At 72.1% G+C, this 113489-nt stretch carries 108 protein-coding genes and 1 pseudogene (2 of these 109 running past the window's edge); 56 read left to right on the forward strand and 53 right to left on the reverse strand.

The genetic code is table 11. From position 1 onward, the window contains the following. Positions 1–172 carry the 3' end of a DUF742 domain-containing protein gene (locus ACFYPR_RS06670; RefSeq protein WP_030329021.1) on the forward strand. Its footprint begins 206 nt before the window's first position, so the window shows 172 of its 378 coding nt (coding positions 207–378); its start codon lies off the left edge, out of view; it ends in the stop codon at positions 170–172. 1 nt (position 173) lies between these two features. Next, positions 174–767, forward strand: coding sequence for an ATP/GTP-binding protein (locus tag ACFYPR_RS06675; protein ID WP_007455465.1), 594 nt, complete (start codon positions 174–176; stop codon positions 765–767). Between the two features lie 268 nt (positions 768–1035). Here the strand turns inward: ACFYPR_RS06675 and ACFYPR_RS06680 are convergent, their stop codons facing one another. Further along, entirely contained in the window at positions 1036–3450 is a 2415-nt protein-coding gene (locus ACFYPR_RS06680; protein WP_354861593.1) for a transposase, read from the reverse strand. Between the two features lie 39 nt (positions 3451–3489). After that, entirely contained in the window at positions 3490–4461 is a 972-nt protein-coding gene (locus tag ACFYPR_RS06685; protein ID WP_354861590.1) for a DNA primase, read from the reverse strand. A gap of 160 nt (positions 4462–4621) precedes the next feature. On the opposite strand from ACFYPR_RS06685, the gene ACFYPR_RS06690 reads away from it, so the two are divergent. Continuing rightward, positions 4622–4963 (forward strand): helix-turn-helix transcriptional regulator, encoded by a 342-nt coding sequence (locus ACFYPR_RS06690; RefSeq protein ID WP_354861589.1) that lies wholly within the window; start codon positions 4622–4624, stop codon positions 4961–4963. A gap of 15 nt (positions 4964–4978) precedes the next feature. Here the strand turns inward: ACFYPR_RS06690 and ACFYPR_RS06695 are convergent, their stop codons facing one another. The 10 genes from ACFYPR_RS06695 to deoC all read right to left on the reverse strand — a co-directional run bounded on the left by ACFYPR_RS06695 (position 4979) and on the right by deoC (position 16936). Then, positions 4979–5656, reverse strand: a complete 678-nt coding sequence (locus tag ACFYPR_RS06695) for a permease prefix domain 1-containing protein (RefSeq protein ID WP_355069163.1) — start codon at positions 5654–5656, stop codon at positions 4979–4981. Positions 5657–5724: 68 nt separating this feature from the next. Next, positions 5725–7515, reverse strand: coding sequence for a thiol reductant ABC exporter subunit CydC (gene cydC, locus ACFYPR_RS06700; protein ID WP_387258887.1), 1791 nt, complete (start codon positions 7513–7515; stop codon positions 5725–5727). Continuing rightward, positions 7512–9188, reverse strand: coding sequence for a thiol reductant ABC exporter subunit CydD (gene cydD / locus ACFYPR_RS06705; protein ID WP_363938014.1), 1677 nt, complete (start codon positions 9186–9188; stop codon positions 7512–7514). The genes cydC and cydD overlap by 4 nt, the downstream gene beginning before the upstream one ends. Continuing rightward, positions 9185–10192: a cytochrome d ubiquinol oxidase subunit II gene (locus tag ACFYPR_RS06710; RefSeq protein ID WP_387258888.1), complete on the reverse strand. Its 1008-nt coding sequence runs from the start codon at positions 10190–10192 to the stop codon at positions 9185–9187. The genes cydD and ACFYPR_RS06710 overlap by 4 nt, the downstream gene beginning before the upstream one ends. A gap of 20 nt (positions 10193–10212) precedes the next feature. After that, positions 10213–11466 (reverse strand): cytochrome ubiquinol oxidase subunit I, encoded by a 1254-nt coding sequence (locus tag ACFYPR_RS06715; RefSeq protein WP_387258890.1) that lies wholly within the window; start codon positions 11464–11466, stop codon positions 10213–10215. A 324-nt stretch (positions 11467–11790) separates the two neighbouring features. Next, positions 11791–12696, reverse strand: coding sequence for a M56 family metallopeptidase (locus ACFYPR_RS06720; protein ID WP_354861579.1), 906 nt, complete (start codon positions 12694–12696; stop codon positions 11791–11793). A 10-nt stretch (positions 12697–12706) separates the two neighbouring features. Continuing rightward, entirely contained in the window at positions 12707–13180 is a 474-nt protein-coding gene (locus tag ACFYPR_RS06725; protein WP_363942552.1) for a BlaI/MecI/CopY family transcriptional regulator, read from the reverse strand. 548 nt (positions 13181–13728) lie between these two features. Then, positions 13729–14547 carry an aldehyde dehydrogenase family protein gene (locus ACFYPR_RS06730; RefSeq protein ID WP_354853953.1) on the reverse strand — a complete coding sequence of 273 codons (819 nt, stop codon included), beginning with the start codon at positions 14545–14547 and terminating at the stop codon, positions 13729–13731. Further along, a complete protein-coding gene (locus tag ACFYPR_RS06735; protein ID WP_387178393.1) occupies positions 14540–15970 on the reverse strand; it encodes an aldehyde dehydrogenase family protein in 1431 nt (476 codons plus the stop codon). The genes ACFYPR_RS06730 and ACFYPR_RS06735 overlap by 8 nt, the downstream gene beginning before the upstream one ends. 6 nt (positions 15971–15976) lie before the next feature. Continuing rightward, positions 15977–16936: a deoxyribose-phosphate aldolase gene (gene deoC, locus ACFYPR_RS06740; protein WP_387258892.1), complete on the reverse strand. Its 960-nt coding sequence runs from the start codon at positions 16934–16936 to the stop codon at positions 15977–15979. Positions 16937–17059: 123 nt separating this feature from the next. On the opposite strand from deoC, the gene upp reads away from it, so the two are divergent. Then, positions 17060–17692, forward strand: coding sequence for a uracil phosphoribosyltransferase (gene upp / locus ACFYPR_RS06745; RefSeq protein WP_354853962.1), 633 nt, complete (start codon positions 17060–17062; stop codon positions 17690–17692). 74 nt (positions 17693–17766) lie between these two features. Continuing rightward, complete coding sequence (locus tag ACFYPR_RS06750; protein ID WP_387258894.1) at positions 17767–18444, forward strand: GPP34 family phosphoprotein; 678 nt, start codon at positions 17767–17769, stop codon at positions 18442–18444. Between the two features lie 184 nt (positions 18445–18628). Here the strand turns inward: ACFYPR_RS06750 and ACFYPR_RS06755 are convergent, their stop codons facing one another. Both ACFYPR_RS06755 and ACFYPR_RS06760 read right to left on the reverse strand, forming a co-directional pair. Beyond that, positions 18629–20302 carry a phospho-sugar mutase gene (locus ACFYPR_RS06755; protein WP_387258895.1) on the reverse strand — a complete coding sequence of 558 codons (1674 nt, stop codon included), beginning with the start codon at positions 20300–20302 and terminating at the stop codon, positions 18629–18631. A gap of 47 nt (positions 20303–20349) precedes the next feature. Further along, positions 20350–22416 carry a serine/threonine-protein kinase gene (locus ACFYPR_RS06760; RefSeq protein WP_387258897.1) on the reverse strand — a complete coding sequence of 689 codons (2067 nt, stop codon included), beginning with the start codon at positions 22414–22416 and terminating at the stop codon, positions 20350–20352. Positions 22417–22622: 206 nt separating this feature from the next. Between ACFYPR_RS06760 and ACFYPR_RS06765 the strand changes: the two genes are divergently transcribed. Both ACFYPR_RS06765 and ACFYPR_RS06770 read left to right on the forward strand, forming a co-directional pair. Next, positions 22623–24206: a methylmalonyl-CoA mutase gene (locus ACFYPR_RS06765; RefSeq protein ID WP_387258898.1), complete on the forward strand. Its 1584-nt coding sequence runs from the start codon at positions 22623–22625 to the stop codon at positions 24204–24206. A 458-nt stretch (positions 24207–24664) separates the two neighbouring features. Next, entirely contained in the window at positions 24665–25924 is a 1260-nt protein-coding gene (locus ACFYPR_RS06770) for an amidohydrolase (RefSeq protein WP_354853975.1), read from the forward strand. Here ACFYPR_RS06770 and ACFYPR_RS06775 read toward each other — a convergent pair. Beyond that, on the reverse strand, positions 25881–26849 hold the full coding sequence (locus ACFYPR_RS06775; RefSeq protein WP_387259351.1) for a DUF4349 domain-containing protein: 969 nt from the start codon (positions 26847–26849) through the stop codon (positions 25881–25883). The two genes, ACFYPR_RS06770 and ACFYPR_RS06775, sit on opposite strands and share 44 nt — an antisense overlap. Positions 26850–26942: 93 nt before the next feature. On the opposite strand from ACFYPR_RS06775, the gene ACFYPR_RS06780 reads away from it, so the two are divergent. From ACFYPR_RS06780 to ACFYPR_RS06795, 4 genes are all read left to right on the forward strand, one after another. Next, positions 26943–27575 carry an MBL fold metallo-hydrolase gene (locus tag ACFYPR_RS06780; protein ID WP_354853978.1) on the forward strand — a complete coding sequence of 211 codons (633 nt, stop codon included), beginning with the start codon at positions 26943–26945 and terminating at the stop codon, positions 27573–27575. A gap of 3 nt (positions 27576–27578) precedes the next feature. Beyond that, the gene (locus ACFYPR_RS06785) at positions 27579–28556 is read left to right on the forward strand and encodes a hypothetical protein (protein WP_387258899.1); all 978 of its coding nucleotides are present in this window, start codon (positions 27579–27581) and stop codon (positions 28554–28556) included. A 98-nt stretch (positions 28557–28654) separates the two neighbouring features. Next, positions 28655–29392, forward strand: coding sequence for a hypothetical protein (locus ACFYPR_RS06790; protein ID WP_354853984.1), 738 nt, complete (start codon positions 28655–28657; stop codon positions 29390–29392). A 58-nt stretch (positions 29393–29450) separates the two neighbouring features. Further along, positions 29451–30413, forward strand: coding sequence for a GNAT family N-acetyltransferase (locus tag ACFYPR_RS06795; RefSeq protein WP_387258901.1), 963 nt, complete (start codon positions 29451–29453; stop codon positions 30411–30413). 68 nt (positions 30414–30481) lie between these two features. On the opposite strand, the gene ACFYPR_RS06800 is transcribed toward ACFYPR_RS06795, so the two are convergent. After that, positions 30482–30937, reverse strand: coding sequence for a gamma-glutamylcyclotransferase (locus tag ACFYPR_RS06800; protein WP_354853990.1), 456 nt, complete (start codon positions 30935–30937; stop codon positions 30482–30484). Positions 30938–31043: 106 nt separating this feature from the next. On the opposite strand from ACFYPR_RS06800, the gene ACFYPR_RS06805 reads away from it, so the two are divergent. After that, positions 31044–32447, forward strand: coding sequence for an NAD(P)H-quinone dehydrogenase (locus tag ACFYPR_RS06805; RefSeq protein WP_354853992.1), 1404 nt, complete (start codon positions 31044–31046; stop codon positions 32445–32447). Positions 32448–32577: 130 nt separating this feature from the next. On the opposite strand, the gene ACFYPR_RS06810 is transcribed toward ACFYPR_RS06805, so the two are convergent. The 4 genes from ACFYPR_RS06810 to ACFYPR_RS06825 all read right to left on the reverse strand — a co-directional run bounded on the left by ACFYPR_RS06810 (position 32578) and on the right by ACFYPR_RS06825 (position 34707). Beyond that, a complete protein-coding gene (locus ACFYPR_RS06810) occupies positions 32578–33195 on the reverse strand; it encodes a DUF998 domain-containing protein (RefSeq protein WP_387258903.1) in 618 nt (205 codons plus the stop codon). A gap of 154 nt (positions 33196–33349) precedes the next feature. Then, positions 33350–33682 (reverse strand): helix-turn-helix transcriptional regulator, encoded by a 333-nt coding sequence (locus tag ACFYPR_RS06815; RefSeq protein WP_354853998.1) that lies wholly within the window; start codon positions 33680–33682, stop codon positions 33350–33352. Then, complete coding sequence (locus ACFYPR_RS06820) at positions 33679–34047, reverse strand: type II toxin-antitoxin system RelE/ParE family toxin (RefSeq protein ID WP_387258904.1); 369 nt, start codon at positions 34045–34047, stop codon at positions 33679–33681. Before ACFYPR_RS06820 ends, ACFYPR_RS06815 begins: the two co-directional genes overlap by 4 nt. A gap of 45 nt (positions 34048–34092) precedes the next feature. After that, positions 34093–34707 (reverse strand): DedA family protein, encoded by a 615-nt coding sequence (locus ACFYPR_RS06825; protein ID WP_354854003.1) that lies wholly within the window; start codon positions 34705–34707, stop codon positions 34093–34095. 517 nt (positions 34708–35224) lie between these two features. Here ACFYPR_RS06825 and thrS point away from each other — a divergent pair. After that, positions 35225–36442, forward strand: a complete 1218-nt coding sequence (gene thrS / locus ACFYPR_RS06830) for a threonine--tRNA ligase (protein WP_387258906.1) — start codon at positions 35225–35227, stop codon at positions 36440–36442. Between the two features lie 57 nt (positions 36443–36499). Here thrS and ACFYPR_RS06835 read toward each other — a convergent pair whose 3' ends face one another. The 4 genes from ACFYPR_RS06835 to ACFYPR_RS06850 are packed head-to-tail and all read right to left on the reverse strand — an operon-like array spanning position 36500 to position 41246. Further along, the gene (locus tag ACFYPR_RS06835; protein WP_387258908.1) at positions 36500–38572 is read right to left on the reverse strand and encodes an ABC transporter ATP-binding protein; all 2073 of its coding nucleotides are present in this window, start codon (positions 38570–38572) and stop codon (positions 36500–36502) included. Beyond that, the gene (locus ACFYPR_RS06840) at positions 38569–40302 is read right to left on the reverse strand and encodes an ABC transporter ATP-binding protein (RefSeq protein ID WP_354854009.1); all 1734 of its coding nucleotides are present in this window, start codon (positions 40300–40302) and stop codon (positions 38569–38571) included. The genes ACFYPR_RS06835 and ACFYPR_RS06840 overlap by 4 nt, the downstream gene beginning before the upstream one ends. Continuing rightward, complete coding sequence (locus ACFYPR_RS06845; protein WP_355062903.1) at positions 40296–40775, reverse strand: MarR family transcriptional regulator; 480 nt, start codon at positions 40773–40775, stop codon at positions 40296–40298. Before ACFYPR_RS06845 ends, ACFYPR_RS06840 begins: the two co-directional genes overlap by 7 nt. Positions 40776–40799: 24 nt before the next feature. Further along, the gene (locus ACFYPR_RS06850) at positions 40800–41246 is read right to left on the reverse strand and encodes a DoxX family membrane protein (protein WP_355062905.1); all 447 of its coding nucleotides are present in this window, start codon (positions 41244–41246) and stop codon (positions 40800–40802) included. Between the two features lie 83 nt (positions 41247–41329). Here ACFYPR_RS06850 and ACFYPR_RS06855 point away from each other — a divergent pair, with 83 nt between their 5' ends. Then, positions 41330–41881, forward strand: coding sequence for a TetR/AcrR family transcriptional regulator (locus ACFYPR_RS06855; RefSeq protein ID WP_354854016.1), 552 nt, complete (start codon positions 41330–41332; stop codon positions 41879–41881). A 158-nt stretch (positions 41882–42039) separates the two neighbouring features. Here ACFYPR_RS06855 and ACFYPR_RS06860 read toward each other — a convergent pair whose 3' ends face one another. Both ACFYPR_RS06860 and ACFYPR_RS06865 read right to left on the reverse strand, forming a co-directional pair. Beyond that, positions 42040–43479, reverse strand: coding sequence for a GuaB1 family IMP dehydrogenase-related protein (locus tag ACFYPR_RS06860; RefSeq protein ID WP_354854018.1), 1440 nt, complete (start codon positions 43477–43479; stop codon positions 42040–42042). Between the two features lie 319 nt (positions 43480–43798). Then, positions 43799–44290 carry a helix-turn-helix domain-containing protein gene (locus ACFYPR_RS06865; RefSeq protein ID WP_354854020.1) on the reverse strand — a complete coding sequence of 164 codons (492 nt, stop codon included), beginning with the start codon at positions 44288–44290 and terminating at the stop codon, positions 43799–43801. A 92-nt stretch (positions 44291–44382) separates the two neighbouring features. Here ACFYPR_RS06865 and ACFYPR_RS06870 point away from each other — a divergent pair, with 92 nt between their 5' ends. Beyond that, complete coding sequence (locus ACFYPR_RS06870) at positions 44383–44988, forward strand: dihydrofolate reductase family protein (RefSeq protein WP_354854023.1); 606 nt, start codon at positions 44383–44385, stop codon at positions 44986–44988. 64 nt (positions 44989–45052) lie between these two features. Here the strand turns inward: ACFYPR_RS06870 and ACFYPR_RS06875 are convergent, their stop codons facing one another. Then, on the reverse strand, positions 45053–46804 hold the full coding sequence (locus tag ACFYPR_RS06875) for a biotin carboxylase N-terminal domain-containing protein (protein WP_355062907.1): 1752 nt from the start codon (positions 46802–46804) through the stop codon (positions 45053–45055). Between the two features lie 138 nt (positions 46805–46942). Here ACFYPR_RS06875 and ACFYPR_RS06880 point away from each other — a divergent pair, with 138 nt between their 5' ends. From ACFYPR_RS06880 to ACFYPR_RS06890, 3 genes are all read left to right on the forward strand, one after another. Continuing rightward, positions 46943–47557, forward strand: a complete 615-nt coding sequence (locus ACFYPR_RS06880; RefSeq protein ID WP_354854300.1) for a PadR family transcriptional regulator — start codon at positions 46943–46945, stop codon at positions 47555–47557. A 121-nt stretch (positions 47558–47678) separates the two neighbouring features. Then, positions 47679–48638: an ATP-binding cassette domain-containing protein gene (locus tag ACFYPR_RS06885; RefSeq protein ID WP_355062909.1), complete on the forward strand. Its 960-nt coding sequence runs from the start codon at positions 47679–47681 to the stop codon at positions 48636–48638. Positions 48639–48656: 18 nt separating this feature from the next. Further along, positions 48657–49412 carry an ABC transporter permease gene (locus ACFYPR_RS06890; protein WP_354854032.1) on the forward strand — a complete coding sequence of 252 codons (756 nt, stop codon included), beginning with the start codon at positions 48657–48659 and terminating at the stop codon, positions 49410–49412. A 205-nt stretch (positions 49413–49617) separates the two neighbouring features. Here ACFYPR_RS06890 and ACFYPR_RS06895 read toward each other — a convergent pair whose 3' ends face one another. The 5 genes from ACFYPR_RS06895 to ACFYPR_RS06915 all read right to left on the reverse strand — a co-directional run bounded on the left by ACFYPR_RS06895 (position 49618) and on the right by ACFYPR_RS06915 (position 54595). Next, positions 49618–50271 (reverse strand): O-methyltransferase, encoded by a 654-nt coding sequence (locus ACFYPR_RS06895; protein ID WP_355062911.1) that lies wholly within the window; start codon positions 50269–50271, stop codon positions 49618–49620. Beyond that, complete coding sequence (locus tag ACFYPR_RS06900) at positions 50268–51056, reverse strand: Maf family protein (RefSeq protein WP_363940578.1); 789 nt, start codon at positions 51054–51056, stop codon at positions 50268–50270. Before ACFYPR_RS06900 ends, ACFYPR_RS06895 begins: the two co-directional genes overlap by 4 nt. A 283-nt stretch (positions 51057–51339) precedes the next feature. Beyond that, positions 51340–52503, reverse strand: coding sequence for a S8 family serine peptidase (locus ACFYPR_RS06905; protein WP_387259354.1), 1164 nt, complete (start codon positions 52501–52503; stop codon positions 51340–51342). A 1350-nt stretch (positions 52504–53853) separates the two neighbouring features. Further along, entirely contained in the window at positions 53854–54312 is a 459-nt protein-coding gene (locus tag ACFYPR_RS06910; protein ID WP_354854047.1) for a hypothetical protein, read from the reverse strand. A gap of 88 nt (positions 54313–54400) precedes the next feature. Continuing rightward, positions 54401–54595, reverse strand: coding sequence for an acyl-CoA carboxylase subunit epsilon (locus ACFYPR_RS06915; protein ID WP_387258912.1), 195 nt, complete (start codon positions 54593–54595; stop codon positions 54401–54403). Positions 54596–54685: 90 nt separating this feature from the next. Between ACFYPR_RS06915 and ACFYPR_RS06920 the strand changes: the two genes are divergently transcribed. Both ACFYPR_RS06920 and ACFYPR_RS06925 read left to right on the forward strand, forming a co-directional pair. Next, positions 54686–56671: a protein kinase gene (locus ACFYPR_RS06920; protein ID WP_387258914.1), complete on the forward strand. Its 1986-nt coding sequence runs from the start codon at positions 54686–54688 to the stop codon at positions 56669–56671. 87 nt (positions 56672–56758) lie between these two features. Beyond that, positions 56759–56992: a hypothetical protein gene (locus tag ACFYPR_RS06925; protein ID WP_387178439.1), complete on the forward strand. Its 234-nt coding sequence runs from the start codon at positions 56759–56761 to the stop codon at positions 56990–56992. An 82-nt stretch (positions 56993–57074) separates the two neighbouring features. Here the strand turns inward: ACFYPR_RS06925 and ACFYPR_RS06930 are convergent, their stop codons facing one another. Together ACFYPR_RS06930 and ACFYPR_RS06935 are read right to left on the reverse strand one after the other, a co-directional pair. Next, the gene (locus ACFYPR_RS06930) at positions 57075–57827 is read right to left on the reverse strand and encodes a GH25 family lysozyme (protein ID WP_355063211.1); all 753 of its coding nucleotides are present in this window, start codon (positions 57825–57827) and stop codon (positions 57075–57077) included. Positions 57828–57956: 129 nt separating this feature from the next. Continuing rightward, complete coding sequence (locus ACFYPR_RS06935; protein WP_387258915.1) at positions 57957–58493, reverse strand: Uma2 family endonuclease; 537 nt, start codon at positions 58491–58493, stop codon at positions 57957–57959. 96 nt (positions 58494–58589) lie between these two features. Between ACFYPR_RS06935 and ACFYPR_RS06940 the strand changes: the two genes are divergently transcribed. The 4 genes from ACFYPR_RS06940 (at position 58590) to ACFYPR_RS06955 (ending at position 61747) form a co-directional block, all read left to right on the forward strand. Beyond that, positions 58590–59333 carry a M50 family metallopeptidase gene (locus ACFYPR_RS06940; RefSeq protein WP_387258916.1) on the forward strand — a complete coding sequence of 248 codons (744 nt, stop codon included), beginning with the start codon at positions 58590–58592 and terminating at the stop codon, positions 59331–59333. Between the two features lie 23 nt (positions 59334–59356). Further along, complete coding sequence (locus ACFYPR_RS06945; protein WP_387258918.1) at positions 59357–60340, forward strand: ketopantoate reductase family protein; 984 nt, start codon at positions 59357–59359, stop codon at positions 60338–60340. A 62-nt stretch (positions 60341–60402) separates the two neighbouring features. Further along, the gene (locus tag ACFYPR_RS06950; RefSeq protein WP_266248870.1) at positions 60403–60903 is read left to right on the forward strand and encodes a SigE family RNA polymerase sigma factor; all 501 of its coding nucleotides are present in this window, start codon (positions 60403–60405) and stop codon (positions 60901–60903) included. After that, positions 60896–61747, forward strand: coding sequence for a hypothetical protein (locus tag ACFYPR_RS06955; RefSeq protein WP_387178448.1), 852 nt, complete (start codon positions 60896–60898; stop codon positions 61745–61747). The genes ACFYPR_RS06950 and ACFYPR_RS06955 overlap by 8 nt, the downstream gene beginning before the upstream one ends. Before the next feature lie 102 nt (positions 61748–61849). On the opposite strand, the gene ACFYPR_RS06960 is transcribed toward ACFYPR_RS06955, so the two are convergent. After that, entirely contained in the window at positions 61850–63433 is a 1584-nt protein-coding gene (locus ACFYPR_RS06960; RefSeq protein WP_234589112.1) for an acyl-CoA carboxylase subunit beta, read from the reverse strand. An 85-nt stretch (positions 63434–63518) separates the two neighbouring features. Between ACFYPR_RS06960 and ACFYPR_RS06965 the strand changes: the two genes are divergently transcribed. Together ACFYPR_RS06965 and ACFYPR_RS06970 are read left to right on the forward strand one after the other, a co-directional pair. Continuing rightward, on the forward strand, positions 63519–64394 hold the full coding sequence (locus tag ACFYPR_RS06965; protein ID WP_387258920.1) for a biotin--[acetyl-CoA-carboxylase] ligase: 876 nt from the start codon (positions 63519–63521) through the stop codon (positions 64392–64394). Between the two features lie 185 nt (positions 64395–64579). Next, entirely contained in the window at positions 64580–65152 is a 573-nt protein-coding gene (locus ACFYPR_RS06970) for a PH domain-containing protein (protein WP_354854073.1), read from the forward strand. A 42-nt stretch (positions 65153–65194) separates the two neighbouring features. Here the strand turns inward: ACFYPR_RS06970 and ACFYPR_RS06975 are convergent, their stop codons facing one another. From ACFYPR_RS06975 to ACFYPR_RS06990, 4 genes and pseudogenes are all read right to left on the reverse strand, one after another. Beyond that, positions 65195–65878: a MaoC/PaaZ C-terminal domain-containing protein gene (locus ACFYPR_RS06975; RefSeq protein ID WP_354854076.1), complete on the reverse strand. Its 684-nt coding sequence runs from the start codon at positions 65876–65878 to the stop codon at positions 65195–65197. Beyond that, positions 65875–66591 carry a GtrA family protein gene (locus ACFYPR_RS06980; RefSeq protein ID WP_354854302.1) on the reverse strand — a complete coding sequence of 239 codons (717 nt, stop codon included), beginning with the start codon at positions 66589–66591 and terminating at the stop codon, positions 65875–65877. The genes ACFYPR_RS06975 and ACFYPR_RS06980 overlap by 4 nt, the downstream gene beginning before the upstream one ends. 63 nt (positions 66592–66654) lie before the next feature. After that, entirely contained in the window at positions 66655–67191 is a 537-nt protein-coding gene (locus ACFYPR_RS06985) for a GtrA family protein (RefSeq protein ID WP_387179338.1), read from the reverse strand. A 214-nt stretch (positions 67192–67405) separates the two neighbouring features. Continuing rightward, positions 67406–67495 (reverse strand): annotated as a pseudogene (locus ACFYPR_RS06990) (GtrA family protein); the annotation flags it as partial. Between the two features lie 136 nt (positions 67496–67631). On the opposite strand from ACFYPR_RS06990, the gene ACFYPR_RS06995 reads away from it, so the two are divergent. The 4 genes from ACFYPR_RS06995 (at position 67632) to ACFYPR_RS07010 (ending at position 72955) form a co-directional block, all read left to right on the forward strand. Continuing rightward, the gene (locus ACFYPR_RS06995; protein WP_355062925.1) at positions 67632–69476 is read left to right on the forward strand and encodes a phosphoenolpyruvate carboxykinase (GTP); all 1845 of its coding nucleotides are present in this window, start codon (positions 67632–67634) and stop codon (positions 69474–69476) included. 37 nt (positions 69477–69513) lie between these two features. Beyond that, the gene (locus tag ACFYPR_RS07000; protein ID WP_354854082.1) at positions 69514–70374 is read left to right on the forward strand and encodes a hypothetical protein; all 861 of its coding nucleotides are present in this window, start codon (positions 69514–69516) and stop codon (positions 70372–70374) included. 636 nt (positions 70375–71010) lie between these two features. Next, complete coding sequence (locus tag ACFYPR_RS07005) at positions 71011–72153, forward strand: geranylgeranyl reductase family protein (RefSeq protein WP_354854085.1); 1143 nt, start codon at positions 71011–71013, stop codon at positions 72151–72153. Between the two features lie 31 nt (positions 72154–72184). Further along, positions 72185–72955, forward strand: coding sequence for an isoprenyl transferase (locus ACFYPR_RS07010; protein WP_234589120.1), 771 nt, complete (start codon positions 72185–72187; stop codon positions 72953–72955). 27 nt (positions 72956–72982) lie between these two features. Here ACFYPR_RS07010 and otsB read toward each other — a convergent pair whose 3' ends face one another. From otsB to ACFYPR_RS07025, 3 genes are all read right to left on the reverse strand, one after another. Then, the gene (gene otsB / locus ACFYPR_RS07015; RefSeq protein ID WP_354854088.1) at positions 72983–73807 is read right to left on the reverse strand and encodes a trehalose-phosphatase; all 825 of its coding nucleotides are present in this window, start codon (positions 73805–73807) and stop codon (positions 72983–72985) included. A 67-nt stretch (positions 73808–73874) separates the two neighbouring features. Further along, on the reverse strand, positions 73875–74228 hold the full coding sequence (locus ACFYPR_RS07020; protein WP_354854091.1) for a hypothetical protein: 354 nt from the start codon (positions 74226–74228) through the stop codon (positions 73875–73877). A gap of 162 nt (positions 74229–74390) precedes the next feature. Then, complete coding sequence (locus ACFYPR_RS07025) at positions 74391–74834, reverse strand: XRE family transcriptional regulator (protein ID WP_204943358.1); 444 nt, start codon at positions 74832–74834, stop codon at positions 74391–74393. Between the two features lie 264 nt (positions 74835–75098). Between ACFYPR_RS07025 and ACFYPR_RS07030 the strand changes: the two genes are divergently transcribed. The 7 genes from ACFYPR_RS07030 (at position 75099) to ACFYPR_RS07060 (ending at position 82105) form a co-directional block, all read left to right on the forward strand. Beyond that, complete coding sequence (locus ACFYPR_RS07030; RefSeq protein WP_354854093.1) at positions 75099–75455, forward strand: hypothetical protein; 357 nt, start codon at positions 75099–75101, stop codon at positions 75453–75455. A gap of 31 nt (positions 75456–75486) precedes the next feature. Next, entirely contained in the window at positions 75487–75822 is a 336-nt protein-coding gene (locus ACFYPR_RS07035; RefSeq protein WP_007455629.1) for a hypothetical protein, read from the forward strand. Positions 75823–76212: 390 nt separating this feature from the next. Next, a complete protein-coding gene (locus ACFYPR_RS07040) occupies positions 76213–77628 on the forward strand; it encodes a PhoH family protein (protein WP_355062929.1) in 1416 nt (471 codons plus the stop codon). 277 nt (positions 77629–77905) lie between these two features. Next, positions 77906–78586: a lytic transglycosylase domain-containing protein gene (locus ACFYPR_RS07045; RefSeq protein ID WP_354854098.1), complete on the forward strand. Its 681-nt coding sequence runs from the start codon at positions 77906–77908 to the stop codon at positions 78584–78586. Positions 78587–78701: 115 nt separating this feature from the next. Continuing rightward, positions 78702–79355 carry a rhomboid family intramembrane serine protease gene (locus ACFYPR_RS07050; RefSeq protein ID WP_355132813.1) on the forward strand — a complete coding sequence of 218 codons (654 nt, stop codon included), beginning with the start codon at positions 78702–78704 and terminating at the stop codon, positions 79353–79355. A gap of 105 nt (positions 79356–79460) precedes the next feature. Beyond that, positions 79461–80429 carry an NAD(P)/FAD-dependent oxidoreductase gene (locus ACFYPR_RS07055; protein WP_387179341.1) on the forward strand — a complete coding sequence of 323 codons (969 nt, stop codon included), beginning with the start codon at positions 79461–79463 and terminating at the stop codon, positions 80427–80429. Positions 80430–80494: 65 nt separating this feature from the next. Beyond that, entirely contained in the window at positions 80495–82105 is a 1611-nt protein-coding gene (locus tag ACFYPR_RS07060) for a hypothetical protein (RefSeq protein ID WP_387258922.1), read from the forward strand. 253 nt (positions 82106–82358) lie between these two features. Here ACFYPR_RS07060 and ACFYPR_RS07065 read toward each other — a convergent pair whose 3' ends face one another. Next, on the reverse strand, positions 82359–82517 hold the full coding sequence (locus tag ACFYPR_RS07065) for a hypothetical protein (RefSeq protein ID WP_355062933.1): 159 nt from the start codon (positions 82515–82517) through the stop codon (positions 82359–82361). Positions 82518–82754: 237 nt separating this feature from the next. Here ACFYPR_RS07065 and ACFYPR_RS07070 point away from each other — a divergent pair, with 237 nt between their 5' ends. Continuing rightward, positions 82755–82940 carry a hypothetical protein gene (locus ACFYPR_RS07070; protein ID WP_355062935.1) on the forward strand — a complete coding sequence of 62 codons (186 nt, stop codon included), beginning with the start codon at positions 82755–82757 and terminating at the stop codon, positions 82938–82940. 7 nt (positions 82941–82947) lie between these two features. Here the strand turns inward: ACFYPR_RS07070 and ACFYPR_RS07075 are convergent, their stop codons facing one another. Further along, positions 82948–83919, reverse strand: a complete 972-nt coding sequence (locus ACFYPR_RS07075; protein WP_387258923.1) for a DMT family transporter — start codon at positions 83917–83919, stop codon at positions 82948–82950. Further along, on the reverse strand, positions 83916–84947 hold the full coding sequence (gene glpX / locus ACFYPR_RS07080) for a class II fructose-bisphosphatase (protein ID WP_354854110.1): 1032 nt from the start codon (positions 84945–84947) through the stop codon (positions 83916–83918). The genes ACFYPR_RS07075 and glpX overlap by 4 nt, the downstream gene beginning before the upstream one ends. A gap of 158 nt (positions 84948–85105) precedes the next feature. On the opposite strand from glpX, the gene ACFYPR_RS07085 reads away from it, so the two are divergent. From ACFYPR_RS07085 to ACFYPR_RS07095, 3 genes are all read left to right on the forward strand, one after another. After that, on the forward strand, positions 85106–85957 hold the full coding sequence (locus ACFYPR_RS07085; protein ID WP_363938963.1) for a DUF4245 family protein: 852 nt from the start codon (positions 85106–85108) through the stop codon (positions 85955–85957). Between the two features lie 119 nt (positions 85958–86076). Next, a complete protein-coding gene (locus ACFYPR_RS07090) occupies positions 86077–86889 on the forward strand; it encodes a hypothetical protein (protein ID WP_354854116.1) in 813 nt (270 codons plus the stop codon). A gap of 234 nt (positions 86890–87123) precedes the next feature. Further along, entirely contained in the window at positions 87124–87975 is an 852-nt protein-coding gene (locus tag ACFYPR_RS07095; protein ID WP_354854118.1) for a hypothetical protein, read from the forward strand. A gap of 64 nt (positions 87976–88039) precedes the next feature. Here the strand turns inward: ACFYPR_RS07095 and ACFYPR_RS07100 are convergent, their stop codons facing one another. Both ACFYPR_RS07100 and xseA read right to left on the reverse strand, forming a co-directional pair. Then, positions 88040–88261 (reverse strand): exodeoxyribonuclease VII small subunit, encoded by a 222-nt coding sequence (locus tag ACFYPR_RS07100; RefSeq protein WP_354854120.1) that lies wholly within the window; start codon positions 88259–88261, stop codon positions 88040–88042. Positions 88262–88291: 30 nt separating this feature from the next. Next, entirely contained in the window at positions 88292–89533 is a 1242-nt protein-coding gene (xseA, locus tag ACFYPR_RS07105) for an exodeoxyribonuclease VII large subunit (protein WP_354854122.1), read from the reverse strand. 97 nt (positions 89534–89630) lie between these two features. Here xseA and ACFYPR_RS07110 point away from each other — a divergent pair, with 97 nt between their 5' ends. Then, positions 89631–90662, forward strand: a complete 1032-nt coding sequence (locus ACFYPR_RS07110; RefSeq protein ID WP_387258924.1) for a 4-hydroxy-3-methylbut-2-enyl diphosphate reductase — start codon at positions 89631–89633, stop codon at positions 90660–90662. Positions 90663–90765: 103 nt separating this feature from the next. Beyond that, positions 90766–91176, forward strand: coding sequence for a hypothetical protein (locus tag ACFYPR_RS07115; RefSeq protein ID WP_354854125.1), 411 nt, complete (start codon positions 90766–90768; stop codon positions 91174–91176). 23 nt (positions 91177–91199) lie between these two features. On the opposite strand, the gene ACFYPR_RS07120 is transcribed toward ACFYPR_RS07115, so the two are convergent. Continuing rightward, positions 91200–92348, reverse strand: coding sequence for a DNA recombination protein RmuC (locus ACFYPR_RS07120; protein ID WP_355062944.1), 1149 nt, complete (start codon positions 92346–92348; stop codon positions 91200–91202). A 54-nt stretch (positions 92349–92402) separates the two neighbouring features. Here ACFYPR_RS07120 and ACFYPR_RS07125 point away from each other — a divergent pair, with 54 nt between their 5' ends. After that, positions 92403–93326 carry a hypothetical protein gene (locus ACFYPR_RS07125; RefSeq protein WP_387258926.1) on the forward strand — a complete coding sequence of 308 codons (924 nt, stop codon included), beginning with the start codon at positions 92403–92405 and terminating at the stop codon, positions 93324–93326. Between the two features lie 125 nt (positions 93327–93451). On the opposite strand, the gene ppc is transcribed toward ACFYPR_RS07125, so the two are convergent. The 3 genes from ppc to ACFYPR_RS07140 form a co-directional block, all read right to left on the reverse strand. Next, entirely contained in the window at positions 93452–96238 is a 2787-nt protein-coding gene (gene ppc / locus ACFYPR_RS07130; protein ID WP_354854130.1) for a phosphoenolpyruvate carboxylase, read from the reverse strand. 128 nt (positions 96239–96366) lie between these two features. Next, positions 96367–97380: a hypothetical protein gene (locus tag ACFYPR_RS07135; protein ID WP_355132827.1), complete on the reverse strand. Its 1014-nt coding sequence runs from the start codon at positions 97378–97380 to the stop codon at positions 96367–96369. Between the two features lie 590 nt (positions 97381–97970). Continuing rightward, positions 97971–98879, reverse strand: coding sequence for a cyclase family protein (locus tag ACFYPR_RS07140; protein WP_387258928.1), 909 nt, complete (start codon positions 98877–98879; stop codon positions 97971–97973). A gap of 371 nt (positions 98880–99250) precedes the next feature. On the opposite strand from ACFYPR_RS07140, the gene mfd reads away from it, so the two are divergent. The 4 genes from mfd (at position 99251) to ACFYPR_RS07160 (ending at position 106493) form a co-directional block, all read left to right on the forward strand. Then, complete coding sequence (gene mfd, locus ACFYPR_RS07145) at positions 99251–102892, forward strand: transcription-repair coupling factor (protein ID WP_387258930.1); 3642 nt, start codon at positions 99251–99253, stop codon at positions 102890–102892. 116 nt (positions 102893–103008) lie between these two features. Continuing rightward, the gene (locus ACFYPR_RS07150; RefSeq protein WP_355062953.1) at positions 103009–103776 is read left to right on the forward strand and encodes a hypothetical protein; all 768 of its coding nucleotides are present in this window, start codon (positions 103009–103011) and stop codon (positions 103774–103776) included. A 2-nt stretch (positions 103777–103778) separates the two neighbouring features. Continuing rightward, the gene (locus ACFYPR_RS07155) at positions 103779–104783 is read left to right on the forward strand and encodes a nucleoside triphosphate pyrophosphohydrolase (protein WP_355062955.1); all 1005 of its coding nucleotides are present in this window, start codon (positions 103779–103781) and stop codon (positions 104781–104783) included. Between the two features lie 90 nt (positions 104784–104873). Then, positions 104874–106493, forward strand: coding sequence for a DUF885 domain-containing protein (locus ACFYPR_RS07160; protein ID WP_355062957.1), 1620 nt, complete (start codon positions 104874–104876; stop codon positions 106491–106493). Positions 106494–106512: 19 nt separating this feature from the next. Here ACFYPR_RS07160 and ACFYPR_RS07165 read toward each other — a convergent pair whose 3' ends face one another. Beyond that, a complete protein-coding gene (locus ACFYPR_RS07165; RefSeq protein ID WP_387178487.1) occupies positions 106513–107205 on the reverse strand; it encodes a hypothetical protein in 693 nt (230 codons plus the stop codon). Between the two features lie 213 nt (positions 107206–107418). Between ACFYPR_RS07165 and eno the strand changes: the two genes are divergently transcribed. The 5 genes from eno (at position 107419) to ACFYPR_RS07190 (ending at position 111506) form a co-directional block, all read left to right on the forward strand. Next, positions 107419–108702 (forward strand): phosphopyruvate hydratase, encoded by a 1284-nt coding sequence (gene eno / locus ACFYPR_RS07170; RefSeq protein ID WP_355132839.1) that lies wholly within the window; start codon positions 107419–107421, stop codon positions 108700–108702. 78 nt (positions 108703–108780) lie between these two features. Then, positions 108781–109419 carry a septum formation initiator family protein gene (locus ACFYPR_RS07175; RefSeq protein WP_387258932.1) on the forward strand — a complete coding sequence of 213 codons (639 nt, stop codon included), beginning with the start codon at positions 108781–108783 and terminating at the stop codon, positions 109417–109419. 34 nt (positions 109420–109453) lie between these two features. Further along, entirely contained in the window at positions 109454–110011 is a 558-nt protein-coding gene (locus ACFYPR_RS07180; protein ID WP_354854148.1) for a DUF501 domain-containing protein, read from the forward strand. Further along, a complete protein-coding gene (locus tag ACFYPR_RS07185) occupies positions 110008–110529 on the forward strand; it encodes an amino-acid N-acetyltransferase (RefSeq protein ID WP_234584104.1) in 522 nt (173 codons plus the stop codon). Before ACFYPR_RS07180 ends, ACFYPR_RS07185 begins: the two co-directional genes overlap by 4 nt. Positions 110530–110564: 35 nt before the next feature. Further along, positions 110565–111506 carry a Ppx/GppA phosphatase family protein gene (locus ACFYPR_RS07190; RefSeq protein WP_355062961.1) on the forward strand — a complete coding sequence of 314 codons (942 nt, stop codon included), beginning with the start codon at positions 110565–110567 and terminating at the stop codon, positions 111504–111506. A gap of 142 nt (positions 111507–111648) precedes the next feature. Here the strand turns inward: ACFYPR_RS07190 and ACFYPR_RS07195 are convergent, their stop codons facing one another. Next, positions 111649–111843 carry a DNA-binding protein gene (locus ACFYPR_RS07195; protein ID WP_354854151.1) on the reverse strand — a complete coding sequence of 65 codons (195 nt, stop codon included), beginning with the start codon at positions 111841–111843 and terminating at the stop codon, positions 111649–111651. 99 nt (positions 111844–111942) lie between these two features. On the opposite strand from ACFYPR_RS07195, the gene ACFYPR_RS07200 reads away from it, so the two are divergent. From ACFYPR_RS07200 to ACFYPR_RS07210, 3 genes are all read left to right on the forward strand, one after another. After that, positions 111943–112308, forward strand: a complete 366-nt coding sequence (locus tag ACFYPR_RS07200) for a hypothetical protein (RefSeq protein WP_355062963.1) — start codon at positions 111943–111945, stop codon at positions 112306–112308. Positions 112309–112446: 138 nt separating this feature from the next. After that, positions 112447–112779 (forward strand): PadR family transcriptional regulator, encoded by a 333-nt coding sequence (locus tag ACFYPR_RS07205; protein WP_007455685.1) that lies wholly within the window; start codon positions 112447–112449, stop codon positions 112777–112779. After that, positions 112776–113489, forward strand: partial view of an HAAS signaling domain-containing protein gene (locus ACFYPR_RS07210; protein ID WP_355062965.1) — the 5' portion only. The gene runs 300 nt beyond the window's last position; only the first 714 of its 1014 coding nucleotides appear in the window; it begins with the start codon at positions 112776–112778; its stop codon lies off the right edge, out of view. The genes ACFYPR_RS07205 and ACFYPR_RS07210 overlap by 4 nt, the downstream gene beginning before the upstream one ends.

Genomic DNA, 113489 nt, shown 5'->3' on the forward strand with positions numbered 1-113489 from the left:
CGAGATCGCGGCGCGGATGCAGCTCCCGCTCGGTGTGGCCCGGGTGCTCATCGCCGACATGGCGACGGACGGCCTGGTCGCGGTCCACGAGCCGACCATCCTGGACGACTCCGACGACGCGGTGGGCACTGAACTGCTGGAGAGGGTGCTGAGTGGACTTCGCAGGCTCTGACATGTCGCACCGCCCACCGAACCCGAGTGGGCGCGTGACGTCGGCGAAGATCGTTATCGCCGGTGGATTCGGCGTCGGTAAGACGACGCTGGTCGGCTCGGTCTCGGAGATCACGCCGCTGACCACCGAGGCCATCATGACCTCCGCTGGCGTGGGCGTCGACGACACCCGGCAGGTGCCGGGCAAGACGACGACCACGGTGGCCATGGACTTCGGCCGGATCTCGATCGACCGTGACCTGATCCTGTACCTGTTCGGTACGCCGGGTCAGACCCGATTCTGGTTCATGTGGGACGAACTGGTGCGGGGCGCGATCGGCGCGGTCGTGCTGGTGGACACCCGCCGGCTGGCCGACTGCTTCGCGGCGATCGACTTCTTCGAGCACCGGCGGCTGCCGTACCTGGTGGCCATCAACTGCTTCGACGGGATGCAGTACCACGACCCGCAGGACGTCCGGGACGCCTTGGCGATCTCGAGCGACGTGCCGGTCGTGGCCTGCGACGCCCGTAACCGGGAGTCGACGAAGCACGTGCTGATCTCGCTGGTCGAGTACGTGCTCACCATGCGCCGTACGCGCGCCGTCGCCCCGGCCTGATCGGGACGCTCTCGCGCCCGGTGGTGGCCCTGGCCGCCACCGGGCGCTGAATGCTGCCCGGGGCGGGTACGGCTCCGCCCAAGAGATCTTGGAAGGTGTCCGGCCCTTCGGGGCGGGTTCCTTCCAGGATCTCTTGCGTTGGCGCGCGGTCGTTCGGGCCGCCCTACCCGCGTGTGCGCGGGCCGGTCTGGTTGGCCCCTGAACGCACTTCCGCCCCCAGCCGGTGTTACGGCTGAGGGCGGAAGGAACGCGTACGGGAGAGAGTCGCTCAGGACTGGTAGCCGGCGGAGCGGTACTCGTACTCCCGGTCGTCGTCGCGGTCCCCGTGGTCGCGGCTGAAGTCCCAGCCGCCGGCGGCCTCCCGGCCCGGTCGGCCGCCCACCGCGAACCCGCCGATCTCCTGCCCGCGACGCCAACCGCGGAAGTAGCCGGTGGTGTTCTCCGCGAGGCTCGCCGCATCGCGCACTATCCGCAGTGGGCGCTCCTCGCGCAGCGGGGAACCCGGGACCAGATTGGCCTGCGGGACGCGCTTCGGCAGCCCGGCGTTGGTCTCGGCGCCCACCGCGGGGCGGGCTGCCTGCTCGGCGGCCTGCCACCCGGTGTCGGCCGTGGTCGACCAGTCCAGGTCGGACTCCTCCTCGGTGTGCCCGACGAACCACGCCGACTTGGCCTGCGCGAAGATCAGCAGATCACCGTCGCCCTCGTCGGCCACCGGCGGCGGTCGGTGCTCGACCGGCGGGGGTCGGTGCTCGACCGGGGGAGGCGGCCGGTGCTCGGCGGCCCGCTCGACGCGGGGCGCCTGACGGTTGTTGCGGGCGGCCTGCTCCCGGTCGACCAGCCGCAGCGGCGGCGTCTCCAGGCGGGGATCACCGGGGGGAGGGTTGAGCCCTTCCCGCAGTGCCCGGTCCGCCAGCGGCGGCGGCTCGACCAGCCGCAGCATGGGTGGCTCCTGGGGCAGGTCGTCGGCCAGCCAGGGCGGCGTGACCCGACCGTCGGCCCGGCCCGGATCGGTCGGGGCGTCGACGCGGTTGCCGCCGTACGAGTAGGCGACGGGGTTGTTCGGCGAGCTGTCGGCCGGGTCCTCCGGGTTGTTGACCAGGGGCCAGTTCGCCCGGGAACCCGGGGGTGCCGACTCCTGACCCGGCCGGGGAGCGGGCACCGGGATGCTGAGGTCGGTGGCGCTGAACCCGCCGGTGGGCGGCTCCTCGACCGGCCGCTGCACGTGACTCTGCCGCTCGCCGTTGGTCTTCGGGCGGGGCGGAATGACCGTGCGCTGCCGCTCGGCCCGCGCGTGGTTGATCGCGGCGGTGGTGAGGGTCGGCCGGAACGGCTCGCCCGCCTCGGCCGGCGGCACGGTGCCCCGCTGAGCCGGCGCGATGGGAGTGATCCCCGGCGGCGGGGGCGGCGGCGACGAGACCGGCCGGTTGGTCGGGCCGTCGATTCGGCTCGGGATGGGCTCGGCACGCCCGGGAGGCGCGGACACCGGCGGGCCGGCGACCGCGGCCGGGGCGATCGGCGCGGGTGCGATCGGCGGAGGGGTGACCGGAGCGGGGGCGACCGGCGGCGGCCCGAGCGGGCGCGGCGACGCCAGCGGGGCGCTGCCCGGTGCCGGCTCGGGTCGGCTGCGTCGGCCGGTGACGGGTGTGGGCTCGGCGGCGATCGGGTTCGGTCGGACGGAGCGCAGGCCGGCGCCGGTGCCGGCGAGGCCGGTCAGCTCGCCGACCGACTCGCCACGACGGGCGGCGGCCCGTCGGCCGGGGGCCGGGGCGGGCGTGCTGACCCGGGCGCTGAGCGCGCTGACGAGGGCCTCGCAGCCGGCGTCGCAGGCCCGTACGGAGGCGACGGCCTGCCGGACGGTCTCGGCCACGGCAGAGGTGAGCGCCCGGTTGACGGCGGCGCGGCGCGGCGTCTCCGAGATGGCGACCCGCAGCGCGGTGACCGCCTCGTTGATCTCTTCGGCGTCGGCGACCCCGTCCGCCGCGAGATGCGCGGCGATGGCGTCCGCGGCGACGGACACCTCGCGGCCACGGGCGATGGTGCCGCCGAGCATGCCCGGCTCGGGGAGCGCGTCCAGCACGGCCAGCGACACCGGCTCGGCCGGGTCCGGATAGGCGCGCAGCGCCGCCGGGTAGAGCTCCCGCAGCACCTCGCGCAGCGCCACGGCGGCGGAGTGCCGGCCGCTGGCCAGGGCGGCGTGCGCGGCGAGCACCTGCTTGTAGCCGGCGAGGTCCCGGGGAGCCGGCAGTGTGACGGCGGAGAGCGCACCGGCCTGCAACGCGCGGGCCAGACCGACGGCCCGGCGCTCGGCCGGCGGCGACTGCATCTCCTCAAGCGAGTCGTCGTCGGCGAACCGCTCGGCGAAGTCGTCCACCGAGTCGTCGTCGGCGATCGCCAGGGGACGACCCGCCGCGCTCAACAGCGAGGTGACCGTGTGGTCGTCGCTGTCGGCTGCGATGGCCGCACCGCTCGGTCCGCCCGACCGCTCCACGAGCAGGGCGACGAGCTGGGCGTAGCCAGCCGCGTCGTCGCCGATCTCGCTGACATGCAGCAGACGGCCTGCGTCGTCGACCACAGCGGACGTCAGCGTCGAACCGGCCGAGGCCGGTCGGTCAGCCGGATCCGCCGAGGCCAGACCGCAGTACACGCGCACGAGCGCCACGGCGTCGTCCTCCTCCCGGGACAGGTCTTCCTACTGCCAGCAACTGATGCTCCCCGGTACGGGTCAGTCGCGCCAGTCCACCACCGCAGAGATCTTGCCGACAATGGTGCGCCAACCCAAACTCGCGGTCTGTGCCCCGATCTTCTTCAACCGTCGCCGGCCCATGAAGGCGCCGATCCCGCCGTTGGCCGTGGCCCGCAGCGCCTCGTCCAGGTCGTCGAGGCTGGAGCCGGCGGAGAGCATGTCCAGAACCGCAGGCAGGCGCAACGCGTACGACAGGTCGCGGGCGACCTCGCCGGCCTCGATCAGCAGGGTCGAATCCCAGCTGTCGTGACCGCCGCGCAGGTTCTCCACGACGAGGTCGAGTTCGTAGGTGTCCTCGTCGAGCGGCGCGATGTCGGCCGGCTCCACCCGTTCGGCCAATTCATTCCAGCTGTCCAGTTGGGACAGATCGTTGGGTGCGCCGGAGCGGATGAAACTGACAAGCGATTCGGGGGTCTTGAACAGCAGCAGCTTGCCCCGGTGGCTGAGGAAGACCGGCACCTCCTCGTCGTCCGCCTCGTCGGCGACGTCCTCGGCTTCGGCCTCGTCGTCGTCCGCGGTCGCGTCGGCGTCCGTGGCGCTGTCGCGGCGACGGCGGGACGGCTCGTCCTCGTCGCTGTCGGCGAACTCCTCGGCCAGCTCCTCGTCGAGGATGACGACGCTCTCGTCGTCCTCCTCCTCGATCACCTGCCGGCGGGCGAGGAACGGGTCGTCCTGGTCGCGCTCGGTCACGTCGGTCGGGGTCAGTGACCCGGCCGGCCGGTACGCCCGCAGCGTGAAGCCGGTGCCGGCGGGCAGGGCGATCTCCACCGGGTCGATCCGCAGCTCGTCCCAGAGCGACCGGTCGGCCGACGCGCGGGTGGTGTCGTCGGCCTCGTCGGCCTCGTCTGGCTCGGCCGGGCCGGTGGTGTCGTCGAGCTCGGGCTCGTCGGCGTCGGGCCGTTGGGGCGACTGGCGGGCCACGCTGACCTCCGTGTGCTTCGGGTTGCCCACCCGCCGGCGTCTCCGGCCGGCGAGTGACTCTGGGCACATACCCTAGTCGGCGGCTCGGGAAGCCCGGAGCCCGCACCCCGGTGGCCGGCCGAGAAACGTCTCGGGCCTGCGCGGGCGCGACGGTGGCGATCGGGGCGTTCGACAAGTAGCGTAACTACACATGAAGGCCCAGGCGCTGCACGGCCATCTCGACGCCCTTCTGCTCGCCGTTCTCGAACAGGGCGCGCTGCACGGGTACGCCATCATCGAGTCCCTGCGGGCGCGCAGTGACGGCAATCTCGACCTGCCCACCGGCACGATCTATCCGGCGCTGCGCCGGCTGGAGCGCGCCGGTCACGTGGCGAGCACCTGGAGCACGGTGAACGGTCGGGAGCGGCGGACCTACCAGCTCACCGACTCCGGCCGCCGCGCGTTGGCGGGCGAGCGCGCCGGCTGGCAGGAGTTCCGCGCGACGGTCGGCCGGTTCCTCGACCCCGGCAGCCCGCCCGGCACCCCCGCCTGAGCGCTGGACGCCCGCTCAGCGGGAAGCGGCGGCCCGCAGCCAGCCGCGCGCGGCCCGGGTCAGGGAGAAGTGCGCCGCACCCACCACCACCATGCCGACGATCATCGGCGGCCACGTCAGCGCCGCGTCCCACAGATCGATCGACCAGGCGAAGAGAGCCCCGCCGGCCACGATGCCGAGGACCAGCGTGCCGGTCAGGGCGGCGCCCACCGCGCGCTGCGCCGCCGCCAGGCCCGGTCGCGACGACCGGGCGCTCGCCCAGACCACCAGCAGGCCGGTCACGGCCAGCAGCAGCGCGCCGAGCCAGATCCAGTCGACCGAGGCGGACAGCAGCCGGTAGAGCGCCGGCGGCTGCGGACCCGCACTCCAGCTCGACCCGCGCCACGTCAGGTCGCCGGCGGCCACCAGAACCCCGGCCACGGCCAGCATCCGCAGGGACAGGCCGCGCAGGGCGGCCACCGCCAGCTCCGCCTGCCAGGAGGGCAGCAACTGCGCCGGTGAGCCGAACTCGGCCACCGCCCGCAGCTGCGCCTCCGTGGGCGGCACACCACTCTCGCGGTACGCGTCGACGGCGTCCAGCAGGTCGTGCCGCGCCTCGGTGAGCAGGTCGGACTTCAGCCGCGCCGGCCCCTGAAGCCGGGACTCCAGCGCCCGCAGGTGCTCCTCGACCAGGAAGTCCTCAGCATGCCGCATGGCACCACCCTGCCACGGACGCGAGCGCCCTCACGTCGGGGAGAACCCTGGTCCGTCCCCGAAGCGGGTCAGGGAGCCAGGGCCAGGTACCCGCGCTCGGCGGCTGCCTGGAGCAGCCACTGGTCCCGGTACCAGCCGGGGGTCGCGACCAACTCGGCGTGCCGGCCGCGCTGGATCACCCGGCCGCCGTCGAGGACGACGATCTCGTCGAGGTCGGCCAGCCCGCTGAGCCGGTGGCTGATCAGCAGGACCGAGTGCCCGGCGGGGGTTCCCGCGAGGGCGGAGGCGAGCACCGCGTCGGCGGCGGCCGGGTCCAGCCCCTCGGTGGGCTCGTCGAGCACCAGCACCGGTGGCGCGGCGAGCAGGGCCCGAGCGAGCGCGAGCCGTTGCCGCTGGCCGCCGGAGAGCTGGCCGCCCTCCTCGCCGACCAGGGTGTCCCAGCCGGCCGGCTGGGCGCGTACCCAGTCCAGCAGGCCGGCGGCCGCCATCGCGGCGGTCAACTCGTCCTCGTCGGCGCCGGCCCGCCCGAGCAGCAGGTTCTCCCGGACCGTGGCATGGAAGACGTACGCCTCGGCGAGCAGCCCGCCGACGCTGCGGGGCAGCTCCTCCTCGGCGTACGTCCCCAGGTCGCGGCCGGCCAGGGTGACCTGGCCGGAGGTGGGCCGGACCGCCCCGGTCAGCACGGCGGCCAGGGTGCTCTTGCCGGCGCCGCTCGGGCCGACGACGGCGATGCGCCGGCCGGCGGGCAGGTCCAGGCTCACCCGGTCCAACGCGGGTGCGGCACCGGTGCGGTACCGCACGCTCACCTCGTCGAAGCGCAGGTCGTGCGGCTCGGCCAGGTCGGTCACTCGGGGAGCGGGCGGGGCACTGGGCGTGTCGACGTCGAGGAGGGCGGCCACCCGGGCCAGGCCGGGCCGCAGCTGGGTCCACTGCCGGGCGGCCGAGACCAGGGCCAGCGCCACCTCCACGGCGGCCAGGGTGCCGACGGCCAGCACCCCGACCAGGACGCCCGGCACGTCGGAGGCCAGCGCGACCAGCACCACCGCGGCGGCGGTCAGTCCGGCGGTCAACACCCCTGCGGCGTCCACCGCGAAGCCGGTGGCGGCCAGCCGGCGTTCCAGGCGGGCGAGCCGGCCGGCCCGCTGCTCGGCGGCGCGCAGCGCGGCGTCGGTCGCCCCGAACGCGGCCAGGTCGGCGGCGCCGTGGGTGAGGTCGACGGCGTCGGTGGCCAGCGCGCCGCGCAGCGGTGCCACCTCGGCCGCGCTGCGCCGGGTGACCGCGGTGGCCAGCGCCGGTAGCGCCACACCGGCGACCACCAGCCCGAGCGCGAGCACACCGGCGGCCGGCGGCGAGATCAGCGCCGCCCCGGCCACCGCCAGCACCCCGACCAGGGCCGCCGCCGAGCCGGGCACCAGCACCCGCAGCAGCAGATCCTGGACCGCCTCGACGTCGGACACCAGCCGGCTCAGGACGTCCCCCGAGCGGTGTCGAGTGTCGCGGCGGGCCGTGAGGGTGGCGAAGACCCGGGCCCGTACGTCGGTGATCATGCGGAGGACCGCGTCGTGCCCGGCGAGCCGTTCGGTGTAGCGGAACACGCCCCGGCTGATCGCCAGCGCCCGGACCGCGACGATCGCCACGGTGAGCCGGTCCAGCGGAGGCCGCCCGGCGGCGCTCATCAGCAGCCACGTCGCGGTGGCCATCAGGGCGATCCCGGCGAACTCGGTGGCGGCGGCGAGCAGCCCGGCGCCGGCCAGTCGACCCAGGTACGGGCGGGCCAGCCGCAGCACCGCGCGCTCGGCGCCGGCCCGCCCGGCCGATGTCACCCCAGCCGCGACCTCCGGCCCGTGTTCCGTGCTCATCGGGCCGCCTTTCCGATCGGTTCGGGCGTCAGCTCGGTGACCCGGCCGTCCTCGATGCGCAGGACCCGGTCGGCGTCGGTCAGCAGCGCCGGCCGGTGCGCCACCAGCAGCGCCGTCCGTCCGGCGACCAGCCGGCGGGTGGCGTCCAGCACCACCGCCTCGGCGGCCGTGTCCAGCCGCGCCGTGGGCTCGTCGAGCAGCACCACCGGGGCGTCGCGCAGGAACGCCCGGGCCAGTGCGACCCGCTGCCGCTGGCCGCTGGACAGGCCGTGCCCGCGCTCGCCGAGCAGCGTGTCCAGCCCCTCGGGCAGGCCGGCCACCACGTCGTCGAGGGCCGCGGCGCGCACCGCGGCGGCGAGCGCCTCGGGCGGGGTGTCCGGTGCGCCGAGCCGGATGTTGTCGGCCAGCGAGGTGGCGAAGAGGTGGGCGCGCTGCGGCACCCAGGCGAGCTGCCGACGCCAGGCGTCCGGGTCGGCGGTGGCGAGGTCGACGCCGTCGACGGTGATCCGGCCGCTGGTCGGGGTCACGAAGCCGAGCAGCAGACCGAGCAGGGTGCTCTTGCCGGCGCCGCTGGGCCCGATGATGGCGATCCGTTCGCCGGGTCGGACGGTCAGGGTCACGTCGCGCAGCGCGGTGGTCCGCTCGTACGCCACGGTCACGGCCTCGAACCGGATCTCACCGCGACCGTCCGGGATGGTCGCGCCCTCGGCGGCGCGGGGGGTGGCGGGCGCGGCCGAGACGGTGAGCGCCTCGTCCAGCGCGGTGAGCCCCTCCATGCTGGCGTGGAAGCGGCTGCCGGCGGCCCGCAGCGGCAGGTACGCCTCGGGGGTGAGCAGCAGCACCAGCAGCGCGGTGTGCAGGGCCAGCCCGCCGCCGAGCAGCCGGATGCCGACCGGCACCGCGACCAGGGCCACCGAGAGAGTGGCGACCAGCTCCAGCGCCAGCGCCGAGAGGAACGCGATCCGCAGCGTCTTCATGGTGGCGACCCGGTGCCCGTCGGCCATCCGGCGGACCACCTCGGTCTGCGCCCGGGCCCGGCCGAACGCGCGCAGGGTGGGCAGCCCGGCCACCATGTCCAGGAAGTGTCCGCCCAGCAGGGCCAGCCGACGCCACTGCCGCTCGGTGGCGGCCTGCGCCTGCCAGCCGAGGAGCGCGCCGAAGACCGGGATCAGCGGCAGCGTCAACGCGATGATCAGCGCCGAGCTCCAGTCGGCGACGACGATCCGGGCCAGCACGGCCACGGGCACCGTCACGCTGAGCACCAACTGCGGCAGATACCCGGTGAAGTAGGCGTCCAGCGCGTCCAGCCCACGCCCGGCCAGGGTGGCCAGCTCGCCGGCCCGCTGCCCCGCCACCCAGCCCGGCCCGTGCCGCCCCACCGCGCCGAGCAGGTCGGCCCGCAGCGTGGCCTTGACCGTGGCGGCGACCCGCGCGGAGACCGTGCCCTGTGCCCAGACCAGCGCCGACCGGGCGGCGACCGCGACCACGAGACCCGCCAGCGCCGGCCGGTTGAGCCGCCCGTCAAAGGCGGTGGCCAGCACCGCCGCCAGCGCGGTGGCCTGCGCGACGATCAACGCGGCGGCGAGCACGCCGAGGAGCGCGAGCACGGCAAGATCGCGCCGGGCCGCGGGGACCCGACGCAGCAGACGCGGGTCGAAGGGACGGCGGTTCACCAGTACACCGGTGCCCTGCCGTCGGTCCGTCCCCGGAAAACCCACCAGCACATCGCCTGGAAGCCTAGTAGGGCCGGCAGCAGCGGCAGCGCCACCCAGCCAAGCAGCCGCAGCGTCGGCGCGCTGGCGGCCGCGTCGGCCACCGTCAGCGAGGCGCCCGGGTCGGTCGTGGACACCAGCACGTAGGGCCAGAGAGCCGCGCCGACCAGCGCCACCGGCAGCGCCATTGCCGCGCCGGTGGCGATCAGGGCCCACCCGGGCCGCCGCCGCGCCAGCGCCGCGCGGGCCGCCAGCAGCGCCGCCACCAGCAACACCGGCAGGAGTACGGCCACCGCCGGTCGCCCGACGGCGTCGCGTACCCGCCAGGAGAGCAGGCCCACGACGGTGGCCACGGCGACCGCGCAGAGCGCCACCGGCACCAGCCGGCGGGCCGTGCGGCCGGCCACGGCGGCGGCGTCGGCCGGCAGTCGCAGCGTGAGGAAGGTCGCACCGTGCACCGCGACCAGGGCGACCATGGTCAGCCCGGCGGTCGCCGCGAACGGGGTGGCCAGGTGCGACACCCCGGCGACGTGCCCGTCAGCCTGGCGGGGCACGCCCTGCAACAGCGCGGCCAGCACCACGCCCCAACCCAGCGCCGCCAGCGCGCTGCCGACCACGATGACCCGGTCCCAGCGGGCACGGACCCGCTCGTCGCTCGGCCGGCTGCGCAGTTGCACCCCGGCGGTGACCAGGACGACGCCGACCAGCGCGCCGGCGACCGCCGAGTAGCAGCCGGCGAGCAGTTCACCCTCCAGCACCGGGAAGGCGCCGAACAGGATGCCCACGGCGGCCACCAGCCAGACCTCGTTGCCGAGGAAGAACGGGCCGAGGGCGGTGAGCGCGGCCCGCCGCCCGGCCGGGGCGCCGCCCCGGGCGAGCAGCAACCCGACGCCGTAGTCGTAACCGGCGAGCACGAGGTAGCAGGCGAAGAAGAGGCCGAGAAGGACGTACCAGGCGAGATCCACGGGTGAGTCTCCTCAGTCGCTCAGGCGAGGGCGGGTTCGGGGTGGGCCGGCTCGCCGGGCACTGCCGGTGGGCGGCCGAGAGCCGGATCGGTCGCGCCGCGTCCCGCGTGCCGGGCGAGCAGCACCCAGTTGGTGACGGCGAGGGTGCCCAGCAGCAGGCTGAAGCCGATCAGCGAGGCGAGCATCACCGGCGTGCCGACGGGGGAGACCGCCTGCTCGGTGGGGAGCAGGCCGTACGCCACCCAGGGCTGGCGGCCGACCTCGCGGGCGATCCAGCCGAGGATCACCGCGACGAACGGCAACGGCACGGCGAGCAGGATGAGCCAGAGCGGGAAACGCAGCCGGACGATCCAGTCCCGGTAGAGCAGGGGCAGCAGGAACCACACGCAGCCGAGGGTGAAGCCGACCAGGATCATGAAGCCCAGCCCGACGCTGGCCAGGACCGGCGGGGTGTAGTCGCCGGGCCCGAACCGCGTGGTCCACTCGCCGATCAGGGCCTGCGCCTCGGGGCTGTCCGCGCCGAACTTGCTCGGCTGCACCGCGCCGACCGGGCCGAACTGGGCGAAGCCGAAGCCCTGCACCATCGTGATCGCCAGTGCCGCCGTGACCAGGCCGATCCGCAGCGAGGTGCGGAAGAGCGCGAAGTCGGGCGTACGCCGGATCAGGTGCCAGGCGCTGACGGCCGCCATCAGCATCCCGCCGACCAGGAGCGCCGCGGAGACCACGTGCCCGAACGCCATGCCGAGGGTGGGGCTGGTGAGCAGCGCGCCGAAGTCGGTGAGGTGGGCGATCCCGTCGCGGACCTCGTACCCGACCGGGTGTTGCAGCCAGGAGTTGGCCACCATGATCCAGAACGCCGAGGCGTACGCGGTGAGCGCCACGCCCCACAGCAGCGCGAGGTGGACGCCCTTGCCGAGCCGGTGCCAACCGAAGATCCACATCCCGAGGAACGTGGACTCCAGGAAGAACGCCACCAGCGTCTCGATCGCCAGCGGCGCGCCGAAGACGTTGCCGACGTAGCGCGACAGGCCGCTCCAGTTCAGCCCGAACTGGAACTCCATCACGATGCCCGTGGCGATGCCGAGCACGTAGTTGATCACGTAGAGCTGACCCCAGAACCGGGTCAGTCGCTCCCACTTCGGGTTGCCGGTGAGCACCCAGGCGGTCTGCATCCCGACCAGCAGCGTGACCAGCCCGAGCGTGACGACCACGAACAGGAAGTGGATCGACGTGGTGGTGGCGAACTGCAGGCGGGCGAGGAGCAGCGTGTCCATGGCCGGCTCTCCCTAGCTGTTGGCTCCCTTGTCGTAGCAACCCTACACGTAGCCTGGCTACATAAAACTACTACGCTTCGTCGTAGACAATGCTACGACGAGGCGTAGTAGGTGTGGTTGTCGGGAGGGGTGCGGCGACGCATCGCCAGACGGGGGCCACTCGCCCGCCCACCCTCGTTGCGGCGCCTTTGCTCTGCTTCAACCCACGCAACAGTTCTGCCGCAAAAGCGGTGCGTGGGTTGAAGCAGAGCAAAGGGAGACTCGACCAGCTGCCCACCCCGCCGGCGACACCACGCCGTCAGCCGAGTGGGGCGGGTTGGCGCGTCAGCTCAGGAAGAGCGTGATCGGGAGGGCGACCAGGGTGGTGGCCACCGCGAGGGCCGTGGCACCGAGGGCCAGAGGCGGCCGGTCGGCAACCAGTAGGCGCTGTACGCGTACGTCCAGGTCGCGGTCGCCCAGGCCCAGGGCGCCGGCCGGGGTGACCCGGTGCCCGGCGGCGGCGAAACGACGAAGCGCGCCCGCCAGCGGCGCCTCGGCGTGCAGTTCGCGTGCCTTGTCGTCGGCGCGCATCTCGACCAGCAGGGCGACCCGCTCGTGCGCGTCGCGGACCCAGCCGAACCACGGCAGCGCCCGGCAGAGCGCGGTGAATGGCAGCAGCACCAGATCGTGTCGCTCATGGGCGTGCGCGCGCTCGTGGGAGAGCACGGCGGCCAGCTCGGCGCGGTCCAGCAGGCTCAGCGTGCCCGCGCTGACCACCACCTGCGGCTTCACCCCGGGCAGGCAGTACGCGGCGGCGCTCGGATGGTCCAGGACGAGCGCCCCGGGCGCGGCCGGGTCGTCCCGGGCCACCAGGGTGAGCAGGTCCCGGTGTCGGCGCTGGGCGCGGATGGTCCCGTGGATGCTGCGGACGGTCGTGGTGACGAGCACCGCTCCGATGCCGAAGCCCACCCCGACGCCGGCGAGGTGGAACGCGGTCACGCCGATCGGCAGGCTGCCGTGGGCGAGGTCGGTGGTCAGGGCGAGCAGTGCGCTGCCGGTCGGCAGGTCGTATGCGGTCAGCCCGAGGGCCATCGGCAGGCCCATCGCGGAGAGGCCCAACGCCAGCCCGACGGCCTGCCAGCAGACGATCGCCACCCGCGGGCTGCGCCAGGTCCAGGTGGAGCGGGCCAGCACCTGCGCGGTCAGATAGCAGGCGAGCATGGTGGCGGCGAAGTGCACGGCGTAGGCCATGGCGCGCGCCCTACCGCTCCGCTGCCTCGCCGGCCGGCCGCCGGCCCGCCGGCGGATTAACCCGGTCGGTCAGGGCGTCGGCCCCGCCCGTGGCGCCGTCGGCGGAACTCGGCCCGGCCAGCCCGGCCTCGCTGCCCAGGGCGGCCCGCAGCACCTCGGCCTCGGTGCCGGTCACCGAGCGGGCGAAGCGCACCAGCGCGGCGTCGCGGCTGCCGCCCAGGTCGAGGGCGTCGAGCATGAGCTGGGCGATGTGCGCCTCACGACTGGCCGCCGGCCGGTACCGCCAGGCGCGGCCCTCCCGTTCCCGCTGCACCATGCCCTTGCCGGCGAGCCGGTCGAGAACGGTCATCACCGTCGTGTACGCCAGTTCGCGGCCGTCGAGCGCGTCGGCCACCTCGCGCACGGTCACACCGTCCGACGTGCCCGGGACCACGTCCCACAGCACGTCCATCACCGCACGCTCAAGATCGCCCAACCGAGTCACCCCCCAATCCTACCCCCGGTAGTAGACCCCCCACCCACCCGACCAGCCCGATCACGAGGTCACCCGGCCCGGAAGACCGATCCCTCGCGAACCCATGATCAAGACGGCCCCGGGACCGGGCAGGCTGGCGCAATATCCGCACAAGAACAGGGATGTTGCTGCCTCCATCGCCCCGGAGGCAGCAACATCCCGGAAGTTGCGCAGATCCCGGCCGCCCCGCCGGCCCCGCCCGATCGCGCCGACCGCCCCGCCGGCCGCGCCCGATCGGCGCCGCCGGCCGTGCCCGATCGCGCCGGTCGCGACGCCTGCCCCGCCGATCGCGCCGCCGGCCCCGCTGGCCGCGCCGATCGCCCCGCTGACCGGCGACTCAACGTCGGGCAGAACCCGCAAGCTGACCCACCCGACGAACCCGGCCCGAGTCAGGTTTTCCGGGGGAGCCCGCCCACGCAGGGATCAAGCCTGACCGCCCGGAGTGGGCGGGCTCCCCCGGAAAACCCACCCCGAGCGCGCGGGCTCTCCCGGAAAACCCAAAGGCCGAGGACAGACGATCACACCCCCTTGGGGTGCCACACCGTCTTGGTCTCCAGCAGCGCGGTCATCCGGGTCACGCCCGGATCGGCGGACCAGTCCGCCTCGGCCGGTCGGAGCACCCGCTTGAGGTTCTCCGCGGCCTTGACCTCCAGCTCGGTGGCGAGCGACGCGTCGGTCACCCCGGTCAGGTCGATCGCGTTGACGTCCATGTGCGCCGCCAGCGCCGGCGCGGTCTCGGTGATCGCGCCGGTGAGGATGTTGACCACCCCGCCGGGCAGGTCGGAGGTCGCCAGCACCTCGGCCAGCGTCACCGCCGCCAGCGGCTCCGACGGCGAGGCCGCCACCACCACGGTGTTGCCGGTGACGATCGCCGGGGCGATCACGCTGACCAGGCCGAGCAGCGCCGGGCGTTCCGGGGCGACCACGGCGACCACGCCGGTCGGCTCCGGCGCGGAGATGTTGAAGTACGGGCCGGCGACCGGGTTGGCGCCGCCGTACACCTGGGCGAGCTTGTCGGCCCAGCCGGCGTACCAGACCCAGCGGTCCACCGCGGCGTCCACCTCGTCGCCGGGGATGCCCAGGGCGACGAACTGCTCGCGGCGGCCCTCCAGCATCTCGGCGGCCCGGTAGAGGATCTGACCCCGGTTGTACGCGGTCGCGCCGGCCCAGCCCTTGACGGCGGCGCGGGCGGCGACCACCGCGTCCCGGGCGTCCTTGCGGGAGGCCAGTGACACATTCGAGGACTGCACGAGATACGACCGTCCCGACTCGCTGCGCGGGAACTTCCCGCCGATGAAGAGCTTGTACGTCTTGCGTACCGCGACCCGCTCAGACATTGAGGTACCCCTCCAGCCCGTGCCGGCCGCCCTCGCGACCGTAGCCCGACTCCTTGTAACCGCCGAACGGCGAGGTGGGGTCGAACTTGTTGAACGTGTTGGCCCAGACGACGCCGGCGCGCAGCCGGTCGGCCATCCACAGGATGCGCGAGCCCTTGTCGGTCCAGATGCCCGCCGACAGCCCGTACGGCGTGTTGTTGGCCTTCTCGACGGCCTCGGCCGGCGTGCGGAAGGTGAGCACCGACAGCACCGGGCCGAAGATCTCCTCGCGGGCGATGCGGTGCGCCTGGGTGACGCCGGTGAAGATGGTGGGCGCGAACCAGAAGCCCCGGTCGGGCAGCTCACACGGCGGTGACCAGCGCTCGGCGCCCTCGGCGGAGCCGGCGTCGGACAGCTCGCGGATCCGCTCCAACTGGGCGGCGGAGTTGATCGCGCCGACGTCGGTGTTCTTGTCCAGTGGGTCGCCGACCCGGAGTTGGGCCATCCGCCGTTTCAGCGACTCCAGGACCCGGTCGGCGACATTCTCCTGGACCAGCAGTCGGGAGCCGGCGCAGCAGACGTGCCCCTGGTTGAAGAAGATGCCGTTGACGATGCCCTCGACGGCCTGGTCGATGGGTGCGTCGTCGAAGACGATGTTGGCGGCCTTGCCGCCCAGCTCCAGGGTGAGCTTCTTGCGGGTGCCGGCGACGGATCGGGCGATGGCCCGGCCGACGTCGGTGGAGCCGGTGAAGGCGACCTTGTCCACGCCGGGGTGCTCGACCAGCGTCCGGCCGGTGTCGCCGGCGCCGGTGATGATGTTGACGACACCGGCCGGCAGGTCGGCCTGCTGGCAGATCTCGGCGAACAGCAGCGCGGTCAGCGGGGTGGTCTCGGCGGGCTTCAGCACCACCGTGTTGCCCGCGGCGAGCGCCGGGGCGATCTTCCACGCGAGCATGAGCAGCGGGAAGTTCCACGGGATGACCTGCGCGGCCACGCCGATCGGCTGCGGGTCGGGCCCGAAGCCGGCATGGCCCAGCTTGTCGGCCCAGCCGGCGTAGTAGAAGAAGTGCGCGGCGACCAGCGGCAGGTCGACATCGCGGGATTCGCGGATCGGCTTGCCGTTGTCCAGCGACTCCAGGACGGCCAGCTCGCGGGAGCGTTCCTGGATGAGCCGCGCGATCCGGTACAGGTACTTCGCCCGGTCGCGGCCCGGCATCGGACCCCAGACCTTGTCGTACGCCTGACGGGCGGCGCGGACCGCGCGCTCCACGTCCTGGGCGCCGGCCTCGGCGATCTCGGCCAGCACCTCCTCGGAGGCGGGGTTGATCGACTTGAAGCTGCCGCCGTCGGTCGGGTCGACGAACTTACCGTCGATGAACAGCCCGTACGAGGGCTTGAGGTCCACCACCGAGCGGGACTCGGGGGCGGGGGCGTATTCGAACATCGGCTATCAGTCCAGGGTGAAGTAGTCGGGACCGGAGTAGGTGCCGGTCGTCAGCTTGGTGCGCTGCATGAGCAGGTCGTTGAGCAGGCTGGACGCGCCGAAGCGGAACCAGTCCGGGTCGAGCCAGTCCGGGCCGACGGTCTCGTTGACCATCACCAGGTACTTGATGGCGTCCTTGGTGTTCTTGATGCCGCCGGCCGGCTTCACGCCGACCTGCCGCCCGGTGGCCTCGCGGAAGTCGCGGACCGCCTCCAGCATCACCAGGGTCACCGGCAGCGTCGCCGCGACCGGGACCTTGCCGGTGGAGGTCTTGATGAAGTCGCCGCCGGCCAGCATGGCCAGCCAGGAGGCCCGCCGCACGTTGTCGTAGGTGGCCAGCTCGCCGGTCTCCAGGATCACCTTGAGGTGGGCGTCCCCGGAAGCCTCCTTGGTGGCCACGATCTCGTCGTAGACCTCCTTGTAGCGCCCGGCCAGGAACGCGCCCCGGTTGATCACCATGTCGATCTCGTCGGCGCTGGCCGCGACGGCGGCCCGGGTGTCGGCCAGCTTGATCTCCAGCGGCGCCTGACCCGACGGGAACGCGGTCGCCACGCTGGCCAGGTGCACGTTCGACCCGCGCAGCACCTCGGCCACGTGGGGGACCATCGCCGGGTAGACGCAGACCGCGCCGACGTGCGGGCAGGACGGGTCGGCCGGGTCCGGGCGCAGCGCCTTCGCGGCCAGCGCGCGCACCTTGCCGGGGGTGTCCGCCCCCTCCAGGGTGGTCAGGTCGACCATCCGGATCGCCAGGTCGATCGCCTGGGCCTTGGCGGTGGTCTTGATGGATCGGGTGCCGAGCTGTGCCGCCCGCTGCTCCGCGCCGACCTGGTCCACGCCGGGCAGGCCGTGCAGGAAGGTCCGCAGAGCGGTCTCGGATCGTCCCAGCTCGGAGAGGTCCGACCGGGCCGACGTCGTTGTCGCCGTCATGCCGAGAAGTCTACGCACGGAACCGCTGAGTGATCTTGGTCACGGTGGGCCCGACGTGAGCGGCGTCGCCGGTACGACCGCACCCGCACCAGCACGCCGAACGGCCCGGTAGGTTGAGCGATCGTGGACGTACACGTCATTGACCACCCGCTGGCCCAGTCCAGGTTGACCGCCATGCGGGACGCGCGCACCGATTCCTCGACGTTCCGGGCGGCGCTGCACGAACTGACCACCATGCTGGTGTACGAGGCGGCGCGCACCTTCCCCGTCGAGCGGTACCCGGTGCAGACGCCGGTCACCGCCACCGAGGGCACCCGGCTGGCGAACCCGCCGCTGCTGGTGCCGGTGCTGCGGGCCGGCCTGGGCATGGCGGACGCCGCGCTCGGCCTGCTGCCCGAGTCCTCGATGGGCTTCGTCGGCCTGGCCCGCGACGAGGAGACCTACGAGCCGCGCGCCTACATGGAGTCGCTGCCGCGCGACCTGACCGGCCTGCCGGTGCTGGTGCTCGACCCGATGCTGGCCACCGGCGGCTCGCTGGAGCACTGCTGCCGGCTGCTGGCCGATCGGGGCTGCACCGACATCACCGTGCTCTGCGTGCTCGCCGCGCCGGTCGGCATCGAGCGGCTGGAGCGCTCCGGCCTGCCGTTGCGCCTGGTCACCGCCGCGATCGACGAGGGCCTCAACGACCGCATGTTCATCGTTCCCGGGCTCGGTGACGCCGGTGACCGCCAGTTCGGCGGCATGCCCCGGTTCTGATCTTCCACCCGGTCCGTGCCGGGTAACGGCGGGTCCGCGCGCGGTGGTGCGCGGACCCGCTACCGTCTCGGGCCATGACTGGTGTTGCGCTCGCCGAGGAGCTGCTGCTCCTCGCCTACGACGACTCGACCGGCAAGGCGACCATGCCGCGGATCAGCCTGGACCTGGGCATGGCGGCCGCGGTGCTGGTCGAGCTGGCACTGGCCGGCCGGATCGCGTACGCCGACGGGAACCTGACCGTCGTCGACCCGACGCCCACCGGCGAGCCGGTCACCGACGAGGTGCTCGGCCGGATCGCCGCCGACACCCCGCACACCCCGGCCTCGTGGGTGCAGCGCCTGCGGCACGGCCTGCGCGACCGCATCCTCGGTGACCTGTGCGCCCAGGGCGTCGTGCAGGACGTCGACGAGACCGAGTTGGGCTTCATCCACGTACACCGGTATCCGGTGGTGGACGCCTCCGTCGAGGCGGACACCCGCCAGCGGCTGACCGAGGCGCTGACCGGCGCGGCAGCCCCGGACGAGCGGACCGCCGCGTTGGCCACCCTGGTCGTGGTGCTGCGGATGGAGTCCGCGCTGGGCATGAGCGGCGAGGACGTCGCCGATGCCCGCCGCCGGCTTCAGGAGATCGCCACCGGCGCCGGCTTCTCCGGTGACGTCAGCATCGACGACTCGGTGGTCCGCCCGTCGGTGGGCCTGGTCGTCGCCGCGTTGGGCATCGCCGTCGACCAGGCCCTCGGCCCGCGCCGCTGACCCGCGAGCGGAGGTTCCCCGAGGTGCGACCGGGCGTCGGCCTGGCCCTCCTGCTGCGTGTCCTTTGCTCTGCTTCACCGGAGGCAACAGTCCGGGCCGGTTTTCGTAGCGTGGGTTGAAGCAGAGCAAAGGAAACAGGCAGGGGGCCGGCGGCCGGGTGGTCGGCCCCGGCGTGGCCCGTCGGTCAGAGCCCCAGAGCTGTGGCGATCTCGCCGCGCACGGCGGCCACCGCCTGCGCCGCCCGGCGGCGGGCGGTGGGGACGTCACCGTCCACGACCGGCTCCACCACCTCGAGGTACGCCTTGAGCTTCGGCTCGGTGCCGGAGGGCCGGATCACCACCCGGGCCCGTGCGGTGCGAAGGATCACCACGTCCGCCTCGGGCAGCAGGTCCCGGACGCTGTCGACCGGCTGTCCCAGCAGCGTGGTCGGGGTGGCCGCCCGGATCCGGGCCATCGCGTCGGCGATCTCCCGCAGGTCGTCCACCCGTGCGGAGAGCTGGTCGGTGTGGTGCACGCCGAACTCGGCGGCCAGCTCGTCCAGCCGGTCGGTCAGCGTACGACCCTGCGCCTTGAGGCCGGCGGCCAACTCGGCCACGGTCAGCGCGGCGGTGATGCCGTCCTTGTCCCGGACGTGCTCCGGGGCGACGCAGTAGCCGAGGGCCTCCTCGTAGCCGAAGACCAGCGGCGCGCTCCCGCCGCCGGCCCGGACGATCCACTTGAACCCGGTGAGCGTCTCGTCGTAGGGCAGGCCCCGGGCCGCGCACATTGCCCGCAGCAGGGACGACGAGACGATGGTGGTGGCGTAGAGCCCGGTCACTCCGCGTCGCATCAGGTGGTCGGCGAGCAGCACGCCCACCTCGTCGCCGCGCAGCATCCGCCAGCCCTGCCCGTCTTCGCCTTCCCGGACGACCACCGCGCAGCGGTCCGCGTCCGGGTCGTTGGCGATGGCGAGGTCCGCGCCGGTGGCGTCGGCCAGCGCGATCAGCCGGTCCACCGCCCCCGGCTCCTCCGGGTTGGGGAACGACACGGTGGGGAACTCCGGGTCCGGCTCGGCCTGGTCGGGCACCACGCCGGGGATCGGGAAACCGGCCCGGACGAACGCCGCCGTGAGCACCGCCGCACCCACCCCGTGCAGCGGGGTGTACGCCACCGACAGGTCCCGCGGCCCGTCCGGGTCGATCACGGCGGTGGCCCGCTCGACGTACGCGGCGACGAGGTCGTCCCCGAGCACCTCGCCGGGCCGGCCCAGCGGCACCTGGGTCAGCGGACCGACCGCCCGGATCGCGGCCTCGATGCCGGCGTCGGCCGGCGGCACGATCTGCGCCCCGGCACCCAGCTCACCGCCCAGCTCCGCACCGAGGTAGACCTTGTAGCCGTTGTCCTGTGGCGGGTTGTGGCTGGCCGTGACCATGACACCGGCGACCGCGCCGAGCTGGCGCACCGCGTACGCCAGCACCGGGGTGGGCAGCGGGCGGGGCAGCAGCAGCGCCGGTCGGCCGGCGCCGGTGGCCACCTGGGCGGTGCGCTCGGCGAACTGGCGGGAGCCGTGCCGGGCGTCGTACCCGATCACCAGGGGGCCGGTGCCGCCCTGGGCGGCGAGCCAGCCGACCAGCCCGGCGGCGGCCTGGGTGACCACGGCGAGGTTCATGCCGTTCGGGCCGGCGCGCAGCGGGCCGCGCAGGCCGGCGGTGCCGAAGGTCAGGGGACCGGCGAACCGGTCGGCCAGCTCCGGGGCGCTCGACGGCAGCCCGTCGAGCACCGCCGTCAGCTCGTCCCGGCTCGCCGGGTCGGGGTCATCGGCCAACCAGCGCCGTGCTTGCTCGCGAATGTCGTCGATGTCAGTGGTGTCCGCCGCCATGCCCCTTGATAGCACGGCGGCGGATCACCGCTGTCGGTTCCCTCGGCTCAGCCGTCGCCGGTGAGCTGGAACGTGCGCACCATCTCGTCGAAGATCGGCTTGCTCTCGGCGAACTTGGCGTCGTTCGCGGTGAGGTAGAACGAGTACGCCTTGCCGTCCTGCGCCACGCCGCGCCAGATGCCGTGCCGCATGGCGTCGCCCGTGCCGCAGGTGTACTCGAATTCGGCGGCCGGCTTGTCGGCCAGCTTGGTCTCCGTCGACGCGACCTGCGCGTACGGCTTCACGCAGGAGGTGCTCCGGGTCTTCAGGCCGTTCTCGGCCGTCTCGGCCCACCGGGTGGAGCTGCTGGACCACTTCTCGGTGATGATGCGCACCTTGCGGCCGCTGTCCTCCGGGTCGATGTAGTCGGTGTACGAGCCGCCGGTGGCCTTCTTCCAGCCCTTGGGCACCATGACCTGGATGCCGCGGGCCGTGTGCTCCTGCATCTCGACGCTCGAGGCTGCGGGCGCGGACGGGGTGGGCTGCGCCTGCGGGGCGCTCGGGGCGGGGTCGTCGCCGCTGGAGAGCGCCACGATGCTGATCAGCAGCACCACGGCCAGGCCGCCGGCCGCGGCGAGCTGCACCTTGCGCGGCCAGCCCTTCACTGTGGTGACGAGCTGGCCCCCGGTGGCGCGGACCTTGTCCAGGGCGCCGCCGCCGGAAGCGGTGGACGGCGTCGTCCAGGGCTGGCCGGTGCCCGGCACCGACCACTGGTTGCCGCCGCCGTAGGTGCTGCCGCCGATCCGCTGGGTGGCGTCGGGCGTGCCGTAGCCGACCGGCTGCGTGGCGTCGGGCCGGCTGCCGTAGGTGACCCGCTGGGTGGCGTCGGGGTGCGCGCCGGCGTCCACCCGCTGGGTGGCGTCCGCGCTGCCGCCGTAGGTGCGCCCGGCGGCGGGACGGCCCGGGGTGGGCATCGCACCGGTGGGCGTGTGCAGCGGACCGGCGAGCGCGTCGGCGCTGGTCTCGTCCAGCGCGGCGGCAGCGGTGGCGGCTGCGCTGGCCGGCTGCGGACGTTCGCCCCGGCGCAGCGCGGCCAGTCGGTTGGTCAGCGACTCGCCCGGGGCCAGCATGGCCCGGCCGCCGATCTGGTCCTCCGGCTTCGGCTCCGGCTGGGCCGGCTGGTGGACGGGGGCCGGGCGCTGCTGCACGGGCACCACGGCGTACGGGTCGGTGACCGAGTGCACGGCGGTGGCGGTGCTGCCCAGCGGGCCGGCGAGCAGCTCACGCAGCATGGCCCGGGAGGTGTGCACGTCCAGCCGGCGGGCCGGGTCCTTCTCCAGCAGACCCATCAGCACCCGGGTCAGGGCGCCGCTGCGCTGCGGCGGGGCCGGCGGGTCCTCGACGACGGCGTGCATGGTCTCGATCGGGTCGCCCTTGTCGAACGGCGGACGCCCCTCGACGGCCGTGTAGAGCGTCACACCCAGCGAGAAGAGGTCGCTCGGCGGGCCGAACTCCTGGCCCATGGCCCGCTCGGGCGAGATGAAGTGCGGTGAGCCGAGCACCATGCCGGGGGTGGTGAGCTGCACGTCGGTGGGCATCCGGGCGACACCGAAGTCGGTCAGCACGCAGCGCCCGTCGGAGCAGATCAGCACGTTGGCCGGCTTGACGTCGCGGTGCAGCACGCCGATGGCGTGCGCGACCTCCAGCGCGCCGAGCAGCGCGATGCCGATCTTGGCGACCGCGCGGGGCGCGACCGGACCGTCCTCGATGACCATGTCGGCGAGGCTGCGGGCGTCCAGCAGCTCCATGACGATCCACGGCCGACCGGCCTCGGTGACCACGTCGTACACCTGCACCACGGCGGGGTGCTGGATGGCGGCGGCGGCGCGGGCCTCGCGCAGCGTCCGCTCGTACATGGCGTCGCGGTCGCTGGGCGCCAGGCCCGGGGGAAGGACGACCTCCTTCACCGCCACGTCGCGGCGCAGCAGGGTGTCTGTGGCACGCCACACCGTGCCCATGCCGCCGTTGCCCACCGCGGACCGCAGCGAGTACCGGCCACCGATGGTGGTGCCGGGCGCTGCTCGTCCGCTGGCGGGACTTACCTGTCCGCCGCTCCACGTCGGGATCTGAGTCACAGAAAAGCCACCGGGGGAAATCGAGGGGGGCTGGGACACAACCCCCCTATCTTGCTGGTTCCGACGCCCGATGCGAAAGCCGACGCGGCGGACGTTTACCGAAGTCCACAGATCGTGCCCAACCGTTCACCTCCCGTCGAGGTGTCGGGACGCACTGTGCGGTATCCCTCACCCGACCATGAGCCGGCGCGTCCTACCATCCGGGGATGAGTGAACGGCGGTCAAGCGAGTCCGGTTTCCCGATCAAGGGCGTCTACACGGCGGCCGACCTTCCGGAGGACCTGGACTCCCGGCTGGGCGGCCCGGGCGAGTTCCCGTACACGCGAGGGGTCTACCCCACGATGTACACCTCCCGCCCGTGGACCATGCGCCAGTACGCCGGCTTCGGCACCGCCACCGAGTCCAACGCTCGTTACCACCAGTTGTTGCGGGCCGGCACCATGGGTCTCTCGGTCGCCTTCGACCTGCCGACCCAGATGGGGTACGACTCCGACGACCCGATCGCGCACGGCGAGGTCGGCAAGGTCGGGGTGGCCATCGACTCCATCGAGGACATGCGGCTGCTCTTCGCCGACATCCCACTGGACAAGGTGTCCACCTCGATGACGATCAACGCTCCCGGCTCGGTGCTGCTGCTGCTCTACCAAATCGTCGCCGAGGAGAACGGGGTGCCGGGCTCGGCGCTCAACGGCACCATCCAGAACGACATCCTCAAGGAGTACATCGCCCGCGGGACGTACATCTTCCCGCCGAAGCCGTCGCTGCGCCTGGTGGCCGACACCTTCGCGTACTGCCGCAAGGAGGTGCCGAAGTGGAACACGATCTCCATCTCCGGCTACCACATGGCCGAGGCCGGCGCGACGCCCGCGCAGGAGATCGCGTTCACGCTGGCCAACGGCATGGAGTACGTCCGGGCCGCGCTGGCCGCCGGGCTCGCGGTGGACGACTTCGCGCCCCGGCTGTCGTTCTTCTTCGTGGCCCGTACGACGCTGCTGGAGGAGGTGGCGAAGTTCCGCGCCGCCCGGCGGATCTGGGCCCGGCTGATGCGTGAGGACTTCGGCGCCAAGGATCCGAAGTCGATGATGCTGCGCTTCCACACCCAGACCGCCGGTGTGCAGCTCACCGCCCAGCAGCCGGAGGTGAACCTGGTCCGCGTCGCGGTGCAGGGCCTGGCCGCGGTGCTCGGCGGCACCCAGTCGCTGCACACCAACAGCTTCGACGAGGCGATCGCGCTGCCCACCGAGAAGGCCGCCCGGCTCGCGCTGCGCACCCAGCAGGTGCTGGCGTACGAGACGGACCTGACCGCCACCGTCGACCCGTTCGCCGGCTCGTACGTGGTGGAGGCGATGACCGCCGAGCTCGAGGCCGCCGCCGTGGAGCTGATGGAGCGGGTGGCCGACCACGGCTCGGCCGTCGACGCGATCGAGGCCGGGTTCCAGAAGCGGGAGATCGAGCAGTCCGCGTACCGGATCGCCCAGGAGATCGACTCCAGCGAGCGGGTGGTGGTGGGGCTCAACCGGTTCACGATCGACGAGGAGGAGCCGTACGAGCCGCTGCGGGTCGACCCGACGATCGAGGCCGCGCAGGCCGAGAAGTTGGCCCGGCTGCGCGCCGAGCGGGACGCCGACGCGGTGACGCGTGCCCTCGCCGAGCTGCGGGCCGCCGCCGAGGGCTCGGACAACGTGCTGTACCCGATGAAGGAGGCGCTGCGGGCCCGGGCCACGGTGGGCGAGGTCTGCGGGACGCTGCGCGAGGTGTGGGGGCTGTACCGGCCCACCGACCGGTTCTGACCGACCGGTTCTGACCGGAACGCCCCCGGGTGTGTCCGCCCGGCTTTGGGGGTACGCCGACGGCATGCGTGCCGCAACGCACACGGTGTGCGGTCGGGATGGGCGGACGTATGTGAGCGTCCTTGTCCGGCCCGTTGCGGAGCGTGGTCGTCTTATTGTCGGAGTGTCAGTTCATCACCCCGACTAATGCGACAATTCGCAGAGCGGGTCCAGGGGCCGTAGCGCGATTCGTGGCCGCCCGGTCTGGTTACGCGTTGTAGGAGGTGAGGGGGCAGATGACGGCGTTCGAACGCGATCTACCTGCGGTCCCGCACCTTGACGTGCGCCCTCAGCAGGGCATACGTGACGCTACGCGGTCCGATCATCACCGTAACGAGGTTGCGCAGCGTCACCGCCGGAGGTCTAGGCTGTCTGCTGTCCCCGATGATCCATCCATCTCTAGTGATCGAGAATTCGACGTGACGAGTGCGTTGACGCTGCCCACGGGCGGCCAGCTGGCGTCGTCCTGGCCGGAGACTCCGCCCGGGTCCCAGCCCCTGCCCCGCGACCTGGACCACCTCCTCGCCCTTCGGGTACCGGGGCTCATCGCCACGCGCCGTCACCTCCACTCGCACCCCGAGTTGTCCGGTACGGAATTCGAGACAGCGGCCCTCATCGCCCGGGAGCTCTCCCTGGCCGGCCTGCACCCTCGGCTGCTGCCCAAGGGCAACGGCGTGATCTGCGACGTCAACGGCCGTCCCGACGGCCCGATCATCGCGCTGCGCGCCGACATCGACGCCCTGCCGCTCGACGACCCCAAGGACGTGCCGTACCGCTCCACCGTCGAGGGCGTCTGCCACGCCTGCGGCCACGACGTGCACACCTCGATCCTGCTCGGCGTCGGCATGCTGCTGGCCCAGCTCGCCGACCTCGGCGAGCTGGACGGCCGGGTCCGGCTCATCTTCCAGCCGGCCGAGGAGATCCTGCCCTGCGGTTCGCTGGAGGTCATCGAGGCCGGCGGCCTGGACGACGTCGTGCAGATCTTCGCGCTGCACTGCGACCCGAACCTGCCGGTGGGCCAGGTCGGCCTGCGGGTCGGCCCGATCACGGCGGCCGCCGACAACGTCACCGTCCGACTCTCCGGGCCGGGTGGGCACACCGCGCGCCCGCACCTGACCGTCGACCTGGTCGACGCCCTCGGCCGGCTGATCACCGAGGTGCCGGCCCTGGTCAGCCGCCGGGTGCCGGCCAACAGCGGGCTGCTGCTGGTGTTCGGCCACGCCTCGGCCGGCACCCGTTACAACGTCATCCCCTCCGAGGCGTCCGCCTCGGGCACGCTGCGCGTCATGGACCGCGACACCTGGGAGCAGGCTCCCAAGATCGTGGCTCAGGTGGTGCGGGACGTGATCGCCCCGACCGGCGCCACCGTCGACCTGGAGTACCTGCGCGGCCGGCCGCCGGTGAGCAACGACTCCCGGGCGATCCAGGTGCTGACCGCCGCCACCGGCGCCGCGCTCGGGCCGGAGGGGATCGCCGAGACGCCCCAGAGCATGGGCGGCGAGGACTTCTCCTGGTATCTGGAGTACGTCCCCGGCGCTCTCGCCCGCCTCGGTGTGGGTCGTACCGGGCCCAACGTCGACCTGCACCGCGCGTCCTTCGACGTGGACGAGCGGGCCATCCCGGCCGGCGTACGCGTCATGGTGCAGACCGCGCTGCGGGCACTGGCGGCGGCGCGCTGACTCCAGCGACCAGAGCTGGCGTCTTCCGTCGCCGGCTCAGCACCAGCAGCAGGACCGCCAGCGGTACGCCGAACGCCACCAGCCACGGCAGCAGCGCGCCCAGGACGGTGAGCAGGATCGTCATCGAGGAGACGAACGCCTCCCAGCCCCCCTTGAGCCCGACCAGGAAGCCGGTCTCGGCCTTCTCCTCGCTGGTCTTCGCCGCCGGCCCGGCCAGTGACACCGTGATCGTGGACAACGCGGTCAGGTCGGCCAGCCGCCGCTTCTTGGCCTCCAGCGAGGCCAGGTCCGCCTCCCGGCGACCCAACTCGTTCTCCAACGACACCAGGTCGGTGATCGAGTTGGCGCGGGCGAGCAGCCGCCGTGCGCTGTCCACGCGCGCCCGCTGAGTGATGATCCGGGCCTCCAGGTCGACGGTCTCCTCGGTGACGTCCTGGGTGTTGATCTCCCGGTTCTGCTGCCGGCCGAGCTTCGCGACCTCCTCCACGACCCCGGCGAACTTCGCCGCCGGGACTCGCAGCTGCAACTCCGCCACGGCGTCGGCCTCGGCGCTGCGCCGCTGGTCGCCGCCGATGAAACCACCGGCCCGGGTGACCACGGCGCTGACCTCACGGGCGGCGTCGTCCACATTGGCGACCTGCACCCGCATCGATCCGGTGTAGATGATCGCCCGCTGGTCGACCCGCAGGTCCGGAGCACCGGCGCCGGCGCCGGCCGCCCCCGCCGCGTCCGCGCCGCTGTCCTTGTCGGCCGCCCCGCCCGCCGCGGCGGGCGCCTCGGCCGCCGAAGCCGCCGAGTCCGCCGAGCCGCTGTCGCCGGCACCGCATCCCGCCAGGGCCAGCGCCGCCGCAAGTGTGACCGCCGCCAGTAGTGCGCCGCGGCGTCGTCCTTCTCGTCGGTCCATCCCCGCTCCCATCGTCGTCAGCTTCAGTGGCGATAGCTCGGACGCGACGCGCCCGCCGGCTGGTTCCGGCAGACTGCGCTGAGGACATCACGATTCGACAGCCGAGGAGTCACGATGCGGCTCACCAAGTACGCCCACTCCTGCCTCCGGGTGGAACACGACGGGGGAGTGCTCGTCGTCGACCCCGGGGTGTTCAGCGACCCCGCGACGGCGTTGGACGGTGTGGACGCGGTGCTGATCACCCACCAACACCCCGACCACCTCGACCTCGCCGCGCTGCGCCTGCAACTGGACCGGCAGCCGTTCGCGATCCACGGCCCCGCCTCGCTCGCCGAGGCCCTGGGCGACGCGGCCGAGGCGTTGCGCCCGGTCAGCGCCGGTGAGTCGTTCACCGCCGCCGGGGTCGCCATCCGCGCGTACGGCGGGCGGCACGCCGTGATCCACCCCGACATCCCGGTGGTGGACAACCTCGGCTACCTGATCAATGACGTGGTCTACCACCCCGGAGATTCCCTGGTGGTGCCCGACGAGACGCCCGTCGACACGCTGTTCGCGCCGATCCACGCCCCCTGGTCGAAGTTCTCCGAGGTGGTCGACTTCATCCGCGCGGTCGCGCCGCGGCGCGCGTACGCGCTGCACGACGCGTTGCTCAACGACAACGGGCTGGCCGTGCTCGACCGGCAGTACGCCGCGCTGTCCGGCACCGACTACCAGCGCCTGGAGCCCGGTAGCCGGGTGGACGTCTGACCGATGCCGGGCCCCTCCGCGGAGCTGGTGCAGCAGCTCTACCGCACTCCACCGGACCGGTTCGTGGCCGCCCGGGACGCCGCGGTGGCCGAGGCTCGCCGGGCCGGCGACCCGACCACCGCCCGGGAGCTGGCCCGGCTGCGTCGCCCCACGGTCGCCGCCTGGCTGGTGAACCTGCTCGCCATCCGACGCCCCGAGCTGGTCGCCGACCTGGTCCACCTCGCCGACGCCCTGCGAGCCGCCCAGCGGGAGCTGCGCGGGCCCCGACTGCGGGAGCTGTCCGCCCAACGCCGGGCGGTGGTCGGGGCCCTGGTCGCCGAGGTCCGCAAGCTCGCCGCGGCGGAGCCGGAGGCGCCGCCCACCGGCCGACTGCCACTGGCCGAGGTGGAGGCGACCCTGAACGCGGCGCTCTCCGACGCCGAGGTCGCCGAGCAGGTCCGGACCGGGCGCCTGCTCCGCTCGGCCAGCTACGCCGGCTTCGGTGAGGTGCCCCGACCGCAGCTGCGGCTGGTCACCGGCGACGAGGAGGAGCCGGAGGCCCAGCGCCCTGCCCGCCGGCCGGGCGCCCAGCGCGAGGGTCGCGAGCCGGCCCCCGACCGGGCCGGGGAGCGGGCCGCGCAGGCCGAGCGTGCGGCGCAGCGGGCGGCTCGGGCCGAGCGAGCCCGACGCCGCCGGGCACTGGACCGCGAGTTGGACCGCGCTCGGGCCGACCAGCAGCGGGCCGATGACGAGTTGACCGAGGCGACCGGGCAGGAGCGCGACGGCGCCGCCGTACTCGACGGGATCGAGACCGAGCTGGCCGAGCTGGAGCGACGGCGGGCGGTCGCCGAGCAGGACCTCAGCCGGGCCAAGCTGGCCCGGCGGGCGGCCGAGCGGGCGGTGACGGTGGCCCGGCGGCGCTCGGGCGAGGTCGAGGCCGCCGTTGAGGCACTGGCGGCCGAAGAGGGGGATGCGGACGCGGGCGGTGGCGCGGCAGACTGACCATCGATGGACGACGACGAGCGGGCGGGCCGTCCGGGGCCGGCCGTCCCCGACCGAGGCGCCGCCGCCGTGCCGCGACCCCCGCAGGCGGCGCCTCGATGACGCCGGAGCAGATCGCCGCCGCCAGCAAACCCGTCATCCTCGATCTCGGCGACGGATTCAGCAGGTGCCCGAGCACGCTGCGCCGGGCCCGGCAGCTCGGCATCTCCGGCTGGGCCTTCTACATCACCGGTCGGGCCGGCGCACTCGGTGACGTACGGGCGGAGACGGCCGCCGCGGCCATCGGCTTCGTCGCACCGGACGCCGTCGCCGACGGCTGGGACGCCGCCGCGCGGGTCCTGAGGCCGGCCGAGGTGGCCGCCGCGAGTCTCGTCGAGTGCTGCCGGTGGGGGACGCAGCAGCTGGCGGTGCTGCCGGAGGCCGAGCGCCTGGCCGGCCTCGTCGAGCGGGCGGTGGCCGCCGCGGACGCCAGCGGCATGCCGCTCTTCGCCGCGTGGCGAGCCATGCCGCTGCCAGATCTCTCCCCGGGCGCCCGCAGCGCCGCCGGGCTGCGACTGCTGCGGGAACACTTCACCGGCGCCTACCTGCTGGCGGTGCGCGCCGCCGGCATGACCCCGCTGGAGGCGGTGCTGGCCGGGCCGGAGGGGGAGGCCGGCGCGGTGGCGTGCGGTTGGCCGCCGCCGTACCCGCCGGTCGGGCCGTTGGTGCGTCGGCGGCTCTGGGCGGAGGCGGTGACCAACCGGCTGGCCGCACCGGCGTTCGCGGCGCTCGGCCCCGCCGACGGCGCCGAGCTGGTGGAGCTGCTGCACCGCACCCGCGCCGGCCTCGCCGGCTGAGCATCCCGGAGCGAAAATGGGCGGCGTCGTCGGCCGGCAGCTGCCAGGATGTTCTGCCGTGACTCTTCCCGCTGGCTGGACCACACGCCGCCCCACCCTCGACGACGTGCCGGCGATCCTCGCGGTGGTGCACGCGGCCGACACCTTCGCCATCGGCCACCCCGACTTCGACGCCGAGGACGTCGAGCAGTCGCTGACGGCCCCCAGCTTCGACCCGACCCGGGACTCCTGGCTGGCGCTCGACCCGGACGGCACCGTGGTCGCCTGGGCGACGGTGGACAACCCGACCGGGGTCGGCCGGGAGTTCGTGGAGGTCTACGTCGACCCGGAGCGGGCCGCCACCCTCCGCGCGCCACTGCTGGCCCGTCAGCTCGACCGGGTCGCCGAGCGCGCCGCCGAGCGGCGACTGCCGGCGCTCACCGTCCGGTGCGCGGTGTTCGCCCCGGAACGCGACTGGGCCCGGGACCTGCGCGCCGCCGGGTTCACCGTGGCCAAGCGGTACGTCCGGATGCGCCGCCCGCTGGCCGACCTGCCGACCGAGCCGTCGCCGCCGCCCGGGGTCACGGTGCGGCCGGTCCGCCCGGACGACGAGGCCGAGCTGCGGGAGTTCCACCGGATCCACGACGTCGCGTTCGGCGACACCCCGGATCACGAGCCGCTGTCGTACGAGCGGTGGCGGGCCCGGATCGGTGACGTGACCGCCTGGGACGAGTGGTTCGTCGCCGAGGTCGACGGGGCGCTCGCCGGCGCGTTGCAGTCCTCCGACCAGGCGCTCGACCAGCAGCAGGGCTGGGTGAAGAGTTTGTCGGTGCTGCCCGCGTACCGTCGGCGGGGTGTGGGTGCGGCGCTGTTGCGCCGCGCGTTCGCCCGCTACGCCCAGAAGGGGCGGGAGTCGGCCGGTCTAGGGGTGGACCTCACCAACCCGACCACCCCGCTGTCGCTGTACGAGTCGGTGGGCCTGCGGGAAACCCTGTGGACCGACATGTACGAACGGGTCGTCCCGCCGCCGGTGTGTGATTGACGACGCCGGCCGGGCCCGACGGGCACTCGGGTCGGCGACGGTTGCAGACTGGGGGCGTGGGATACGCGCTACGGGGACGCGGTGGCGGTGGGACGGGACCGCAGCTCGGTGACGTAGTCGTCCGGCGCACCCGCCTTCTCGGCGGCGTTCGCGATCTCGGACAGGTACCAGGAGGTCGGCAATCCGCCCTCGTACCCGTCGAACACGTAGACCCACGCGGTCACGTCGCCGTCGAGGGTCGAGATCCGCACGTGCAGCTTGCGGTACGTGCCGGCGGTCACCCCCTCGATCTCGTCGAGCTGGGCGGCGTCGTACGGGTGGATGTCGTAGATCGCCACGAACACCCGGTCGCCGGGGGACTCGACGACCGTGCTCACCGCGCCCTCCCAGCCGATCACGTCCGCTCCGGCGAAGGTCAGCCGCCACCCCTCCAGCCAGCCGGTGCCCACCATGGGCGAGTGCGGGCAGTAGGCCCGCATCCGGGCCGGGTCGAGGTTTGAGCCGTAGGCGGCGTGATGACGCACGGCGATGACGATAGCCCGGCGGGCCGGTGGGGGAGAATACGACCGTGCGTGTCGGACGCGTTCGGGAAAAGAAAGTCACTGTGAGCATCAACGAAGGGCGAACGCTGTGAGCCGGATCGTGATCATCGGCGGTGGGCCGGCCGGGTACGAGGCGGCGTTGGTCGCCGCCCAACTGGACGCCGATGTCACCGTGGTCGAGGCCGACGGCGCGGGCGGGGCCTGCGTGCTCTCCGACTGCGTACCGTCGAAGACGTTCATCGCCAGCTCTCAGGTGGTCACCGGTTACCGGGACACCGAGGAGTTCGGGGTGCACTCGGACGGCCTGGAGGCGGTCACCGTCGACGCGCAGGCCGTGCACGACCGGGTCAAGCGTCTGGCGCTGGCGCAGTCCGCCGACATCCACGCCAAGCTGCTCAAGGCCGGGGTCACCTTCGTGGCCGGCACCGCCCGACTGGGCGAGGATGCCCTCGGGCACACCCACCGGGTCGTCGTCACCCCCGCCGACGGGGGCGAGGAGTACTCGATCGCCGCGTCCACCGTGCTGGTGGCCACCGGCTCGACACCCCGCCAGTTGCCCACCGCCGTGCCCGACGGCGAGCGCATCCTGACCTGGCGTCAGGTGTACGACCTGCCGGAGCTGCCCGAGCACCTGATCGTGGTCGGCTCCGGCGTGACCGGCGCCGAGTTCGCCAGCGCGTATTTGGCGATGGGGGTCGAGGTCACCCTGGTCTCCAGCCGGGACCGGGTGATGCCGCACGAGGACGCCGACGCGGCGTCGGCCATCGAGCGGGTGTTCCGCAACCGGGGCATGAACATCCTCAACAACTCCCGCGCCGACGCGGTCCGGCGTACCGCCGACGGGGTGGAGGTGGAGCTGTCCGACGGTCGCAAGGTCACCGGCTCGCACGCGCTGATCGCGGTCGGCTCGATCCCCAACACCGCGAACCTGGGCCTGGCCGAGTACGGCGTGGAGCTGGGCCGGGGCGGCTACGTCACGGTCGACCGGGTCTCCCGGACGAACGTGCCCGGCATCTACGCGGCGGGTGACTGCACCGGCGTGCTGCTGCTGGCGAGCGTGGCCGCCATGCAGGGCCGGATCGCGATGTGGCACGCCCTCGGCGAGGCCGTCCGTCCGCTGCGGTTGCGGACCGTCGCGGCGAACGTCTTCACCGACCCGGAGCTGGCCACCGTGGGCGTCTCGCAGGACGAGGTGGACGCGGGCAAGGTGCCGGCCCGGCAGGTGATGCTGCCGCTGTCCGGCAACGCGCGGGCCAAGATGGACGACCTCTCCGACGGCTTCGTGAAGCTGTTCTGCCGGCCGGCGAGCGGCCAGGTGGTGGGCGGCGTGGTGGTCGCCCCGAAGGCCAGCGAGCTGATCCTGCCGATCACCATGGCCGTGGAGAACAACCTGACGGTCAACGAGTTGGCGCAGACGATCACCATCTACCCGAGCCTGTCCGGCTCGATCACCGAGGCAGCCCGCCAGCTCATGCTCCACGAGCTGGAGTGACGGCGGCGGGCGCTCAGTCCCAGAAGCACTCCAGCTGCCCAACTAGCAGGAGTAGTAGACCGATCGCAAGGCCGATTGGCCGGTCCCTGACGCCCACCACGCCCACCCTTCGTCGTCTCGGCGTGGGAGCTTAGACGGCGACGACCCGGGTCGATGATCCGGAGCGCGCGAGGACGAGTGCCACTGCGGTGAGCACACCGACCTCGGTGAGAATGAGCAGCCGCTCGGCCAGTCCGATCAACACGCGCTCCCCGGGGTAGGCCGACCACATCATGGCTGCGGCCAGGACGAGACTGGCCACTGCCAACCCGCGCAGCCACCGGGCGGCCGGTGTCAGCTGGTCCCGGCGGGCCAGCAGCCAGCCGCCGGCCGGCAGCGCCAGGAAGGCGACCACCGACGCGTACCGGTGGAGGTAGGCGGCGGTGGTCATGGCGGTGCCCGGCTCGTTCGTCGGCACCACGGCGGCCAGCAGCAGCCCGGCCACCCATGCCCCGAGCAGCAGATCCACCGCCCGCCCGGGCGGCGGGCCGGTGCGGCGCAGCCCGTACATCACTGCCACGGTGGCGAGCGCCAGCACGACCATGGCGACGTCGATGACGCCGCCCCGGTCGGAGACCGCGAAGTCGCTGATGGTCAACGCCCACGGGTTGAGGTCGTCGTTGACTTCGAGGTGACCGATGACGGTGAGCAGCGCCGCCACGGCGATCCCGCTGAGGGCCACCACACCGGTGTTCCGGGTTCCAGGCATGCCTCAGCCTGTCGCCGCGAACACCCCAGCCAGATCCGGGACCGTCACTGACTTGGCCCCCAAACCCCACCCCTAGAGGCCCCCGCGGCCTGTCCAAGATCTACCCGCCGAGCGTCTCGCGCTACCACTGCGGGCCGGCCTCGGTGGATCGGACCTAGGCGACGTTCAGTTGGATATTCCCGATCCGGGCGACGACGTCGAGGTGGCCGCCCAGGCCAGTGACGTATGCACGAAGGGTGTCCAGGCTGGTGTGCTCGCCGTTCTCGATCTGGCTGATCCTGGCCTGGGTCAACCCTGCGGCCTCGGCCAGTTGAGCCTGGGTCATCCCCAGGTGCTTGCGGATCTCCGCCAGTTGCGCGCCGCTGACCAGTGCCAACATATGTTCACGGTGCTGAGCCCGGCGGGCGACCCGGTCCGGATGTTCCCAGGACGGATCAAGTTCTCGAGCCCTGGCCCGGACGTCCCGCCAGTCCACTCCGTCGGTCATCTCTGTGTGTCCTTCAGCCTCGAGAGGTGCTCCTGGAATCGGTCATCCGCCAACGGGACCGCCGCCTTGTACCAACTCTGCCACTGGCCTGACTTGTCGCCAGCGACCAGGAAGACTGCTTCCCGAATCGGATCAAAAGCGAAGATCATGCGGATCTCGGTGGAACCGGCCGAGCCTGGTCTCAACTCCTTCATGTGGTGGAAGATGCTGCCTTTGAGGCGGTCGACCAGGGGGCGTCCAAGAGCGGGGCCGTGTTCGTCGAGGAGGTCGATGGCCTCGCTGACGAGGTCGGCGCTGGCAGGTTCCGTCTCGCAGAGGTGGAGAAACCACTTCTCGACCTCGGGATGAAGTTTGACCTCCCACATGGCGTCAATATAAGTCCAGCTTATACTCGACCAGTCTCGCGACACTCAGTCGAGCGGGACTTCGGCGGCGGTGCGGGCGTGGCGGGCGCTGACCAGGGTCATCGCCCATCCGGCTGCGGCGAAGCCGGCCGCCGCGGCGGTGGCGATGATGGCCAGCCGCCAGGCCGACTCGGTCAGCGCGGTGCCGCCCAGGTGCCCGACCAGCGCCCCGTAGGTGGCCCAGCCCAGCGCTGCGATCGTCTCGTAGAGCGCGAACAGCCGGTACGGATACCGGCTGCGGCCGGCCGAGAAGCAGGCCGCCATGCGCCCGCCGGGCACGAACCGGCAGAGCAGAATGACCAGCGGGCCGGGTTGGCGTAATCCCTGCGTGACCCGGCTCGCCATCCGGCGGGCCCGGCTGGGTTCGGCGTGCCGGGGCGCCCGCCGGTCCGGTGCGCCACGCCCGAGCAGGTAGCAGGCGAGGTCTCCGGCGAACACGCCGAGCGCGCCGACGGCGATGGTGACCGGCAGGCTGAGGCCGCCATACACGGTCAGCGCGCCGCTGGTGATCATGACGATCTGGGTGGGGATCACCGGCACGAAGGCGTCCGCGATCAGCAGGCCGAGCAGCACCAGGTACGCCCACGTCGGCGACGCGACGTCAGTCAGTAGTTCGGGCACGCCTGCCACCTCGCCGGATGCGGCCGATTGGGTGTCTCGAGCCTGACGGCGTGTCCGGCGTCACCGTGGACAGCCCCGTCCCGTCGTGACCGTCGACACCACGGGGCCACCCCGTTCCAACGAGGCGAACCGCCCTCGGGTGACGGCTCGGCGGCTGTCCCACGGCGGCCCGAGGCGGTCGGCGGATCGGCGTCCCTCGGCGTACCGTGGGCGGCGCGGCCCAGCACGTCGGGTCCCCCGTTCCTGACGATTCGGGTCGCCCAGGGCCGCCGGCGGGTCCCGCGCCGGCGGCCCGTCCCCTCTCCCACCGCCGCAAATCCGGGTGCGTCCTCGACCGCCCGAGGAATAACGTCGCCGTATGCGCAGCGCGGTAGTGATGACGACGACGCCGGGTGTCCCCGGCGTGCCGCTCTGACGTAACCACCGTCGACCAGGCCCCGGGGCGATCCGCCCCGAGGGCCGCGCGGCGTTCGGTGTCCAGGTCGCCTCCGGGTCGTCCCCGATCCAGGAGCCCGACATGATCGACCACCGCAAGCTCGGCCGTGAGCTGGAGCTGTTCGTCTCCGATCCGCTGGCCGGCGCCGGCCTGCCCATCTGGCTGCCGGCCGGCGCCGCCGCCCGGCACGCCGTCGAGGAGTACGTCCGGGACCTGGAGCGTCGCTCCGGCCATCAGCACGTCTACTCGCCGCCGCTGGGCAAGCGCGAACTCTTCGAACTCTCCGGCCACCTGGGCTACTTCGCCGACGACATGTTCCCGCCGATGCGGCTCAGCGCCGACGACGAGTTCGTGCTCCGCCCGGCGCTCTGCCCGCACCACGCGCTGGTGTTCCGCGCCCGAGGCCGCTCCTACCGGGAGTTGCCGCTGCGGATCGCGGAGCTGGGCGGGATGTACCGCTCGGAGCGCTCCGGCGTGCTCGGCGGGCTGTCCCGGGTACGTGCCATCTCGCTCAACGACGCGCACACCTTCTGCGCCCCGGACCAGGTCGGCGCGGAGGTCGTCGAGATCCTCCGGCTGATGCGCGCGGCGCACGCCGCGCTCGGCGTCCGCCCGGCGGGGTTCCGGCTGTCGCTGCGCGGGCCGGGCGGGAAGTACGTCGGCGACGACGCCCAGTGGGCCCGCGCCCAGGACCTGCTCCGCGGCGCGCTGGCCGGGGTGGAGTACGTCGAGGCCCCCGGGGAGGCCGCCTTCTACGGCCCGAAGATCGACATTCAGATCGTCGACGCGGCCGGCCGCGAGTCGACCATCTCCACCATCCAGGTGGACTTCGACAAACCGGAGAAGTTCGACCTGTCGTACACCGATTCCGACGGCAGCAGGCGTCGGCCGGTCCTGCTGCACCGCAGCCTGGTCGGCAGCATGGAGCGGCTGTTCGCGTACCTCATCGAGGTGCACGAGGGCGCGTTCCCGGCCTGGTACGCGCCCGTCCAGTTGGTGTTGCTGCCGGTGGACGACGGGCAGGCCGACGCGGCGGCGGAACTGGCCCGGCGGGCCGTCGAGGCCGGCCTGCGGGTCGAGGTCGACACCGCCGGCTCGCTGGGCGCCCGGGTACGGGACGCGACCCGCCGCCGCGTCCCGTACCTCGGGGTGCTGGGTGCCCGGGAGGCGGCCGACGGCGCACTCGCGCTGCGCCTGCGCGACGGCCGCTCCCTGGCCCCGATGCCCGCCGCCGCCGTGCTCGCCCTGATCGGCCGGCAGGTCGCCGGCCGCGCCGCCGACCTGCTCCCGGCGGACTGATCCGCCCACCGGGCTGAGGTGGACCGTCGATCGTGTGGCGCGCACGGCGGTCCGCCCTCAGACCGACGCCGGCTGGGCCCCGGCGGGCGCGGCTGGTTCCTCGTCGACCGCGGCGCCGGTGAACTGCGAGCGGTAGAGCCGGTGGTACGCGCCGTGGGCGGCGAGCAACTGCTCGTGGGTGCCCTGCTCGACGATGCGGCCGTTCTCCATCATCAGGATCAGGTCGGCGTCGCGGATGGTGGAGAGCCGGTGCGCGATGACGAAGCTGGTCCGGTCCGAGCGCAGCGCCGCCATCGCCCGCTGGAGCAGCACCTCGGTGCGGGTGTCCACCGAGCTGGTCGCCTCGTCCAGGATCAGCAGGGACGGCTCGGCGAGGAACGCCCGGGCGATGGTGATGAGCTGCTTCTCGCCGGCGCTGACATTGCTGCCCTCCTCGTCGATGACCGTGTCGTAGCCGTCCGGAAGGCTGCGCACGAACCGGTCCACGAAGGTGGCCCGGGCCGCGGCGATGATCTCCTCCTCGGTCGCGTCCGGCCGGCCGTACGCGATGTTGTCGCGGATGGTGCCGCCGAAGAGCCAGGTGTCCTGCAGCACCATGCCGATCCGTCCGCGCAGGTCGTCGCGGCGCATCGTGGTGATGTCCACCCCGTCGAGGGTGATCCGGCCGGCGTCCAGCTCGTAGAACCGCATGATCAGGTTGACCAGGGTGGTCTTGCCGGCGCCGGTCGGGCCGACGATGGCCACCGTGTGCCCGGGCTCGGCGACCAGCGACAGGTCGTCGATCAGCGGCTTGTCCGGCGTGTACCGGAAGGAGACGTGCTCGAACTCGACCCGGCCGTGCGGGTCGACGACCCGGGTCGGCTGGGCCGGGTCGGGGCTCTGCTCGTCGGCGTCGAGCACCGCGAAGACCCGCTCGGCCGACGCCACCCCGGACTGGAGCAGGTTCGCCATCGAGGCGAGCTGGGTCAGCGGTTGGGTGAACTGGCGGGAGTACTGGATGAACGCCTGCACGTCGCCCAGGCTCATCGTCCCGGAGGCCACCCGCAGTCCGCCGACCACGGCGATGGCCACGTAGCTCAGGTTCCCGATGAACATCATCGACGGCATGATGATCCCGGAGATGAACTGGGCGCCGAAGCTGGCTCGGAACAGCTCCTCGTTCTTCGCGTGGAACGCGGCCTCCACCTCGCGCTGCCGGCCGAAGACCTTCACCAGCTCGTGACCGGTGTACGCCTCCTCGATCTGGCCGTTCAGCTCGCCGGTGTGCTTCCACTGTGCGATGAACTGCTTCTGCGAGCGCTTGGCGATGCGCTGGGTGACCAGCACCGACAGCGGGACGGCGACCAGAGCCACCAGGGCCAGCAGCGGGGAGATCCAGAACATCACGGCCAGCACGCCGATGACGGTCAGCAGCGAGGTGAGCAGCTGGCTCAAGGTCTGCTGGAGGCTCGTCGAGATGTTGTCGATGTCGTTGGTGACCCGGCTGAGCAGCTCACCGCGGGGCTGCCGGTCGAAGTAGGGCAGCGGCAGCCGGTTGAGCTTCTCCTCCACCTCGGCGCGCAGCCGCAGCACGGTGCGCTGCACCACCCCGTTGAGCAGCCAGCCCTGCCACCACGACAGCACGCTCGCCGCCAGGTAGAGCCCGAGCGCCAACAGCAGCACCCGGCCCAGGGCGCCGAAGTCGATGCCCACTCCGGGCACCACGTCCATCCGGGCCAGCATGTCGGCGAAGCTCTCGTTGCCGCTGGCCCGCGCCGCCGCGACGGCCTGTTCGGTGGTCGTGCCCGGGGCCAGTCGCCGACCGATCACCCCACTGAAGATCAGGTCGGTGGCGTGGCCGAGGATCTTCGGGCCGGCCACGCTGAACCCGACGCTCACCACGGCGAGGGTGATGATCGCGGTCAGGTGCAGCCGGTGCGGGCGCAGCCGGCCGAGCAGCCGTCGGGCCGACGGCCCGAAGTTCATCGACTTCTCGGCGGGCATCCCCGCGCTCATCCAGGGCGGGCCGCCAGCCGGCCGGCCGGCCGGCAGCCGCTTCGGCGTCGCCGCGCCGCCGCCGGGTTGCTGCGTGTCACCGCCCGGCTTCTGACTGGGTACGGTCGCGGTCCGCGACTCGTCGGGCTCGCTCATGCCGCCACCTCCGCCGTCTGCTGGGAAGCCACGATCTCGGCGTACGTCGGGCAGGTCTGCACCAACTCCGCATGTCGTCCCACTCCGACGACCCCTCCGTTCTCGAGCACGATGATCTGGTCGGCGTCGACGATCGTGGACACCCGCTGGGCCACGATCACCACTGCCGACTGCGCGGTGACCGGGCGCAGTGCCGCCCGCAGCCGCGCGTCGGTGCCGAGGTCGAGCGCCGAGAACGAGTCGTCGAAGAGGTAGATCTCCGGCTGCCGGACCAGGGCCCGGGCGATGGCCAGGCGTTGCCGCTGCCCACCGGAGACGGTGCTGCCGCCCTGGGCGATCGGCGCGTCCAGGCCGCCGGGCATCTGGGCCACGAAGTCGCGGGCCTGCGCGATCTCCAGCGCCGCCCACAGTTCCTCGTCGGTGGCGTCCGGGTTGCCGTAGCGCAGGTTGCTGGCGACCGTGCCGGTGAACAGGTACGGCCGCTGCGGCACCAGGCCGATGCGTCGCCACAGCTCGTCCGGTTCCAATTCGCGGACGTCCACCCCGTCGACCAGCACCGCGCCGCCGGTGACGTCGACCAGGCGGGGTACGAGCGACAGCAGTGTCGTCTTGCCCGCGCCGGTGCTGCCGATGATCGCGGTGGTGGTGCCCGCGGTGGCCGTGAAGGAGATGTCGCGCAGCACCGGCTCGACCGCGCCCGGGTACTGGAAGCGCACCCCGCGCAGCTCCAGCTCGGCCCGGGTGGGCAGTTCGGTGACCGGCGCGGCGGCGGGGACCACCGAGGAGTCGGTGTCCAGCACCTCCACGATCCGCTCGGCACAGACCGCGGCCCGGGGCACCATCATCAGCATGAACGTGGCCATCATCACGGCCATCAGGATCTGCATCAGGTACTGCAGGAACGCGGTGAGCGCGCCGATCTCGATCGCGCCCGAGTCGACCCGCTGCGCGCCGAACCAGAGCACCGCCACGCTGGACACGTTCAGCACCAGCATGACCACCGGGAAGATCAACGCCATCAGCCGTCCGGTACGCAGGGCGGTGGCGGTCAGGTCGGCATTGGCGACACCGAAGCGGTCCGTCTCGTACGGCTCGCGGACGAAGGCGCGGACCACTCGGATACCGGTGATCTGCTCACGTAGCACCCGGTTGACCGTGTCGATCCGGGTCTGCATCAGCCGGAAGCCCGGCACCATCCGCCGGATGATCGCGCTCAGCGCGACGGCCAGCACCGGCACGCTGACCAGCATCAGCCAGGAGAGCCCGATGTCCTCACGCAGCGCCATGAAGACGCCGCCGACGCTCATGATCGGCGCGGCGACCAGCATGGTGCAGCTCATCAGCACGAGCATCTGCACCTGTTGCACGTCGTTGGTGTTGCGGGTGATCAGCGACGGTGCGCCGAACCGGGCCACCTCACGGGCGGAGAAGAGGTTGACGTGCGCGAACAGCCGGGCGCGGACGTCCCGGCCGAAGCCCATCGCGGTCCGGGCGCCGAGGTAGACGGCGGCGATCGAGCAGACGATCTGGACCAGGCTGACCAGCAGCATCCAGCCGCCGGTGTGCACGATGTAGTCGGTGTCGCCCCGGGCCACGCCCTTGTCGATGATGTCGGCGTTGAGGCTGGGCAGGTAGAGCGAGGCCATGGTGCCCACGAACTGGAGCAGCACCACCGCCAGCAGCGGTCGCTGGTACGGGCGCAGTTGACCGCGCAGCAGTCGGATCAGCATGACGGTTCCTCCACGTCGGTGGGTCGTCCGGTCCGCGGGTCGTGGCCGCCGCCGATGACTTCGAGTAGGAACTCCCGGATCACCTGGGCCTTCGCCGGATCGGCGTCGACCGAGGTGAGCGGGCGTCCGGAGTGCATGAGAGCGCCGAGGGCCGCGACCCGCTCCCGGCCGGCGGGGGTGAGGGCGAGTCGGATGCTGCGCCGGTCGCTGTCGTCGCGCTGCCGCTCGACCAGGCCGTCGCGTTCGAGGGTGTCGACGATGCCGGTCAGGGTGGCCGGGCGGACGAATCCCTTCTCGGCCACCTGGCGGTGGGGCAGCTCGCCGTGGCGGGCGAGCGTCATCAGGGTGATCATGCCGGCCTGGGTGAGGCCGTGCTCCTCGGCGAGGTAGCGGTTCCACCGTTGCCCGACGAGGTGCCCGGCCACCACCAGCAGCCGACCGAGCGGCACATCTTGAAGGGTGACGAGTTCCACGGGAGTAGATTAGCCACCTGATAGTCAGGGGCCAAACGAAATAGCCGCAGCCGTGGCGACGAACACGAGTTGCAGGACGGTCCGCTGCCCGAGCGGGGTGACCGGGCGTCCGGCGAGGGTCAGCCTCCTGCGCGCGGCCGAGACGTTGGCCGGGAACATCGCGAGCATGAGCAGGCCGAGCCCGGCCGCGGCCAGCCGGGCGGTCGCCGGGATCAGCAGCCCGACGGCGCCGACCAGCTCCAGTGCGCCGGTGACGGTGACCAGCAGATCCGGCCGGGGAAGGCCGGGCGGGACCATCGCGATCAGGCCGGCCCGGCGCTGGCCGACGAAGTGCGCGAGGCCGGTCACCAGGAACAGCAGTGCCAGCCCGACCCGTAGCGCGGGATGCCAGCCGTCGAGTACGGCGACGCCGGCCAGGCCGGCCAGTCGGGCCAGGGCGGTGCCGACCACGAGCGCGATCAGGGGTGCCATCGAATCCTCCTCGGCGCAATCTTGTCGATGACAAGATTGCGCGACGGAGTGGCATCTTGTCAATGGCAAGATAGGATCCGGGCATGACCGAGACGCGCGGCTACCACCACGGCGACCTCCGTCGCACCCTGCTCGCGGCGGCGCTCGACGCGATCGAGGAGGTCGGGCCAGCCGCGTTGAGCCTGCGCGACCTCGCGCGTCGGGCCGGTGTCTCGCACGCCGCGCCCGCCCACCACTTCGGCGACAAGGCCGGCCTGCTCACCGCCCTCGCCGCTCAGGGCTTCGACCTGCTGGCCCAGACGTTGAGCGTGGCGGGAGACGACCTGTTGGCCGCCGGAGTCGCGTACGTCGACTTCGCCGTCGGGCACCGCGCGCACTTCGAGGTGATGTTCCGGCCCGAGCTGTACCGGGCCGACGACGCGGAGCTGATCGCCGCCCGGGAGCGCGCCGGCGCCGCCCTGCGTTCCGGAGTCGCCGCACTGCCAACCGGAGGCGACGCCGACCGGGACGCCCTCGCCGCCTGGTCGATCGCCCACGGCTTCGCAACCCTCTGGCTGGCCAACGCCCTCCCCGACCGGGTAGGCGACAACCCGAGCGAGGCGGCCCGCCAGGTCCTGAGCCGCCTAACCCCCTAACCCCAGCCCCCGCCGCCGCCCCCGCCGGCCTCTCCGCCCCCGCCCCCGCCCCCCTCGGTTGATCATGAAGTTATTGCCCCGACACGCCGATGCGGGAGGCAATAACTTCATGATCAACGGGGTGGGGCGTGGGTGGGGTGGGGGTGTGGGGTGTGGGGTTACCAGCTTGTGGGGAGGGGCATTCCTTCGGTGAAGCCGGCGGCGCTCTGCACGCCGACGATCGCTCGTTCGTGGAACTGCGTCAGGTCCCGCGCTCCGGCGTAGGTGAAGGCGCTGCGTACCCCGGCGATGATCTCGTCGATCAGATCCTCGACGCCGGGCCGGGTCGGGTCCAGATACATCCGCGCCGAGGAGATGCCCTCCTCGAACACCGCCTTGCGGGCCCGGTCGTACGGGCTGTCGTCGGCGGTACGGGCGCTTACCGCCCGCGCCGAGGCCATCCCGAAGCTCTCCTTGTACCGCCGACCGTCCGGTTCGGTGTAGAGGTCACCCGGGGACTCGTAGGTGCCGGCGAACCAGGAGCCGATCATCACGTTCGACGCGCCGGCGGCGAGCGCGAGCGCCACGTCGCGAGGGTGTCGCACCCCGCCGTCGGCCCAGACGTGCCGGCCCAGCTGACGGGCCGCCGTCGAGCAGTCCAGCACGGCGGAGAACTGCGGCCGGCCCACGCCGGTCATCATCCGGGTGGTGCACATCGCGCCCGGCCCGACACCCACCTTGATGATGTCCGCGCCGGCCTCGACCAGGTCGCGTACCCCCTCGGCGGTGACCACGTTGCCGGCCGCCACCGGAACGCCCGGGTCCAGCTTGCGCACCGCCCGCAACGCCGAGATCATCCGCTCCTGGTGGCCGTGCGCGGTGTCCACGACCAGTGTGTCCACACCTGCCTCCAGCAGCGCGGCGGCCTTGCCGGTCACGTCACCGTTGATCCCGACCGCCGCGGCGATACGCAGTCGCCCCCGGTCGTCCACCGCCGGTGTGTAGAGGGTGGCCCGCAGCGCGCCCTGCCGGGTCAGCACGCCGACCAGCCGACCGTCGGCGTCCACCACCGGGGCGAGCCGGCGCCGGCCGGCGGAGAGCAGATCGAAGCCGGTACGCGGGTCCGCGTCCGCCGGGACGGTGTGCAGCTCGGTGGACATCACGTGCCGCAGCTGGGCGAACCGGTCCACGCCCGTGGTGTCCGCCTCGGTGACCACGCCCATCGGCCGACCGGCCTCGTCGACCACGATCACCGCGCCGTGCGACCGCTTCGGCAGGAGGTGGATGGCGTCCCCGACGGTCTCGGTGGGGCCCAGGGTGATGGGTGTGTCGTAGACCAGGTGCCGCTGCTTGACCCAGGCGACGACGTTCGCGACGACCTCGATCGGGATGTCCTGCGGGATCACGGCGATCGCGCCCCGCCGGGCCACCGTCTCGGCCATCCGCCGCCCGGCGACCGCCGTCATGTTCGACACCACCAGCGGGATGGTGGTGCCGGTGCCGTCACCGGTGGACAGGTCGACGTCCAGCCGGGAGCCGAGGTCGGAGCGGGCCGGCGCCATGAAGACGTCGGTATAGGTCAGGTCGTGCGCGGGAACCGCGCCGTGAAGGAAGCGCACCCGAACATCATTCCTGCTCGCGCCCACTCCCGCCGCCGCTGGTGGCCCAAACCACCCCCACCGCCCGGTCCTGTGCGGCGGGTCACCAGCCGACGGTGTCGGCCGTCGCGCGCGCCGGCACCGCCGTGGGCTGCGGTCCGTCGCGCGCGCCCGCGCCGCCGTGGGCTGCGGTCCGTCGGGTACGCCGGCGCCGTCGTGGGCCCGGCCCGCCGCTTACGCCGGCACCGCCGTGGGCCCGGCACCGTCGTGGGCCGGTCCGTCGTGGGCCGGTCCGTCGTGGGCCGGTCCGTCGCGAAGCGGGCGGTCCCGGCGGATCGGGTCAGTCGCGGGTGGCTGCCTCGTAGGCCGAGCGAAGCTCGTCGACCGCTCGTCGGGCGTGCGGGTCGGGCCGGGGGACGCCGAGGTGCACCTCGCGTAGGTCGTCCATGAAGCGGGTGAGCAGTTCCGGGCCGCCGTCGCGGAGCAGTTCGGCGCGCACCCGCAGGCGACGGTCGCCACCGCGATGGGCCAGCCCCCACGAGCCGAGCGCTGCCATGATCGGCACTGTCTGAATGCCCGCCTCGGTGAGTGAGTAGGCGGCCCGCTGCCCCCGTCGGGCGTCCTCACGGGTGAGCAGGCCCGCGGCGGTGAGGCGCCGCAGGCGGCTGCTGAGAATGTTCGGCGCGATGCCCTCCTCACTGCCAGCGAGCAGCTCGCGGAAGTGCCGCCGATTGCCGAACATGATGTCCCGAAGAACGAGCATCACCCACGGATCGCCCAGGACCTCGACCGCCTGATTGATCGGGCAACCCGAGCGTGGCGCCGAATCCATCAAGCCCTCCTCGCAAGTGATTGCATCTTGCTATCACCTCATCCTAGGGTAGGTCGAAGCAGTTGCATATCGCTATCACTGAGGGAGGGTCCATGTCGGGGCGATTCGTGTACTGGATGAACGTGTCCGCCGATCTGTTGATCGAGCGTGCTCATGGCGAGCAGGGCGGCGGCACCTGGATGCGCATCGGGGAGTCACTGCACCACGAGTTCAACGCGCGGGCGCGGGCGCTGTCGCTCATGGTCCAGGGGCGCACGATCTACGAGACGATGGAGGGATTCTGGCCGGCAGCGCGCGACGACGACTCGTCGCCCGGCTACCTGCGCGAGTACGGCGAGATCTGGACCTCGAAGCCCAAGGTGCTGGTCTCCCGCACGCGTACCAGCGCCGAGCACAACACCGAGATCATCGGCGGCGACGATGCCGTCGGCGAGCTCGCGGAGCTACGGCGGCGCACCGACGGTGACATCGGCGTCGGTGGCGCCACACTGGCTACGGCGCTGCTCCGGGCAGGGCTGCTCGACGAGCTGCTGCTCTTCACGCACCCCGTCATCCTCGGTACCGGCCGCCCACTGTTCGACAGCCACGACGAGCCGCTGGAGCTGGACCTGCTGGAGCAGGCGCGCTTCGACGAGGGCGTCACTCTCCATCGATACGCCGTCCGGAACGTGCGCACGCCGCTGCCGCAGACCGCGTAACCGACTCCGCGCCGAGCCAGCCCCGCGGCTGCCTCGCCAGCAACAGGGGTCTCGCGCTCGCCCCTCAGGCGATGGTGCAGATGGCGGCGCCGGCGGTGATCACGGCACCGACCTCGGCGGTGAGCCCGCTGACCGTACCCGCCTTGTGGGCGTGCAACGGCTGCTCCATCTTCATCGCCTCGAGCACCACCACCAGGTCGCCTTCGGCCACCGTGTCGCCCTCGGCGACCGCGATCTTGACGATGGTGCCCTGCATGGGAGAGGTGAGCGCGTCGCCACCGACCGGGGCGCCCGCCTTGGCCCCGCCTCCGCGCCGGGTCGGCTTACGGGAGGCGGGTGCCGCGGTGGTCGTACTCCCGCCGAAGCCGGCGGGGAGGCTGACCTCGAGGCGCTTGCCGCCGACCTCGACCACGACGGTGTCGCGTTCGGCCGGCGCCTCGGCGGCGCTGGCGGCGGCGGCGAACGGCGGCACGGTGTTGTGGAACTCGGTCTCGATCCACCGGGTGTGCACGGTGAACGGTTCGGCGGTGAACGCCTCGTCCCGCACGACCAGGCGGTGGAACGGCAGCGCGGTGGCCATCCCGTCGAGGACCATCTCGTCCAGCGCGCGGCGGGCGCGTTCCAACGCTTCGGTCCGCGTCTCACCGACGATGATGACCTTGGCGAGCAGCGAGTCGAAGTTGCCGCCGATCACGTCGCCGGCTGAGATGCCGGCGTCCACCCGGACGCCCGGGCCGCTGGGCAGGCGCAGCGTGGTGACGGTGCCCGGCGCGGGCAGGAAGTTGCGGCCCGGGTCCTCGCCGTTGATCCGGAACTCGATGGCGTGCCCGCGCGGCGTCGGGTCCTCGGTGATCCGCAGCTTCTCGCCGTCGGCGATCCGGAACTGCTCCCGGACCAGGTCGATGCCGGCGGTCTCCTCGGTGACCGGGTGCTCGACCTGAAGTCGGGTGTTGACCTCCAGGAAGGAGATCGTGCCGTCCTTGCCGACCAGGTACTCCACAGTGCCGGCGCCGTGGTAGCCGGCCTCCCGGCAGATCGCCTTGGCGCTGTCGTGGATCTGGGCACGCTGGGCGTCGGTGAGGAACGGCGCGGGGGCCTCCTCCACGAGCTTCTGGTGCCGCCGCTGCAACGAGCAGTCCCGGGTGCCCACCACGATCACGTTGCCGTGCTGGTCGGCGAGGACCTGCGCCTCGACGTGCCGGGGCTGGTCCAGGTAGCGCTCGACGAAGCACTCGCCCCGGCCGAACGCCGCGACCGCCTCGCGGGTGGCCGACTCGAAGAGCTGGGGGATCTCCTCCATGGTCCGGGCGACCTTGAGGCCGCGTCCACCACCGCCGAACGCGGCCTTGATGGCGACCGGCAGCCCGTGGTCGACGGCGAACGCCATCACCTCGTCCGGGCTGCCCACCGGGTCCGGCGTGCCGGGGACCAGCGGAGCGCCGGCGCGCTGGGCGATGTGCCGGGCGGTCACCTTGTCGCCCAGGTCGCGAATCGCCTGCGGGGTGGGGCCGATCCAGGTCAACCCCGCGTCGATGACCGCCTGGGCGAAGTCGGCGTTCTCACTGAGGAAGCCGTAACCCGGGTGTACGGCGTCGGCGCCGGCCCGGGCGGCGACGTCGAGCAGCTTGTCGATGCGCAGGTACGTGTCGGTCGCGCTGTCCCCGCCGAGCGCGTACGCCTCGTCCGCGAGCGTGGCGTGCAGGGCGTCCCGGTCGGAGTCCGCGTACACGGCGACGCTGCCGAGGCCGGCGTCGCGGCAGGCGCGGATGACCCGGACGGCGATCTCGCCGCGGTTGGCGATGAGTACCTTGCGCACCTCGTGGCTCCTCCCGGGAAGTTACTGACCGGGAGTGTATCGGCCACCCGTGATGGCCCTAACGATCGCTCAGTGTGGGATGTGGCACTGACCTTAGTCAAACTTGGCTATTACGCTTGTGTGGTGTCTGCGACTCGGATGATGATTCTCGGCCTGGTGCGGTGGATGCAGCCCGTGCACGGCTACGACGTGCGCCGCGAGCTGCTGAGCTGGAGCGCCGACAAGTGGGCGAACGTGCAGCCCGGCTCGATCTACCACGCGCTGCGCAAGCTCACCGAGGAAGGGCTGCTCCGTGCCGTCGCCACCGAGCAGGTCGGCGCCCGTCCGGCCCGGACCACCTACGAGGTGACCCCCAAGGGCGAGGACGAGTTCGAGACGCTGCTGCGCAACTTCTGGTGGAACCTCAGCGAGCCGTCCGACCCCTTCGCGGTGGCCTTCTCCTTCCTGCCCGCCATGCCGCGCGCGGAGGCCGCCGCGGCCCTGCGCAACCGGGCCAATCTGCTGCGCGCCGGTGTCGAGTCGATGCGTGCCTCCCTGGAGTCGGACTGGGTGCGAAACCGCAAGCCGGTGCACGTGGGGTGGATGTTCGAGCTGTGGGCGGTGCGGGCGGAGGCGGAGATGGGGTGGTGCGACCGGATCGCGGAGCGGATCGACTCTGGAGTGTCGTACCTGCCTGCTGAGCTGGAGAACGTCGAGGGCTGGTCGGGGTGGAAAGAGCGCCAGGAGTCGAGGCCGCCGACCGAGGCGGAATAATCAACGTTGACTAAAAGAGTTATATCGCGTTAGCCTGCTGGCGGCACAGCGGGGGAGTGCGCCGTCCGGCGTCGTCCCACTCGACGGCCGGCACGGCCGGCCCGACCGACCAGGAGCAGAAATGATCGAGACCAGGGGGCTGCGGAAGTCGTTCCGCTCCCGCGCGGGTCGAGAGACGAAGACGGTGGACGCCGTGCGGGGCGTCAACCTCCAGGTCGCCGAGGGCGAGATCTTCGGCTTCCTCGGCCCCAACGGCGCCGGCAAGACCACCACGCTGCGGATGCTCGCCACGCTGATCGAGCCCGACGGCGGCGAGGCCACCATCGCCGGGGCCGACCTGCGCAAGGATCCGGCCGAGGTCCGCCGCCGGATCGGGTACGTCCCGCAGGGCGGCAGCACGTGGGACGAGTCCACCGCCCGTGAGGAACTGGTCCTGCACGCCCGGATGTACGGCATCGGCAAGGCCGACGCGCAGCAGCGCGCCGCCCGCGCGCTGGACGCCTTCCAGCTCACCGAGTACGCCGACCGCAAGTGCAAGACCTACTCCGGCGGCCAGCGCCGGCGGGTCGAGATCGCGCTCGGCATCATCCACGAGCCGAAGATCGTCTTCCTGGACGAGCCGACCACCGGCCTCGACCCGCAGAGCCGCGCCCACATGTGGGACGAGATCCGGCGACTGCGCAGCGACGGAATGACGGTCTTCATCACCACGCACTACCTGGACGAGGCCGACGCGCTCTGCGACCGCATCGCGATCATGGACAACGGCGAAGTCGTCGCCGAGGGCACCCCGGCCGAACTCAAGCGGGAGATCTCCGGCGACGTCGTGCTCGTCGGTCTCGACCTGGCCGCCACCCCGCAGGCCGCCCAGGCGCTCGACGGCGAGCCGTACGTCAACAAGCTGGAGACCGCCGACGAGGGCGGCCTGCGGCTCTACGTCGACGAGGGCGCCACCGCCATTCCCCAGGTGCTGCGCCGACTCGACCACGCCGGGCTGGAACTGCGCTCGATCGAGCTGCACCGGCCCAGCCTGGACGACGTCTTCCTGACCAAGACCGGCCGCTCGCTGCGCGAGTCCTGACCACCGGAGAGACGACCGATGAAATTCGCCCGCGACACGTGGCTGATCTTCCAACGGCAGATCCAGCTCCTGCTGCGCAACCCGGTCTGGGTCTTCGTCGGCGTGTTCCAGCCGGTGATGTACCTGCTGCTCTTCGCCCCGCTGCTCAAGCCGGCCCTGAACGCGCCCACCCAGGCCGCCGCCTACAAGATCTTCGTGCCGGGTCTGCTGGTGCTGCTGGCCATCTTCGGCGGCCTGTTCCAGGGCTTCGGCCTGATCGCCGAGCTGCGCGCCGGCGTCATCGAACGGTCCCGGGTCACCCCGATCAGCCGGCTCGCCCTGCTGCTCGGCCGCTCGCTGCGCGACGTGGTCTCGCTCATCGTGCAGGCGGTCATCATCACCCTGCTGGCGCTCCTGTTCGACCTGCGGGTGTTCATCGGTGACCTGCTGCTGGCGTACCTCATGCTCGCCCTCATCGCGCTCATGACCTCGGCCGTCTCGTACGGCGTCGCACTCAAGGTCAAGAGCGAGGACGCGCTGGCCCCACTGATGAACACCGTGGCGCAGCCGGTGCTGCTGCTCTCCGGCATCCTGCTGCCGCTGACCTTCGCACCGGGCTGGTTGCAGGGCATCGCCGACTGGAACCCGTTCTCCTGGGCGGTCGACGGCACGCGCGCGCTGTTCGCCGGCGACCTGGCCAGCGACAAGGTCTGGCAGGGCCTCACCATCACGGCGGTCCTCGCCGCGCTGGGGGTCTTCTGGGCCGCCCGCCAGTTCGCCCGCAGCGTCCGCTGACGCTGGCTTCGGGGTGCCCCCTCCTGAGGGGGCACCCCGAATTCGTGCTGTCGGCGCTGCGCGTTCGGTGGGCTGCCGGCGTTTCGTCGGCGTTCAGCAGTGGCGGCGTTCAGCGGTGGCGGCGTTCTGCGGTGGCGGCGCTGAGCGGTGGGGGCGTTCTGCGGTGGCGGCGCTGAGCGGTGGCGGCGGTCAGCGGTGGGGGCGGTCAGCGCACCCGGGCGAGGGTGAGGCCATCCGCGATCGGCAGCATCACCGGGTCGACCCGTACGTCGGCGAGCACCTCGTCGTTGAAGGCGGCGATCGCCCGGTCGTTGGCGTCCCGTGGGGCGATCACCCGCCCGCCGCGCAGCACGTTGTCGACGGCGATCACCCCGCCCGGCCGCATCCGGGGCACCAGCTCGGCCCAGTAGACCGGGTACCCGGTCTTGTCCGCGTCGATGAACGCGAAGTCCAGGTGACGCTCGTGCGGCAACTCCCGCAGCGTCTCGCCGGCCGGGCCGATCCGCAGGTCGATGCGGTCCTGCACGCCGGCGCGGGCCCAGTAACGCCGGGCGATGCCGGTGAACTCCTCGGAGATGTCGAAGCAGGTCAGCCTCCCGCCCTCGGGCAACCCCCGGGCGATGGCCAGCGCCGACAGGCCGGTGAACGTGCCAACCTCGACGGCCTGCCGTACGTCCAGCAGCCGGGTCAGGAACGTCAGGAACGCGGCCTGCTCCGGCGCCACCTGCATGGAGGCGTGCTCGGGCAGCACCGACCGGGTCTCCTCGGCCAGATCCTGGATGATCTCGTCCGGTGGGGCGCCGTGCGCGACCAGGTAGGCGTGCAACTCGTCGGTGAGCGGGATCGACTTCGTGGTCATGAGCGGACGTTACCCAGCGGCTCGACCGATTGGCCGCCCGGCGCGACCTTTGTCCACAGGTCCGTGATCTGCAGCCCCAGTTCGGCGAGGAGCCGACGCAGCAGCGGCATCGACAATCCGACCACGGTCCCCGGGTCGCCCTCGATCCGTTCCACGAATGGCCCGCCCAACCCGTCGATCGTGAACGCGCCGGCCACCGCCAGCGGCTCACCGGTGGCGACGTAGGCGGCGATCTCGTCGTCGCTGATGTCCGCAAAATGGACGGTCGTCGAGGCAACCGCCTCGGCGCGCCGCCCGCTGACACCGTCGATCAGACAGTGCCCGCTGTGCAGGACACCGCTGCGCCCCCGCATCCGCAGCCAACGCGCGGTGGCGTCCGCCGGATCCGCCGGCTTGCCGAGGATCTGCCCGTCGAACGCGAGCACCGAGTCACAGCCGATGATCAGGGTCCGCTGACTGGTGCCTGCTTCCGTGCTGGTGCCTTCGTCCGTGCCTGTGCCGGCGTTCGTGCCTGCGCTGGTGCCTGTGCCTGCGTCCGTGCCCGTGCCTGCGCTGGTGCCGACTGGCGCGGTTGCCGTGGCGGCCGGGCTCAGCCGGCTCAGCACTGCCTCTGCCTTGAGCCGAGCCAACTCCAGACACAGGTCCTCGGCCCGATCGGTCACCACCAGGGATTCGTCCACCCCGCTGACCAGCACGTCCGGCTCAATGCCGGCGGCCTGGAGAGACTTACGACGGGCAGGGCTGGCCGAGGCGAGCACGAGGCGGAGCGGCAGAGAATCAGACACCAGCCCGACGTTACCGGCTCACCACCCACCACACCGGTCCACCCGGCCGCGCCGCTCTCGACGCCGTGCCCGTCAGGCCCACCTGGCCCCGCGCCCTTGATCCACTCCACATCACCGACATCGGCCGATCAATCAGCCACAAAAGCCCCACATCGCCGATATGAAGTCGATCAGCCTGTCGGCACCACCGTGATCGACTCGACTTCATGGATATCGGGGTATCCCGCTCGCCCGGACACCCCGATATCAAGGATCCCGAGTCGATCAACGCGCCCCGGCTCGATCAGCGACTGATTCTGGGCGGCGGATCATCACCGCGCCGCCGACGCCGCGCCACCAGCGCCCATCCGACCCCGACGGCCACGATCACGGCGAGAGTGGCCAGGCCGCGAGCTGTCGCGCCATCACCGCCCTCACCAGGCCGATCGCCCGCCGCCGCGGTCGAGCCAGTCGCGGCCGGAGCGCTCACCGACTCAAACCCCAACGGGGGTACGTCTGCCGTCAGCGCTGCCACAAGATCGATCACGCCATACCCGTACTCGTCGTCCCGGCCTGGCGGACCCTTGTCGATGGCCGTGGCCGTAAGCCGATGGGCTACCTCCTGGGCCGGCAGGTAGGGATACTTCGACCTGATCAACGCCGCCGCCCCAGCGACAATCGCCGTCGCGTCGGAAGTGCCTGTGCCTTTGCGGTACTTGCCGTTAATGCTCGTGCTGTAAATGTCGACCGCAGGCGCAACCACATCGATCTCGGGCCCGGTTACGGAGATTTCGGCATGATTCCCGCCTCGATCAATGCCGCCAACGGCAATTACCCCTGGGTACGAGGCTGGGAAGCTGACATGGTGATCGCGTGGCCTATTGCCTGCCGCTGCAACAATTAGAATATCCGCTCTTGTTGCAGCCTCCACGGCTCGCTGCAAATTCGGACTTGGTCCAGAAACCGAAGCAACGCTAATTATATCTGCCCCTCTTGTAGAGGCATATTCTATAGCGGAGGCAAGATTGTCGCTGTCGCCTTGCTCGTCCAAGACTTGGATGCGGATAGGAAGGATGTGGGATGCTGGGGCAATCCCGAGTGCCCCCGAATCTCCGCCGCGCCCATGTGCCGCGATGAGGCCAGCCATGCCGGTGCCGTGGCTGCTCGTATCTACTCGTCCGTCGCCGGTGCCCCCCGAGGCGATGTCGCTTCCACTCAGCAAATTTCGTTGCAGATCCGGGTGTTTATCTACGCCCGTATCTGGCACGGCGACCGTAACTCCGCTTCCGCGGCTGATTTTCTGGGCATCCAGGGCACGGAGATAGGCCAGATGCCATTGATCATCGCGAATAAGATTAAGCCCGTCAGGTGTGGGCGCGGCCTGAGCAGGCGGCGAGGGCTGCAGCAGGCTGACCGTGATGCTTAAGCCAAATAAAATTCGGCAAGCAGCACGCGGCCTACCTGTCAAAGCCAATGGCCGGTCCGGGATCGATCGGGTTGTCCGTGTCGGGCGGCCGGACCACCGGGTCAACACCCTGGTCTGTCTCCCATGGATGATCGGGGTCCCAAGGGCGCGTTTCGCGGCGGTCTTCCCGAGGAAACTGACGAGGTGCGCCACCAGGTGCAGGATTGGAATTGGGTGCGCCGCCTAAGGGGGGAAATCCGTGTGGAAGGCCAAGAGTTCTTCCGGCACTTGGCCGAGAACCAGCTCCGCCTGTCGGCCCGGTGCCAGCGCCCCCGCCTCCTATCACCCCGCCGATCGGGTTAACGCGACGAGGTGAACTGCCGGCAGGTGGCTGTCCGATGCCGGCTGTGGGGCCTCCTCCGATCAAACCACCGGGTGGCATGGGACGTGGCTGCGCAGTCGAAGGCGTATGGGGCGGAGTGGCATTGCTTCCCGGGCGATTCAGCGGATAATTGCCGGAGTTAGGCACGGGCAAGCCGGGGATTGGCAGTGAGCCAGACCGTAGCGGTGGGATAGCAAGTCCAGGTGTCGGGCTTGGCTGCGTATGAGCCGTCGGTATCGGACCTGGACTAGTCATTCCCGGAAGGCTGGTTAGTGCAGTGCTCGCCGCCCCCAGCACTGGCCCAGCGACGGGAGTTGTTGATGTAACGACAGGATTTCGAGATGTGTGGGACACCGCCACAGAAGGCGCTGGCGCAGGCACTGCCACGATGGGGGGAATAACTGGGGCGGAAACTCCGCCGTACACATCTGAATTCGCCTGGTCGGCGACGGGCTTAGCTCTTGGCGGCGGCGGGGGTTTTTGGAGGGTGGCTTGGGCTTGTTGGAGTTCGCCGCTGAGGTTGAACATCATGGCCTGCGCCTGCACGTTCAGCCGTTCCAAGTCGCTGTCCGTCACCGGTGACTCGACAACCCGACTACCCATGATCGCTTTGGGGTCGGCGGCTGTGGCGTCGTACGCCTGCTTCTGCTGGAGCTTGGTCGCGTACTCCTCGTGGATTTTGCGAAGCTCGGCGCGGGTGGTGCCGATGGCCTGGGTGGCGGCGGACAGCGCGGTGTAGTTCGCGGCGGCCGCGTCGTGTGTGTGCCGCACCTTGGCGATCAGGTCGTCGAGTTGGGCGAGGTACGTGCCGGAGGCGGCGCTGGTTTCCGGGGGCCACGCTTCGGCGAGCCCGCGCCGGTACTCCTGGAGCCGGCCGAGGTGGATCTGGGCCAGGTCGCAGACCTTGCGCCACCCAGCGACCTGTTTCCAGTGGTTGGTGGTGTCGTGGTCCTGGAGGCACGCCCACATGTTGTTGACGTCCATCAGGTGCCAGTCGGTCTGGCCGGAGGTGCGGCCCCCACCTCGTTCGATCATGGCAGGACCACCGGCCTCTGGCTCTCGGGACCGGTGGGGTCGGTCAGCGTCGGCGTCCGGCCGCCGGGCAGAACGGTGCCGGGGTCGGCGAGGGCCCGCTGAACGTCCACGGCGCGGGCGGCGGAGAAGGCGTCGCTGTCGGCGTACTGGGTGGCGACCCGGTCGGCGACGGCGGCGAGGTGGCCGGTTGCGCCCCGGACGGCGTACACCATGTCGGCGGTGGCCTGCTGCGTCTCGTGGTGGGCGTGCAGGAAGGTGACCAGCTCGATGAACGCGTCGCAGGGGTTGGGCACCTTCGCGGACATGTCGTCGGCGATGTACGACAGGTGGGGCGCGTAGTTGCGTTCGACCTCGGCGGCGAGCCGGTCGGCGAACTCGCGGAGCTGGCGGATGTCGGCCTCGATGCCGCCGTAGCTGTGCAGCCAGGGCGCCGGCTGGTCCTCTTCGGGGATCATCGATCCTCCCTATCCGTCACGGCACCGTTTCCCTGAGTGAGGTTAACGGCTGGACGCCCACTCTGGCAGCCCCCGCGTGGCGGGTCGGTCAGCGGGGAAGGCCGGAGGCGCGCCAGGTGTCGGGGCGGGCCGGTCGGCCGCTGCGGGCCCACGCGGACGCGGTCAGTGGCGCGGGGGCGGCGGCCGGGCGGGACCGCACGATGACCGCACCAACCAGAGCGGCCAACTCCTCGGCGGTGGGCACGCCGCGAACGACCCGGAACAGCGGCTCTTCGGCAGACATGCCGCCAGGGTACGCGGCTCGAAGTCACGGGAAGCGAACAGTGGCGTGCCGGCGGTGTGAGCGTCGGCGGCTCCGGGTACCGTCTCAGCGATGTCGAACGCGCTCCCCCAACTCGTCGCTGACCGATACCGGCTTCTGTCGCCGCTCGGCCAGGGCGGCATGGGTCGGGTGTGGAAGGCGCGCGACGAGGTGTTGCACCGCGACGTCGCCATCAAGGAGTTGGTGCCGCCCCCCGGCCTCACCGACGAAGAACGCCGCGAGATGCGGGAGCGTTCGCTGCGCGAGGCGCGGGCCATCGCCCGGCTCAACAACGTCAACGTGGTACGCATCTTCGACGTTCTGCGCACCGATGGCGACCCGTGGATCGTCATGGAGTACGTGGCGTCGAGGTCTCTGCAGGACACCCTCGCCGAGGACGGGCCGGTGTCGGTGGCCCGGACCATCGAGATCGGTCTCGGCGTGCTGGGTGCCCTCAACGCGGCCCATAAGGCGGGCGTCATGCACCGCGACGTCAAGCCGGGCAACGTGCTGCTGGGCGACGACGGCCGGGTCGTGTTGACCGATTTCGGTCTCGCCACGATCCCCGGCGACCCGAACGTCACCCGCACCGGCATGGTGCTCGGTTCGCCCGCGTACATCTCGCCGGAGCGGGCCCGCGAGGGCACCGCCGGGCCGGAGGCCGACCTGTGGTCGCTGGGGGCGACGCTCTACGCGGCGGTCGAGGGCAAGTCGCCGTACGCGCGGCCGTCCGCGATCGCCACGCTGGCCGCGCTGGCCACCGAGCCGATGCCGCCGCCGAAGAACGCCGGCCCGCTCAAGCCGGTGCTCAACGGGCTGCTCCAGAAGGACCCGAACGAGCGGATCACCGCCGAGGTGGCCGAGCGGCTGCTGCGCCGCGCCGGAGGCAAGCGGGCGCGGGGGATCTCACTGCTCGATGGCGTACGCCGGCCGGGGCCGAACGGTCCACGCGAACCGCGCCCGCCGCTCGTGCCGGCGCCGCGCCCCGCCGAGGAGAGCGCCGCCCGCCCGGTGTCGCCGCCTGCGCCGCGTACCCCGCCGCCGGTCGCCGCGGCCGCGGCCGGGCCGGCAGCGGTCGACGCCTCGCCGACGGAGGTCGTGCCGGCCGACGCCGACCCGACGGCGGCGGTGCCCGCCGAGCCGACCAAGACGATCGACCGCCCGGCCACGCCGGACGCCGACCCGACCGCAACGGTGGCGGCCGCCGACGACAACCCCGACGACGGTACGACGGAGCCCGACGACGAGCCGACGGCCGTCGACGGTCCGCCGGTGGCGCCGGAGCAGCGCAAACCGTCGGCCCCGACGTCCGTCATGCCCCCGGTGAGTCCGGCCGGGCGCGCGGCGGTGCCGGTGTTCGACGGTACGAAGCCGAACAACACCCGTCGCAACGTGCTGATCGGGGCCCTGGTGGCCCTGCTGCTGATCGGCCTCGTGGTGATCGTGCCGATGCTGACCAAGGGCGACGACAACGAGAGCCCGCAGGCCAACGCGACGACCGGGGCGGCCGCGTCGTCGGCCCCGGCGCAGTCCTCCGCTCCGGCAGCGCCTCCACCCACCACGGGCGCACCGAGTGCGACGCCCTCGGCCACGCCGTCGGCCGACCCGAACGCGCTGCCGGCGGGCTGGAAGCTGTACGAGGGGCCGACCTTCTCCATCCCGCTCCCACCCGGCTGGAGCGGCCGTCATTCCGGCTCGGACACGGCCGTCTTCAACCAGTCCGGCGGGCCCGGCAAGATGCTGGTCCAGTGGACCCCCAGCCCGCTGAAGGACGCGGTCGCCGACTGGAAGGAAAAGGAACCGTACCGCCGGAATCTGGTCAGCAACTACCAGTTGGTGGGCAGCATCAAGGCCTGCGACTGGTATCGGACCTGCGCCGACTGGGAGTGGTTGGAGAGCCGGGACAACACCCGCATCCACGTGCGCAACCGGGGCTTCGTAACCGCCAGCAACCGGGGCTACGCCATCCGGTGGGAGATCGCGGAGAAGGACTGGCAGGCCAACCTCGCCAACTTCGACCAGATCGTCAAGGGCTTCAAGCCCGACCGGGTCAACTGACCCGCGTTCCGCACCTACGCGAACCTCTCTCGCATGTTCTTGCGTCGTTCGGGGTATCTGATCTCCAACGACGGAGGGAGGTGCGACATGGGTTACCGATACAGGAACGCCCGGCCCCGGCTGGCACTGTGGATGCTCGTCGCACTCGGCGATGTGGCACTGCTGCTGATCAGCGTTGGGCTTCCGGTACTCGTCGCGCTGTTGGGCGTCGTCGCCATCACCGTTGGCGCGGTGGGCGTCCGTCGGCTCAGCCGGCGGGACGCGGTCGTCCGCGAGGACGCTCCGGTGATGGTTCCGGCGATGAGCCGACGGCGGGCCTGACCCGTACGCGGTGGCGTGGCGGCAGCCGGACCGATTGTCGACCGTGAGGTGACCGTCGATCCCGCTGCCGCCAACCGCCCGATCAGGTGTTGTTGGCCAGCGCGATCAGTCGGCTCCGGTCACCGTTCCAGTAGTTGCGGTCCACGTTGCCGCTGATCCCGGAGACGGCGCCGCTGCTGGTGTACTGCCAGAAGCTCCACACCGGCGCGCCGGCCGGCAGGGCGCCCGGCGTGCTCGACCAGCGGGCCAGCCAGAGCGGGTGGTTGGCCCACGGGCCGGTCCAGCTGCCCGTGCACTGGTTCCACCAGCTGGTGGTGGTGTAGATGACCGCGTACCGGCCGGTGCGGGACCGGTAGGTGTTCAGGAAGTCCTGCACCCAGTTGCGCATCCCGGTGGTGCTCAACCCGTAGCAGTAGCCCCCGCTGTACGGGTTGGCCTCGATGTCGAGCGCGGCCGGGAGGGTGCGGCTGTCGGCCGACCAGGCGCCCCCGTTGGACGCCAGGTAGTTGGCCTGGGTCGAGCCGGCGGAGATGTTGGGCCGGGCGAAGTGGTACGCCCCGCGGATCACCCCGGCGTTGTACGCGTTGACGTAGTTCGCGTTGAAGCTCGGGTCCTTGTAGCTGGTGCCCTCGGTTGCCTTGATGAAGGCGAACTCGATGCCCGCGTTGCGGACGCTGGTCCAGTTGATGCTGCCCTGGTAGTTGGACACGTCGACGCCGGCGGTGGTGGCTGCCGCCGCCGGGCCGGAGGTCGCGACCAGGGTCGCCGCCGCGGCGGCGAGGACGGTGAGGCCGGCCGCGAGCGCGCGGCGCAGCGATGATCGGGTACGGGCCATGAGTGCCTCCAGGGACGCCGGTCTATTGACGCCCATCTTTGGAGGTAAGTGCCCTTGATCGCAAGAGCTGACGAGGAAACTTTCATCGACGACTGTCGGTGGCTCCCGAGGATTGCGGTGCGGAAACGATCAGCGCAGGGCGGCCGGGTCGAGCTGCCAACGGAACGGCTTAACGATGCTCAACGTTTCGCCGGCCTTGGCCACCTGCTCCTCGACGTAGTGCTCGCCGTCCAGCCGGTAGAGCCGCAGCGAGTGACCGTCGCCGTCCTGCTCGACCAGCAGGTACCAGGGGATTCCCGCGATGGCGTAGAGCTGCATCTTGAGCAGGCGATCGGCAGCCGCATTGCCGGGCGGCAGGACCTCGCCGACGAGGACCACCTCAACGGCCTCCACCGCGGTGCCCTCGTCGTCGGTGTCGGCGACGACCAGGTCCGGGATGGCGATCCGGTCCACCCCGAGCCTGACGTTGACCGCTCTGAAAACCGCGAGGCCAGCGGCAGCACGCTCGACGTGGTTCGCCAGTCGACGTGAGACCAACTGATGCCGCTTGCTCGGGACCGGGCTCACCAGCAGGCTCCCGTCGAGCAGTTCGATCCGGTCCGGGGTCTCACCGAGGGCAAAATAATCGTCCTCGGTCCAGGGGCCGAGGTGGTGCTCCAAGGACACCAATCCTCCGGCTTCGCTTGTCATCCGATCAGTTTCGAGCGTGACGGGCCGGTGCCTCGGGAACGACACGGAACGCCGCCGGTAGGCTCGCGCCCCATGATGTCGATCGACGGGCTGGGCGAGAAGTGGGACACGCTGTTCGGCGCGCAGCCGGACCCGCCCCCGCTGCTGGTGCTGATAACCGCCGCAGTCGCGCTGGTGGTGGTGTCCACCCGGCTGCCGTGGCGGATCGCCCGCAACGCCATCACCATCGCGCACGAGGGCGGGCACGCGCTGGTCGCCCTGCTCACCGGCCGCAAGCTGCGCGGCATCCGGCTGCACTCGGACACCTCCGGCCTGACGCTCTCCGCCGGTCGGCCCACCGGGCCGGGCATGATCCTCACGCTCCTCGCCGGCTATGTCGCCCCGCCGCTGGTCGGGTTGGCCGGCGCCTGGCTGCTCGGCGGCAACCGGATCACGCTGCTGCTCTGGGTGGCGGTGGCGCTGCTGCTCGCCATGCTCGTTCTGATCCGCAACGCCTTCGGCGTGGTGTCGCTGCTGGTTACCGGGGCTCTGGTGCTCGCCGTCTCGTGGTACGCCACGCCGCAGGTGCAGGCCGCGTTCGCGTACACCGGGGTGTGGTTCCTGCTGCTGGGCGGGGTGCGGCCGGTGGTGGAGCTGCAACGGCTGCGCTCCCGCGGCCGGATGCCCGCCTCCGACGCCGACCAGCTCGCCGGGCTGACCCCGTTCCCGGCGTTCTTCTGGGTGGTCCTCTTCGCCCTGGTCAACCTGGCCGCCCTGGTCGCCGGCGCGCTTCTGCTCACCGGCTCCATCCTCACCGACGCCGGCCTGACGCTCTGACCCTGCCGGGGCAGAATGAGGCCATGCGATACGTGATCATCGGGGCGGGCGCGGTCGGCGGGACCATCGGCGTACGGCTGGCACAGGCCGACCGGGACGTGACAGTGGTGGCGCGCGGCGCGCACCTGGACGCGATCCGGGAGCGCGGTCTGACGCTGCGGCAGCCCGACGGCGACGTGACCGCCCGGCTGGCTGCCGTCGACGGCCCGGGCGACCGACCGTTGCCGGCCGACACGGTGCTGGTGCTCACCGTCAAGTCGCAGGACACCGAGGCCGCGCTGGCGACGTGGGTGGACGCGCCGGTCGCCGGTGGCGGCACGGCCGGCGAGCGGCTGCCACTGGTCACCGCGCAGAACGGGGTGGCGAACGAGCGGGCCGCCCTGCGGCTCTTCGCCGACGTGCACCCGATCTGCGTCTGGCTGCCGGCCACCCACCTCGACCCGGGCGTGGTGGTGGCCAACGGGCACCCGCACCCCGGGATGCTCCACATCGGCCGGTACCCGGGCGGCGCCGACGACGCCGACCGGGCGATCGCCGCCGACCTGACCGCCGCCGGCTTCGTCGCGCCGGTGCGGGAGGACGTGCTGCGCTGGAAGTACGGCAAGCTGCTCAGCAACCTCGGCAACGGCCTCCAGGCGTTGCTCGGGCAGGACATCCCGGACGCGTTGGCCGAGCGGGTACGCGCCGAGGGCGTCGCCGCGCTCGCCGCCGCGCGCATCCCGCACACCTCCCCGGACGAGGAGAAGGCCGAACGCGGCGACCTGGTCCAGCAGCGCCCGGTCGACGGCGCGGCCCGCTCCGGTGGATCCACCTGGCAGAGCCTCGCCCGGGGCGCCGGCTCGACCGAGGTCGACCACCTCAACGGAGAGATCGCGCTGCTCGGCCGGCTGCACGGCGTACCGACGCCGGCCAACGTGGCCGTGCAGCGGGCGGTACGGCGGGCCACCCGGGAGCGGATCGCGGCCGGCGCGTTCCCGCTCGCCGAGCTGGAGAAGATGATCGCCTGACCGGGGCAACCGGCGGCCGTGCCCGGCGCGTGTTCCCTGCGACCGACACGGGGAGGTAGCGGGTGCCGGACGTCGACGGGTTCGACGAGTTCTACCGGGGGAGTCGACAACGGCTGCTCGGTTTCGTCTACGCCCTCACCGGCGACCGGGTCGAGGCCCAGGACGCGGTGCAGGAGGCGTACATCCGGGCGTGGCAGCGCTGGTCGACGATCAGCGGGTACGACGACCCGGAGGCGTGGGTGCGGGTGGTGGCCAGCCGTATCGCGGTCAGCCGCTGGCGCAGCCTGCGCAGTCGCGCCCGCGCGTACCTGCGCCACGGGGCGACCGAGACCGTGCCCGGGCCGGGCACCGACACGGTGGAGGTGGTCGCCGCGCTGCGTCGACTGCCTGAGGAGCAGCGCACCGCCATCGCCCTGTACTACCTGATGGGCATGCCGGTCGCCGAGGTGGCGCGGGAGACCGCCGCCCCGGTGGGCACGGTCAAAGCCCGACTCTCCCGGGGGCGTACCGCGCTCGCCGGTCTGCTCGCCGTCTCTGATCTGGAGGAGGCAACCGATGCGTGACGACGACCTGGCATTCGTCGAACAGATCCACCGGGAGTTGCAGGGCGTGCGCTGGGCATCCTCGGAGGAGATCCGCGCCCGGGCCCGTCGTCGCAGCCAACGCCGGATCGTGGTGGCCACCGTCGTGCTGGCTCTCACCGGTGCCTCCGCCGCGGCGGTCGCCGCCCCGGGAAAGTCCCCCGCACCGGGTCTACCGGCGGCCGCGCCGACCCGGCACGAGATTCCCCTCGACGCACTCCTGCAGCCGGCAGATCTCCGGCAGCAGGTCTATACGCAGCTCAGCCAGTCAGGGCTGGGTGAGCCGGTCCGGCTGGAGGAGACGCTCGGCGACTGCCGGACGAGCCAGGGACTGTCCGACGGATGGCAGACGTCGAACCTGTCCCGATCGCAGACCCTCATGCGTAAGCACTCCCCGGACAACCTGGTGGAGGGCGACGTCCTGCTCACGCAGGATCTCTTCCGGCTGGCACCCGAGACGGCCAGACAACTCGTCGCCGGCCTGGACGACGTGGTCGCCCCGTGCGCCCGGTGGCGGACCGTCGGGCAGGCGGAGGTGAACGGGACCACCCAAACGACAGAGGTGATCCACCGGTGGTCGGTGGCCCGGCGGGGTTTCGCCGGGGATGACGCCGCGATCCTGCGGGATTCGCTCACCGCCGCCCGGGACGTGCAGACCGGGCAAGCGCTGAGCGGCGAGCCGACGCCCCTCCTCCTGGCCGTCGTCCGGGTCGGCGACACCGTCTCGGTGCTTCGCCCCGGGTACGACGGCACCGAATCGGATCTCGTCCAGCTCGCGGAGGCGGCGGCGGCCCGAATGTGTGCCGCCGCGAACCCGGCCTGCTGACCCTTCTTGACCCGCACAACATCAGGGATGTCGCTGCCTCCCGGGGCCGGGAGGCACTTTCCCCGAAGTTGCGCGGATCAAGCCGAGCAGAGCAGAAGCGCCTCAGAGCGGGATGTTGCCGTGCTTCTTCGGCGGCAGGGTCTCGCGCTTCGTGCGCAGGACCCGTAGCGCCCGGACGATCTGGGTGCGCGTCTCGTGCGGCGGGATCACCGAGTCGACGTACCCGCGCTCGGCGGCCACGTACGGGTTGGCCAGGGTGTCCTCGTACTCGGCGATCTTCTCGGCCCGGACCGCCGCCGGGTCCTCGGCGCCGGCCAGCTCCGAGCGGTAGAGGATGTTGACCGCGCCCTGCGCGCCCATCACGGCGATCTGCGCGGTCGGCCAGGCGAAGTTCAGGTCCGCGCCGAGGTGCTTGGAACCCATTACGTCGTACGCCCCGCCGTACGCCTTGCGGGTGATCACGGTGACCTTCGGGACGGTCGCCTCGGCGTACGCGTAGATGAGCTTGGCGCCCCGGCGGATGATGCCGTCCCACTCCTGGCCGGTGCCGGGCAGGAAGCCGGGAACGTCCACGAAGGTCAGCACCGGGATGTTGAACGCGTCGCAGGTGCGCACGAACCGGGCGGCCTTCTCGCTGGCGGCGATGTCCAGGGTGCCGGCGAAGTGCATGGGCTGGTTGGCCACCACCCCGACCGGGCGTCCCTCCACCCGCCCGTAGCCGACCACGATGTTCTGCGCGTAGAGCGGCTGGACCTCCAGGAACTCCCCGTCGTCCAGGACGTGCTCGATGACGGTGTGGATGTCGTACGGCTGGTTCGCCGAGTCCGGGACGAGCGTGTCCAGCTCGCGGTCCTCGTCGGTGATCGTCAGGTCGGCGGGGGCCTCGAAGACGACCGGCTCGTCGAGGTTGTTCGACGGCAGGTACGACAGCAGGGCCTTGACGTAGTCGACCGCGTCGTCCTCGTCGGTGGCGAGGTAGTGCGCGTTGCCGCTGCGGGTGTTGTGCGTGCGGGCTCCGCCCAGCTCCTCCATGCCGACGTCCTCGCCGGTCACCGTCTTGATCACGTCGGGGCCGGTGATGAACATGTGCGAGGTCTGGTCGACCATCACGGTGAAGTCGGTGACGGCCGGGGAGTAGACCGCACCGCCGGCGCAGGGCCCCATCACCAGCGAGATCTGCGGGATGACCCCGGACGCGCGGACGTTGCGGAAGAAGATCTCCCCGTACAGGCCGAGCGACACCACGCCCTCCTGGATGCGGGCGCCGCCGGAGTCGTTGATGCCGACGACCGGGCAGCCGATCTTCATGGCGAGGTCCATCACCTTGACGATCTTCTCGCCGAAGACCTCGCCGAGGGAGCCGCCGAAGACCGTGAAGTCCTGGGCGAAGACGCACACCTGCCGGCCGTCCACCGTGCCGTAGCCGGTCACCACGCCATCGCCGTACGGGCGGTTGCGCTCCAGCCCGAAGGCCGTGGACCGGTGCCGGGCCAGTTCGTCCAGCTCGACGAAGGAGCCCTCGTCGAGCAGCATCTCGATCCGCTCGCGGGCGGTCTTCTTGCCCCGGGCGTGCTGCTTCTCGACCGCACGCGCCGACCCGGCGTGCACCGCCTCGTCGACCCGGCGCTCCAGGTCCGCCAGCTTGCCCGCGGTGCTGTGGATGTTGGTCCCGGTCTCGGTAGTCACCCAGGGAATATAACGATGGTTCAGGTCGGTGCTGCTGTGCAGTACGCCTCAATACCTCCCGTGGCCACCGCCGTAGGCTGACGGGATGCCGGGCTCCCCGTACACCGATCTGGACCGACCGCCGCTGTCGGCGGCCCGGCTGCGGCGCGCGCTGGTCGCGCCGAACGGGCCGTGGGCCCGCCTGGAGCTGTACGCCGAGACCGGCTCCACCAACGCGGACGTGGCCGAGGCCGCCGCGGCGGGCGAGCCGGAGGGCCTGGTGGTGGTCGCGGAGCGGCAGACCGCCGGGCGCGGCCGGCGCGGCCGGGTCTGGCAGTCACCGCCGCGCGCCGGAATCGCCACCAGCGTGCTGCTGCGGCCCGGCGAGGCCGTGCCGGACCGCGGCTGGGCCGCGGTGCCGTCCACCGGGTACGGGTGGCTGCCGCTGCTCGCCGGCGTCGCGCTGGTCGAGGCGGTGGCCCGGTTGGCCGAGTTGGAGGCCGCCCTCAAGTGGCCCAACGACCTGCTCATCGGCGACGCCAAGTGCGCCGGCGTGCTGGCCGAGGCGGTGCCGGGGCGCTCCTCGGCCCAACCGCCGGCCATCGTCCTCGGCATCGGCCTCAACGTGACCCTGCGCGCCGACGAGTTGCCGGTGAACCCGACCGGGCTGCCGGCCACCTCGCTGCAACTGGCCGGTGCGGCGGCCACCGACCGGGATCCGCTGCTGCGGGCTCTGCTGCGGGCACTGGCCGACTGGTACGACCGCTGGCGTGCCGCCGGTGGGGACGCCGTGGCCAGCGGCCTGCGCGACGCCTACCTGGCGGCCTGCGCGACGATCGGCCGCGAGGTACGCGTCCTGCTTCCCGGCGGCGACGACCTGACCGGCACCGCCACCGGTGTGGACAACGACGGCCAGCTCCAGCTCACCACCCCCACCGGAACCCGCGTCGTCGCCGCAGGAGACGTGCTCCACCTGCGCTAACCCGCCCCGCGCCCTCCACCCCCGCGATCGTGCGGTCTCTGTCGTGGCGTGACGGTCTCAGGCCGCGTGACGGCGACCGAAAGTGCAAGATCGCGGAAGGCGGAGTGGGGCCGCGTGGCGGATGTTGTGGCGGGGCTTGGGGGGTTTACGGTCGGCGCGTCGAGTAAAAGGCGTTGGAGGTTGTCGTGGCGTTTCCCGAAGACGTGCTCACGAAGGACGAGCACGTCGTGCTGCACCTGCACCCGCACTGGAAGGCGCTGATCCGGCCGATCGCGGTGCTGGTGCTGGCCATCGCCGCGGTGGTGGTCGGCGTGCTCCTGCTGCCCGAGAGCAGCGGTGGTTCGATCGCGCTGGCCGTGATCGGGGTGATCGCCCTGGTCGCGGTCCTCTGGCTCGGTCTGTGGCCGTTCCTGGTCTGGCGTACCACCCACTACCTGTTCACCAACGAGCGTGTGCTGTTGCAGCAGGGTGTCTTCTCCCGGGACCGGCGCGACCTTCCGCTCACCCGGATCAACGACCACTCGATGAACCAGCACTTCTTCGAGCGGCTGCTCGGCTGCGGCACCCTCACGATCGAGTCGGCTGGTGAACGCGGCCAGTCGGTGCTCGCCGACGTGCCGGGTGTCAGCCGGGTGCAGACCACCCTCTACGAGCTGGTCGAGGCGCAGCACGACAAGCACTCGCTGGGCGACGGGGAGATGCGCGACATCCTCGCCGACATGCGTGAGGGCAAGCCGCTGCGCGACACCACGACCTGATCGCGATCCGCGCTGACCGTCCCGGCCCGAGCGCCGGGGCGGTCAGGCGCGTTGTTCGACCACGGGCCCTGCGGCCGCCGACGGCCGTCCGGCCTCGGACGGCCCGCCCTTCGACGACGCGGCCTCGGCTGGCCCGCTCTCCGACGGTCCGGCCTCCGCCGCTCCGGCCTCGGCTGGTCCGCTTTCCGGCGGGCCGGTCTCGCCTGGTGTGGCCTCGGGGTTCGTCTCGACCGGGCGTAGCGCGAACCAGCCACGGAAGCGGGTCCGCAGCACCTCCTGATCGGGCCGGTTGTCCGGGCCGAGGCGGAGCATGGTGCCGGTGAGGATGACGGTGCCGAGCCCGGGGCGGGCGTCCGACGGGCGGGCGCCCATCACGTCGACCCGGACGGCGAGACGGTCCCCGGCGCGTACCGGGGCGAGCCACCGCAACTCCTCCAGACCGGGGGAGGCGTCCGCCGCCGCGCGGGACAGCAGGTGATCGACGTACGCCCGCATGAACAGGCTGACCGTGTAGAAGCCGCTGGCGATCACACCGCCGTGCCGACTGGCCTCGGCCAGCTGTGGGTCGACGTGGTACCACTGCGGGTCGAAGCGACGAGCGAAGGCCAGCATCTCGTCGCCGTCCACGGTGACCGTCCCGAGATCGACGGTGAGCCCCGGGACGAGATCCTCGAAGAACAACTCGGCGGGCGCCCCGGTGCCGGAGCGGATGGCGGGAGGCGTCACCGGCGGGGCGCGCGACGGGTGCCGGCGTGCAGCTCCGCGGCGAGTTCCGCGTCCAGGTCAGCGGGGAGGCCGGCGGTCATCGGTGTGGGCCGTTGCTGGGCGGGAGCCGCGCCGGTCGGGCCGGGCGTCGCGTCGGGGCGATCGCTGGACTCCGCCTCTTCCAGCTCGGAGACGGATTCGGCCAGCTCGGCGACCGGGTCCATCTCGGCCATGGTGTCCCACTCGTCGCGCGGGATGTCATGCCAGGTGGGGTCGGCCTTTGTCTCGTCCTCGGCCGGCGAGACGGGCTGGAAGACGAAGGACCGGTACGACCAGAACCGGAACAGCGTGGCCAGCAGAACGCCGGCGGTCTTCGCCACGTTCAGCCCCAGCAGACCGTGCACGCCGAGCCCGTACTTGGCCGCGGCCACGGCACCCAGTTCGATGAGCAGGCCGGCCCCGTTGAACAGGAAAAACAGGACGTACTCCCGACGAAGCGCCGATTTCGGGCGATCCCGGTACGTCCAGTGGCGATTCATCAGATACGACGTGATCGTTGCGACGACGGTCGCGATCACGGTCGCCTTCAACTGACCGTTGACGAAAACGGTAAGTGCAAGGACATTGAACACCGCGTAATTGATGACGGTGTTGATGCCGCCGACGATGCCGAATTTGAGCGCCTCGTGGATGAACTTCTGCCAACGCTCAGGCAGCAGACGGACAAGACGCATGCGAAACACCTTAGGGCAGTCGGTGAAGCCGGCGATCACCGGCCGGACGAGGTGGGCGGCAGGTCACGCACCGTGGTCTCGGTCGTGCTCCGCCTGCGGAACGGTCGGAGTTCCCGCTTCGACGAAGACGAACCGCCGGTAGGACCAGAATCGGAACAGTGTCCCGAGGCCCGTGCCGACGACGAAGCTGGCGATGTTGTCGGCCAGTTGCGTCTGGAACACGCCCGGCCAGATGCTGCCGAGCCCGTACCGGCTGATCGCGAGGCAGGCCACCGCGATGCCGAGGCCGACGGCGTTGAAGAAGAAGAACAGCGCGTACTCCCGCGCAGGGTTGCTGCGCTGGCGGTGCCGCCAGGTCCAGAACCGGTTGCCGAGGAAGGCGAAGGTCGCCGCGAGCACGGTCGAGATCGTCTTCGCCGTCAGCTGCTCCATGCCGCGCGCGGTGGTCAGGTAGTTGAAGAGCGCGAAGTCGATGAGGAAGGCGATCCCGCCCACGGTGGCGAACTTGCTCAGCTCGCGCACGAGGTGACCGAAACGGTCGAGCAGCCCGCGGACCAGACCCGGTCGGGTCTGCCGGGGACCCGGTTGCTCCCCGGTCATCGTGGCGGCCACGGGGCGAGCCTACCGGCTGTCGGCCAGTCGGCGGGGTAGCAACGGCGACCGGACATCGTCGCTCGTGCCGGCCCTTTCGCCCAGTACGCCGCAGTTGAACGCAGCGTGACCAGAGGGGAGGACTGACGCGCCCCGGAACGGGAATCCCCGCACCGGTCGGCCGGGCGGGTTGGCGGCCCGACCGCCAAGCGCGTCGACCGGGGTGCACGACAAGATTTGCGTGAAACTGCGCAGGAAAGCGGGTATCAGATCGTGATGCCGCAGCGTGGCCGTACCTTGTGCAGTTCTTCACAACCAGTCCCACTGACTCGGAAGGCTGCCCGGTTTACGCTGAGGCCAATCCCAGGTTTCCACGAAGGCGGCGCATGGCGTCGCTGACACTCGTGCATCCCATAGATCGGTCAGCGTCGACCACAAGGAGATGTGTCATGGTTGCTCCGGCTGTAGTGCGGGGTATCGATCAGGCCCCGACGTCCCATCCGAAACTGCTTGCCTGGGTCCGTGAGGTCGCGGAACTGACCACCCCCGACCGGGTCGTGTGGGTGGACGGGTCGGACGAGGAGTGGCGTCGCCTCACCGATGAGCTGGTCGAGGCCGGCACCCTCATCCGGCTGAACCCGGAGAAGAAGCCGAACTCGTTCTACGCGCGCACCGACCCGACGGACGTCGCCCGGGTCGAGGAGCGCACCTACATCTGCTCTGTCGACGAGGCGGACGCCGGCCCCACCAACAACTGGATGGCGCCGGCCGAGATGAAGCGGACGATGAACGAGTTGTACCGCGGCTCGATGCGCGGGCGCACCATGTACGTCATCCCCTTCGTGATGGGCCCGGTCGAGGCCGAGAGCCCGATGTTCGGCGTCGAGATCACCGACAGCCCGTACGTGGTCGCGTCCATGCGCATCATGACCCGGATGGGCGCGAAGGTCCTCGACGCGATGGGGGACGACGCGGACTTCGTGCACGCGTTGCACTCGATCGGCGCGCCGCTCGCCCCCGGTCAGCAGGACGTGGCGTGGCCGTGCAACGAGACCAAGTACATCTCGCACTTCCCGGAGACCCGGGAGATCTGGTCCTTCGGCTCCGGCTACGGCGGCAACTCGCTGCTCGGCAAGAAGTGCTACTCGCTGCGGATCGCCAGCGTGATGGGCCGGGACGAGGGCTGGCTCGCCGAGCACATGCTCATCCTCAAGATCACCTCCCCCGAGGGCAGGGTCCACCACATCGCCGGCGCCTTCCCGTCCGCGTGCGGCAAGACCAACCTGGCCATGGTGGAGCCGACCATCCCGGGTTGGAAGGTCGAGACGATCGGCGACGACATCGCCTGGATGCGGTTCGGCCCGGATGGCCGGCTCTACGCGGTCAACCCGGAGTACGGCCTCTTCGGCGTCGCGCCCGGCACCGACTGGAAGACCAACGCCAACGCCATGCGCACCCTGGACCGGGGCAACTCCGTCTTCACGAACGTCGGCCTCACCGACGACGGTGACGTCTGGTGGGAGGGCATGGGTGAGCCGCCCGCGCACCTGATCGACTGGAAGGGCAACGACTGGACGCCGGAGAGCGACGGCCTGTCCTCGCACGCGAACAGCCGGTTCTGCACCCCGATCACCCAGTGCCCGATCCTCGCCGACGAGTACTTCGACCCGAACGGCGTGCCGATCGACGCGATCCTCTTCGGCGGACGCCGCAAGGACACCGTCCCGCTGGTGACCGAGGCCCGCGACTGGGTGCACGGCGTCTACATGGGCGCCACGCTCTCCTCGGAGACGACCGCCGCCGCGTCCGGCGCCGTCGGCGTGGTTCGGCGGGATCCGATGGCGATGCTGCCGTTCATCGGCTACCACGCCGGTGACTACTTCCGGCACTGGATCGAGATGGGCAAGGGCGCCGACGGGGACGAGGCGAAGCTGCCGAAGATCTACTACGTCAACTGGTTCCGCAAGGACCCGGACGGCTCGTTCCTCTGGCCGGGCTTCGGGGAGAACTCCCGGGTGCTCAAGTGGGTCGTCGAGCGGATCGAGGGCACGGCCGACGCGGTGGAGACCCCGGTGGGCATGGTGCCGACCGCCGACGCGCTCGACGTCGAGGGCCTGGACATGACCCCGGAGGACGTCCGGATCGCGCTGAAGGTCGACCCGGAGGAGTGGCGCAACGAGCTGCCCCTGATCACCGAGTGGTTCGAGAAGTTCGGTGACAAGCTGCCCGGTGTGCTCTGGGCCGAGTTGGACGCGCTGCGCGCCCGCCTGGATGCCGTACAGCCGCAGCGCTAGGTGTGAACATCGCCCGCCGCGGGCAACAAGGAATCCCATGAGGACGGCCGCCGAGACCGAGGTCCGGCGGCCGTCCGCCGTCCGGGTGCTCACCTTCCTGCTCGCGACGACGGCGGCGGCCACCGTCGTGGTCGAGCTGCTCAACTGGTGGTACGCCCCGGAGCAGGGCTTCGGCCTGGCCGTGCGCACCGGTTGGGCGATGCTGCGCTCGTTCGGTTTCCTGCTGCTGATCGGGCACGTCCGCCGGGGCCGCACGGTGGCCCGTCCCTTCGGGCTGATCCTCGGGGTCACTACGATCTTCGCCGTCGGCCGGCTGATCGTGCCCCGGCAGGGGGTGCCGCCGCTGCCCGGGCTGCTCGGCTTCGGCGTGCTCACCGCGCTCTGTGTGGCGGTGGTGTGGATGCTCTACCGCTCGTCGGCGCTCGCTGGGCATCTCGTCCGGCACCGGCCGCGGCTCGTCATCGACAAGGCCGGCATCTCCTGGCGGGAGACCCCGCCGCGTCGGCCGCAGGCCAGCGGTTGGCTGCTGACCAGCCGAGTCGCGGCGTTCACCTACAGCCCGCTGATGCTGGTGCCGGCGCTGGTGGCCGGAGGCGCGATCCTGGACGACCGTCTGTCCGCCGTACCGGCCGTGCTGTTCTGGTTCGGCGCCGGCATCGCGGCCAGCTACGCGGTGCTGTTCTGCACCGCGTTCCTGATGCGCGGCAAGGACTGGGCACGCGGCCTGCTCGTCGTCGTCACGCTGGCCGTCCTGGCCGTGGACCTGCCACTGTGCTGGTGGCTGCTGGGCGTGGACGGCCTGATCCGCGACGGCGCCCCGCTGCTCGCCGCCGCCGCGCTGGCCCTGTACGGCCTGCGCCGGGCGGCCCGCGCCCCAGACGCCGCCGCCCCGGTCTGAGAGCCCGGCAGACTAAGCCCCGGGTTCGAGCGGTGCGCGACCTGAGAGGGGGTTGGCAGGCACTGTCGAGCTGCCCCGGATATGGGCCGGCTATATCCGTACCCCGTGCATGCCGATCCGGCAGTGGCGGGGATCTGGCGCCTGGGTGGGCGGCGGGCGTGGCTCCGGCCGTGATCGACTCGGGATCGCCGAAGTCGGGGTGATCGGGCGACGTGGACCCCCGATATCGGCGATCCCGAGTCGATCAATGCTGACGGCAGCCATCGGAGCCACTCTGCCCCACCAACGGGGCAGCTCGACAGGCAACGCAGCAGGCGGCGAGGGGTGGCACTCCGGACTCGCCGCTCCAGGCGTCCGCTTCGTCGCCACCGGTCTGGGGCCGCCGGTCTGGGGCCGCCGGGTCGTGGCCGCGCGACCGCGACCGCCGGTTCGTGGCTGCCTTCGGGGCTTGGGGTGTTCGGCTCGGCGAGATCGTTCGGCTTCGGTGCGGCCCGGCCGTGCGGCAGCGGTGCGGGCGGCCGGGCAGGGGGCAGGATGGCGGGTGATGTCGGTCACCGTGGCCGGTGTCGACGGCCCAGGTGATCGCCGGGCGGGACGGGTACGAGCCGCGCCGCCCCGGTCGGAGGGAGGCGCGCGGTGAGCGACGAGTTCGACGTGGTGGTGGTGGGGGCGGGGCCGGCCGGGGCGGCCGCGGCGCTGACGGCGCGCCGGGCGGGCGCCAGTGTCTTGCTGCTGGACCGGGCCGACTTTCCCCGGGACAAGGCCTGTGGCGACGGGATCGCCGCGCACTCGGTGGACGTGCTCGCCGAGCTGGGCGTGACCGAGGCGGTGGCCGGCTACGCCGCGCTGCCCGCGCTGCGGATGGTCTCCCCGGGCGGCCAGGCGGTCGCTCGGGCGCTGCCCCGGCCGGCGTACACCGTGCCTCGGGAGGTCTTCGACGCGCGGCTGGTGGCGGCTGCGGTGGCTGCCGGCGCGCAACTGCGCCGGCACAGCGTCCGCCGGGTCCAGCCACGCTCCGACCGGGTGGTGCTCGACGGGGAGCTGTCCGGCCGGGTGGTGGTGGGAGCGGACGGCGCCGGGTCGGTGGTGCGCCGGGCCCTCGGCCACCCGGTGAACCCCGACCGGCACCTGGCACTGGCCATCCGGGGTTACGCCCCGGCGTTGCCCGGCCCACCCGAGCAGCTCATCGTCACCTCGAAGGCACGCTGGCCGGCGTACGCCTGGTCGTTCCCGATCGGCGACGGGCGGGCGAACGTCGGGTACGGGGAGGTGCTGCGCGGCGAGCCTCTGAGCCGGGCGTACCTGCTGGACCGGCTGGCCGCGCTGCTGCCCGGCACCGACCTGTCGACGGTGACCGCGCTGCGCGCCCATCACCTGCCGCTGTCCACGCACCGGCCGGCACCGGGCCGCGACCGCACCCTGCTGGCCGGCGACGCCCTATCGCTGATCAACCCGTTCACCGGGGAGGGCATCTTCTACGCGCTGCTCTCCGGTGCGCTGGCCGGTGCCGCGGCGGCCCGGGCGCCCGAGGCGGCGGCGCGTCGCTACGCCGTGGGCCTGCGTCGTCGCCTCGGCACCCACCTGCGGCACAGCTCGGTCGCCGCATGGCTGGCACGACGGCGGCGGGTGGTCGACGCGGCGGTCCGGGCGGCCCGCCGGGACGACCGCGTGTTCGACGATGTGGTCGAGCTGGGACTCGGCGACGGGCGGCTCACCGCCCGTACGCTGGGCATGATCGGCATCGAACTGTCCGGCGGGGATCGGCCTCCGAAGGGGTGATCCCGCTGGCGGGTCGCTACGCTGCTAGGTGATGACGCTGCGGAACCTTATCTACTCCGTGTACGAGCGCCGGCTCACGGCGAAGCTCGCGGGCAAGCCGGTGCCCCGACACGTCGGGGTGATGTGCGATGGCAACCGCCGGTGGGCGAGGGAGATGGGCTTCGTCGACCCCAACGACGGGCACCGGGTCGGCGCGGCGAAGATCAAGCATGTCCTGGGCTGGTGTGACCAGGCCGGCATCGGGCACGTGACCCTCTACCTGCTGGCCACCGACAATCTGCGCCGCCCGGCCAGCGAGCTGGACCCGCTGCTGCAGATCATCGAGGACCTGGTGGTGGAGCTGGCCGAGGAGGGCAACCCCTGGCGGCTGCGCATCGTCGGCGCGCTGGACCTGCTGCCCGCCCAGACGGCGGCGGCGCTCAAGGGCGCCGAGGAGCGCACCCGGGACCGCAGCGGCGGCGCGGAGGTCAACATCGCCGTCGGCTACGGCGGCCGGCGGGAGATCACCGACGCGGTCCGTTCGCTGCTGCTGGAGCACGCCGCCTCGGGCGGCACGATCGAGGAACTGGCCGAGGTGCTGGACGTCGAGCACATCGCCGAGCACCTCTACACCCGCGGCCAGCCCGACCCCGACCTGGTCATTCGCACCAGCGGGGAGCAGCGGCTGTCCGGTTTCATGCTCTGGCAGTCCGCGCACTCGGAGTTCTACTTCTGCGAGCTCAACTGGCCGGATTTCCGGCACATCGACTTCCTGCGCGCGCTGCGCTCGTACGCCACCCGCCAGCGCCGGTACGGCGCCTGACCCTGCTGCGGGCGCAGGAGAGCCCGGTCAGGGCAGCCGGGTCAGGGCCCGGGTGAGGAAGTCGCCCAGTGCGGCCGGGGACTCGATGGTCAGGTCGGCGGCGTTGGCCACCTCCTGACCCGTCTCCGGGTTGGCGACGGCCACGCAGACGCCGAAGAAGTCCGGGTCCGCCTCGGCGCGGGCGCGTAGCGCCGCGAACGCCTTGATGTCCGAGACGTCGTCGCCGAAGTACCAGGCGCCGGTGGCACCCTGGACCACCTCGCCGATCACCATGCCCTTGTCCCGGTCGACGGGTGGCTTGAGCTCCAGCACCATCCGCCCGGCCTGCACCCGCAGCCCCAGCCGGTCGGCCTGCGCCTGCCCCCACTGCTGCACGGTCGGGCCGAGCTGCGGCGCGGTACGCCAGTGCAGCGCGACCGAGAGCCGCTTGAACTCGACGAGCGTGCCGGGTGGCAGCTCCGCCCGGGCGAGGTCGGCCAGCTCGGCCATGGTCGGCACCCACGGCAGGGCGGTGGGCTCGGTGACGGTCTCGCCACCGGAGTGGCTGTGCTCCAGCCCGTAGAGACCGTAGAGGTCGACGCCGCTCAGCTCGCCGAGGCGGTCCCGAAGGAACTCCACGGGCCGCGCGGAGACGATCGCGATCCGCTGCACCACCGGGGCCAGCGCCTCGATCGCGGCGAGGGCGTTGGGCGCGGGGCGGACCGCCGTCGGGTCGTCGTCGACGGGCGCGAGTGTGCCGTCGAAGTCGAAGAAGAGCACGGTCCCCGCCGCCCGGCCGGCAGTGACCTGCCATGCCTGATCGGCGTTCAACGGGGTCCTCGGCTGGTGGTTGCCCAGATTCAACGGCGGCACGCGCGTCAGCGTACCCCGGCGTTGAGGGCTCATTCCTGGCCGAGCACCACCGCTCGGCGGCGCGCGATCAGCGTTCGGCGGCTCCTCGTCCGCGGCGTCCGAACGGCACCACCGCCGCATCCTGCCCGTGGCTGAGCAGGTAGCCCTCCACGAAGCCGGTGTTGCGGTCCCCGGTGCGGGTCTCGATCTCGGTGAGCCGTGCCACCAGGAACTCGGTGAGTGCGCTGATCCGGTCGTTGAGCCGTTCGTGCAGCTCCGCGACGACGGCCAGGATGACCGCCGTGCCGGCGCTGATGAGCGCGAGAAGGTTGACGAGCAGCGGCAGCTGCCCACCGTTGACCGCGAGGGTCACCACGTTGCCGGTCGCCCACAGTGTCATCGACACCGTGGCGACCACGACTGCCCACCACTTCAGGGTCATGGACAGACCCCTCCTTATGTCCCGCAGGGCTGGGTTCGGCCTTGTCCCGTCCCCCCGCCGATGACGAGCCCAAGCAGTACGAGTACGGACGCTAGCGTGCCCGTTCCGACCCCGGAGCGAAACGAATGAACCTGACCAGGCGTTCTTTCGCCATCTGAGGAACTAGCCTGCCTGATTGCCCCTATTTCGGACATCGACCGGCAACGTTGGGCGGTATGCGAGGTATCTAATGGTTTCGCGGATGTGGAACTTCTCCGCGTCCGACACGTTCGGGTCGACGAGGCGGCGCAGCAGGGCCTCCACGTCCGGGTCCATCGGTGGGGCCGGCTGACCGGCGCGGGGGCCGGTCGCGGTGCGGTCCCAGCCGAGCGCGGCGAAGGCGGCGGCCGGGTTCAGGCCCAGGCCCTCGCAGAAGGCGACGACGCGTTCGGCCTCGGGGTCGCTGGCCCAGTCCCCACGGACCCACCGGTTGATGGTCTGCCGGGAGACGCCGGTACGTCGGGACACCTCGGTGCCGCTCCAGGCCCGCGTCGCCCGCGCCTCGTCGAGGGCGCGCCGGACGAAGGTGGCGAAGGCGATCTTTCGCGCATTGGCCGTCTCGGTCACCCCGTGACGGTACGGCCAGCCTGGCTCGGGCGTACGCCCAGGCACGCTGCTGTCACGCAGACGTGACGGTTCTCTCGGATTCGCGGTAAACGATCCAGCGTCGCTCTGGAGGGGTGTCACCCGGGCAGAATAGATGCCCGTAGTGGCGAATGTAAGCGGACGAAAAGCTGATACTGTCACGCTCATGGGACAATCTACGGTGTGTCACGTGCATGAGACGACTGGTGCTCGCATGCGTCACGCCCCCAGCGCCAAGGGGGTGTGGTGACCGAGCTCGCCACCCGAGCCCAGGCCTTCGGGCTGATCGCCGAGGGAGTGGCCGCGGGGCTGAGTGCCCCGTGGCGCCTCTATCTCGCCCGAGGCTGCCGATACCTGTCGCTGAGCGTGGGCGACCGCACCGAGTGGAACGCCTGGCGTACCCACCTCGGCTGCCCCGAGTTGAGCGTCCGGGTCTACGACGCCGGCGGGGAGATTCGCCGCTCCTCCGTCGCGGAGGTCGTGGTGGACGGCTGCCGGATCAGCGTCGAACTGGTCGAGGAGGTCAGTACGGACGACCTGGACCGGCTGCTGGTCGCGGATCCCACCATCGACCCCACCGCGGTCGAGCCGGAGGAACGATGATGCGGCGTCCGGGCCGGGTCGGGGCCGCCCGATGAGCCCGTTCCTCGTGGTCTTCCTCGTCCTGGTGCTCGGTGCCACCAGCTACGCGGCCGGCCGGCTGCACGGGCAGCTCAGCTACCGCATCGGCTACCGCTTCGGCTACCGGCAGGGCTACTTCGACGGTGACCGGGGCGCCTGGAACCGGCGTCGACGCGACGCCCAGGCGGCGATCGCCTCGGCCCTGTCGGTCTCCTCGGCGGGGGCCGTCCGCTCCGCCGGCACGGTGGCCCGCCCCGGCACCACGTACACCGGCTCGTCGTTCACCGCGCCGGCCGCCCCCATCACCGGGCGGCACCCGACCGGCACGCTCGTCCGACGGACCGGCTGAGCCGGCCGGCGGGCCGCCGCGAGCGGTCCCGCCGACCGGCGCCGAGGAACGCGGTGCGTCGTCCGCGGCGGACACGCACCGTCGGGGCCACGTCAGACCGGTGACGGTGGCCCCGCCGGCCGGGATGCGCGCAGGGGGCATGCATCCCGGCCGGCTCGCCGCGCCGCGCCGCCGGCTCCGCGGGTCGCCGTTGCCGGAGATCCACGATCGCCCCTAGCCGGGACGGTCCGCCGCCGCTAGCGTCTAGGCATGGCACGGGGTTCTCCCGAGCCAGCCGGTCCGCCCGGATCTGCGACCTCGCGCACGGGGTTCCGCATCCGACCCCGTGTCCCCGGGCACCGGACGAGGCGGAACACGGGTGGCCGGGTGCCCATCCGTCGGAGCAGGCCTGTGACGACTCGCCGTACCACCGCCGGTGCCGACCAGACCCCGGCCGCGACTGCCACGACCCGCCGTGCCCCCCGGAGCCGCCGCAGCGCGGCAACCGCGCCGGCCGACCCCAAGGAGCCGCGACCAGCGGGCCAGGCGTTCGTTCTGGACACGTCCGTGCTGTTGTCCGATCCGGCGGCGTTCCACCGCTTCGCCGAGCACGAGGTGGTGCTGCCGCTGGTGGTCATCACCGAGCTGGAGGGCAAGCGGCACCACCCGGAGCTGGGCTGGTTCGCCCGGCAGTCGCTGCGCATGCTGGACGAGCTGCGGATCCGGCACGGCCGGCTGGACACGCCGGTACCCGCCAACGACGCCGGCGGCACGCTGCGGGTGGAGCTGAACCACACCGACGACGGCGTGCTGCCTCCCGGGTTCCGCACCGAGAGCAACGACGCCCGGATCCTCTCCGTGGCGCTCAACCTCGCCGCCGAGGGCCGGCACGTCACGCTGGTCAGCAAGGACATGCCGCTGCGGGTCAAGGCCGCCTCGGTGGGTCTGCGCGCCGACGAGTACCGCCACGGCCAGGCCAGCGACCCGACCTGGACCGGCATGTCCGAGCTGGAGTTGGGCGAGGAGCAGATCTCCGCGCTGTACGCCGGCGACACGCTCGACGTCGACGAGGCGGCGGGTCTGCCCTGCCACACCGGTCTGGTGCTGCACTCGTCGCGCGGCTCCGCGCTGGGCCGGGTCCTGCCGGACAAGTCCGTCCGGTTGGTTCGGGGCGACCGGGAGGCGTTCGGCCTGCACGGCCGCTCGGCCGAGCAGCGCGTCGCCCTCGACCTGCTGCTCGACGAGACGATCGGGATCGTCTCGCTGGGTGGGCGGGCCGGCACCGGCAAGTCGGCGTTGGCGCTCTGCGCCGGGCTGGAGGCGGTGATGGAGCGTCGCCGGCACAAGAAGGTGATCGTCTTCCGCCCGCTGTACGCCGTCGGCGGCCAGGAGCTGGGCTATCTGCCCGGGTCGGAGTCGGAGAAGATGTCGCCGTGGGCGCAGGCGGTCTTCGACACGCTCGGCGCGGTGGTGCACGAGAACGTGCTGGAGGAGGTCACTTCGCGGGGCATCCTCGAGGTGCTGCCGCTTACCCACATCCGGGGGCGCAGCCTGCACGACGCCTTCGTGATCGTGGACGAGGCCCAGTCGTTGGAGCGCGGCGTGCTGCTGACCGTGCTGTCCCGGATCGGGCAGGGCTCCCGGGTGGTGCTCACCCACGACGTCGCCCAGCGGGACAATCTGCGGGTCGGCCGACATGACGGCGTGACGGCGGTGATCGAGGCGTTGAAGGGGCATCCCCTCTTCGCCCACGTCACGCTCAGCCGGTCGGAGCGCTCGCCGATCGCCGCGATGGTGACTGACCTTCTGGAGGACATCCCGTTGTGATGAGAGCTTTGTAGGCTTTCGTCCAGATTCTGAGTGTGGCGCAGATCACAAACGTGCCGGTTGGTTTCCCATCAGTCTCACTGTGCGCGATGGTGTCCCACGAGCGCCCACGCACCACAGGCATCGTTGGTGATCGTTCGTCCAGGCTCTGGGCGGCATCGGTGACGGTCGGTGCGTCGGCGCGACCGGCTCACCGGTCGGGGCGCTCACGGCACGGCTGAGGGCCACCTGGCCTGGCGCCGCGTCGTGTCCTTGCCCCCAACGAAGGGACCACTTCGTGAGTCGGCTGTGGAGCCGGTTGGGCGCCCGTACGGCCGCTGTCGCGCTGCTCTCCGTGGGCGTAGCCGGTGGCTTCTATCTGGGCCAAGACCGGGAAACCCAGCAACAGGGACTGGCCGCGCAGGAGAGCGTCGAGGTCGACCGGATCGACTTCGCCTACCAGCGCGAGCGCCAGGCCAGCCACCAGATCGCGTTCGCCCGGCAGCGGGCCGCCGAGTACCAGGCCAAGCTGCGGGCGGCTCAGGCCGCCAAGGAGGCCGCCGAGCGGGCCCGCCGCGCCGAGGCCGCCGCGGCGTCGCGCAAGCGCGAGCGCGAGGCCGCCGCCAACGAGGTCGCCAAGCCGTACGAGGGGCGGATCCCGGCGTCCTGCGAGGAGTACAGCGGCAACCGCAAGATCGGCTGTGCGCTGATGATCGAGGCGGGCTTCGGCATCGCCGAGTTCCCCTGCCTGGAGAAGCTCTGGACCAAGGAGAGCGGCTGGAACCACAAGGCCAGCAACTCCTCCTCCGGCGCGTACGGCATCCCGCAGTCGTTGCCGGGCAGCAAGATGGGCGCGATCGCGGACGACTGGCGGACGAACCCGGCGACCCAGATCAAGTGGGGGCTGGGCTACATCAAGGGCAAGTACAAGACGCCCTGTGGCGCCTGGAGCAACTTCCAGAACAACGGCAACTACTGACGTCGCCGAACGGCGGGGCGGGTGGGCGACCACCCGCCCCGCCGTCGTGCGTACGCCCGGTGCGTGGGCGGGACGCGAGTGGCGGTCGGCCCCTTTTGCTGATAGCAGTTGGGGGGTGACCCTGCACCCGCCCAACGGCGACCCCTACCGGTTCGGCACCGAGGCGTTCTACGCCGCGCTCGGCCGGGCCTTCGTCGCCATGTGCGCGGTGGTCCCGTTCCTCTTCCTCATCGAAGCCGTCGACCAGGGGCTCGCGTTCGGCCTGGACGCGACCGCCGGCATCATCCCGCACCGTATCGACGGCCTGGACGGGGTCTTCTTCTCCCCGTTCCTGCACCACGGCTTCGACCACCTCTACAGCAACAGCATCCCGCTGATCCTGCTGGGCACCTTCGTGCTGGCCGCCGGTGCCCGCCGGTTCCTCTGGTCGACCCTGATCATCATCCTGGTCAGCGGGCTCGGGGTCTGGTTCACCGGCTCGCCCAACTCGGTGGTGGTCGGCGCCAGCGGGGTGATCTTCGGTTACCTGGGCATCCTGCTCACCCGCGGCATCGTCGAGCGCAGTTGGTGGAATTTCGCCGTCTTCCTGCTCGTCGGTCTGCTCTACGGCTGGCAACTGGTCGGCATCCTCCCCACCGACGAGCGGATCTCCTGGCAGGGCCACCTGTTCGGGCTGCTCGGTGGCGTGGTGGCGGCGATCCTGTTCCGCCGTCGTCGGCCGGCCGTGGACGGCCCGGACTACTCGGGGTCCACCCTCAGCCTGCCCTGACCTGCTCCTCGGCGCGCCCCTGGGACATGCTTGCCGGACCGCTGCGCCCCGCCTACCGTCGAGATCAGCAAGCGTTGATCCGTGAGCGGAAAGCGACGGTACGCCATGCGCGAGGTCGATGTCGCCGTGATCGGGGCCGGTCCAGCCGGCCTCTTCGCCGCGTACTACGCCGGGTTCCGAGGGTTGTCCGTGGCGGTGATCGACGCGCTTCCGGAGCCGGGCGGCCAGGTCACCGCCATGTACCCGGAGAAGCTGATCCTCGACGTGGCCGGCTTCCCCGCCGTGAAGGGCCGCGACCTGGTCGCCAACCTGGTCGCCCAGGCGGCGCCCTTCGGCCCGCAGTACCTGCTCGGCACGAGGGCCGAGAAGCTGTCGTACGCCGATGACCGGCCGGTGCTCGGCCTGGCCGGCGGCGAGCAGCTCGGCTGCGGCGCGGTCGTGGTCACCGGCGGGCTCGGCAGCTTCAGCCCACGGCCACTGCCCTGCGCCGACGGCGCTCCCGGCGCCGGCATCGTCTACTTCGTCACCGACCCGGCCGAGCTGACCGACCGGGACGTGCTCATCGTCGGCGGCGGCGACTCCGCCTTCGACTGGGCGCTGGCCCTGCAACCGCTGGCCCGCTCGGTGACCCTGGTGCACCGGCGGGAGAAGTTCCGGGCACACGCCTCGACTGTCGCCCGGGTGCTGTCGCTGCCGGTGCGGGTGGTGGTCAACGCCGAGGTCACCCGCCTGATCGGGGACGCCACGGTGACCGGAGCCGAGGTGACCGTACGCGGTGGCGCGACCGAGACCCTTCCGGTGGACACGGTGGTCGCCGCCCTCGGCTTCACCGCCGACCTGGGCCCGCTCGCCGAGTGGGGCCTTCAGCTGGACCGCCGGCACATCCTGGTGGACAGCGCCATGGCGACGAACCTGCCGAGGGTCTTCGCGGCCGGCGACATCACCGAGTACCCGGGCAAGGTGCGCCTGATCGCCACCGGCTTCGGGGAGGCCGCGACGGCGGTCAACAACGCGGCGGTGGCCATCGACCCGGACGCGCACCTGTTCCCCGGGCACTCCTCCGACGCGGGCTGACCGTCGGTATCGGACACACACCGGCGCGTGTCCGGACCGAGACGCGCCGGGTCGATCCTGAGGTTATGACGGGGCCCGAGACATCGCGTGACGGCGCACCCACGACGCTGGCGTGGCTCTGCCACCCGGCCACTCTCCTGGCCCTGGTCGTGCTGCTGGTCAACGACCACGTGTTGAAGGCGGCGTTTCCCGGCCTGCTCACCGGCAAGCTGAGCGACGTCGCGGGCCTGGTGCTCGCCCCGCCGCTGGTGGCGGTGCTGTTGACGCTGCTGATGCCGCGGCTGCCGGCCCGGGCGGCCGCGTGGGTCGGCCTGGTCGCGGTGGGTGCCGGGTTCGCGATGGTGAAATCCAGTGGGTACGCCGCTGAGCTGGCCTCCTCGGCGTGGACCGCGCTGGCGGGGCCGTCCCTGGTCCGGGCCGATGGGACCGATCTGCTCACCCTACCGGCGCTCGGCGTGTCGTGGTGGGCGTGGACGCGGGCCCGGCGGCGACCGGTGCGGCGCCGGACGGCTCGGCTGGTCCGGCTGCTGGTGGTCCTGCCACCGGCGGTGCTGGCGGTGGCCGCCACCAGCGCGGTCCGCTACCCCTACGCGCTCGGTACGACGACGCTCGACGGCCACCCGGCGATCTCGGTCGGCGACGGCTCCGGCACGAGCTGGCCGGACGAACCGGCCGACGGCCAGTGGTCGGTCAGCGACGATGGGGCGACCACCTGGCGGCTCGCCACCGACGGCGAGACGGAACGACTGGACGCCCAGGACCCATCGCGCCGGCAGGCGTGCGCACCGGACGAGCCCCGGCGCTGCTACCGGGTGGCCAGCGGGCATCTACGGGTGGAGCAGAGCGACGACGCCGGCGTGACCTGGCAGGTGGCCTGGGAGGTGTCGGACGGGCAGCGCGAGGAGCTGGCCCGCCGGTACCCGAGCCCCGGCGACGTCCGCCAGCACTTCTCCTCACGGGAGTTGACCGTCTATCCGCATGCCGGCGGCGGCCACGAGGTGCTGGTCGCCAACGGTCGGGACGGATTCCTGCGCCGTCTGGCGGACGGCGGGTGGCGGCGGGACGGCTTCCTCGGCGAGCACAGCGGACTGATCGGCGCGGACGAACTGCCTCCGCTGGACGACGGCGGACCGGTGCAACGCGAGACGGATCTGCTGCTCGCCATCGTGCTCGCGCTGCTGCTCGGCTGCGTGGTCGCCGTGGTCGCCGGTCACCTGGCGATCCGCCGTGGCGGCGGTCGTCGCTGGTGGGGGATCGCCGGTGCGCTGACGATACTGCTGGCGGGGATGGTGCTGGAGGCCACCTGGTCCCGCCACGACGACATGAGCACCGTGTTGGCGGTGCTGGTCGGCGTCGTGCCGTTGGCCGCGCTGGCGGTGGCGGTGCTGCTCCTCGTCCCGTGGCTCGGCAGCGCGCCGGGCCGTTGGGTCGGGTGGACCGCGGGCGACCTCCTGCTCACCGCGATCCTGGCCGGACTGCCGTTGGCCGGCTGGCTGAACGGCAACCCGGCACAGATCCGGGTGGCGGTCGCGCTGGCCCTGCTGGCCACCGTGCCGGGACTCGTGCTGGCCGTCCGGCTCGCCAAGCTGGCCGACCCGGCTCGTGAAAAGAACCGGCGTGGCACGCCGGCCTATCCGCCCCATCAACCCCTGCCGCCGCGGGTTCCGCTCCGCTGACGCCTGATGCGGCCCTGGACGTATCGGCGGGCGGGTTGTGTCAGGGCGGGAGGCAGTTGACCGGGTAGATCTTGGACACTTTCCGTTAGCAGCTAACGGAAAGTGTCCAAGATCGCCAGCGATGGCGGGTGAAGCGGCCCGAGGTCGGTGCCGCCCGGGAGCATCCGGTCCCTGTGGTCAGCGGAGGTCAACTCGCCGCGAACAGGTCCCCGATCAACGGGCGTTCGACGGTCAGGCCCTTGGAATCGATCACTTATGTGAACGGTGTGCGCCTGGTCCACCCGACGAACCGAGTGAACAACGCCTCTGGTCCGGGCATCTCGTCGGGGTTGAGCCGCACCAGGTCCCCGGTCGCGTCGAACAGGTAACCCGCCATCTCGACGGCCAGCCCGACCGGGTCGTCGTCGTACACCGCTCGCAGGGTCAGCCGGGCGGCCGGGCACGGCCAGGTTCCGCAGCCGCGCCGACAGACCCAGATCGGGCGGACGGGCGCGTGCCCAGCGGCGATCGGAAGGCGATGAGCAGGCGTTGCGGTGCGCGACGACATGCTCACCATAGTCTCGCGGCAGTTGTCGCGAGTCAACGACCCGAGCCGACTACTCGAAACGTTGGTCGAGCGATAACACAGGCAGTTGCCTACCGTCAAGGTATGGACCTCGTTGGGCTTGCGGAGATACGGGCGATGCTCGGTGGTATCTCCCGTCAGCGAGCGAACATCATCGCTAACAAGAAGGGCTTCCCTGATCCCGTTGCGCAGTTGGTCATGGGGAAGGTGTGGCGTCGGCGTGACGTAGAGAAGTGGATCGCCGCCAACCGGCCAGACCTCGTGGAGTGACAACCGGTCAGCGGCGGGCGGGTGGTGCCAGCGCGGCGATCAGCACGGCCACCATGGTCAGCGCGGCCCCGAGCAGGGTGTTCACGCCGGGGTGCGAGGCCGCGGTGGGCAGCACCAGGTCCAGCAGGACCGCCCCCACGATCTGACCGGCGATGGTGGCCAGGCCGAGCAGCAGCACACCCGTGAACCGCACGATCGCCGCGGCGATCGCGATGAACACGATGCCGATCGGGCCGCCCAGATAGAGCCACGGCTCGCTCGGCAGGTGTCCGGTCGGCCAGCCTCGTACGGCGAGGTCGATGGCGAACGCGACGAGCAGGGTGGCCGCACCCACGGCGAAGTTGACGAGCGTGGCGGTCAGCGTGTGGTCGGCCGCCGCCCGGACCCGGCCGTTGACGGCCTGCTGCCAGGCGGTGCCCACCCCCGCCAGCAGCGGCAGCAGGGCCAGCGCCAGCGCGCCCGGCGCGCTCAGCCGGTCACCGACCGCCAGGCCGACCGCCAGGACGGTGAGGACCGCGCCGGCCAGCCGTTGCCGGGTGATCGGCTGCCGGCCGGTCGGGCCGATGCCGGCCCGGTCCACGGCGAGGCTGCTGCCGGACTGGCCGGCGACCACGGCCACGGTGAAGACCGCCACGCCCAACGTGCCGATGGTGAGCCCCTGCGAGGCCACCAGGAAAGCGCCGCACATGCCGCCCAGGCACTGCCACGGCCGCAGCGCGCCGGCCGCGAGGGCACGCCGCAGCGTGACCAGCCCCCGTCGCCCGCCGGGGGTGGCGGGCACCAGCACGAGCAGCACCAGCAGGCCCAACCCGAACGAGACCACCGCGGCGGCGAAGCCGTCGGCCAGGCGTACGCCCAACTCGCCGTTGATGCGGGACTGCACCGCCACCGCGACCCCGGAGACCGACGCCAGCGCGACACCGGCGGTCCGACGGGTCGCGGAGAGGGTCTGCGGTGTCGCGGTGCCGGTGGTGGTCACTCCTGCTCGGCCAGCGGTCGACCGTCGAAGTCGATGGCGGAGTAGAGCGCCAGCTTCTCCAGCCGGTGGTACGAGTCGATCACCCGGATGGTGCCGCTCTTCGAGCGCATCACGATCGACTGGGTGTACGCGCCGCCGGCCCGGTACCGCACCCCGCGCAGCAGGTCCCCGGACGTGACCCCGGTCGCCACGAAGAAGCAGTTGTCCCCGGTGACCAGATCGTCGGTGCTGAGCACCCGGTCCAGGTCGTGCCCGGCGGCGAGCGCCTTCTCCCGCTCCTCGTCGTCGCGCGGCCAGAGCTTGGCCTGCATCGCCCCGCCCATGCACTTCAACGCGCAGGCCGAGATGATGCCCTCCGGCGTGCCGCCGATGCCCATCAGCACGTCGACGTCCGACTCGCCCCGGGCCGCCGCGATGGAGCCGGCGATGTCGCCGTCGGAGATGAACCGGATGCCCGCCCCGGTCCGGCGGATCTGGGTGACCAGGTCGTCGTGGCGGCTGCGGTCCAGCACGCAGACCGTCACCTCGGACACGTCGGTGCCCTTGACCTTGGCGATCCGGCGCACGTTCTCGGCCACCCCGGCGTTGATGTCGATCACGTCGGCGTACGCGGGACCGACGGCGAGCTTCTCCATGTAGAAGACCGCGCTCGGGTCGAACATGGCACCCCGCTCGGAGACGGCGAGCACCGCGAGGGCGTTCGGCATGCCCTTGCTCATCAGGGTGGTGCCGTCGACCGGGTCGACCGCGACGTCCACCTCGGGGCCGGTGCCGTCGCCGACGTGTTCGCCGTTGAAGAGCATCGGGGCGTTGTCCTTCTCGCCCTCGCCGATCACCACGACGCCACGCATCTGAATGGAGTTGATCAGCTTGCGCATGGCGTCGACGGCGGCTCCGTCGCCGCCCTCCTTGTCGCCCCGGCCGACCCAGCGGCCGGCTGCCATCGCCGCGGCCTCGGTGACCCGGACCAGGTCGAGGGCCAGGTTACGGTCGAGATCCTGTGGGATCCGCGTCCTGGTGTTCGTCATGACGGCTGCTCCTCCTCGCGACGGTGCGGGGACGGCCGGCGGCGGAGCGGTCCCGCTGCCGGCTTTGTCGCTGATCCTCACACGATGGCCGACCGGGCGTCGGCGCGGGGCGGTGATGGGCCGGATACCGCCGGTCGGGCGGCTGCGAAGATGGCAGGGTGGAACCCGCACAGCCTGCCGACCGCGTACCCGCCGACCGCACGCCGCCCGGTGGCCAGCCGCCGGTCGACCAACCCGCCGGCGCCGAGCCCGCCGCGACCGGCCCGACGGCGCTGGCCACCGGCGAGCCGGCCCTTGTCGCCGGTGAGCCTGCCCCGGCTGCCGATGAGCCGGCCCTCGTCGCCGGTGAGCCGGCCCAGGCTGGCGGTGAGCCGGCGCCGGACCCGTCCGTGCAGCCTTCGGTGGCCCGGCCGGTGCCGGGTGACGCCGCCGGTGGGCCCGACGACGCCACCGGGACCGGTGAGCGGTCCGCGCCGCCGCCACGGGTGGCAGCGGCGGCGACCAAGGCCGAGCGGTCGCCCAAGGACATGGCGATCTCGCTGTTGGTGCTGCTGATCCCGATCGCGCTGCTGCTGGCGTTCTACCGGGGTTTCCTCGGCGGCGATCAGGCCACCACTGTCGATCCGGCCCCGGCGATCGAGCAGGCACGGTCGGCGAACATTTTCCCGGTGAGCGAGCCGCAGGGGCTCGGCTCCGGCTGGCGTACGGTCAGCGCCCGCTACCAGACCGTCGAGGGCGGCGCGAACCTGCGGATCGGCTACCTCACGCCGGAGGGGCGGGGTGTCCAGCTGCTACAGAGCAACGTGCCCGCGGAGCAGCTGCTCCCCGCCGAGCTGACCGACCAGAGCCAGCCACAGGGCCCGACGGAGCTGGCCGGGCGCACCTGGCAGCGCTACACGGCCCGGGGGAACCAGCAGGCGCTGGTGCTGCTGGAACCGACCCGCACGGTGCTCGTCGTCGGTGACGCCCGGGACAACGAGCTGCGCGACCTCGCCGGCGCGTTGCGCTGACAGTCCGACATCGATACGCCCCCCGCATCGCTGGTGGGCGTATCCGTTAGGCTCCCTCGGCTCGGTCCGGTCCGCACGCTGCGGCCGGGCCATGTCCATCTCTGTGAAGTGAGACCTCAGTGAACATTCGACGGTGGAGCTTCGGCTTCCTCGCCGCAACCCTGCTCGTCCCCGGCCTGGCCGCGTGCAAGTCCGACGCTGCCGAGCCGGCAGCTGCGCCCAGCCCGTCCGCCCCGGCCGTACCGGCCGACCCGAAGGAGGCGCTGCTCGCCTCCACGAAGGAGGCGGCCAAGGGCGACTTCACCTTCACCCTGACCGGCGCCGACCTGACCGGCGGCGGCCTGGTGCACAAGCCCAGCAACAGCGCGCAGCTGACCATGAAGCTGGGTGACGCCTCCCAGGACGTGTCGATGGAGATGGACCTCATCTACATCGACTCGGAGAGCTGGGTGAAGATGGACATCGGCGGTGCCATGGCCGCCATGGTGCCCGAGATGGCGAAGAACAAGGGCAAGTACCAGCACCTCGACAAGACCAAGGTCAAGGGCATCAAGGACCTCCAGCTCGACCCGGAGACGCTCGACCCGGTCGACAGCGAGACGCTGGTCAAGGGCGTGACTGACGTGCAGAAGACCGGCGAGGGCACCTACGCCGGCAAGATCGACATCAGCGCCTCCACCGAGTCGGTCGCCCTCGACGAGGACGTGGTCAAGGCGCTGGGCGCGCAGGCCAAGGCGCTGCCCTTCACGGCCAAGCTGGACCCGCAGGGCCGCCTCACCGAGCTGGTCATCTCGGTGCCGGCCGCTGGCGAGACCGCCGCGCACGACATCAAGATCGGGTACGCGGGCTACGGCACCGGCACCGGCGCGAAGAAGCCGCCGGCGGACCAGGTCATCGAGGCCTCGGCCGAGACGTACGAGCTGTTCAAGTAGGTCGGCACGACGGATCGGGGCGGCCCAGGGGCCGCCCCGATCCGGCTTTTCCGCACCGGTCACCGCGAACAACCGGACGTCAAGGGCGATTGTCGGACGCGTCGACAGGGAACAAAGAGGGAGTGATCCGGGCGAGCTGCTCGGCCCGGATCGCGCGGCGTGGCCGAAGGGCTGCCGCGTCGCCCGGTTTCCGGCGCCGACCAGGCCGTCGGGTGACCCCCTTGGGAGACACGTATGACTGTTCGACGACTCGGTGCCGGCCTGGTAGCCGCCGCCCTGTTCACGCCCGCCCTGGCCGCCTGCGCCGGCGGTACGACCGGCACCGCTGGATCGACCGCGTCCCCCACGGTGAGCGCGTCCGGCGTACCCAGCGCGTCCGCCGGTACGCCCGTGCCGGGCGACGCCAAGCAGGCGCTGCTGGACTCCACCAAGGAGATCAGCAACGGCAACTTCCGGTTCACCCTCTCCGGCGCCGGCTCGACCGCCGAGGGGCAGGTGCACCAGCCGAGTCAGAGTGCCGCGATGAAGTTCTCCATCGGCGGCCCCTCCTCCGACCTGGCGATGAAGCTCGACGTGATCCACGCCAAGCCGGACAGCTGGGTGAAGCTGGAGCTGACCGGCCCCACCGCCGACAGCCTGCCCGCCATCAAGCAGCTCAACCTCGGTAAGTACCAGCACCTCGACCAGGCCCGCATCAAGGGCAACAAGAACCTCGGCTTCGACTTCGAGAAGGTCGACCCGGCCGGCAGCGCGGTGCTGACCCAGGGCATCACCGAGGTCCGCAGCACCGGCACCGGCACGTACGCCGGCACCATCGACGTCACCAAGGCCGCCGAGGCGGGCTCGCTGAACGCCGCCACGATCGCCGCGCTGGGCACCCAGGCGAAGACGGTCCCGTTCACCGCGAAGGTCGACCCGCAGGGCCGGCTCAGCGAGCTGGTGCTGCAGCTCCCGGCCGCTGGGCAGACCGCCGCCCAGGAGATCAAGATGACGTACTCCGACTACGGTTCCGCCACCGCCGCGCAGAAGCCGCCGGCGGACCAGGTCGTCGAGGCGCCGGCCGAGCTCTACAGCCTGTTCAACTGACCGTCGTACGCCGGTGGGGTGGCTCCGGCCGCCCCACCGGCGGTTCCGGCCACCCCGTCCGCGGTCAGGACGCGGGGTCCTGCCGGGCAGCGTCGATCCGCGCCCGAGCGCCGTCCAACCAGCGCTGGCAGATCACCGCCAGTGCCTCGCCGCGCTCCCAGAGCGCCAGCGACTCCTCCAGGGATGTGCCGCCGGCCTCCAGCCGCTCCACCACCGAGGCGAGTTCGCCGCGGGCCTGCTCGTAGCTGAGCCGCTCATCCGGCCCGGCCTTCGTGTCGTCAGTCATCGCGTCCATCTCAGCACACCCCCGACCGGGTCACCGCGTCGCCACGTCGCCGTCGACCGTCGCGGCCAGCTCACCGTCGGCGAGGCGGACCCGCAGCGGGTCGCCCTTGCCGACCTCGGCCGCCGCCCGTACGACGTGCCCGTCGGCGCGTTGCACGATCGCGTACCCCCGGTCCAGGGTGGCGGCGGGGGAGAGGGCGCGCAGCCGGGCCAGGGTGTGCCGCAGATCGTCGTCGGCGCCGGCGAGCCGGTGGTCCAGGCAACGGCCGGCGCGCTGACGCAGCCCGGCCAGCTCCGTCGCGCGGTGCTCCACCATCACCTGGGGCCGGGCCAGCACCGGCCGGGACCGCAGGCCGTCGAGGCGGTGGGACTCCCGGTCGACCAGGTTGCGGACCGCCCGCTCGAGTCGGTGCCGGGCCTGACCGATGAGGCGTACCTCCTCGGTGAGGTCGGGGACCACCCGCTTGGCCGCGTCGGTCGGGGTGGAGGCCCGCAGGTCGGCGACGTAGTCGACGAGCGGCGCGTCCGTCTCGTGGCCGATCGCGCTGACCACCGGCGTACGGCAGCCGAACACGGCCCGGCAGAGCGCCTCGTCGGAGAAGGGGAGCAGGTCCTCGATGCCGCCACCGCCCCGGGCGATGATGATCACGTCGATGCTCGGGTCGGCGTCCAGCACCTTGAGCGCGTCGACGATCTGCGGCACGGCGGACGGGCCCTGCACGGCCACGTTGACCGTCCGGAACTCCACGGCCGGCCAGCGCCGCCGGGCATTGGTCAGCACGTCCCGCTCGGCGGCCGACGCGCGGCCGGTGATCAGTCCGATCCGGCCGGGCAGGAACGGCAGCCGGCGCTTGCGCGCCCGGTCGAACAGCCCCTCGGCGGCGAGCAGCTTCTTGAGCTTCTCCAGCCGGGCCAGCAGCTCACCGAGCCCCACCTGCCGGATCTCGTCGGCCCGCAGGCTCAGCGTGCCCCGGGCGGCGTAGAACTCCGGCTTGGCGTGCAGCACCACGCGGGCACCCTCGCGCAGCTCCGGAGCGCCGGCGTCCAGCACGTCGCGGTTGGTGGTGACGGTCAGGCTCAGGTCGGCCGACGGGTCACGCAGGGTGAGGAAGACAGTCGTGGCCCCGGGACGGCGGCTGATCTGCGCCACCTGCCCGTCCACCCACACCCAGCCGAGCTTGGCGATCCACGCCCCGACCTTCTGCGAGACGACCCGAACCGGCCAAGGCTCCTCCGCGCTGCTCCGCGCAGCGTCCCCACCAACCCCACTCACCCGCCCACCCTACGACCACCCCCGCTGCATCCCGTTGATCATGAAGTTATTGCGCTGGGTGGCGGCGTGTCGTGGCAATAACTTCATGATCAACGGGATGCAGCGGGGGGTTGTGGGCCGTGGTGGGTTGTCGGCGGGCACGTACGATGGGGGGGTGACTGATCTCCGGACCGGCAAGCGCGTGCTCCTGGCCAAGCCCCGCGGCTACTGCGCGGGTGTTGATCGCGCCGTGCAGACCGTCGAGGAGGCGCTGAAGCTCTACGGCGCCCCGATCTACGTGCGCAAGCAGATCGTCCACAACAAGCACGTCGTGCAGACGCTGGAGGCCCAGGGCGCGATCTTCGTGGAGGAGAACGAGGAGGTGCCCGAGGGCGCCACAGTCATCTTCTCGGCGCACGGAGTGGCGCCCGAGGTCTACGAGCAGGCCCGGGAGCGCTCGCTGAAGGCCATCGACGCGACCTGCCCGCTGGTCACCAAGGTGCACCAGGAGGCGAAGCGCTTCGCCGCCGAGGACTACGACATTCTGCTGATCGGCCACGAGGGGCACGAGGAGGTCATCGGCACCGCCGGTGAGGCTCCCGCGCACATCCAGCTCGTGGACGGCCCGGACGGCGTCGACAAGGTCACCGTTCGCGACCCGGAGAAGGTCGTCTGGCTCTCCCAGACCACGCTCTCGGTGGACGAGACGCTGGAGACGGTCGCCCGGCTCAAGTCCCGGCTGCCGCTGCTCCAGTCCCCGCCCAGCGACGACATCTGCTACGCCACGTCCAACCGGCAGCACGTCGTCAAGGAGATCGCCCCCGAGTGCGACGTGGTGATCGTCGTCGGCTCGACGAACTCCTCCAACTCGGTCCGGCTGGTCGAGGTCGCCCTGGACGCTGGCGCCCGCGCCGGTCACCTGGTCGACTTCGCCCACGAGATCGACGACGCCTGGCTGACCGACGCCCGCACGGTCGGGGTGTCCTCCGGCGCGAGCGTCCCGGAGGACCTGGTCAACGACGTGCTGGCGCATCTGGCCGCACGCGGGTTCGCCGACGTCGAGGAGATCACCACCGCCAACGAGCGGCTGACCTTCTCGCTTCCGCAGGAGCTGAAGCGGGACATGAAGGCCGCCGCGACCCGCGGCTGAGCACGTTCGGGTGCCGGATCACGGCGGGCAGGCCGTGCCGCCGGTGGTCCAGCGCGCGGATCACTGTGGGAACGCCGCGTCGTCCCGGTGCGTCGAAGGCGGCATGAGGACCTTTCGGCTCGTCGTCCCCGCCCTGGTCGTCTGCGCGGCGCTGAGCGCCTGCGGGGGGACGGACGGCTCCACCACCCCCGGAGCGCCGTCGGCAACGGTTGGGCAACCCACCCCCGCGTCACCCAGCAGCCCCGCCCCGGCGATCACGCCCTCCCCGCCGCTCAAGTCGCCGGGCGGGCCCAGCGTCCCGCCACCGGTCGGCGCCACCGAACTCACCGGCACGATCACCGCCGGGGTCGAGCCGAACTGCCTGCTGCTCGACGGCTACCTGCTGGTGGGCGGCCCGCGGGACGTGCTGGCTGCCGGCACCCGGGTCACCGTCACCGGCCGGGTGGAGAAGGGCACGATGACCACCTGCCAGCAGGGCACGCCCTTCGTCGTCGAGAGCGCCAACCGCCGCTAGCGACCTCGGCGCCCACTCAGCGGTCAGCGGTCGGCGTCGTCCAGCAGCTCCGGCGCCTGCGGCTGGCGGGGGGTCAGCTCGACCTGGGCGGGGGCCGCCAGCTCGTCGTCCGAGACGCCCAGCTCGGCGAGCTTGCGGGCGCTGACCAGCACCCGCGCCTCCAGCGAGCCGACCGCCCGGTTGTACGCGGTCACCGCGCCGGCCAGCGACGAGCCGAGCTTGCCCACGTGGTCACCGAGGGTGGAGAGCCGGCCGTACAGCTCCCGGGCGAGGGTGTGCACCGCCACCGCGTTGCGAGCCAGGGCCTCCTGCCGCCACGAGTAGGCCACCGTGCGGAGCAGGGCGACCAGGGTGGCCGGCGTGGCCAGCACCACGTTGCGGGCGAACGCGTGCTCCAACAGCGTCGGGTCGCGTTGGAGCGCGACGTCGAGGAACGGGTCGGCGGGCACGAACAGGACCACGAACTCGGGCGAGCTGTCGAACGCCGTCCAGTACGACTTGGCGGCTAGGGCGTCGACGTGCCCCCGCAGGTGTCGGGCGTGCGCGTCGAGGTGGGTGTCCCGGCCGCGCTCGTCGCGGGCCTCCATCGCGGTGAGGTACGCGTCGAACGGCGCCTTCGCGTCCACCACCACCGACCGGCCGCCGTGCAGGCGGACCACCAGATCCGGGCGGACGACCTGGTCGTCGGTGGCGGCGGTGACCTGCTCGGAGAAGTCGCAGTGCTCCAGCATGCCGGCCGCCTCGACGATCCGGCGCAGTTGGTGCTCGCCCCAGCGGCCCCGCACCTGCGGCGCGCGCAGCGCGGCGACCAGCTGCTTGGTCTCGGTGCGCAGCTCCCCGGAGACCGCGTTCATCGAGCGGACCTGCTCGCGCAGCTCGGCGTAGGCGTCGACCCGGTCGTGCTCCAGCTCGGCGACCCGCTGCTCGTAGCGGCGCAGGCTGTCGTGCAGCGGCGCCACGGCACGGGCCACCGCCTCCTGCGACTGCGCGGTGGCCTCGTAGCTCAACGCCCGCATGGACTGCTCCAGCCGCCCCTCGCCCTCGCGGGTCGCCGTCAGGGTGGCATCCAGCCTGGCGATGTCGGCCGCTGACCGGGACCGGGCCGCGAGCCAGCCCACCGCCCCGCCGGCACCGAGGCACACGATCACCACCAGCAGCGTCGAGACGTCCATCACCGGAGCTTGCCAGACGGGTACGACGTGACACCCGGGGGTACGTTCGATGACATGGAACTTGTGCTGTGCCTCGCGATCGTGCTGGTCGGCGCGCTCGGTGCCGCGGCGCTCATCCGCGCTCAGGGCACCGCCCGTCGGCGTACGGAGCTGGGCGACGCCCGCGCCGAGGCGCACCGCTGGTACGAGCGCCTCGGTGGTCAGCTGTTGACCCTCCAGGGCGACGAGCCGGCGGTCCGTCAGGCGTTGGCCGACGCCGGTGAGCGGTACAACGCGGCGGGTTCGCAGTTGGAGCAGGCGCGTACGCCGCACCAGTTCGCGCTCGCCCGGGAGACCGCGCTGGAGGGACTGGCGTACATCCGGGCGGCGCGGACCGCGCTGGGGATCGACCCCGGCCCCGAGGTGCCGGCGCTGGCCGCCGCGCGGGGCGTCGGGCAGCTCACCAAGGAGCGCGAGGTCGATGTGCAGGGGCAGACCTTCCGGGCCGGCCCGCAGCCCGGTCGGCAGACGCCCTACTACTACCCCGGTGGCCGCTACCAGGGTCGGCCGGTGCCGGCGGGCTGGTATTCGACGCCGTGGTGGAAGACCGCGTTGGGCGCGGGGGCCGGTGTGCTCGGCGGCATGTTGATCGCCGACGCGCTGTTCTCGCCGGCCTTCGCCGACCCGGGATACGGGTACGACGAGGGCTACCAGGAGGGCTTCGGCGACGGCGCCGACTACGCCGACGGCCAGGGCGGCGACGCCGGCGACCAGGGCGGCGACGCCGGCGACCAGGGCGGCGACTACGGCGACCAGGGCGGCGACTACGGCGACCAGGGCGGCGACTTCGGTGGCGCCGACCAGGCGGGCGACTTCGGCGGCGGTGACTATGCCGCCGGCGACCTCGGTGGCGGAGGTTTCGGCGGCGGTGACTTCGGCGGCGGTGACTTCGGTGGTGGCGACTTCGGCGGCGGCGACTTCGGCGGCGGCGACTGGTGAGCGCCGAGGGCGCTGACTGAGAGCGGTGACTGGTGAGCGGCGGGCCGCTGACCTCTGAACCCGCTGGCTGACATGCGCAACGGGCCCCGGTCGTGGCGACCGGGGCCCGTTGCCGTGCTGCCTGATCAGCCGGTGTTGCGCATGCCGGCGGCGATGCCGTTCACCGTGGTGAGCAGCGCCCGCTCCAGGGCCGTGCCGTCGCTCGGGGCGCGTCGGCCACCCGGGGCGGTGGCCACCGCACGGCCGGCCGCGCCGGATTCCCGGTACTGCCGCAGCAGCGCCACCTGAAGGTGGTGCAGCGGCTCCAGGTAGGTGTCCCGGACGGCCAGGGTGCGCTGGAGCACCGGCGAGTTCTCCAGCAGGGCGGGGGAGGCGGTCACCGCCAGCACCTCGCGCTTGGTCAGCTCGTACTCCCGCTCGATCTGCTCGAAGATCGGGTGCAGCTTCTTCGGCACGAGGGTCTCGACGTACCGGCGGGCGATGCTGAGGTCGGTCTTGGTCAGCATCATCTCGACGTTCGACAGGAACGTGCGGAAGAAGTGCCAGTTACGGTGCATCTCGGCGAGCACGTCCGCCAGACCGGCCTCCCGGGCGGCGGCCAGGCCGGAGCCGACGCCGAACCAGCCCGGCACGATCTGCCGGGTCTGCGTCCAGCCGAACACCCACGGGATGGCCCGCAGCCCGGACAGCCCGGCGCCGGTGTTGGGGCGCTTCGCCGGCCGGGAGCCGATGTTCAGCGCGCCGAGCAGCTCGGTGGGGGTGGACGCCCAGAAGTACGCCGGCAGGTCCGGGTCCTCGACGAGCGACCGGTACGACCGGAACGCCGACTCGGAGACCACGTCCATGGTCGCGTCCCAGCGTTCCAGCATCTCGGCCGGCTGCCGGGGCGCGGTGTGCAGGAGCGTCGCCTGGAGCACCGCGGCGAGGGTCAGCTCCAGGTTCTCCCGCGCCAGCGAGGGCAGGGTGTACTTGTCGGAGATCACCTCGCCCTGCTCGGTCACCTTGATCGCGCCGTCAAGCGTGCCGTACGGCTGCGCCAGGATCGCCTCGTGCGTCGGGCCGCCACCGCGTCCGACCGTGCCGCCGCGACCGTGGAACAGCCGCAGGCGTACGCCGTGCCGGGCGGCCACGTCGCGCAGCGCGCGCTGGGCCCGGTGGATCGACCACTGGCTGGTGGTGATCCCGGCCTCCTTGTTGGAGTCGGAGTAGCCGAGCATGACCTCCTGCACGTCGCCCCGGGCCGCGACGAGCGCCCGGTACGCGGGCAGCGACAGCAGCTCGTCGAGGATCTCGCCGCCGGCGTTCAGCTCGCCCGGGGTCTCCAGCAGCGGCACGAAACCGATCCGGGCCCGGCCGCTGTGCACGTCGACCAGCCCGGCCTCGCGGGCGAGCACCACGGCGGCGAGCACGTCGTCCACGCCGAGGGTCATCGAGATGATGTACGACTCGATCACCTCGGTGCCGAACCGGTCCTGCGCCTCGCGGATCGTGCTGAACACATCGAACGTCTTGCGGGCCGGCTCGGTCAGCGGGGTGTCCAGGGTGGACAGCGGCCGGCGGCCGGTCAGCTCGTCGGCGAGCAGCTTGGTGCGCTCCAACCGGCTCAACGCCGGGTAGTCGGACACCTCGCCGACGGCCTCGTACAGCTGGGCGAGCACCGCGTGGTGCGCCTCGGCGTGCTCCCGGACGTCCATGGTCGCGAGGTGCAGGCCGAACGCGGAGACCGTCCGGATGGTGGAGGCCAGCCGGCCGACGGCGGTGAGCTGCCCGGAGTTGCGGGCCAGCGAGGCGCGCAGCAGGTCCAGGTCGGCGATCAGCTCGGCGGAGCCGCGGTAGTCGCGGCCCGGGACGTGGGCGGTGCCCTGGCGGAGCCGCTGCCGGGTGTTGGCCAGCTTCGCCTTCACGCAGCGTGCCTTGAGCCGGTACGGCTCCTCGGCGTTGACCCGACGGAACCGGGGGGCCACCTCGGGCAGCGCGTCGAGGTCGGCGGCGAGGCTGGCGGAGAGGTCAAGCGACACCCCACGCAGTCGGCGGGACACCGACACCTCGTTGATCAGGTGGTCCATCGCCTTCTCGGTGGCCGCGATGCCGTGCTCGTGCTGAATGGTCAGCACCTCGCGGGTGACCGCCGGGGTGACGAACGGGTTGCCGTCCCGGTCGCCGCCGATCCAGGTGCCGAAGCTCAGCGGGCGGGCCGTCGGCGACGTCTCCACGCCGAGGGTGCGCAGCGTGTCAGCCAGGTCGTCGAGCACCTGCGGGGCGGCCTCGGCGTACAGGTCGCGCAGGTAGTAGATGGCGTTGCGGGCCTCGTCGGTCGGGTCGGGCCGGTCGAGCCGCAGCTCGTCGGTCTGCCACATCAGGTCCAGCAACTCGGCCAGCCGGCGGTTGGCCGGGCCCTCGTCGCTGGCGCCGTAGAGGATCGCGTTGGCGGTCTCGGTGTCCAGCTCGTCGGCGATGGCCCGCAGCTTGGACAGGATCGAGCGGCGGGCCGCCTCGGTCGGGTGGGCGGTGAAGACCGGCCGGACCGCCAGCCGGCGGGCCGCGGCGGCGATCTCCTCGGCCGGCACCCCCCGCTCGGCGATCATCTTCGCCGCCTGGTCCAGCCAACCGCCCTGCACGGCGCGGCGGCGACGCAGGTCCCGAGCGCGGTGCACCTGTTCGGTGATGTTGGCCAGGTGGAAGTAGGTGGAGAAGGCGCGGGCCAGCTTGGTGCCGGTGGTCACGTCGAGCCCGCCGAGCCGCTGGGCGGCGGCCGGGACGTCGGAGCGGACCTGGGCGCGGATCTCCTCGACGAGGTCGAGCAGCGGGCGGCCCTCCTGGCGGGCCAGGGTCTGGCCGAGGAGGGTGCCGAGTCGGCGGATGTCAGCGCGCAGCGCGGCGTCCGGGCCGTCGTGGTCGTGCTGGTCGGTCACGATGCGCTCCTTACGTGAGTACGAAGGACAGCGCTGTCCGACTCCCTGGATGGTATCCGCGTCGGGCCGGCTGGCAGGAGGGGCTCTCCGCATGCCGTGCCGTGACACGGAACACCTCGGAGATCACTTCAGGGCCTTGCGCGGTCGGTCGCCCGGCGGCCCCGCACCCGGGTTGCGCCGAGCAGGGCGGCCAGCCCGAGCACCGCCCAGAGCACCAGACCGGTCACCGGCCAGCCGATCGAGCGCCGGTCGAAGTACACGGCCGACTTGATCAGGTCGGTGGCCAGGCCGGGCACGTTCCACCGGTGCATCCCGCGCAGCCAGGTGGGCAGGAACTCGGGGGCGTAGATGCCACCGGAGCCCGGATTGCCGAGCACCACCAGCAACAGGATGACCAGCCCGGTGCCGAGCACGCCCAGCCAGCCCTGGACCGCGGCGGCGACCATCGCGGCGGCGAAGGCGGCCAGCATGCCGACACCGGCGACGGCCGGCAGGTCGTGGTGCCAGACGTCCAGCACCGGGCCGACGATCACCGCCCCGACGATGCCGAGCGCCACGCTGTAGACGGCGAGCGCCCCGATGCGCAGTCCGGCGCGGCGCAGGGTGCGCGGGGCGGTGCCGGCGGAGATGCCGAGCACGGTCGAGGCCAGGTATCCGCCGAGGACGTACCCGATGGCCAGGTAGAAGGGGACCAGGCCGCGGGGGTCGGTGCCGGCGACCGGCACCTCGTCGGTCACCCGCAACGGCAGTCCGGCCTGTTGGGCGGCGCTGGTGAGCACCTGGATGACCAGGTCGGTGGCGGACGGCGCGCTGGCGCTGGCGGTGGTCAGGACGAGCCCGCCGTCGGGGGCGGAGCTGAGCACTGCGTACACCTCGCGGCCGGTCAGGCCGTCGTCGGCGGCGCCCGGGTCGGCGTACTCGATGGCTTTGATCTTGTCGGTCCGGTCGCGGACGGCGGCCAGGACCGTGCGCGCGGGCTGGTCGCTCGTCGCCACCCCGACCGGCACGTCCCGGGGGTGCGGCTGGTGCAGGGCGCCGACGTACGCGGCGATGAAGGCGGCGGCCAGCGCGAGGGTGCCGAGCAGCAGGCCTGCGGTGCGGGGGAGCCAGTCGCGTACCCGGACCTCCGGCGCCTCGTCCACCACGTCAGCCTAGGGCGACATTCAACCTGTTTGCGGCATTTCCCGGCGAGCGGCGAAGGTGAGCAATTTTCTTCAAGACCGTCCGGGGTGCCTCTCGCAAGGATGGTCCCCGTTGGTCCGGAAGCCACCCGTCCGGGGTGGCCGGATCGGGGCACGCGGGCCTATTCGGGGAGGTCCGACGCCTGGGCCGGACCTGTCGCGGGCCGCTTCGTGCGCGCCTGAAGGAGCGCCCCAGGACGATCTTGTGCCGGTCCTCCGCGACCGTCTCCGTCCAGCCGTGGTTCTCCACGATGCAGCGCACCTGGTAGATCAGCATTCCGTCCGGATGCCCCAGCACCCGCCACCGGGCGGGCGTTGTGTGGCGACGCGGATCACTGCCGACTCCCTCAGCGGGCATCGTCCCCCCTTGGCACGGCGACCTCGTCACTACCCGGCTCGATTCTGGTCACTCGCCAACCCCTGGTCCACCCCGAGCGGCGGATCGCTCCGACCCGGCTCTGCGGGTTCGTCCGGCCGGTGCCGGCCGACCTGGGCCGGTTCGGTCGCCAGGCTCGTCGGCCGGGGTCCGCGGGTCGGAGAGTTGGCGTGGATCAGGGATTGACGACGGCGAAGGCGCGGACCGGGAAGGTGCCCATGCCGGCCACCATCGGTGGGGCCGCGGTGAAGCGGAACCCGCTCGGCGGCAGCGCCCCGAGGCCGGTCAGGTGCTCCACGATCGGGACCCCGGCGGCGAGCAGAATGCTGTGCGCGGGGCGTACGCCTCCGGCCGCGGGGCTCATGTCGTCGATGTTGATCGAGTCGATGCCGACCAGGGCCGCGCCGGCGTCGACCAGCGACTGGGCGGCGTCCCCGGTCAGGTACGGCGCCTCCGGCCCGCCGTACCGCTCGGTGCCGAAATGCGCATCCCACCCGGTGTGCAGCAGCACCGCGCGCCCGGCCACCTCGTACGGGGCCAGCATCAGCCGGTCCACGGCTCGGGTGCCGGCCGGTACGCGGACCAGCACCCCGGGCAGGTCGGCGAGGCGGTCCAGCGACACCCCGGTCAGGTCGTCGCCGCCTGACCAGCGGTGGGCGGGAGTGTCCACGTACGTGCCGGTGTTGGCGATCATGTCGATCCGGGCCACGTGGAACTCGGTGCCCGGCGCGTACCGCTCGCGGGATGCCGCGAAGGTCAACCAGTCGGTGAGCCGCGGAGCGGGCCACCCCGGCAGGGTGGTCATCCCGTCGCGGATCACGTGGCTCAGCTCGACCAGCCGGCGATCGGTGCCGGAGGCGTCGACGCCCCGGCCGCCCTTGTGCGGCTCCTCGATGATCGTCTTCGCGCTGATCCGGACCTCGGCGACCATCAGCAGCCCGAGGTGCCGGACGAACAACGCCGCCAGATCGTCGTCGGTGATCTCCCGACCCGGAATGTCCAGCCGGAAGCCCTCGGTGCGCAGCCCGCCGCCGTTGGCGAAGCTCACCTCCGCGTCGAACTGTGCGCGCCACTGCTCACCCATCCCGAAACCCGACCACGCCTGCCGGCGGCGGTCAAGATCTTTCCCGTTTCCGACCGCCTCGGGGCCCGGTCAGCGCTCGCCCGCCGCCCTCTGCGGCAAGATCCGCACAACATCAGGGAAGTTGCTGCCTCCCACGCCCCGGAAGCAACTTCCGGGAAGTTGCGTGGATCTTGGGACGAGGGGTGGCCTGCGCGGGAGCGGACCCGGGCCGGGGTGCGGACCCGGGCCGGGGGTGCGCGGCGCGGGGCGACGCGACCTGGGCGGAAGGGGGTGGCTGTCGGTCGACGGGGATAGGCTTGTTGGCGTGCACCCCCCGTCCGGCTGGACGAGGGGCCGCCGTGGTGTGCGCCGACTCCCCTGGAAGGATTCCCTTGCTCACCGGTCTGTTCTCCGCCGCCCTGGCCGACCCCGGGCTGACCCGGGCGCGTGACCTGGCGCGCTCCGGTGCCGCCCAGGTCGACGGCCTCGACATCACCGCTCCGGCGGCGCTGCGCCCGTTCGCGGTGGCCGCCGTCGCGGCCGACCCCGACGGCGCCGGTGGCGGGGCCGGGCGACCCGTGCTTGCGGTGACCGCCACCACCCGGGAGGCCGACGACCTGGCCGCCGCGCTGGGTGCGCTGCTGCCGCCGGAGCAGGTGGTGGTCTTCCCCTCCTGGGAGACGCTGCCGCACGAGCGGCTCTCTCCCCGCTCCGACACGGTGGGCCGCCGGCTGGCCGTGCTGCGCCGCCTCGCGCACCCCGAGTCGACCGACGCGCACGGCGGCACCGGGCCGCTGCGGGTGGTCGTGGCACCCGTCCGTTCACTGCTGCAACCGCAGCTCAAGGGGCTCGGTGACCTGGAGCCGGTGCAGCTCGCCGCTGGCGAGGAGGCGGACCTGGAGGAGGTCGCCCGCCGGCTGACCGACATGGCGTACGCCCGCGTCGACCTGGTCACCAAGCGCGGCGAGTTCGCGGTGCGCGGCGGCATCCTGGACGTCTTCCCGCCCACCGACGAGCACCCGTCCCGGGTCGAGTTCTGGGGCGACGAGGTGGAGGAGATCCGCACCTTCGCCGTCGCCGACCAGCGGACCATCGAGCAGGTTCCGCTGCTCTGGGCGCCGCCCTGCCGCGAGTTGCTGCTCACCCCGGCGGTCCGCGAGCGGGCCGCCGCGCTGGCCGAGCAGCACCCGGAGCTGGCCGAGATCCTGGACAAGCTGGCCGAGGGCATCCCGGTGGAGGGGATGGAGTCGCTGGCGCCGGTGCTGGTCGGCCCCGACTCGCTGGAGCTGCTGCTGGACGCCATGCCGGCCGGCACCCACGTCCTGCTGTGCGACCCGGAGCGCATCCGCACGAGGGCGCACGACCTGGTGCGTACCTCGGAGGAGTTCTTGCAGGCCAGCTGGGCCGCCGCCGCAGTCGGTGGCCAGGCCCCGGTGGACGTCGGCGCCGCCGCCTTCCGCACCCTGAGCGAGGTCCGCGCCACCGCCGCCGACCTCGGCCAGCCGTGGTGGACGCTGTCCCCGTTCGGTCTGGGTGAAGCCGAGACGGCGCAGGCGCGCCAGCCCTGGGAGGACGCGCCCGAGCAGGCCGTGGTCACCCCGGACGACGCCATCGCGGTGACCCTCGCCGCGCAGCCGGCCCCGCTCTACCACGGCGAGACCGCGCGGGTGGTCGACGACCTCAAGCGCTGGGCCGGCGAGGGCTGGTCGATCGCGCTGGTCTTCGAGGGGCACGGCCCCGCCCAGCGGGCGGTGGAGGTGCTGCGCGACGCCGGGCTGGGCGCCCGGCTGACCGAGGAGGTGCCGACCGCGCCCGCCCCCGGTGAGCTGGTCGTCTCCTGCGGCGCGCTGGGCAGTGGGTTCGTCGACGAGGCGTCCCGTTTCGTGCTGCTCACCGGCAACGACGTCACCGGCGGTCGGGGCACCTCGACGCGCGACATGCGCAAGATGCCGAGCCGCCGGCGCAACACCATCGACCCGCTGGAGCTCAAGGCCGGCGACTTCGTGGTGCACGAGCAGCACGGCATCGGCCGGTACGTCGAGCTGGTGCAGCGCACCGTCAACGGCGCCAGCCGGGAATACCTGGTCATCGAGTACGCGGCCAGCAAGCGTGGCCAGCCCGGCGACCGGCTGTTCGTCCCGACCGACCAGCTCGACCAGCTCTCCCGCTACGTGGGCGGCGAGCAGCCGACGCTGCACAAGATGGGCGGCTCGGACTGGCAGAAGTCCAAGGCGCGGGCTCGCAAGGCGGTCCGGGAGATCGCCGCGCAGCTCATCCAGCTGTACGCCGCCCGCAAGGCGTCCAAGGGCCACTCGTTCGGCCCGGACACCCCGTGGCAGCGGGAGTTGGAGGACGCGTTCCCGTGGCAGGAGACGCCGGACCAGCTCGCCGCTATCGACGAGGTCAAGCGGGACATGGAACAGACCGTCCCGATGGACCGGCTGATCTGCGGCGACGTCGGCTACGGCAAGACCGAGATCGCGGTCCGGGCGGCGTTCAAGGCCGTGCAGGACGGCAAGCAGGTGGCGGTGCTGGTGCCGACGACGCTGCTGGTGCAGCAGCACTACAACACGTTCGCCGAGCGGATGAGCCAGTTCCCGGTGCAGATCCGGCAGCTGTCGCGGTTCCAGACCCCGAAGGAGACCGAGCGGACGCTGGAGATGGTCGCCGACGGCACCGTCGACATCGTCATCGGCACCCACCGGCTGCTCCAGACCGCGACCCGGTTCAAGCAGCTCGGTCTGGTGATCGTCGACGAGGAGCAGCGGTTCGGCGTCGAGCACAAGGAGCACCTCAAGACGCTGCGGGCCTCGGTCGACGTGCTGAGCATGTCGGCCACCCCGATCCCGCGCACCCTGGAGATGGCGATCACCGGCATCCGGGAGATGTCCACCATCGCCACCCCGCCGGAGGAGCGGCACCCGGTGCTCACCTTCGTCGGCGCGCAGGACGACCGGCAGGTCGCCGCGTCCATCCACCGTGAGCTGCTTCGCGACGGGCAGGTCTTCTACCTGCACAACCGGGTCGAGTCGATCGACCGGGCGGCACGGCGGCTGCGGGAACTGGTCCCCGAGGCGCGGGTCGCGGTGGCGCACGGCCAGATGGGCGAGGAAGCCCTGGAGAAGGTCATGGTCGGCTTCTGGGAGAAGGAGTTCGACGTCCTGGTCTGCACCACGATCGTCGAGTCGGGCATCGACATCCCGAACGCCAACACCCTGATCGTGGAGCGGGCCGACCTGCTCGGTCTGGCCCAGCTGCACCAGATCCGCGGCCGGGTCGGCCGGGGTCGGGAGCGGGCGTACGCCTACTTCCTCTACCCGCCGGAGAAGCCGCTCACCGAGCACGCCCACGAGCGGCTGGCCACCATCGCGCAGCACACCGAGCTGGGCGCCGGCATGTACGTGGCCATGAAGGACCTGGAGATCCGGGGCGCCGGCAACCTGCTCGGCGGCGAGCAGTCGGGGCACATCGAGGGCGTCGGCTTCGACCTGTACGTGCGCATGGTCGGCGAGGCCGTCTCCGCGTTCAAGGGTGAGCGGCCGGAGGAGGAGGCCGACGTCAAGATCGACCTGCCGATCGACGCCCACCTGCCGCACGACTACGTGAGTGTGGAGCGGCTGCGCCTGGAGATGTACCGCAAGCTCGCCGAGGCACGCGACGAGGAGCGTCTGCGCGAGGTCGTCGCCGAGATGACCGACCGGTACGGCGAGCCGCCGGCCCCGGTGCAGAACCTGGTGGCGGTGGCCCGGTTCCGCCTGCTGGCCCGCCGGTACGGCCTGAGCGACGTGACCATGCAGGGCAAGCACATCCGGTTCGGGCCGCTGCCGCTGCCCGACTCGAAGCAGATGCGGCTCAAGCGCTACCACCCGGACGCCGTCTACAAGCAGGCCACCGACCAGGTCAGCGTGCCCCGACCGACCACCCGTCGGATCGGCGGCGAGCCGCTGCGTGACCAGGCGCTGCTCGAGTGGTGCGCGCAATTGCTCTCCGACGTGCTGGGCGCCCCCGCCCCGCTGGTCGCCGCGGCCGGGTGAGCACGGCGCTTCCGTCGTACCCCCAGGTGCGGGTGCGTCGGAGTCGCCGTGCCGAGCGCGCGGGTGGAGGTGGGGGGCGTCACAGCGCCCGGTGATGGCGTGAGAGAGTGACGGTCATGCGTGCTCGCCGTCTTGTCGCCGTCGCCACCGTGGCGGTCGGCATCGTCGCCCTCTCCGGTTGCCGTGCCGAGCCCGGTGTCGCCGCCTACGTCGGGGATCACCGCATCACCCAGGATGCGGTGACCGCCATGCTGGACGACCTGCGGGCGAAGAACCCGACGCCCCCGGCGAACGACCCGTCCGCCGCTGAACAGCCCCGGCTGCCCGGCCCGGCCGAGGTGACAAGCGTGCTGGTGCTGGGCGAGGTGTGCGGGCGGGTGTCCAAGGAGAAGAACTACCAGCCGCGGGCCCAGGTGTCGCCCGAGCAGGCCGCCCAGCAGTTCGGGCTCTCGCCCGACACCCGGTACGTGCGCTCGGTCGCCGAGCTCTACACCTGCCTGTCCGGGGTGCCGTCCGGCGAGGCGGTCGCCCCGACCGACAAGGAGCTGGCCGACGTGATCGCGGCGGGTCGCAAGGCCGCCAAGATTCCGGCAAACGTGAGCGACGAGGACGCCGCCCGTCAGCTCGACGGCGAGCAGTCGCGCGACCAGTTGCGCGCCGCGCTCGCGACCCGCAGGTCGCTGGTCGAGGCGGTCGAGAGCCACGACGTGACCGTCAACCCCCGGTACCGGCCGCTGGAGTTCCCGGTGCTGACCTTCGAGGGCAACGCTCCCGCGGTGAGCGTGCCGCTGGGCGAGGCGGGCTCCGGAACGGTCACCGACGTCTCCACCCCGGACGCCGTGCCGTCGAGCCCCAACCCGGCCGCCGAGGGCACGGCCAGCTGAGCATGACGGCACGGATCGTCCTGCTGGTCACCTCACCCCGGTTGCCGGCCGGCCTGCTGACCTCGGCCGCCTGGGACGCCGTACGCCAGCATCCGGTCCTGGCCGGCGCGGAGAGCGAGTTGACCACGGCCGTGCGTCAGGCGGGCGCCGAGGTGAGGATCGTGGACGGCCCGGCGACGCAGCCGCTGCTCGACACGGTCGCGGCGCACGGCACGGCGGTCTGGTTGGCCGGCCCGGCCGGCGACGAGGCCCTGGCCCGGGAGCTGGGTCTGCGGCTGGCCCGGGAGCCGGGGCTTGCCGAGATGGAGCTGATGTACGGCTCGTGGGACCCGCCGGGGGCCCGGCTGCTCGACGCGGTGGCCGTACTGGACCGGCTGGCCTCGCCGGGCGGCGACCCGTGGAAACGGGCGCAGACGCACCGCAGCCTCGCGGGCTACCTGCTGGAGGAGAGCTACGAGGCGTACGACGCGATGGTCGCGGACGACACCGACTCGTTACGTGAGGAGTTGGGCGACGTGCTGCTGCAGGTGGTCCTGCACGCCCGGCTCGCGGAGGAGCTGCCCGAGGGCGAGCGGTGGACCATCGACGACGTGGCGGGTGGCCTGGTCGACAAGATGATCCGGCGCAATCCGCACGTCTTCGCCGGCGCCGAGGCGGGCACGCTGGAGGAGATCACCGCCAACTGGGAGCGGATCAAGCGGGTCGAGAAGGCGCGCGATTCCGTCCTGGACGGTGTGGCGCTGAGCCAACCCGCCCTGGCCCTGGCCGCGCAGATCCTGGAACGCGCCACCCGCAACGGCATCGAGGTCCCACCTCCGCTGGCCGCCACGCAGGTGGACGCCGAAGCGAGACTGGGCGCGAGCCTGCTGGCAACCGTCGTCGCGGCCCGCGAGGCGGGTATCGACCCCGAAGCGGCCCTCCGCCGGGCCACCCTGGCCTACGCCCAAGCCGTCCGAGCCGCCGAAACCCAGCCCGCACCCCCACCCCCACCCGTCGACCCGCGGTGATCAAGAGGTTCGCGTCAGGATCCGGCTCGGATCTGACCCAAACCTCTTGATCACCGAGGTGGGCGCGGGGGGCTGGGTAGGGTGGGGCCGGTGGAGGAGTTTGGGGTACTCGCGGAGCGGGTTGTTGAGGCTCTGCTGGAGTCGCGGCCGGGGGTTGCCACCTCGGCGGGCGATCATCGGTTCGACGACCGGCTGCCGGATCTGTCCGCCGACGCGCTGGCCGCCGATCGGGTGATGCTCTCCGACGCGGCGAACGCGCTGTCCGAACTGGACCCCGACTCGCTGGACGTCGACGAGCAGGTGGATCACGCGCTGCTCACCTCCTTCGTGGACCGGGAGCTGTTCGAGCTCACCGAGATCCGGTCGCACGAGTGGGATCCGCTGCACCACAATCCCGGTCCGCTGCTGCACCCGCTGCTGGCCCGTCCGTACGCCCCGGCCGAGGTGCGGTTGACGCAGTTGGCCGGCCGGCTCGCCGCCGTACCGGATGCCCTCGCCACCGCCCGCGCGACGCTGCGGGACATGCCGCGGATCCACGCCGAGACGGCGGTCGGGCAGTTCACCGGCACGGCCGCGCTGATCCGCGACGAGCTGCCGCCGCTGATCGCCCAGGCGCCGGGCAGCCTCGACAAGGTCGAGCCGGCGGCCACCGCCGCGATCGCCGCGCTGGAGGAGTTCGTCGCCTGGCTGCGCGTCGGCCTGGCCGCCGACGCGGGCCCCGGCCGCGACCCGCGACTGGGCCGCCGCCGCTGGGAGGCGCGGCTCTGGCACACCCTCGACACCGAGCTGGGAGCCGCCGAGATTCAGCGCCGCGCCTGGGCCAACCTGGACCGGGTCACCGCGGAGATCCGTGCGGCGGCCGTCGAGCTGGTCGGCGGGCCGGCCGAGGACGCGACGGTACGCCGGGCGCTGGACGTGCTCGCCGCCGAGCACCCGGACGACTCGACAATCGTCGAGCTGGCCGGCGTGACCCTGGACGAGGCGACCGACTTCGTCCGCCTGCACGACCTGGTGACAGTGGTCGACGACCGGTGCGTGATCCAGGAGATGCCGGAGTTCGCCCGGGGGGTCGCGGTGGCCTACTGCGACGCGCCCGGCCCGCTGGAGACCGCCGCCCTGCCGACCTTCTACTGCATCGCGCCCACCCCGGCGGACTGGTCGGCGCTGCGCGTGGACTCCTTCTACCGCGAGTACAACGACCACATGGTCCGCAACCTCACCGTGCACGAGGCGATGCCCGGCCATTTCCTGCAGCTCGCCCACGCCCGGCGTCACGTCGGCGGCACGAGGGTGCGGGCGCTGGCCCGCTCCGGCCCGTTCGTCGAGGGATGGGCGGTGTACGCCGAGGAGCTGATGGCCGGGCTCGGCTTCGGTGGCCTGCCGGTGCGGTTGCAGCAGCTCAAGATGCAGCTCCGGATGACCATCAACGCGCTGCTCGACCAGTTGGTGCACGCCGAGGAGCTGCCCGAGGCCGAGGCGATGGCGCTCATGACCGGGCGCGGCTTCCAGGAGGAGGGCGAGGCGGCCGGCAAGTGGCGCCGGTCGCTGCTCACCTCGACGCAGCTCTCCACCTACTTCGTGGGGTACAGCGAGATGGCCGAGATCGCCGCAGCCCGCCCGGACGGGGTGTCGGTGCGCGACTGGCACGACGCGATGCTCGCCCAGGACTGCCCGCCCCCGCGCCACCTGCGCACCCTGCTGGGCATCTGACCCGGCTCGGTCGAGCCGGTCAGGAGCCGCCCGGCCGACGGTCCACCACGCCGGCTCCGGCGGGCGGGTCGAAGGCGTTCTTCTCCACCGTCTCGGAGTAACTGGTCAACGCCAGCTCCATCGGTTTGCCGTCGACCGCGCCGAGGAAGCTGCCGAGCACGCCCTCGGTGGTCACGCAGGCGCTGAAGTCGCCGTCCGAGCGCTGCACCTCGACGCACGCGGCGTGGTGCCCGGCGACTGTGGTGTCGCTCTGCTTGATCACCGCCTGCGGGTCGAGTGCGGCGGCGGTCAGCAGCCCGACCACCACCGGCGGGGTGACGAGACCCTGCCGGTTCGCCTCGGTGAAGAGCGCCACGGTGGGCTTGGTGCCCGGGGTGGGTGGCGCCACGAGCGTGCACGCCATCCGACCGCCGGTCGACGCGCAGCGGGTGACGGCGTCCGGCGTGACGGTGAGCCGCCCACCCGGGTAGGTGTACGCGGAGCGGGCCGGATCCTGCGCCTGCACGATCGCGGCGCTCTGGCCGCCGGGCAGTTGGTAGTCGGCCGAGTAGGTCAACTCCAGCGCCCGGTCCAGGCGGGCGGCGAGGTCGTTGACGAGATCCGAGCGACCCATGGCGGTGCCGGCGTCCTCGTATGTCTGACAGCCGGTGACCGTGAGCGACGCGATGACCGACACGGCGAGCATGCGGAGGGTGGTCGAGGCGGCGGGCATGACGACCAGCCTGGTGGATCAAGTCGGCGCAGCGCAAACCCGTTGCCGGTTGACGCCCGGAAATCCGGGAATGTCCGTCAGTGCGGGGCGACTCGGGTGCGCGGGCGACGCCGTGCCCGATCCCGCCGCCCGATACGCTGCGTTCAACACCTGCCTCAGCCGCACCGTCGCGGCCCACCCACGGACCGGATCACAACAACGAGGAGCGACTCAGTGGCAACCATCGAGGGAATCGTCGCCCGGGAGATTCTCGACTCGCGGGGCAACCCGACGGTCGAGGTCGAGGTCGGCCTGGACGACGGCACGGTGGCCCGCGCCGCAGTGCCCTCCGGCGCCTCCACCGGCGCGTTCGAGGCGATCGAGCTGCGCGACGGTGACGCCGACCGCTACCAGGGCAAGGGCGTGGAGAAGGCGGTCTCCAACGTCGAAGACAGGATCGTCGACCAGATCATCGGGTACGAGGCCAGCGAGCAGCGGCTCATCGACCAGAAGATGCTCGACATCGACGGCACCGACAGCAAGTCGGAGCTGGGCGCGAACGCCATCCTCGGGGTCTCCCTGGCGGTGGCGAAGGCGGCTGCCGGCAGCGCCGAGCTGAGCCTCTTCCGCTACCTGGGCGGCCCGAACGCGCACCTGCTGCCGGTGCCGATGATGAACATCCTCAACGGTGGCGCGCACGCCGACTCCAACGTCGACATCCAGGAGTTCATGGTCGCGCCGATCGGTGCGCCCACCTTCCGCGAGGCGCTGCGCTCGGGCGCGGAGGTCTACCACGCGCTGAAGTCGGTGCTGAAGAAGAAGGGCCTGTCGACCGGGCTCGGTGACGAGGGTGGTTTCGCGCCGAACCTGCCCACCAACGCGGCAGCCCTGGACCTGATCGCCGAGGCGGTCGAGAAGGCCGGTTACCGGCTCGGCACCGACATCGTGTTCGCCCTCGACGTGGCGGCCACGGAGTTCTTCGACAACGGCACCTACACCTTCGAGGGCGCCGCGAAGTCCGCCGAGGAGATGAGCACCTACTACACCAAGCTCGCCGACGCGTACCCGATCGTGTCGATCGAGGACCCGCTGGCGGAGGACGACTGGACGGGCTGGCAGACGCTGACCGCGTCGATCGGCGACCGGGTGCAGATCGTCGGCGACGACCTGTTCGTGACCAACCCGCAGCGCATCGCCCGCGGCATCGCGGAGAAGGCGGCCAACGCCGTCCTCGTCAAGGTCAACCAGATCGGTTCGCTGACCGAGACCCTGGACGCGGTGGACCTGGCCCACCGGGCCGGCTTCAAGTGCATGATGAGCCACCGCTCCGGCGAGACCGAGGACACCACCATCGCCGACCTGGCGGTGGCGACGGGCTGCGGCCAGATCAAGACCGGCGCGCCGGCCCGCTCGGACCGGGTCGCGAAGTACAACCAGCTGCTCCGGATCGAGGAGGAGCTGGCCGACGCGGCGCGCTACGCGGGCGCCGGCGCGTTCCCGCGCTACCGTTCGGCCTGAGACGTGGTCGGGAAGCCCCACCGCGGGGCTTCCCGGCAATCTCTGTAACGCATGGAGCCTCGGGGGAGGGGTGTGACGATGCAGCGCCGCACACCGGGTGGTCAACGTCCCGCCCGTCGACCGGGTCAGTCCGGCCGGCCGGGTGCTGGCCGGGCCACCCGTGGGTCGCTCCGGGACGCCGGCGTACGCGCCGAACCGCGCGGCGCCGCCGGTCGGGCGCCGGGCGCGGTCCGGGGCGCCGAGGGCGTGCGCTCGGCGAACCGTCCGGCCGCCGCTCGGCGTACCGCCTCGGGCGGCGCCGTGAAGCGGCTCGCCGCACCCCATCCCAATCGCTTCACCGGCCGGGCCACGGTGCTGTGCGCGGTGCTGATCGCTCTCGCCCTCGCGTACACCTATCCGGTGCGCGTCTACCTGGACCAGCAGGCCGACATCGAGCGGATGGAGGCCGCCCAGGCGGCGCAGGAGGCCGAGATCGCCAAGCTCGCCGCCGAGGCCGCGAAGTGGAAGGACGACGAGTACATCACGACGCAGGTTCGGGAGCGGTTCTTCATGGGCCGGCCGGGCGAGAAGATGATGGTGGTGCTGAACGACCCGGAGGGCGCGGCCCGCGACGCCGGGAAGTCGCCCGGCTCGGGCGCCCCGGCCGGTCCGACGACCTGGTACGACACGCTCTGGTCGAGTGTGCGGGCGGCGGACAGCCAGCAGCCGGGCAAGTGAACCACCGACCAGCACACCAGGAGAGACGAGCACCGTGACTGTCGCACCACCGCCGGAGTCGGCGGCGGATTCCGTACCCCTGCCGCAGCGGGAGCCGGCCACCGAGGCCGACCTGGCCGCGGTGGCGGCGCAGCTCGGCCGGACGCCCCGGGGCACCCGGGCGGTGGCCCACCGCTGCCCGTGCGGCCTGCCCGACGTGGTGGAGACGACGCCCCGCCTCGCCGACGGCACCCCGTTCCCGACGCTGTACTACCTGACCTGCCCCCGGGCCACCGCGGCGTGCAGCCGGTTGGAGTCGGCCGGGCTGATGCGGGAGATGGCCGACCGGCTGACGACGGATCCGGAGCTGGCCGCCCACTACCGGGCCGCGCACGAGGACTACCTGGCCCGCCGGGAGGCGATCGGCGAGGTGCCGGAGATCGCGGGCATCTCCGCCGGTGGGATGCCGGGCCGGGTGAAGTGCCTGCACGTGCACCTGGGCCACGCCCTGGGCGCCGGCCCCGGCGTGAACCCGTTCGGTGACGAGACGTTGGCGCTGGTCGAGCCCTGGTGGGCGAGCGGCCCGTGCGTCGACGTGCCCTCGACCGAATGACAGCGCAGGCCGAGGGGCAGATCCTGGTGCGGCGGGCCCGCACCGGGGACGTACGGGGCATCCGCCGCTTGGTCGACACGTACACCGACGACCGGCGGCTGCTGAGCAAGGCCACCGTCACCCTCTACGAGGACGTGCAGGAGTTCCGGGTGGCGGTCCGGCCCGACGACGGCGTCGTGGTGGGCTGCGGAGCGCTGCACGTGATGTGGGAGGACCTGGCCGAGATCCGCACGGTGGCCGTCGACCCGTCCTGCCGTGGCCAGCGGATCGGGCACCGGCTGGTGGGTGAGCTGATCGACGCGGCCCGGGAGCTGGGCGTCGCGCGGATCTTCGTGCTCACCTTCGAGACCCGGTTCTTCGGCTCGTTCGGGTTCCGCGAGATCGACGGCGCTCCGGTGCCGCAGCCGGTCTACGAGCAGCTGCTGCGCTCGTACGACGAGGGTGTCGCGGAGTTCCTGGACCTGGAGCGGGTCAAGCCGAACACGCTGGGCAACACCCGGATGCTGCTGCGCCTGTAGATTCCGCCGAAGGCTGGCTGTCGTAGGGTTGCGGAGTGACGACGCGTGTTGCGGCCATCGACTGCGGGACCAACTCGATCCGACTGCTGGTCGCCGACCTGCCCGACGAGTCGGCCGGGCCGCAGGCCCCGCTGACCGACGTGACCCGGCGGATGGAAATCGTCCGGCTCGGGCAGGGTGTGGACCGGACGGGGCGGCTGGCGCCGGAGGCGATCGAGCGGACGCGGGTGGCGCTGGCGTCGTACGCCGCCGACATCGAGAAGTTGGGCGCCCAGCGGGTGCGGATGTGCGCCACCTCGGCCTCCCGCGACGCTTTGAATGCGGCCGATTTCACCGAAATGGTGCGGGCCACCCTCGGGATCGAGCCCGAGGTGGTCAGCGGCGACGAGGAGGCCCGGCTGTCGTTCACCGGTGCGGTGCGCGGCCTGCCCGCCGACGCGTTGGAGCCGTTCCTGGTCGTCGACATCGGCGGTGGCTCCACCGAGTTCGTGGTCGGTGACCGGGCGGCCGGCGTGCGGTCGGCGATCTCCGTGGACATCGGCTGCGTCCGGATGACCGAGCGGCACCTGGCGGGCGACCCGCCGACGGCCGAGCAGATCGCCGCCGCGCAGGCCGACATCGCCGCCGTCGTGGACCGGGCGCTCGCGGCGGTGCCCGGCCGCGAGGCGGCCACCCTGGTCGGCCTCGCCGGTTCGGTCACCACAGTGGTCGCCATCGCTCAGGGCCTGCGGGAGTACGACCCGGAGCGCATCCACCACGCCCGGGTGTCGTACGAGGCGGTGGCCCAGGTGACCGCGGACCTGCTTTCGCGGACCAGCGCGCAGCGGCTGGAGATTCCGGTGATGCACCCGGGCCGGGCCGACGTGATCGCGGCGGGCGCGCTCGTGCTCCGCGTGATCATGGAGCGGGCCGGAATGCCCTCGGTGGTCGCCTCGGAGCACGACATCCTCGACGGCATCGCCTGGAGCCTCCAGTAGGCCACCCGCGTCCTTGATCGACTCCGCATCGCCGATATCGCGGTATCCGGGACACTTGGACACCCCGATATCGGCGATCTCGTGTTGATCTAAGCGCTTGGCGTCGCCTTCAGGCAGTAAGCGGCCTGAGTAGGGCCGTTCTTCAGTCTTCGTCGTCCAGATTAGGGCGGTGCACGCGGATCCAAGCCTCGATGTCCTCGGTGCGCCAGATTCGCCCCGTGGCCAACGCTTCATACGGCTCCGGCCAGTCGGGACGCTTCATGAGCTGCTCCACGCGCTGCCTGCTGACGCCCAGCCGCATCCGAATCTCGTATGCACCCATGAGATTCCGGCCCATTCCTCGGAGGCTAGACATGCCCCTACTAGTCAAGGCCCTAGTTGGGCAACACCCTACTAGGGCCTTGACTAGGGGCTACGATGCGATCACCCTTAAGTAATGGCAGCGTCCAACGTTTCCCCAGTTCACGACCGCCAGCGTCGGGCGATGCGCCCACATCTGCCGATGCGACCTCTGTGGCTGTGCCGGGTGTGCGCTGCCGCTTGGCCATGTCAGCCGGCGCGGCTGTTGTTGACCATGGAGTACCGACGTGACCGGGTCGGCCTGAGCGTCTACATGGCTGGCCTGTTGTTCGAGGCCACTGCGGATCTGATCAAGCTCAATCCGAATCCGGCGCCATCCCCGGCCGACCTGTTCGCCAGATTCGTGGGCTGGACCGCCAGGGGGGCCGAGTCTGACCCGACCAGCCCTGGGCGTCGTGCCGCTGATCCCGCAGACCGGGACGACCCCCCGCGTTCTCGATGATCGACTCAATATCGGCGATGTCGCGGTATCCCGCTGGCCGGAAGCCCCCACATCGCCGATCTGGAGTCGATCACCCGCTCGGCGCGGCGAGGGGCGGATCGTTGACGGTACTTCGCATTGCACACTAGTGTGCAATGCGTGGACACCACACAGTTGTTGAAGGGCGTGCTCGATCTGGCCGTCCTGGCCGTCCTTCGGGAGGAGGACGGCTACGGTTACGACATCCTGCGCCGGCTCCGCGAGGCCGGCCTGGAGGAGATCGGCGACGCCTCGGTCTACGGCACGCTGCGCCGTCTCTTCGCCGCCGGCCTGCTCACCACGTACGTCGTGCCGAGCGAAACCGGCCCGCACCGTAAGTACTACTCACTCAACGCCGCCGGGCGTGACCAGTTGACCCGCTCCGGCAAGCTCTGGCGCTCGTTTGCCACCACAATGGACACTCTGCTCGACGATCGGGGGCTGGCGGCATGACCGTCACGGAGCAGGAGATCACCGACTACGTGGCGCGGGTCCGGGCCGCTCTGGCCGACCTGCCGCCCGACCGGCTCACCGAGCTGACCGAGGATCTCGCCGACCATCTCACCGAGGTCGCCGCCGAGGCCGAGGGCACCCTCGTCGAGCGGCTGGGTGAGCCGGAGACGTACGCCGCCGAGCTGCGCGCCGCTGCCGGCGTCGGCGCGGGCGGTGGGCGCAACCTCGACCAGCGGGTCGCCACCGCCGTGGTCCGGCTCCGCGGCCGGCTGCGCGCGATCGACACCCGGCTCGGCCCACCCCTGGGGTACGCGACAGCCAGCGACTTCCTCCGTCTGCTGCGCCCGGGTTGGTGGGTGGTACGCGGCTATCTGGCGGCGATGCTGCTCACCGTGATCACCACGGGTGGCAGCTTCGGCGTGCTGCCCCGGTTCGGTGGTGAGCTGCTGGCCGGCCTGATCATGCTGATCGGTTTCGTACTCGCCTCGATCTGGCTCGGTCGCCGTTCGGCCCAGCTGACCCGCTGGCCGCGCTCGGCGGTGCAGGTCGGCAGTGCGGTGCTGGTGGTCTTCGCGCTCTCCGCCCTGGTGCAGGCCGAGGACCGGATGCGCTACGGCGACTACGGCATCGACCCGACGTCGATCAACGGCCCGTACGACAACGTCCGGGACGTCTTCGTCTACGACAGTGAAGGCCGGCTGGTGGAGAAC

Origin of the sequence: Micromonospora sp. NPDC005254 (assembly GCF_042872525.1) — a bacterium.
In the GTDB taxonomy this organism is placed as follows: Bacteria; Actinomycetota; Actinomycetes; order Mycobacteriales; family Micromonosporaceae; genus Micromonospora.

What these genes read in the sequence shown, in the direction of transcription:
- ACFYPR_RS06675 (WP_007455465.1), top strand. Translation starts at nt 174, where the DNA reads ATGTCGCACCGCCCACCGAACCCGAGTGGGCGCGTGACGTCGGCGAAG.
- ACFYPR_RS06690 (WP_354861589.1), top strand. Translation starts at nt 4,622, where the DNA reads ATGAAGGCCCAGGCGCTGCACGGCCATCTCGACGCCCTTCTGCTCGCC.
- ACFYPR_RS06695 (WP_355069163.1), bottom strand. Translation starts at nt 5,656, where the DNA reads ATGCGGCATGCTGAGGACTTCCTGGTCGAGGAGCACCTGCGGGCGCTG.
- cydC (WP_387258887.1), bottom strand. Translation starts at nt 7,515, where the DNA reads ATGAGCACGGAACACGGGCCGGAGGTCGCGGCTGGGGTGACATCGGCC.
- ACFYPR_RS06715 (WP_387258890.1), bottom strand. Translation starts at nt 11,466, where the DNA reads ATGGACACGCTGCTCCTCGCCCGCCTGCAGTTCGCCACCACCACGTCG.
- ACFYPR_RS06720 (WP_354861579.1), bottom strand. Translation starts at nt 12,696, where the DNA reads ATGGCCTACGCCGTGCACTTCGCCGCCACCATGCTCGCCTGCTATCTG.
- ACFYPR_RS06730 (WP_354853953.1), bottom strand. Translation starts at nt 14,547, where the DNA reads ATGTCTGAGCGGGTCGCGGTACGCAAGACGTACAAGCTCTTCATCGGC.
- ACFYPR_RS06735 (WP_387178393.1), bottom strand. Translation starts at nt 15,970, where the DNA reads ATGTTCGAATACGCCCCCGCCCCCGAGTCCCGCTCGGTGGTGGACCTC.
- deoC (WP_387258892.1), bottom strand. Translation starts at nt 16,936, where the DNA reads ATGACGGCGACAACGACGTCGGCCCGGTCGGACCTCTCCGAGCTGGGA.
- ACFYPR_RS06750 (WP_387258894.1), top strand. Translation starts at nt 17,767, where the DNA reads ATGACTGGTGTTGCGCTCGCCGAGGAGCTGCTGCTCCTCGCCTACGAC.
- ACFYPR_RS06755 (WP_387258895.1), bottom strand. Translation starts at nt 20,302, where the DNA reads ATGGCGGCGGACACCACTGACATCGACGACATTCGCGAGCAAGCACGG.
- ACFYPR_RS06765 (WP_387258898.1), top strand. Translation starts at nt 22,623, where the DNA reads ATGAGTGAACGGCGGTCAAGCGAGTCCGGTTTCCCGATCAAGGGCGTC.
- ACFYPR_RS06780 (WP_354853978.1), top strand. Translation starts at nt 26,943, where the DNA reads ATGCGGCTCACCAAGTACGCCCACTCCTGCCTCCGGGTGGAACACGAC.
- ACFYPR_RS06785 (WP_387258899.1), top strand. Translation starts at nt 27,579, where the DNA reads ATGCCGGGCCCCTCCGCGGAGCTGGTGCAGCAGCTCTACCGCACTCCA.
- ACFYPR_RS06790 (WP_354853984.1), top strand. Translation starts at nt 28,655, where the DNA reads ATGACGCCGGAGCAGATCGCCGCCGCCAGCAAACCCGTCATCCTCGAT.
- ACFYPR_RS06810 (WP_387258903.1), bottom strand. Translation starts at nt 33,195, where the DNA reads ATGCCTGGAACCCGGAACACCGGTGTGGTGGCCCTCAGCGGGATCGCC.
- ACFYPR_RS06815 (WP_354853998.1), bottom strand. Translation starts at nt 33,682, where the DNA reads ATGACCGACGGAGTGGACTGGCGGGACGTCCGGGCCAGGGCTCGAGAA.
- ACFYPR_RS06820 (WP_387258904.1), bottom strand. Translation starts at nt 34,047, where the DNA reads ATGTGGGAGGTCAAACTTCATCCCGAGGTCGAGAAGTGGTTTCTCCAC.
- thrS (WP_387258906.1), top strand. Translation starts at nt 35,225, where the DNA reads ATGATCGACCACCGCAAGCTCGGCCGTGAGCTGGAGCTGTTCGTCTCC.
- ACFYPR_RS06835 (WP_387258908.1), bottom strand. Translation starts at nt 38,572, where the DNA reads ATGAGCGAGCCCGACGAGTCGCGGACCGCGACCGTACCCAGTCAGAAG.
- ACFYPR_RS06840 (WP_354854009.1), bottom strand. Translation starts at nt 40,302, where the DNA reads ATGCTGATCCGACTGCTGCGCGGTCAACTGCGCCCGTACCAGCGACCG.
- ACFYPR_RS06850 (WP_355062905.1), bottom strand. Translation starts at nt 41,246, where the DNA reads ATGGCACCCCTGATCGCGCTCGTGGTCGGCACCGCCCTGGCCCGACTG.
- ACFYPR_RS06855 (WP_354854016.1), top strand. Translation starts at nt 41,330, where the DNA reads ATGACCGAGACGCGCGGCTACCACCACGGCGACCTCCGTCGCACCCTG.
- ACFYPR_RS06865 (WP_354854020.1), bottom strand. Translation starts at nt 44,290, where the DNA reads ATGGATTCGGCGCCACGCTCGGGTTGCCCGATCAATCAGGCGGTCGAG.
- ACFYPR_RS06870 (WP_354854023.1), top strand. Translation starts at nt 44,383, where the DNA reads ATGTCGGGGCGATTCGTGTACTGGATGAACGTGTCCGCCGATCTGTTG.
- ACFYPR_RS06880 (WP_354854300.1), top strand. Translation starts at nt 46,943, where the DNA reads ATGATGATTCTCGGCCTGGTGCGGTGGATGCAGCCCGTGCACGGCTAC.
- ACFYPR_RS06885 (WP_355062909.1), top strand. Translation starts at nt 47,679, where the DNA reads ATGATCGAGACCAGGGGGCTGCGGAAGTCGTTCCGCTCCCGCGCGGGT.
- ACFYPR_RS06890 (WP_354854032.1), top strand. Translation starts at nt 48,657, where the DNA reads ATGAAATTCGCCCGCGACACGTGGCTGATCTTCCAACGGCAGATCCAG.
- ACFYPR_RS06895 (WP_355062911.1), bottom strand. Translation starts at nt 50,271, where the DNA reads ATGACCACGAAGTCGATCCCGCTCACCGACGAGTTGCACGCCTACCTG.
- ACFYPR_RS06910 (WP_354854047.1), bottom strand. Translation starts at nt 54,312, where the DNA reads ATGATCCCCGAAGAGGACCAGCCGGCGCCCTGGCTGCACAGCTACGGC.
- ACFYPR_RS06915 (WP_387258912.1), bottom strand. Translation starts at nt 54,595, where the DNA reads ATGTCTGCCGAAGAGCCGCTGTTCCGGGTCGTTCGCGGCGTGCCCACC.
- ACFYPR_RS06920 (WP_387258914.1), top strand. Translation starts at nt 54,686, where the DNA reads ATGTCGAACGCGCTCCCCCAACTCGTCGCTGACCGATACCGGCTTCTG.
- ACFYPR_RS06925 (WP_387178439.1), top strand. Translation starts at nt 56,759, where the DNA reads ATGGGTTACCGATACAGGAACGCCCGGCCCCGGCTGGCACTGTGGATG.
- ACFYPR_RS06930 (WP_355063211.1), bottom strand. Translation starts at nt 57,827, where the DNA reads ATGGCCCGTACCCGATCATCGCTGCGCCGCGCGCTCGCGGCCGGCCTC.
- ACFYPR_RS06940 (WP_387258916.1), top strand. Translation starts at nt 58,590, where the DNA reads ATGATGTCGATCGACGGGCTGGGCGAGAAGTGGGACACGCTGTTCGGC.
- ACFYPR_RS06945 (WP_387258918.1), top strand. Translation starts at nt 59,357, where the DNA reads ATGCGATACGTGATCATCGGGGCGGGCGCGGTCGGCGGGACCATCGGC.
- ACFYPR_RS06955 (WP_387178448.1), top strand. Translation starts at nt 60,896, where the DNA reads ATGCGTGACGACGACCTGGCATTCGTCGAACAGATCCACCGGGAGTTG.
- ACFYPR_RS06965 (WP_387258920.1), top strand. Translation starts at nt 63,519, where the DNA reads ATGCCGGGCTCCCCGTACACCGATCTGGACCGACCGCCGCTGTCGGCG.
- ACFYPR_RS06980 (WP_354854302.1), bottom strand. Translation starts at nt 66,591, where the DNA reads ATGCGTCTTGTCCGTCTGCTGCCTGAGCGTTGGCAGAAGTTCATCCAC.
- ACFYPR_RS06985 (WP_387179338.1), bottom strand. Translation starts at nt 67,191, where the DNA reads ATGACCGGGGAGCAACCGGGTCCCCGGCAGACCCGACCGGGTCTGGTC.
- ACFYPR_RS06995 (WP_355062925.1), top strand. Translation starts at nt 67,632, where the DNA reads ATGGTTGCTCCGGCTGTAGTGCGGGGTATCGATCAGGCCCCGACGTCC.
- ACFYPR_RS07000 (WP_354854082.1), top strand. Translation starts at nt 69,514, where the DNA reads ATGAGGACGGCCGCCGAGACCGAGGTCCGGCGGCCGTCCGCCGTCCGG.
- ACFYPR_RS07010 (WP_234589120.1), top strand. Translation starts at nt 72,185, where the DNA reads ATGACGCTGCGGAACCTTATCTACTCCGTGTACGAGCGCCGGCTCACG.
- ACFYPR_RS07020 (WP_354854091.1), bottom strand. Translation starts at nt 74,228, where the DNA reads ATGACCCTGAAGTGGTGGGCAGTCGTGGTCGCCACGGTGTCGATGACA.
- ACFYPR_RS07035 (WP_007455629.1), top strand. Translation starts at nt 75,487, where the DNA reads ATGAGCCCGTTCCTCGTGGTCTTCCTCGTCCTGGTGCTCGGTGCCACC.
- ACFYPR_RS07055 (WP_387179341.1), top strand. Translation starts at nt 79,461, where the DNA reads ATGCGCGAGGTCGATGTCGCCGTGATCGGGGCCGGTCCAGCCGGCCTC.
- ACFYPR_RS07060 (WP_387258922.1), top strand. Translation starts at nt 80,495, where the DNA reads ATGACGGGGCCCGAGACATCGCGTGACGGCGCACCCACGACGCTGGCG.
- ACFYPR_RS07070 (WP_355062935.1), top strand. Translation starts at nt 82,755, where the DNA reads ATGGACCTCGTTGGGCTTGCGGAGATACGGGCGATGCTCGGTGGTATC.
- glpX (WP_354854110.1), bottom strand. Translation starts at nt 84,947, where the DNA reads ATGACGAACACCAGGACGCGGATCCCACAGGATCTCGACCGTAACCTG.
- ACFYPR_RS07095 (WP_354854118.1), top strand. Translation starts at nt 87,124, where the DNA reads ATGACTGTTCGACGACTCGGTGCCGGCCTGGTAGCCGCCGCCCTGTTC.
- ACFYPR_RS07100 (WP_354854120.1), bottom strand. Translation starts at nt 88,261, where the DNA reads ATGACTGACGACACGAAGGCCGGGCCGGATGAGCGGCTCAGCTACGAG.
- ACFYPR_RS07110 (WP_387258924.1), top strand. Translation starts at nt 89,631, where the DNA reads ATGCAGCGGGGGGTTGTGGGCCGTGGTGGGTTGTCGGCGGGCACGTAC.
- ACFYPR_RS07115 (WP_354854125.1), top strand. Translation starts at nt 90,766, where the DNA reads ATGAGGACCTTTCGGCTCGTCGTCCCCGCCCTGGTCGTCTGCGCGGCG.
- ACFYPR_RS07120 (WP_355062944.1), bottom strand. Translation starts at nt 92,348, where the DNA reads ATGGACGTCTCGACGCTGCTGGTGGTGATCGTGTGCCTCGGTGCCGGC.
- ACFYPR_RS07125 (WP_387258926.1), top strand. Translation starts at nt 92,403, where the DNA reads ATGGAACTTGTGCTGTGCCTCGCGATCGTGCTGGTCGGCGCGCTCGGT.
- ACFYPR_RS07140 (WP_387258928.1), bottom strand. Translation starts at nt 98,879, where the DNA reads ATGGGTGAGCAGTGGCGCGCACAGTTCGACGCGGAGGTGAGCTTCGCC.
- ACFYPR_RS07150 (WP_355062953.1), top strand. Translation starts at nt 103,009, where the DNA reads ATGCGTGCTCGCCGTCTTGTCGCCGTCGCCACCGTGGCGGTCGGCATC.
- ACFYPR_RS07155 (WP_355062955.1), top strand. Translation starts at nt 103,779, where the DNA reads ATGACGGCACGGATCGTCCTGCTGGTCACCTCACCCCGGTTGCCGGCC.
- ACFYPR_RS07165 (WP_387178487.1), bottom strand. Translation starts at nt 107,205, where the DNA reads ATGCCCGCCGCCTCGACCACCCTCCGCATGCTCGCCGTGTCGGTCATC.
- ACFYPR_RS07175 (WP_387258932.1), top strand. Translation starts at nt 108,781, where the DNA reads ATGCAGCGCCGCACACCGGGTGGTCAACGTCCCGCCCGTCGACCGGGT.
- ACFYPR_RS07185 (WP_234584104.1), top strand. Translation starts at nt 110,008, where the DNA reads ATGACAGCGCAGGCCGAGGGGCAGATCCTGGTGCGGCGGGCCCGCACC.
- ACFYPR_RS07195 (WP_354854151.1), bottom strand. Translation starts at nt 111,843, where the DNA reads ATGGGCCGGAATCTCATGGGTGCATACGAGATTCGGATGCGGCTGGGC.
- ACFYPR_RS07200 (WP_355062963.1), top strand. Translation starts at nt 111,943, where the DNA reads ATGGCAGCGTCCAACGTTTCCCCAGTTCACGACCGCCAGCGTCGGGCG.